We start from the raw sequence: 115,343 nt of genomic DNA on the forward strand, positions 1-115,343 counted from the left end.
AAAATATCCAGTGGCATTACTTTCTCGTACGCCCCAACCGGAACCATCGCCCGGGGGCTACCATTGGTAGAGGTGGTAAATGAAAATAGCTTGCCTGGATTGAGTGACGAAATAAACGTATTCAGCACGGAGTGCTTTTCTTTGCCCATCCACAGATATTCCAGCATACCCCGCTCACGACCTTCACGTAGCACAGTAATCTGGTTGTGGTAACGCCCCAAATAGGAATAGGGACCTATGGCTGTGGTGCCGCCCAGCACGGAACCTGAAATAACGCGATTATCGGCAGGCTCAAGCTGACCGGCCAGCAGCTCATCCGTGCTCGCACCCAGTCTCGTACGCACCAAACGGGGATTAGACACTTGGGGCCCACAGAGAGCGACCACCCGATCGGTGTTCAATTTACCGGATGTGAACAATTTACCGATGGCAATCACGTCCTGGTAATTGATGTGCCAAACGGTTTTCTTAGCAGAAACCGGATCAAGATAATGAATGTGAGTTCCGGCCAGACCAGCCGGATGCGGACCATCAAACTCAACCACTTCCGCGATTCCATTGCCGCCGATGCCGGCACCAGCGGCTTTACACAACCAGACTTTCTTGGTGAGATTGGACAGCACATCCAACCCCTGCTGGAAAGCGACGGCATCCTCTTTAATTACAACAGCCGGATCGGCAGCCAGCGGGTGGGTATCAATAGCGGTAACGAATATGGAGCGGGGCTCAGAACCCGGCGCGGGGACCTTACTGAAAGGACGTGCTCTGAAGGCTGTCCACAAGCCGGATTTGATAAGATTCTCTTGTACCTTGTCGTTGCTGAGATTGCTCAGCTCAGTGGGGGCAAAAGCATCGAAGGTTTCTTCTGCGTCACCGCTTACATCGATAACGACTGATTGCAAAACTCGCTTTTGACCACGATGGATGGCGGAGACAACGCCACTTGCGGGAGCCGTGAATAAAACTCCTTCGGTTTTTTTGTCTGCGAAAAGCACTTGGCCTTTCTTGACTTCATCCCCTACTTTGACACTCATAGTAGGCTTCATGCCCACATAGTCACTACCCAGTACGGCCACTGTCCGAATCGTTGGACCATCTTCGATGGTTTGCTTCGGGGTGCCGCTTATGGGGAGATTCAGACCTCTCTTGATCTTGATCATAGCCCCTAACCGTTTCCGTTAAATTGACGCTTAAGTGAACCGGCCTGCTAAGCAGACGGATCCCGTTCAAGTGTAGACGCTAAACTTAAGGCAGAGAATCAGAGACTCGATTCTGAGGCTCTGGCTGACAACAGTGTAGTACGCTTACCCATACACTCTAACCAATTCGACAACATGCGTGCGAAATCCCGTAGAACCAAGAATACGCATTATCCATTCGAAAAAATCAGGCAATCGGTTTTTTTGTTAGAGGGCCACTTCAGCCAACTCATCAGCGATTCAATACTTTTGCCGGCCAACTCTCCATTGACTTCAGGAAGGTGCATTTAAGAAATTCCGGACGAATCCGGCCCCTCAACCCTAAATTTGCCGCAGAATTATAAATTGGATGGCGTTGAATGACCAGCGACGAATTGGTATTTCCGTGGCCACTTTGACGCTTTCTGAGCAATGAATTTCCGCTATTCTGGCCATTCGCGGAAATTTCCAACCCCCCAAAACGCGTCAAAGCCCGCAACCAGGCGGGCTTTGAGGTTGCTTGATCGTTAACCAAGCACTTTGATCACTATCCGTATTTACGCTGGAAATGTAGGATAATTAACTCCGGCCATTTTTTGCAGCATACGTACAACCTGACAACTATAACCGAACTCGTTGTCGTACCAAACGTACAACACACAACGATTCCCGTTCACTATTGTGGATTCCGCATCAACGATACTGGCGTACCGGGAACCAACAAAGTCAGTAGACACCACTTCAGGAGAATTCACAAAATCAATCTGCTTCCGTAAAGCCCCCTCAAGTGACGCTTGGCGCAGCGCAGAATTCATGTTTTCCAGGTCCGCATCTTTACTTAGGTTCAGGTTTAGAATCGCCATAGACACGTTTGGTGTCGGCACCCTGATGGCATTCCCGGTCAACTTACCTTCCAGCTCTGGTAGCGCCTTCGCGACGGCCTTAGCCGCACCGGTTTCAGTAATAACCATATTCAGGGCAGCACTACGACCGCGACGATCCCCTTTGTGATAGTTGTCTATCAGGTTCTGGTCATTAGTGTAGGAGTGCACGGTTTCAACGTGTCCGTTTTCAATGCCGTACAAATCGTTGACCACCTTGAGCACCGGCACGATCGCGTTGGTAGTACAACTCGCAGCTGAGAGAATACGATCATCGCTGGTAACAAGGTGATCATTCACACCCATGACGATATTTTTAATTTCGCCCTTACCGGGCGCAGTTAGCACCGCCTGAGACACCCCTTTACACTTAAGATGCTTGCCCAGCCCTGCTTCATCGCGCCATTTGCCGGTGTTATCAACCACAATGGCGTTGTCGATTCCATATTGCGTGTAATCCACTTCTTCAGGATCGTTAGAGTAAATCACCTGGATATAGTTGCCGTTCGCAATAATGGCCTGATTTTCCTCGTCAACCGAGATGGTACCGCGAAATGAACCATGCACCGAATCACGACGTAAAAGACTTGCACGCTTGACCAGATCGTTTGCAGCACCACCGTTGCGAACCACAATCGCACGCAAGCGCAACGCAGCACCACCGCCCGCTTTCTCGATCAGGATTCTGGCAACCAGACGACCTATCCTGCCAAAACCATATAGCACGATGTCTTTCGGCGGCGCCAAGCTGGCAGCACTGGGATCCAGCGCGTCAGCAACTTCGGCACGCACAAAATCGGCCACGTCGCCTTTACTGCCTTCGGCTTTAAATTTGTCGGCCAGCTTGCCGATATCGATCCGGGATGGGCCCAGGTTCAACTCAGTCAGCGCCTTAAGAACCGGAAAGGTCTCTGACACGTCTAACTGATTACCTTGCAACTGTCGCACAAAGCGGTGAGCTTTAATGATGTCGATTACGGAACGATTGATAATCGGACGACCATAGACGGAAGTGACCACATTGTTTTCACGATATAATTTACCGATCATCGGAATCATTGATTCGGCAAGCGCTTCGCGGTTGATCCAGGATTGCAAATGCTGAGTAGACTTATCTGCCACGAGTTAATACCTTCTTTATTGAGTCTTGAGTACCTGATTATTTCCAAACGGACTTGCGGTACCATTCCTGTAAAGCCGTTTGCTCTAACTTCAGGGCGCCTATTATCTTTTTAATAGCACCAATTATCAATCTGACTTATCACCAGACGACTGCTTTATCGGCCAATCCCGTCAATTAACCTAGCATTTCAGCTACTTACATAGGTTTCTTTACTATCATGTAATGACTTGCATTCGCTGCTAACGTATTCTTTGCCAATAAAAAGGGTATTCGAGCCGAATAGAGACACCAAAATCAAATGAAGACACGAGATCGAATATTAGTTACTAGCTTGGAACTGTTTAATCTGTGCGGCGAGCCCAATGTCACCACCATTGATATCGCCAATGAAATGGACATCAGTCCGGGCAACCTGTACTACCACTTCCGCAATAAAGACGAAATCATCTTCGAACTGTTCCAGGCTTTCGAAACTGCAATCCATGAGGCATTACAATCACCTGCCGAAATGGGCCTGGATATGATGGACTATTGGATGTACGTCCACATGATCTTCGAAAAAATCTGGGAGCACCGATTCTTATACCGAGACCCGGCCACAATTCTGGAAAGAAATGAACGCCTGCAAAAAAAGTTCAACCGCATCCTGGAAAAGAAGCGGGAAAGCGCTCTGGTCATCGTGGAAAGAATGCGTCAGGAAAGCATGATTCAAATCAGCGCTACCGAAGCGGAGCGGCTTGCCATCAATGCAACCATGACCGTCACATATTGGCTCAATTTTCAGCACATCCGACACTTAACCGCTCACCATGAACCCGATGATCTTGGCCTCGGCGTCTATCAGGTGATGAGTTTATTTGCCCCGTATTTACCGGTTGAAGGTCGCGAAATGCTTGAAGCCGTTGCCGAAACTTACCTGGGCTCCACCTCTTCCTCCGACTCCTTTAAATAATGATGTTCAGTGGCGTTTAAAATCCTGGAAATTCGTTGCTGCAACTGCTCGTTGAAACCATCCAGATACTGGCATAGTGCGTTCGCGACCCGATGACAGGCTTCAGGACAAGTACTTGCAGAATCGATATCCGCAATTTCCATGCACACCACGTCACTAACAGTAAGCAAGCCCGCCTCTTTAACCCGGCCCCCGCGTGCCGAAGCTGATGTACTGAAATCGATACCGCCCAATGGATAGGTCAGACCGCATAACACTCTCATCAGCGAGTCCAGCTCAATCAACAGATATTTCTGGTAGCGGTTACTCATTTCAGTAATTTGCAGGGAGCAACGAAATTCCGAGCCGGATTCAACTAACAGCTGACCCAGCACCTGCGTATACGACCGTAGCCTTTGAATGCTTTCGTAACTGCGATGCAGGAAGTTCAGGGCATCGAACAAGTGCAGAAAATGCGAGTGAATTTCCTGATACGTCATTTGCAGCTGCTCTTGTACCTCCGGAGAATCCAGCGCCAACGACAAACCAATCCCGGCTTTTCGAGAGAACAGACTCTCCGCGGGCACTAAACGGGATTTGAATTCGCTTTGTTCCTTAATACTGGTAAGCCACTGCACTTCCAGTTCTTTGGAAACCTGCTGCCCAGCGCCCTTGCACTCTTCCATCACTTTTCGTGTATGCAGCAGATTCTTTCTGAATTCGTATTCACGCACTGTGTCTGCTAAATGGCCGATCTGCGCACCCTGTTTACGCAAATCATCGGACAGCAAGCAGTAGTCCTGCAGCCTGGCCTCCATGGGAAGTACACGATAATTTTCAAAATCTTCCAGGCGAATTATGCGCGAGCTACGTTCAAGCCCACAAAATACATCATGGCGTTTCGCCTTTTCCCTTTCCGCTTTTTGAGTAGATTGAATTTTCTGGGAAGAGTATAAATCCGGGTGCCGTATTCCGACGTACCGATAGTGGCCGACCGTCACCATCTTGCTGACTTTCGCGGGATCTCTCAATAAAGAAATCGCAGCCCCCAACAAAAAGCAGGCGCCTTCTTCCTGGCTGTGCTCAACATTCACAATACGCCCCAGATCCACAATTCTGCTGCGAGTCAATGGCGTAACCAGCTCTTCCATTTCCTGAATCAGGCGTGGTCTGAGTGTCAACTGCAATGTGTCGGCATGATCCACAACCAGGGCAGAGAAATTATCCGGTAATTTCTTACTGCGCCAGCTGTTAAAAAGTTCCTGATTCGCGTTCATCTGCCCGTAGTGAAGTGATCTTAAGCGAAATTGGGTGGAACGAAATTCAGTTGAGCCTGCAATACGAGCGCTAAACAGGTCGCCGGCCATATCCACTTTTCGGCTAACGTCAAAAGTCAGTGCACTTATGAAACGATAGACCAGATAAAAACTCCCCTGTACCAACACATCGAAAGGCAATATCAACTGACCGATACAGGTTTTACGTTTTCCTGTGATATCGTCTCTGCCCAGCACGTTACTCCGACCCTGTCCCGACTGAGTCAGCAGCCAACGATCGATAGCACAAAGAATCGGATAACCATGCAGTCTTGCCTCTAGGGTATAACCCGCGTAGGCATGTGCGATAACTCCGGCCAGCTGACGTGCACTTAAACCATAAAGCAGCGGCAATCCAATAACGACTTCCGGGCCGACACCGGACAACGCTTCGCGCAAACCCGCGGGTCGCAATACCAACCCCACTTCTGCGTCAAGTTTTACGCTTTGTGGTTTCGGGCCCTGCAGCAAGTCCGCGATATAATTGATGAAGGCGTGCAATTCTGGCTGAGCTTCAGGCGCTAATTCGTAATAGTTTTTCGCGCCACGGCGGATCAGAACCAACCGGCGGATCAGGGCGAAAATAAATCCCAGTAGAAATACATCTCCGGCCAGATACACGCCCATGGTCAGCGTAAAGCTTTCCCCCCGGGCTGAGAATGTTTGCCAGGTTAAACCTAGCCAGTAGGCCGTGGTAGCAAATAAGGCGCAGATAAAACCGAGTGGAATTACGATAGAGAATAAGGCAGCGCAAGCCATTTTGAGTCGGTCGCCCAGCGCGACTTTCGGGGAAACCACATCCACCCGGAAACCGTTTTTGATATCGTCCTGACTATACCCCTCACTCAGGATTCTATCCCGACCTGAAACCTGAGCCCCCGGCATTTTCCGCGCGGCCGAATTCCACTGCATAGTCGCGGTCAGATTGTTTGACGCATCCGGCAGCATGAATGTGGTCTCCACAGGTTGGGTGGCAAGGCTCTTAAGTGAGTCCGGTATGAACAATAGATCTTTATTATGCTTCTGTGATTAGCAATATAGCAGAGGACTTTGGATTAGTACGTGAGCATCCATCGGGCATTATGTGAAGAATTGTTGAGCTTTGTAACGGCTCGATTTATAAGGCAATTCTAGACATTCAGGGTGCTATAAACGTCCACTCGATCATAGCGTTCTGATTCGTCCAGATCAGGGTAGGTTCGTATCCTAAATTCCGCTGTTTTTGTTAATTTCGGCCAGCGATCAGATAGGTTTCTAAGGCGGGACTCTGCTACTAACAGGTCCCCACCAGCCTGCAGGTGACAAATTACTGTTTCAAAACCGTCACATTCGTAACAAACGTCAGCAGCCAGCATCAAGCTTTGAGGGCTCGGTACATAATGGCTCTCAGTTCTGATTTGTACACTATTTAATCGAGCGTTGGCGGCACACACCTGCAAGGCATCGCGGTCAATATCCACCGCAACGACTTCTGCAGCCCCGGCCAATGCGGCGGCTATTCCGGCAACCCCGGAACCCGCGCCAAAATCCACAACACGCCGACCTGCCAATACTCGCTTATTATCCAGGAGCCAGCGGGCCAAAGCCTGACCACCACCCCAGCAGTATGCCCAATACGGCGGATTCTCCATCAGTCGCTGATAATCCTCAGCGCCCAAATTGTAAGTCGGATAATCATCAGGCAGTAGGAACAGTTTTAATTCGGGGACCAGAGGCAAAGCGCGGGCAGTCACATCTACCCCGCGCAAAATAGACGGTAACGTGTGTTCATATAATTGCATAAATTATGTGCAGCGCGGGCCCGCACGAAAAGCACACGAGCCGTAATTCATTCGACTGGCAAGGCGATGTTGGCGCAGATCCGAACGCGACTGCCTAACCCTATAACGCTGTTTTCTGGTCAGTCAGATGATGGCAACGGACGCTGGCATCATACAGCTCCTGCAAAACATCCGAACGATTTATTATCCCCACCAATCTACCCTCATCCACCACCGGATAGACCCTTGGCTTTGCGCTACTCAGCAATTCAGCCAACTCTGCTATCGGCATGCCTGGATGCACTGTTAGCACCTCGTGGGTCATAACGTCGCCGGCATTGGCGGTCAGATCGCAATAGAATGCGGTATTCAGCATTTCTTTAATGCAATCTTGTTCGGATATAAAGCCGATCACGTTTCTGTCTTTATCAAGCACCGGAGCTCCGGTAATCTTATTCTCCAACAAGGTAGCAACGACGTCCCCTACATCATCCCGGACATCGAAACTGACCACTTTGCGACTCATGCAGTCACTCACAACCATTGTCCTGCCTACCATAATCCCTCCTCGCTTCTGGCGAAGTTTAAAACATTATTATTGTCATCAGGCATCCGTTCCGCCCATCGCTCTACAATGTCACAGCTTCTGTATCAGGACAACTATTTAAACTGCATCGCGCGCCCGACCCCATAAACCTACTTAACATATTGAGATTACTACAAAAAACCTGGGCACGCGCAAACCTACTTCCATCTATTGATAACCATTTATTGTTATCAATATGTGCTCTGGAGTGCTTGAAACATCGGTTTCATCCAGCTTACTCTAGGCTTCGTTTTATCCTTTCAAATTCTGACAGAAATCTGACAGTCACGGCAACAAGGGGAGTAACATGGCCGACAAAGCAGCAAACCCAACGTCTGCGCGCGCCTACGACATCGTCGTTTTCGGTGCTACCGGGTTTACCGGTAAATTAACTGCAGAATACCTGGTTCAGTCAAAAGAAGCGGGCAAGCTTAAAATCGCGATCGCCGGACGCAATGCGCCAAAGCTGGAAGCCTGCAAACAAGCTCTGCTGGCTTTAAACCCCAAAATATCAATCGATCTACTGCGTGCCGACTCCTCGGATTTTACCAGCCTGGTGGAAATGGCAGGCAAAAGCAAAGTCGTCATTACCACAGTTGGTCCTTACCTGAAATACGGTGAAGCTTTGGTGGAAGCCTGCATTGAGACCGGCACGCATTATGTCGATTTAACCGGAGAGCCCGAATTTGTAGAGGGCCTGGAGCATGACTATCAGGCTGAAGCGGAAGCCAAGAAAGTAAAAATCATAAATAGCTGCGGTTTCGACAGTATTCCCCATGACCTGGGCGCCCTTTACACAGTCCATGCCCTCAATAAAGAGCTGGGAGAACAATCAGCCGGAAAGCTACCGGTAAAGGTTGAAGGCTTTGTTCAGGCGCGCGGCACGTTTTCCGGCGGCACGTGGCACTCCGCAATCACACAATTCTCTCGATTCCGGGAATATCAGAAGAAGCGGAAATCCTGGAAAAAAGCTAAAAAATCAATTCCGACAGATCGCCGTCGCAGTCGAGTCATGAAACCATCGGTGAAGTACTGTAAACCGTATCAAGCCTGGGCATGCCCCCTGCCAACCATCGACCCGCAAGTGGTGAAGCGCACAGCAGCCAGCCGCAAAGAATTTGGCCCTGACTTTGAGTACGGACACTATGTGCTGGTAAAACAACTTCCCAAACTGGTTGGCGGTATCATCGGTGCGGGTGGCTTGGTCGCCCTCTCCCAATTCAAGTTCAGCCGCGACAAGTTACTTAAAATAAAAGACCCGGGGCAAGGACCCAGCGCTGAAACGAGGGCCAAATCCTGGTTTAAAGTTAACTTCATTGGCGAAGCCAACGGCCTGCATGTGTGGACTCAGGTGTCCGGGGGTGATCCAGGATACGACGAAACAGCAAAGATGCTGGCAGAGTCAGCTCTCAGCCTCGCTTTTGATAAGTCGTTACCGAAATGCTATGGCATCGTCACACCGGGTTCCGGTATCGGCGTCGCGTTAATTGACCGGCTACAGAAAGCAGGTATCGAATTCCAAACATTGTAACCCGTTAGAAAACACATCAACCCAAATGGAGTAGTCCCGGAGTGAGCAGCCAATTTCTGCAAATGAACGTTGAGTTCAATGCCCCCGTTTCGGAAGTTTTCAACCAACTATCCGATCATGAGAATATGGGAAAAGTACTCGGCGCAAAAGTCGTACGAATAAAAGACGGCGTACAACATATCAATGGGGTGGGCTCGGTAAGACGTATCACACCTATCCCCTTCGCTGGGTTCGAAGAGACGGTTACCGCTTTCGAATCCGACAAACTCGTGGAATACACCATAACCAAAGGCAGCCCGCTGAAGAATCATTTGGGGCGCATGATTTTTAGTGAATACCAGGGTAAAACAAAACTGCACTACACCATCCAATTTGAGCCAAAACTACCTATCCCTCTTTCCGGACTGATTGTAAAAGCGGCTCTTGAGAAAATACTGCTGTCCGGGCTCAATAAAGTGGCAGCCCGATATGAATAACACATTGTAAAGACTGTGGTATTCTGTTGACTAAACTGGAATTAGAAAAAATAAAAATGGAGTGACATATGAAAAAAATGACGACCACTGGCATTTTGGGTTTGGGCCTGGCTCTTTCACCACCAAGTTACTCCGACACCTTGTTCGGCATATACGCGGGAGGCGGCTCGATCAACTATAATTTGTCCGGCGACTTCACCGACCTGAGCCAAGCCGGAGCAGGCAGCGTGGACCTGGAGCAGAATTTGGGATTATCCGGCGACCGGGGCAATTACATTTATATCGCGCTGGAACACGGTATTCCTATTCTGCCTAACATCAAATTAGCTCACTCGGATATCCAGGAATCGGCTACCAATACATTGAGCGAAAACATATCTTTCGGAGGCACAACATTCCCGATCGGATCAATTATCGCAACCAACATCGATTTTTCACATACCGACCTAACCCTATATTACGAAATTCTCGATAACTGGATCAGCCTGGACGCAGGATTTACCATAAGGACATTTGACGGTGAATTAAGCGCTTTCGGGCGCCATCCTTTGTTACCGGGAATCAGCCTTAATGCAAACGAGGATCTGGATTTTACGGCCCCGTTATTGTACGGCAAGGCCCGATTCGATCTTCCGGTTACCGGCCTCTATCTTGGCGCCGAAGTGAATTGGATTGGCATTGGCGATGCGCAGCTTTATGACGCCTGGGCGCATGTCGGGTACGTTTTTGGATTCGGATTAGGCCTGGAGGCCGGCATGCGGAATCTGGGTATGGAGCTGGATGACGTGGAAGATCTGGACGCGGATATCGACCTCAAAGGGACCTATATTGCAGCCACTTTTCATTTCTAGGCGGCACATAAAAAAACCGCAGTATAGCAACTGCGGTTTTCGCTTTTCACATCCTTAACTCAACAAAGTCAGTCGAACTTCATACCCAAGCGAGCACCGACCTCTTCGTAACTTTCAACGACACCACCAAGTCCCTGGCGAAAGCGGTCTTTATCCAATTTTTTACGAGTCTCTTTATCCCACAGACGACATCCATCAGGGGTAAACTCGTCGCCCAACACCACGCGTCCCTGATACAAGCCGAACTCAAGTTTGTAGTCCACCAGCAGCATCCCCCCTTCCAGAAACAACTGTTTCAGCACAGTATTTACCTGGAAGGTCAACTCCTGCATTTTTTCCACATGTTCTTTTTCCGCCCAACCAAAACTCTTGATGTGGTACTCATTAACCATCGGGTCACCAAGGTCATCGTTTTTAAGGAAAAACTCGAAGGTTGGTGGATTAAGATCTAACCCCTCTTCAACACCAAGGCGCCGACAAATACTGCCTGCAGAAATATTCCTAACCACACATTCCAAGGGCATCATTTTAAGGCTTTTGACCAATGACTCCTGGTCACTCAGCAGTTTGGTGAAATGGGTTTCTATGCCTGCGGCTTCCAGCTTTTCCATGATAAACGCATTGAACTTGTTATTAACCATGCCCTTGCGATCAAGCTGTTCAATCTTCTTGCCATCAAATGCCGACGTGTCATTCCTGAAAAATAACACCAACGCATCCGGATCATCCGTTGTATATACGGATTTCGCTTTACCTTTATACAGTTCTTCACGCTTTTCCATTGATTTACCCACCCAATGTTAATCTATTTTCAATTAGTAATTGTTTGCTTGCCACATGCTACAGTACGGACTTCGATTTCCAGCCACGCAAACCCTGAGCATTGCTTGGCTATCCGTATTCGGTCCGGACTGAAGCCGACTACACCGCGTAAGGCTTGCATAGCCAGTTCAGGATGATTATTTTTTTGGCTGATGTGTGTTGCCACCAAATGTTGCAACCGGCTGCAATCCAGCTGCCCCAGCATTTCCGCGGCCTGCTGATTATTGAGATGGCCTAACGGCCCCGCCACCCGCCTTTTCAGGGAAGGTGGATAGGCGCTTTCAGCCAACATATTCAAATCGTGATTGCATTCCAGCATTAGCGCATCACAGCGCTGATACTGCTCCACCATATGTGGCGTAATGCTACCGACATCTGTCAGAATTCCAAGCCTTTGGCCGGAAGATTCAAATACAAACTGACAGGGTTCCCTGGCGTCATGAGGCACTGGCACCGGCTGTACCAGTATATTTCCTATGCTAAATCGCTGATGCGGACTGATCACCGTCAACAGACTTTCATCCAGAACCGTATGGAGCTTAGCGGCCCAAGTACCCCAAGTGCAATACACCGGAATTCTGCCTTTATTGGCTAACAGTGCAACCCCTTTCACATGATCACTGTGCTCATGGGTTACCAAAATGGCAGAAATATCTTCCAGTCCCAAATTCAAGGTGGCTAAACGCTTCACCGCTTCGCGGCCTGAAAAGCCGCAATCCAGCAGAACAACGTCCCCGTCTCCAGAGCAGATCAGCGTACCGTTACCTTCGCTGCCACTCCCTATGGAAGCGAACTTCACTACTGGAGCTTCTCCCTTAATGCGTTCAGGATTTGTGTGGACTCCACTTTCGGGGCAATGGTGTCGTCATCAAGCTGGACCGCAACCTGAATCCCGCTCTCGGAGCGAATCACCCGCAATTGCAGCTCTTTTGCAGCTTCGTCCCCATCCTCATCCTTCACCATCACCGTTCTTGCCAAGTAATAGATGCCCAAGCTGCGGTTAAGATCCTTCACCGCAATCTTGGATAGCGCCAAGGCCTGCCCTACTTCTAGCCAGGCATGGTTGAAGTCCAGATTGATAACCAGAACCGGATAATCATTACCATCCCGGGTCATGGTGTATTTCGGAACCGATTTCAAATCCTGGGAGAGCACAGATGTGCCCTGACGGCGGGCATCATCGCTCAAAAATTCCATCATCTCTTCATACACGATATGGACCAGATCCGGATCATCCGGAATAACCGGCCATTCCACCTGTTCCGGCAACGGTAATTTATTACGCACATGGTTAATACTGATAATATTGCCCTCTGCACGCTTGCCGGAGGTCACCTGAATTCTGAACTTATCCCTCAACTCCTGGCTGCCCGCCCCGGTGAAAAGACGCTTAAAGGATTTCCAGACACCGCGGTCGTTTTCCAGCAGCCGCGGTTTTAACCAGTCGGTTTCCAGAATGCCCGCTTCAGGATTGTTGACATCAACAACGAACGAATTGCTTTCCACAAACTCCACCAGCTGAGGCCATAATTCTGCGCTATCCCGCTCGGCTATTAGCCAGTAAAGCTGATCGTCCTTCCGCAACTCCAGGCCTGCATCCTGGTCCAGGTTCGCCAATGTGCGCGGCCTTGGGACGGAGCCACTGTCTTTCGGGATAAATGCATTGTTAGCAACCACATTCGGAATGGGATAACGCTGCTTGGTCGGTTTGGTCTGGACACCATCGGGTACCCGTAACGGCTCGATGCTCTTCGCCTCCTGATAATCCAATGATTTTTCCCGAAACTGCCCCTCATCACCAAAAAAATAGGAACAACCCGATAACGCAATCAGCAGTACCGCTAGCACCGCCTGTCGCAAAATGTGCATTAAGCTCTCCGGATATTATAATTCTACAGAATGCCAGCCTGTCTCATGGCATCCAGCACAGGCGCATGATACTGCTCAGAAAAGGGGGTAAGAGGCAATCGGATACCTTCCTTAATCAAACCCATCTGCTGCAATGCCCATTTCACAGGGATCGGATTCGCCTCTAAAAACAGTGTTTGGTGTAATCCCAGCAATGGCTGGTTTATGGTCTCCGCCTCAGAGCGATTCCCGGCCATTGCCGCTGCGCAAAGATCAGACATTGCTTTGGGTGCAACGTTCGCTGTGACCGATATATTTCCTTTAGCACCCAGCAACATAAGTTCCATCGCAGTGGCATCGTCGCCGGAATACAGCAAAAAATCACCGCTACACAATTCAAGTATCGCTTGCCCCCGGTCCAGTTTGCCGGTGGCCTCTTTTATGCCCACGATATTTCTGTGCGCGTGTAAACGTTGAACGGTTTCCGGCAGCATATCGCACACGGTGCGTCCCGGTACGTTGTACAGAATCTGCGGTATCTCCACTGCGTTGGCAATCGCCATGTGATGCCGATACAAACCTTCCTGGGTCGGCTTGTTATAATACGGTGCAACCAATAAGCAGGCATCGGCACCCGCGGACTTAGCCGCTTCGGTGAGCTCAATGGCTTCACTGGTGGAGTTGGCTCCGGTACCGGCAATCACGGGAATCTTCCCTCCGGCCCGCTCCACAACAAACTTGATAACGGCGCAATGTTCACTCACATTCAAGGTTGCAGACTCACCTGTCGTGCCCACCGCAACGATTGCATTCGTGCCCTGCTCTATGTGCATATCTGTCAAGTTCGCCAAGCTATCCCAATCAATGCTGTCATCCGCATTCATTGGCGTAACCAAGGCCACCATGCTGCCAGTTATCATCCGCTCTAAGCTCTCCGCCTGGTAAAAATAAACGGGTATGGTACTTAGGCGTTTAGACAATAACAAGCATCTCCGCCAGCCCAACGCGAAAATCCCCGCAACCGGAAAGACGAAAACAACCATTAACTAATATTTCTAGCTTTTTCAGCTAGTTGTTCCTAAATACCGATGCTAAACTGAATTTCATCAAATAAACGGTTATAAGCACTCAGAATAACGGAAATCGAGACCGTGAGATGGTGCTAAATAATCTAAGAGACTGATATTGATGAATGAATATTTGGTTATCTCTGCCATCGGGGAAGATCGCGCGGGCATTATCAACGGCCTGTCGCAAGCGGCCAGTGAGGCTAATTGCAACATCCTCGACACCCGCATGACCGTATTAGGTGGTGAATTCGCTTTAATCATGCTGATAAGCGGACAACCTGATGACATTGCCGCCGCCGAAGCTCTTTTCCCCGAAATTGCCGACCAGTTCCACCTCACCACGATCCTAAAGCGCACAAAGCTCAGACAATTAGCCGATATCGGCTACCCCTATCAGGTAGTGGTTGTTTCGTTGGATCATCCCGGCATCGTTCGTGAAATCGCCGGCTTTTTTAGTGACCGCAACATAAATATTGAAGAAATGGAAACGGGCACCTATGCTGCAGCACATACGGGAACGGCCATGTTCTCGTTGGAAATGTCAGTAAACGTACCAGCAAATTCTGCGATTGCCTCCTTAAAAGAAGCTTTCGTTTCCTTTTGTGATGAACGTAACCTGGATGCAACCATAGAACCTCGCCGTTAAGCCAGCGAGGAACTAGCAACAGGTCTAAAACAAAAACCAAGACGGGCTTAGGAGGAGTCAATGGCATTCGTTGAGATCGGTAAACCAGTCCCGGATTTTGCGGCACAAGCAACCAGCTCAAAAGACATCGTTTTATCCAGGCTGAAAGGCTGGAAAGTGGTTCTGTACTTTTATCCGAAAGACAACACTCCTGGCTGCACCACAGAGGGCCTGGATTTCAGAGACTACTACGAGGACTTTAAGAAAGCGAAAACTCTGATTTTCGGTGTCTCCAAAGACATCCTCAAATCCCATGAACAATTCAGGGCGCAATATCAATTTCCCTTCGAATTGATTTCAGACACCGATGCCTACCTTTGCCGAATGTTTGAAGTAATCCAACCATTAAATATGTATGGCAAACAGATCCAGGGCGTGGAACGCAGCACCTTCCTGATTGACTCAAGTGGTGTTTTACGCCGCGAATGGCGCAAGGTCCGCGTCAACGGCCACGTTGAAGAGGTGCTGGAGGCGGCCGAAGCAACGGACTAACGCCCCGGGCATCAAAGGAGGCCCCCGTCCTGCCCCGGTGAGGGAACCGACCCGGATTTTACCAGCACCGGTATGGGCTCCCTGGGCCAGGAGGAAAACACGGCCTTCACCAACGTTGCTAGTGGGATGGCAAAAAACACCCCCCAAAGCCCCCAAAAACCTCCGAACACCAAAACAGCCGTAATAATTGCTACTGGGTGAAGATTAACCGCTTCGGAAAACAATATGGGTACCAGCAGGTTACCGTCCAATCCTTGTATTATGCCGTATGAGACCAATACCCACATAAACTCAGGCCCCCAGCCGAACTGAAAGTAGGCTACTACCGCGACAGGAATAGTCACGACCGTTGCGCCGATATAAGGCACCACGACACTTAACCCCACCAGCATGCCGAGCAAAGCGGCGTAGTTCACACCTAAAAGAACAAATGTCACGTACGTAACTGAACCTACTATCAGTATCTCTAGCGCTTTCCCTCGCACATAATTCGATATTTGGACGTCCATTTCTTTGATAACGCGGGAAATAAAAGGCCTGTCCTGAGGTAAATAGCTATCCACCCAATTAATCATACGGTCTTTATCTTTGAGGAAAAAAAACACCAGCATTGGCACCAATACCAAAAAGATCAGTATACCCATCAGGTTGGGAATGCTCGATACTGAAAAGGTCAGCACGGATTCTCCCAGGCTTTTCAACGTAGTGGAGGTCAGGGTGCTGATCTCTTTCACCCACTGCTCCGAGACCAGTTCCGGATAACGCTGCGGCAACATATTCAGAAACAGGTTCGCCTCATATAGCATTCTGGGCACCTGATCATTGAACAAACGGACTAACTGGCCCCAGGCCAGAGGCACCAGCACAAACAGCAAGGAAACCTGCGCCGCCAGGAACAACACATAAGTGAAAAGCAGGGAAGCAAACCAGGGCACTTTCTTGCTGACCAGGAAACTGATCATGCCCTGCAACAGGTACGCCAACACAATGGCGGTGAGAACAGGCGCTAAAATTGAACCCATTGTCACAACGATGGTTAAGCCGACCGCAAGCAACAGAATTAAAACGACCGCTTCTCGATTGGAAAAATATTCTTTATACCAGTCACTAAAAATCTGAAACATAGATGGTACTGAAAAGCCCTAAGCTAATTTTTCAATTAAAAACAAATACTCACCGTTCCGGTGATCTTGTTCGTGAATGATGTGACCGACCTGTTGAGCAAAGGCAGCGAAATCCCTGACCGAGCCGGGATCGGTGGTTTTGACGTGAATCCGGTCACCCACTTCCATTTGGTTTAGTCGTTGCTTCAATTTCAATAACGGCAGCGGGCAATTCATTCCCCGCGCGTCCAGATCCGGCACCGCGTCCATCTCACCTGCTCACAGTTTGAAGGGGCCGTCACTATACAAGCATTGACCCTAATGTTACAGACAATCTCCGATCACCATATATGGCTAGGTCTGATATTCTGCATCTGCTACCCTAATAAGATAAGAGTAACCTAATCCTAATCCGGCGAAAACTTTATCAAAAAGCTTTTGTCTAATCTTCCAGATTCCGGGACGGCGAACGCTAGAAATTGAATATGAACTTGCAGTATAGATTGATGCTGGCAACCAGGCTGATTTTGATTTTAAGCTTGTGTTCTTCGTCCCTGTCCCGCGCTTATGCTACCGCCAGCAACACGTTACCCTCTCTGGGTGATGCCAGCTCGGCCATTATCAGCCCGGAACAGGAGTACCGGCTGGGTCGCGCCTGGCTGAGACAACTCCGTTCGCAAGCCCCCGTCATTCATGACCCCCTGGTGCACAATTACCTGAATACACTGGTATACCACTTAGCGTCGTCCAGCGACCTGGACCAGCCAAATATCGAACTGATCGTGCTTAACAGCCCCGCCATTAATGCTTTCGCAGCTCCCGGTGGCGTCATGGGACTGAACGGCGGATTGCTGATGAACGCGCGCACGGAGGACGAGTTAGCAGGTGTCATCGCCCACGAACTCGCCCACCTGAGTCAACGTCATTTTGCGCGTGGACTGGAACACTCCCAGCAAACGTCCTGGGCCAGCATGGCGGCCCTACTGGCCAGCGTCGTACTGGCCGCCACCGCCGGTGCTGACGCGGGTATGGCGGCACTGGCCACAACGCAGGCTGCCTCGATTGATTCGCAGCTGAGGTTCAGTCGCTCCAACGAGCAAGAAGCCGATCGTGTAGGTATGCAAACGCTGGTGAATGCCGGTATGAATCCGGCCGCCATGGCTGACTTTTTCGAATCCTTACAACGTAGCATGCGCTTCTATGGTGATTTGCCTCCGGAATTCCTGCTGACGCATCCCGTCACCGAATCCCGCATCACGGACGCCCGAAGCAGAGCAGCAAAATACCCGGCACAGGACTCGGCCAACTCACTTGAGTTCAGTTTGATGAAAGTGCGGGTGGAAGTGGATTTTGCCAGAGACGGCAACGCCATGATCAATGATCTTGAAAAACAAAAAGCGGACAGTAAGCAATTTCTGGAAGTGAATGAATACGGTTTGGCGTGCGCATATATGAAAACCAACCAACTGGACAAAGCCCTTCAGAATATGGCTGAGCTTCTGAAGCGACGGCCGCAGCGCATTACCTATATCGCAACCCAGGCCGAGATACTCAATAAAGCGGGCCGTTACCCGGAGGCAATCAAAGTGCTGGAAGAAGGGCTTGGTTATTCACCCCAGAACTACGCATTGAGCCTCCACTATGCAGACGCCTTAACACACAGAGGCCAGACCGATCAGTCCATTAAAATTCTGCGCGAACAAATTACCTTGCATGAAACCTGGCCCATACTGTGGTTCATGCTGGCAGAAGCTCAGGGTAAAGCCAAAGACCGCCTCGGGGTTTACCAGTCCAAAGCAGAATATTACTTTCTCTATGGGCATGTGCAACGGGCCGTTGAGCAATTACGTTATGCCCTCCCCCTGGCCAGAGAAAACTTTCAGATGACAGCAAGAATAACCGAGCGCATTGCCGAGATGGAGAATTCCATGCGCGATATGGAATTCTAGCGCTTCGCAAAATCCAGCATACGATTCAACGGAATCATTGCCTGCTCAATCAAGGCTGCATCCACATGCACTTCGTTACTGTGATTTTTCAGCTCCAGCGTAAGATTATCCAGTGCATTCATTGCCATCCACGGGCAGTGAGCACAAGAACGGCATGTTGCACCGTTACCTCCGGTAGGCGCTTCAATAAGCAGTTTACCGGGTGCCTGCTGCTGCATTTTATAGAAAATGCCTCGGTCCGTTGCAACGATGAACGTGCTGTTTTCCATTTTCTGAGCGGCCTGTATCAGCTGAGAGGTGGATCCCACCACATCAGCCAGGTTCACTACCGACTCCGGTGATTCCGGGTGTACAAGAACAGCGGCATCCGGATAAACCTTTTTCAAGTCCTGAAGGCCTTTCGCTTTAAACTCATCGTGAACTATACAAGCGCTATCCCAGAGCAACACGTCAGCCCCCGTTTCACGCTGAACGTAAGCACCCAAGTGTTTATCCGGCGCCCAAAGGATTTTCTTACCCTGGTTGTGTAGATGCTCAACCAGCTCCAAAGCGATACTTGAGGTAACAACCCAGTCCGACCTGGCTTTCACCGCCGCCGAGGTATTGGCATAGACCACCACCTCGCGATCGGGATGCTCATCGCAAAAGGCACTGAATTCGTCCACAGGACAACCGAGGTCGAGGGAGCAGGTTGCTTCCAGGGTGGGCATCAGTACTGTTTTCTCGGGACTCAGGATTTTAGCGGTTTCACCCATAAATTTAACACCGGCCACTACCAGAGTCGTTGCCGGGTGCTGCTTACCGAAACGTGCCATTTCAAGGGAGTCAGAAACGCAACCCCCAGTCTCTTCAGCCAGAGATTGCAGATCAGGGTCGGTGTAATAGTGAGCGACCAACACCGCATTTTGCTGTTTCAACAAGACCTTAATCTGATTGCGGTAGTCTAGCTTCTCGGCATCAGACAGCTTGCTTTGAAGATGGCTGCCATCCAGGTGATCCCTAACAATATCCGTAACCGTGGTATTCATGAATTCGACCTCTTGAAGCGCGCTTACTGCTAATACCCAGGGTAGTTAGATTCTTGGTGTTCCGGCGCTCATTCTACTGCAACCCGCGAGCATGTGATACTGGCTAGTTATATGGTGGCCGAGCTCGCTTCTTTCAAGCCTGGATACCGGCGGGTAGCTGCCAGGCGCTAAAACAAAAAAACCGCACTGATGGTTTGCTTTCTCTGCAACCGGTGCGGTTTCAATGCTGTTTTTAATATGGTGGGTCGTGCTGGATTCGAACCAGCGACCAATTGGTTAAAAGCCAACTGCTCTACCAACTGAGCTAACGACCCTTCGACGGATGCGTATATTACTGGTTAGAAATTAAATCACAAGGCTTTTTTTCAATTTTATGGCCTTGATTTCTATCATCTTTTTTGCTGCAGTGTGTTTTTTGCTCTAAAATGGCCCAAAACGCCTGAAATAATTACGATTTTGCTTTTACTGTCACAATCCCGGAGTTTGGCCGTCCGCTACTGGTACTGTGTAGGATCCGTCACGCCAGCCTGCTTAAATCCCTCGCTTCGTAAACGGCAACTATCACAGCGACCGCAGGCAAGCCCATTGTGGTCCGCCTGGTAGCATGAAACCGTCAGGCTGTAATCCACCCCAAGCTCAATACCCTTGCGGATTATTTCGCCCTTCGACAGAGTGAGCAGGGGCGCTTTAATAATCAGAGGCCTGCCCTCCACTCCTTTTTTGGTCGCGACGTTGGACAAGTGTTCGAATGCGGCTATAAACTCAGGACGACAATCCGGATAACCGGAATAATCCACCGCGTTAACGCCGATAAATATTGCATCGGCATCCAACACCTCCGCCCAACCTAACGCCAGGGATAAAAATACGGTATTACGGGCAGGTACATAGGTCACCGGAATACCCTCGGTTGGCAGCTCGGGGACAGCGATGTTACTGTCCGTTAGCGCAGACCCTCCAATATCGCCCATATTGATACGAATAGTTTTGAAATCTTTTGCACCCAATGCACCGACTACCCGCAGCGCAGCCGCAAGCTCCGATTCATGTCGCTGCCCGTAATCGAAACTCATTGCATAACAATCGTACCCCTGAGAGCTCGCTATGGCCAGGCAAGTGGCAGAATCCAGCCCACCGGATAACAAAACAACGGCTTTTTTTGCAGTCATATCAGTCTGATGCCTCCTGAAAACCGGTCTAATACCCCGGCTGGTCAGCCCATAAAATCTTGTGTAGTTGCAATTGGAAACGAACGGGCAAGTTGTCTTCGACAATCCAATTAGCCAGATCAGCGGGTTCGATTGCCTGATGGCTGGGCGAAAACAGCACGTCCCCCACTAGCAAGTCCAATTTCAATTGGCTCAACTGCATTTTGGCCCATTGGTAATCCTGGCGGCCACAGATGACAAATTTGATCTGATCTTTTGGCTTCAGATGTTCAAGATTGGAATACAGGTTGCGATGCATTTCACCGGAGCCCGGCGTTTTTAGATCAAGCACGATACTAACCCGGGAATCGACTTCACTCACGTCCAGCGCACCACTGGTTTCCAGAGAAACCTCCAAACCCAGATCGCACAACTGAGACAATAACGGAATACAATTCGGTTGCGCCAACGGTTCGCCGCCCGTAACAGTCACATACCGGGGGCTATAGGAGTTCACCTGATCAAGAATCTGCTGTAATGAGCGCATTTCGCCGCCTGAAAAGGCGTATTCGGTATCACAATATTGACATCTGAGAGGGCAACCGGTGAGGCGTACGAACACGGTCGGTAGCCCAATGGTTCGGGCTTCGCCTTGCAGAGAATAGAATATTTCGGTGATACGGAGTTGCGACACGCTGATACCCAGAACGGAAAACGCGCAATCTTAACTGAAGGTTCAACCGCTTTACAGGGTTTTTAACAAATCCTTCGCCAATTTTGCCGCGGATTTATCAGGATATTTATTAACCAGCTCGCTCAGAACACTTTTCGCTTTGCCGGTTTCGCCTTGCCCTGCATACAATTTACCCAATTTAAACATGGCGTCCGGTACTTTCACATGCCCCGGATAGCCTGCAAGAAGGTTGATAAAATGCCGCTTGGACTTTTCGATACTGGCAGGTTTTGACACCATGTAAAGCTCACCCAACCAATACTCGGCGTAGGGAGCATACATCCCTTTTGGTGATTGACTGAGCAATTGATGGAAACCCGAAATGGCCTCATCGTACTTGCCTTGTTTACGCAAAGAGCTGGTATGCTCATATAGCTCTTTGTCATCCATCTTTGGGACGGAATTGCCCCTCCTTGCGGAGGAATCAGGATCAGAAGACTCTCCTCCCAACTTGTTGATGCGCATATCCAGGTCCAAATAACGCTCGCGACCCTGCTTTTGCATAAGTTTGATTTGATGGTTCAATTCTTCAACCATGCCGCGAACTTCCTGAAGTTCTTGCTGCATTTGCTGAATCTGCGAATACGTCTCCCAATTTGAGCCGGTATTTAACGTAGGACCACCGGTGGATTCCGAACCGGAATCCACTGCGGACTTATAACCCAGCCCTGAACCATTACCCGAACCACTTTGAGAGCCGGAACCGGCCGACCTGGTTTTGTCGGTGTTGGTTTGCACCTGAGCGCTGGCTGAACCCGGTAATGGCTCATAGGGAGGAACGGCCACCGCAACAGCGGTGACCGTAGATAGTAGAAACAATACGAAAGCTTTCTGCATTTAATACTCTGCGTGGCGCTTATGGGGCTTCAGCGGTGTATTTCAATTCAGCACGACGATTCTGAGACCAGGAACCATCATCATGCCCCAGAGCAATTGGACGCTCTTCACCGTAACTGATGATTTCAAGTTGCGAGGCTGATGCGCCATTGGCTGCCAGGAAACTGGCTGCTGCCTTCGCTCGACGCTCGCCTAATGCCATATTGTATTCGCGGGTGCCGCGCTCATCAGCATGACCTTCCACCCGCAAACGCGCTGCTGGCGTGCTGGACAGGTACGAGGCGTGCGCCTGCAAAGTGGCGATGGCATCAGGACGAATACTGGCTTTATCGAAATCGAAGTATACAACTCTTTCTTCTAGTGCGGGGTCGGTCGCTTCCTCTGCTGCGTACTCACCGCTACCCATTGCTCCGCCGTCTACTTGGCTATCAGAATCTGAGTAATCTTCTTGTGACGCTGCCGAGGATAAATCATCGGTCGTATCTTCGGGGGTTGAGCTACAAGCTGAAATTGCGAATGCAGCGATCAGGGCCAAAATGTAGTTACGATTGAACATGGACATATATAACTCCTAACAGAGGAACACCAGACAAATAGTAGTGGTTCGATTAAACATTTTAAACAATATTACAACAAATCAATAACAAACAACTTTTTTTTTACATAAATGGCGACCAGGCAGGCTCCCTTACATCTCCGGTTCTGGACGGCAGCTTAACTTTCACTCTTCCATCCAGGGAAACCGCAGCCAACACCCCGCTTCCTTTATCCGTCGTTGCGTAAATGATCATACTGGCATTCGGAGCAATACTGGGAGATTCATCCAAATCGGTTTCTGTCAGCACATTAAAAGTCCCTCTCACTAAATCCTGCACTGCGATGTGAAATATTCCGTTGGAACGATGCACCATCGCCAAAAACCGGCCGTCCGGTGTTAAAACCGGTCGCGCATTGTAACTGCCTTCGAATGTTAAGCGCTCAACCTTTCCGGAATCAAGATATTGTCGATATATTTGTGGCGACCCGCCCCGCTCGGAGGTATATATCAAACTCTCTCCATCCGGGGACCAAGCCGGTTCTGTATCGATAGCGTAGTGGTTGGTAATCCGCTTCACTTTTCCTGTCGTCAAATTCATTGTATAGATTTCCGGATTGCCGTCCTTTGACAAGACCATGGCCAAACTTTTCCCGTCCGGCGAGAATCTCGGCGCGCCATTTAATCCCGCAAAACCAGTGATTTTCTGGGATTTTCGGGTTTTCGTGTCCATGATATAGATTGCTGGTCTCGTTGTTTCAAACGAAACATAGGTAATGTGTCGTCCGTTCGGCGCCCAGCTCGGTGAAAGAATCGGCTCGCTTGATTCCAACATTATGCGCTCATTGTGGCCATCAACATCGGCCAGATAAAGGCGATACCGCTGCACCCTTTTACCCGCTTCCTGCAAATATTCCATGGTGACATACACCATCTTAGTAGAGAACGCGCCGCGCACACCGGTTAACTCTTTATAAAGTGTATCGCTGATGTAGTGCGCCATGGCACGCAGGTCGTCGCCGCTTACGTACCATTTTTTCACCATTTTCTTTTGGAATATGTCGAAAAGCTGATAATCGACCCGATATTTGCCGTCGCTGGTAGAAGACATTTTTCCAATAACCAGATATTCGGCACCGTTGCTTTTGGATTGCCAATCACGGTAGAAAACCTGACTTTCGTCGGTCGGCAGACTCAGCATCCGGGATCGGTCCAGCGGCGCGAACTGCCCCGAGCGGTGCAGGTCCGCAGACACGATTTGCGCTACGTCTTCCGGTAGCCTGTTTCCACTCCAGGCAAACGGAACAACCGCTATTGAGGTGGCATCAGTCACGCCCTCGGTTATTTCAATTATCAGCTCTGCTCGCGCCGATATGGAAAAGAGCGTTAAGACACTCATAAGAACAACAAGATTTACTATTGATAAACGCTTCATACACTCTCTCAGCATTTGCTGGTTAGTCTTAAACAATACATCCATCGGCAGTTGAGCCAGATGAAAGCTAGTATCTCAAATCCCCAGGTTTAAATCGCATTTTAAACGCTCTGAAATGGCGATCAAATAATTTGGGGTCCGGAGGCACACTGAACCTACCCGCACTTTGCACCGCCAACATTGCCGAATTATCGAACGCCTGGTTGCCGCTGGAATCTTCAATCCGCACCGATTTAAGTTCGCCACCGGGTAACAACTGTATATCCAATACCACGGTCATATCGTTTCTTGCACCTGGTGGGCGACGCCAATACCGTTGCACGGTTTGTTGGATCAGCCCCTTGTACTGAAGAATTTCATCCATTTCCTGAGCGGATTGGTCCTGGTTATTCGCCGGTGTCGCAGGCTGGTCTTTTTCGATCGACTCCATTTCCTGCTTTAAAATATCACTAAACGAATCCAACTGTTCCTGAGGCGGCTCTGGCTTGGGCTCTGGCTTGGGCTCTGGCTTGGGCTCTGGCTTGGGCTCTGGTTTCGGTTTTGGCTCCGGTTTCGGTTTTGGTTTCGGTTTTGGCTCCGGTTTCGGTTTTGGCGCAACTTTCGGCTTCGGTGCTGGCTGCACTTTAGGTTTAGGTTTTTCAACCACCACTGCTGTCACGTGTTTGGGCAGTGGTTTGCTTTTTATTATCTCGTCGCTGCTGGGCCAATTGAAAAACAACAACGCCAACACCATAGCATGCACTAAAACTGCCTTGACCAGAGCTGCCGGATCCACCTTCACAAAGGACAAGAACTACTCCTTCAAACCGCTTTCGGTAACCAAGCCAACATCATTGACCCCGGCTTGTTGCAACCCGATCATCATCCGCATCACCAACCCATAAGCAACCCGTTCGTCCCCCTCCATTAACACCGGCGTGTCCGGCTTTGCCCGTTTAATGTCGGATACCGCTTTAATGATGTCCGGCAAAGGCTTGGGTTGCTGGTTCTCTTCATCAACGCTTAAAAAGTATTGCCCATTCTGGTTAACTGAAACAATCACAAACTGCTCGTTTTTGGGTAACACCAACGGTTCAGCATCGGCATCCGGGAGATCCACTTTTACGCCCGCTGTCATCATCGGAGCTGTAATCATGAACACAACCAGCAACACCAGCATGACGTCGATATAGGGAACAACGTTGATATCGGATATTGGCTTTCGCCGAACAGTTGTGCGCTTTGTGGACATAATCAGATTCCTGCGTTGCCCTTGAGATCAGCATCCGATGAATGCGCCTTACGATGCAGTATGCTGGAAAACTCGTCCATAAATGTCTCGTAACTGTGCAGAAGGGAATCGACCGATGATGAGAATCGGTTATAGCCAATTACCGCAGGAATGGCCGCGAACAAACCGATTGCAGTGGCAATCAGTGCTTCGGCAATACCGGGAGCGACGAGAGAAAGCGTCGCTTGGTTTTCGTTTGCCAGAGCCAGAAAGGAGTGCATAATCCCCCACACCGTGCCGAACAAACCGATGTACGGGCTGGTTGATCCCACGGTGGCCAAAAAAGGCAAGTGCATTTCCAGCTTTTGCTGCTCGCGCAACAAGGCTACCCGCATCGACCTTTCAGTGCCCGCCATTACCGACTCGGCATCACTGGTGGAGCCTTTCCTCAAACGGGCAAATTCTTTAAACCCGGCACGAAAAATATTTTCTTCGCCACTGTAATCGTTCGGTTCGGTATTGACTTGGACAAATAATCTGGACAAATCGATGCCGGACCAGAACCGCTCCTCAAAATCATTCAGTGCGCGCTTCGTTTTGGACAAAATGGATTGCCTTTGCCAGATCATGTACCAGGAAATCAAGGAGAGTGAAAATAAAATGAGCATAACCAGCTGCACTACAATCGAGGCATTGATTATCAGGCTCAACACAGACATGTTTTCCACGTTGGTCTATCTCCTTCTGGGATCTTGTTATTTGGCTTCTGCGTTAAGTTTAAACGCTTTAAATTGATTCGCTAATGATTCCGGAATAGCAACCGGTTTAAGTTGTTCAGTATCGACGCAAGCGACTTTTATGCAAGCATCACATATTACTTCATCGTCTCGTTTTACCTGTTGATGAAACTCTATGTAGGCACGCCCCAATTTTTGCACGCTGGCGGTAATCACCAATTCGTCATCCATCAAGGCTGGTTTTATATAGCGGGCGTCCAGGCTATGCACGACGTATTGCAGCCTGTTTTGCCTGAGATCGCCGAATTGTGAGCCCAAAGTGCGTAATAACTCTGTACGAGCACGCTCCATAAACTTCAGATAATTTACATAATAGACGATACCACCGGCATCTGTGTCTTCGATGTAGACCCGTGATCTGATGAAAAATTCACTCATCCTGAAACAGGTCTCCGCTGTTCGCATTCATTGATGCCGGCGGCTTGAGACCAAAATGCAGATAGGCCTGGCGAGTAGCAACACGCCCGCGAGGGGTGCGCATGATGAATCCCTGCTGTATCAAATAGGGTTCAACGACATCTTCGAGTGTTCCGGCTTCTTCACTGATTGCCGCAGCCAGGTTTTCAACTCCCACCGGGCCACCATCAAACTTTTCCATGATGGTCAGAAGTAAACGGCGATCCATCGTGTCGAAACCATGGCAATCTACCTTCAGCATATCCAGCGCGCGGGCGGCAACATCCGCCGTAATCCGACCATCACTTTTTACTTCGGCATAATCCCGCACTCGGCGTAATAGCCTGTTAGCAATCCTTGGCGTACCACGGCTGCGCCTGGCGATTTCCACTGCACCCTGATGCTCCATAGCCAACCCGAGAATGCCAGCGGAGCGATTAACGATTTTGGCGAGTTCGTCCACTGAATAAAATTCGAGACGCTGCACAATCCCAAAACGATCCCTTAACGGTGACGTAAGCAATCCGGCCCGAGTAGTCGCGCCCACCAGGGTAAATGGTGGTAAATCGATCTTAATAGAGCGGGCCGCAGGCCCTTCGCCTATCATTATGTCTAGCTGATAATCTTCCATCGCCGGATAGAGTATTTCTTCCACCACCGGGCTTAAACGATGTATCTCGTCCACGAACAGCACATCGCCATGCTCAAGATTGGTAAGCATGGCGGCCAGATCTCCCGCACGCTCCAATACCGGACCAGACGTACTTTTCAGACTACCTCCCATTTCGTTGGCGATGATATTCGCCAACGTGGTTTTACCTAAGCCGGGAGGCCCGAAAATTAATGTATGGTCGAGCGCTTCCTGCCGACCTTTGGCAGCAGAAATAAAAATTTCCATTTGCTCGCGCACCGCTGCCTGGCCGGTATATTCCGCCAGGGTTCCCGGCCTGATGGCGCGGTCATGTGCATCGTCCGGTTCAGGTACCGGCGAAATCAATCGATCTGATTCGATCATAGTCTGAGTCAGGAATCCTATTTTGTTGCAGACTAGTTCACCATTCGTTTGAGTGCTTGCCGAATGATGTCTTCGCTTTTTAACCCTTCCGTTTCCAGAGCTGCAATTGCTTTGGCTGCTTCCTGGGGTTTATAACCCAGTGCAATCAACGCGCTTTCTGCGTCGGTTATCTCTACACGAGGGGTTCTTATAATGCCGGTGACCGGCGTCAATGTCGGTTGCATCTGGAATTCGCTGAATTCTTTGAGTTTGTCCTGCATTTCAATTACTAAACGCTCAGCGGTTTTTTTGCCCACACCTGGCAATTTTACCAGGGTGTTTATATCGTGATCCTGCACGCAGCGCACAAATTCAGCGCTTTCAATGCCGGATAGGATCGCTAATGCCATCTTAGGGCCAACTCCATTTACCTTGATTAATACCCGAAACAACGCCCGTTCGGATTTGCTGAAGAACCCGAATAACAGCTGGGCATCTTCCCTGACAACAAAGTGAGTATGCAGTAGCACTTCACTTCCTATTTCAGGCAATTGGTAAAAGGTGGTCATCGGCGCTTCCAGCTCATATCCAACACCGCTCACATCGACTAAAAGTAGCGGGGCTTGCTTTTCGATTATGGTGCCTTTAATACGACCGATCATATTCTGTTTTAAGCTACCTATTAATAGTAGTTCGTTTAGTTCGTCAACGAGGCTGGTTGCGAAGCGCCGGCTCTGGCGAGGCTATCAGCGCCTAACTCGACCTCTGCGGATTTTCTTGGCTCCTGCCAACTTTATGAGACCTTGAGTCATGTGCGTGTGACATACGGCCACACCCAGCGCATCCGCTGCGTCGGACTGAGGCGTTTTAGTAAGGTTTAGTAAGTGGCAGATCATAACCTGAACCTGTGTTTTATCCGCTGCACCGGTTCCAACCACAGACTGCTTTACCTGGCGCGCGGAGTATTCGTACACGGGAAGCTTTTGGTAAGTACATGCGACGATGGCAGCGCCCCTCGCCTGACCTAATTTTAAGGCAGAATCGGCATTGCGTGCCATGAATACTTGCTCAACCCCCACTTCCTGGGGCGAGTGCAATTGAATTATCTGGGAGATTCCGCGGTAAATAAGATCCAGTTTTTCACTCAGATTCTCTGCCGCTTCGGTGCGTATACAGCCGCTATCAATGTAGGTGAGTTGCGAGCCTTGCGAGCAAATGACGCCATAACCGGTGACACGAGAACCAGGATCGATACCAAGCACAATCGACACTGATGACAGCCCTATAGTTCAATATAATGCAGACTAGTCTAGCAGCAATGAAGCAGGAGTCATCCCTAATTTGTACTAATTTCATAAGTTTATGCTTCAAAGATAAAAGAAACGGCACTCGAGAAAGGCCGCCGAAAAACGTTCACTATTGGATACTGGCAGGCGCTTTCTGACGGGCACCTACAAGCCCGACCACGCCGATCGCCACAATCATGAGCATACCGTGATCTGCAATCCATTCCAGTTGCGCCTGCGACCGGAACGATATCACGGCTACCAATACCAGGGCAGCGAGCAGACCAAACACAATGGCATGGGTTAACTTCATTTTGTATTACACTCCGGCTTTTCCAAGCAAAGCGATCCGCTTTAATTTGATACGTTATGAATATATTAGTGAATGCCCGAGCACCGGGTTATGAAATATTACCATTTTAGCAGCTTAATTTTGCATCGAACGAGTGAGGCCGCGAAATCGAATCGGCGGCCTGAACTTAGAAAAGGGGGAGCACGCATAATTGATCTGAACGGGGCACGGGCGGTTGACGGCGGCTGTCAGCTCTCCATCTGCTGCATCAGCTCTTGCGTAAAGTTGGCGTTAGTATAGACGTTCTGCACATCGTCCAGCTCTTCAAGCATGTCGATCATTTTCAATATCGCAGTCGCCGTTTCCAGGTCCATGTCAACTTGCACAGATGCAGCAAGATTAATCTCGGCATTGGCCGACGTCAGACCCGAATTAATCAACGCTGAATTCACTGCGCCCAAATCCTCCCAAGCTGTAATGACATCCATGCTGCCATCGTCATTCGTTAGAACATCTTCTGCGCCGGCCTCCAGCGCTGCCTCCATTAATCGATCTTCATCGATTCCGGCTTCAAAATTGATCTCGCCACGCTTGGTGAATAGGTAAGCTACGGAGCCATCCGTTCCGAGATTACCGCCGTTTTTGCTGAACGCATGACGGATATCACCCGCGGTGCGGTTACGGTTATCCGTCATGGCCTCCACGATCACAGCAACGCCGCCGACACCATAACCTTCATAAGTCAGCTCATCCAGCTGCTCACTGTCATCGCCACCGGCACCCCGCTTCACTGCTCGCTCAATGGTGTCTTTTGTCATATTGGCGGCCAAGGCTTTATCCATCGCTAGCCGCAATCGGGGATTGTCCTCCGGCTGCCCGCCTGACCGGGCTGCTATCACTATTTCACGAATGAGCCGGGTGAATACTTTACCTCGCTTTGCATCCTGAGCTGCTTTACGGTGCTTAATATTCGCCCATTTACTATGCCCTGCCATTGAACCCTCCTTTTTACTGCTTTTCGTCTGCCTGACGTACCCGGATACCTACCTCCCGTAATTGCTTGGCGTCCACGGTGGACGGAGCCGCTGTCATAACACAGGCTGCTGTTTGTGTTTTCGGGAAAGCAATTACATCGCGGATAGAGTGCGCACCGGTCATCAGCATAATCAACCGGTCCAGGCCAAACGCCAGACCGCCATGAGGCGGGCATCCGAATTTCAGCGCGTCTAACAGGAAACCGAATTTGTCATTCGCTTCCTCTTCACCGATATTCAGTGCCTTGAATACCGTGCGCTGCATTCCGGGATCATGGATACGGATAGAACCACCGCCTAATTCAGTGCCATTTAGCACCATATCATAAGCACGGGAAAGCGCAGTGGCAGGCGATGCTTCCAGCTCCGAAGGTTCGCAGGAAGGCGCGGTAAAGGGGTGATGGATGGCATTCAGTTTGCCGTCGTCTTCCTCTTCGAACATAGGGAAATCCACTACCCAAAGGGGCGACCATTCACCCTTTATAAGCCCTCGATCGTGGCCCAGCTTTATCCGCAAGGCGCCCATGGATTCATTGACAACGGAGGCTTTACCCGCGCCGAAGAAAATAATATCGCCATCTTCGGCACCCAGACGCTCCATCATTTCCATTACAACGTTAGTCATATTTTTAACGATGGGAGATTGCAGCCCGTCTACCCCGGCCGCAAGATCGTTGACTTTTATCCAGGCCAGCCCACGCGCACCATAGATGCTGACATACTTAGTGTATTCATCAATTTCTTTGCGGCTAATCGAGGCTCCACCGGGAATTCTCAAACCGCACACTCTGCCTTTTGGGTCTGAAGCCGGCGCGGAAAACACCTTAAATTCCACCTGACGCATCAAATCGTCCACATCGATCAATTCCAGCGGAATCCTCAAATCCGGTTTATCACTACCGAAACGGGACATCGCTTCTGCGTAGGCCATACGGGGAAACTCGGGCAGCTCCACGTTTAACATGCCCTTGAACAGAGAACGTATCATATTCTCGGCAATACCCATGACATCCTCTTCGTTTACGAAGGATGCCTCTATATCGATCTGGGTAAATTCCGGTTGGCGGTCTGCGCGCAAGTCTTCGTCGCGAAAACATTTTGCTATTTGATAGTACCGATCCAGACCGGAAACCATCAGTAATTGTTTAAACAGTTGTGGCGACTGCGGTAGCGCAAAGAAGCTACCCTGGTGGGTCCGGCTGGGGACCAGATAGTCCCGTGCGCCTTCCGGGGTTGCTTTAGTTAGAATCGGCGTTTCAACATCCAGGAAGCCTTCACCATCCAGATAATTACGAATCGCGGTTGTGACCTTGGAGCGAAATGCCAAACGCTGCTGTATCTCAGGCCGGCGCAAATCCATATAACGATATTTTAAACGCACGTCTTCGCCGACGTTGATATGCTCGTCCAACTGGAATGGAGGCGTTTCAGAGGCATTCAGGATAGCCAGTTGTTTTCCCAACACTTCGATCATGCCGGTGGGCATTTCCGGATTCTGGGTGCCTTCCGGCCGGATCCGGACCCGACCGGTTAGCTGAATAACAAATTCACTTCGTACTTTCTCAGCCAGAGCAAAAGCTTCTTCCGTATCGGGATCGATTACGACCTGGGCGATACCCTCGCGGTCCCGCAGGTCCAGGAAGATAACGCCACCATGATCCCGACGACGATGGACCCATCCGCATAGAGTAACGGTCTGATCGATGTTTGATTCATTGAGGTGGCCACAATAATGGCTTCGCATAACTCTGTTACCTGTTTTTCTGAATGCATTTAGCTGGCGCTGGGTGTAGACGGCGCAGCGGGCTTTTTCGAGTCTGATTTAGCCGCACTGCCGGAATCACTGTCCTGCTTGGCTAGGTTCTTCTTTTTACCGGTTTTAAAGTCAGTCTCATACCAGCCTGAGCCGGAAAGACGAAAACCCGGAGCGGAAATACGCTTTTTAAGGCCGTTCCCCTTACATTCTGGACAGTCAGTGAGTGCGGAGTCGCTCATTTTCTGGATTGCTTCCAACTCGTGTCCACAATCCGGGCACTGGTATTCATAGATAGGCATCTCAATAAATCCTCGAGCAAAAACCTACAAGCAATTGATTTTATTGCTTATTTTACTAATCGCGCAGACCAAGGTCTGCACATCGAAAAAAAAGGGGCACATTATAACGGGTTGGGGCCGTTTATGAATACTATTACCTGCACTTCACCCGCGGAGCGGACCTTAGCCCAACCGGTACCAAGGCGGCCTTGGGATCACCCTCCCTGTGTTCATTTTGCATTAGTGCCCCTACAGCGCCAAACGAAGTTCGACTTCAACCGCGCTAATTGGTCAACACGCAGCGCCGTGACAAACCTGGAAATTACGCAGGGAACTTGGCAGCAATAAATTCTAACTCGGATTTTCACTGCCGGGCTTGGGGGCGAAACAGGGACGGCAAGCACAGAACAACATAACGAATTCCACACGACAACTTCGACACACAATCAACTAAACCGGACGCTACCATCGCACAACCTAGCACACCGGACACGATGATATATGGTCAAAACAGCACAACAAAGGGGTCACCTTCTGGTCCATTTTTTAACGCGCAGAGGCATATAATTTTTGTGTTCAGGACAAACTACCGCGTTGATCGTTTAAAAATACGCATTTTTCTTGGCAAACCCTATAAAAACAGGCAAAAAGTCCATTTATTTACTTGCTAGACTAAAAATTAGCATCAATAATTATTCGCGACAGCGGGACTGTTGTTGTGATTTTCCTCTGGATGCATCATGCAAGCAACGCAACTGAACCTGCCATAACTAAAACCAAAGGAAGCAACCATGCCTGTAAAAAAGAAAGCTCCTGTTAAAAAAGCCGCTGCTAAAAAAGCGCCCGCAGCAAAAAAGGCTCCGGTAAAAAAAGCCGCTGCTAAAAAAGCGGCTCCAGCTGCCGCCCCCAGAAAAATCACCGCTGTTAAAGAAGCGATGACCAAAACCCAAATTCTGAACTCCATTGCTGAGAGCACTGAGCTGAGCCGTAAGCAGGTTCAATCTGTTCTGGACGAACTCGGTGTATTGGTAGAGTCCCACGTCAAGCCGCGCGCAGTAGGCCATTTCACCATCCCTGGCTTGATGAAAGTGATGGTTGTTCGTAAGCCTGCAACTAAAGCCCGCAAAGGGATCAACCCGTTTAATGGCGAAGAAACCATATTTAAGGCTAAACCAGCCCGCAATGTGGTTAAGGTACGACCGCTGAAAAAACTGAAAGATATGGCTGAGAAATAAAACGGAGGGGCTTTTTAGCCCCTTCTTCTTTTCCCGATCCCGACTGCCGCGAATAACCTCTCTCTCCTGAGCTGATTTTTTCATCCCCCCTTCTGTATTGTTATGCATTGCAACAAGCCGTAAAATCGAGCCCAATTTTGCTGAAACCTGCCGGAGGTTGAAAAACCCGATGAAAACCACTGAGTACCTACTTGCCACCCAGCGCGAAGTGCCCGCTGATGCCGAGGTCATTAGCCACCAATTGATGCTGCGTGCCGGGATGATCCGCAAGCTGGCATCCGGACTCTATACCTGGCTGCCAACGGGTCTGCGGGTGCTACAAAAAGTGGAACGCATTATTCGTGAAGAAATGAATCGCTCGGGCGCAATGGAAGTGCTAATGCCGGTCGTGCAACCTGCCGAACTGTGGCAGGAATCCGATCGCATCCACGCATACGGCCCGGAATTATTGCGCATTAACGACCGCCACCAGCGAGAATTTGTTTTAGGCCCTACTCACGAAGAAGTCATTACAGACCTGGTCCGCAACAACATCCAGAGTTACAAACAACTGCCGTGCAACCTGTATCAGATCCAAACTAAGTTTCGTGATGAAATCCGCCCCCGCTTCGGCATTATGCGGTCTCGAGAATTTATCATGAAAGACGCATACTCGTTTCATTTGAATGAAGCGTCGTTGAGTGCAACCTATGACGTGATGTACCAGACCTACAGCACTATCTTTACTCGGTTGGGTTTGAACTTTCGTCCGGTGCTGGCCGACACCGGTAGTATCGGCGGTAACAGCTCCCATGAGTTCCATGTTTTGGCCGAATCCGGTGAGGATGATATCGCATTCAGCGACACCAGCGATTATGCAGCTAACGTCGAAATGTCTGAAGCCCTGGTGATCGGTGACCACCGACCGGCGCCGGGCGCGGCCGCATCAGAAGTTGAAACACCCGGGCAACATACCATCGAAGACGTATCCTCGTTCATGAGTGTAGGATCTGAGACCATCGTTAAAACGCTGGTTGTGCATTCTGTGGAATCAGAAAACGGACCGGGGTTGGTAGCGCTCGTGCTGCGTGGAGACAAAGAACTCAACGAAATCAAAGCCGAAAAACATCCGCTGGTTGCTTCACCGTTGACCTTCGCCACCGAGGAAGAAGTGGAAAAGACCATTGGTTGCAAGCCCGGATCAATCGGGCCTATCGGCCTGAGCATCCCGGTTATCGCCGATTTGAGTGTGGTTAATCTAGCGGATTTTGTTTGCGGCGCGAATCGCGATGGGCTCCACTTGAAGAGTGTTAACTGGGAACGCGATGCTCGATTTAATGAAACCTGGGACATGCGCAATGTAACGGAAGGCGACCCCAGCCCGGACGGTCAAGGCAAGTTGCTCATCAAGCGCGGTATCGAGGTTGGTCATATTTTTCAGTTGGGAACGAAGTACAGCGAAGCCTTAAAAGCCACTGTGTTGGATGAATCAGGCAGAAGTCATCCGATGCCGATGGGTTGCTACGGAATCGGGGTGACCCGGGTGGTTGCCTCGGCAATTGAACAGAATAATGATCAATACGGAATTTTGTGGCCGCAAGCCATTGCCCCCTTCGAGCTGGCGATAGTGCCGCTTAACAATCACAAGTCGCCGGCAGTAAAAGAAGCAGCCGATGATTTATATAAGCAGTTCACCGATTTGGGCATTGAGGTACTCTACGATGATCGCAAAGAAAGACCCGGGGTTAAATTTTCGGACATCGAATTAATCGGCATCCCGCATCGCATTGTGATCAGCGACCGCGGCTTGGAAGATCGCACTTTTGAATACAAGCAACGTACCGAAAACGAAAAAGTGCATGTACCTGCTGCCGAGGTAATTGAGTTCATTCAGCAAAAGCTGAAGCAGGCCTGATAAAGTCCCGCAACCGTTATGACGGGCTGCTAAACTAGGGACTATGATGGTCAGAAAACTCCCCCTAATCTGGTTTCGTTTGTTTAATCCTGCCAGCATGCTGCTATGCGTGCTGACCGGGTTGCAAACCCATATCGTTAACGCCGCAACGCTGGAGCGGCCGGATGATGAAACCCGCACTCTTCTTCATCAAACGATTGATAAAGCCGATAGTTTTAAGGATCGATTTGATGCGGAAGTCTGGCTGGTGGATATGGATGCCAGACTGGCCCGCTACGTTAAAAACCCTCAGGAGAGAATGCACATCCTGCAACTGGTACACACAGAATCACATCGCTTTCAGTTACAGCCGGAGCTGGTGCTGTCGGTGATGCACGTTGAGAGCCTCTTTGACCGGTACGCCGTTTCCACAGTGGGAGCACAAGGTCTGATGCAAGTGATGCCGTTCTGGAAAAATGAAATTGGCACCACCAGCGACAACCTGACGGATATAGCCACCAATATCCGCTACGGATGCGCTATCTTGAAAACCTATTTAACCCGTGAAAAAGGAAATATGATGCGTGCTCTGGCACGCTACAACGGCAGCCTGGGCAAAACCTGGTACCCAGAGCGAGTTTTCAATGCCTGGGAACGCTATTGGTTTGTCCGGTATTAAGTGATCTTAGTCTTATCGGATCGGTATAAAACCACGCGGTTTCTGCCCTGCTCCTTCGCCTGATACAGCGCTTCATCCGCGTTCGAGATAAGCTCTTCCGGTGTTTTAAGATCCGGCGTAAGCTGCGCCAGGCCGATACTAGTGGAGATAGCAATGTCCTTGCCTTCGAACGGGATAAGGGTTTCGCACACCCGGCGACACAATCGTTGCGCGACCACTTCTGCCCCCTCCAAGTCTGTACTGGGCAGTAAAACACCGAACTCTTCACCACCATAGCGACCCGCAACATCCGAATCACGCAATGACCGGGTAATCATCTGGGCAACTTCGACCAACACCTTATCGCCGCCAAGATGGCCATAAGTATCATTGATGGATTTGAAGTGATCCAGATCAAAGAGCATCAGCGTCAGATCTTGCTGATAACGGTGGCTGCGGTTAAATTCTTCTGTGAGGCGCGCCTGCCAGTGGCTGCGGTTGAATAATTGGGTCAGACCGTCAGTGCGGCTCATCTGCTCCATCTTTTTCATCGCAGCCTGGTGCATACTGTGATAAATCGCTGTATCCGTAACATCGAAAATCATCACACAAACACTTTCCACTTCACCCTGGGCATCTTTGATCGGCATCAGTTTGATGTCCTGGAACATATACTCCATACCACTGGTGACCGGACGATTGTGCTTAAAAGTAAACAAGTGGGAGCGTTGTTCCCAGGAAGTAAACGCAAAGTTCTTGAGCATAAACACGCTCTTAATCTTGCGCGCAAACCACCGTTCAGGCAGATCAGGAAAGCGTTCAAACAGATTTTTACCCACCACCTCGACCGCTGACTGACCGCTATGGGCTACCATAAAACTGTTCCAGATGACAACGTTCATATCCCGATCGAGAATAAAAACGCCGATGTTCGCGCGGTCTACGATATATTCGAGCAGTTCACGGGAGGCTTCAAACTTAGACACTAAAGATCTTCCAGTAAGCGATCCAATGCGGTCTTAACGACTTGTATAGAGTCTCCGGGCATCAGCAAAAACATCGTACAGCTGAAGGAACGGTCTTCAAGCGTATAGGATATTTCAACTAACAGAGCGTGATCCCAAGAGGTCGCTTCCTGCTCCAGCAACTCGGCGATCGGTAAATGCTGCCCCATGATATTGGGCGGCGAGAAGCCCAGTTCCACTTCCATCTGCTGGCCAATTCCATTGAGGCAGGCGCCATTCAAAATGTTGGTTACGTCCAGCAATAATTCTTTTTCAGTGGCGGGTGTCAGCTGTTCGTCATAGGCAAGCAGGTCGGCCAACTCCTTGAACGAGCTGTCAGTGAAAACCACAATGGCTTCACCGCGAATACCTGACCCGGTATCCAGCTGATAAAAGCCCTGGCTCACGCCGGACACCGTCACCTGATGCCCGCCCACCATGGACTCGAGTTCAATATTCAGCTTGTCACGGCTAACCAGGCGAATTCTGGGTACCGACAAATGAATAAACACTTCCAGGAACCGCGCCAGGGAATCACCAGCCTGTCCCATTGCGACATTAACGACTTCCTGTAGGCAGTCCCGCTGATCCTCTGACAGTGCCAACGTAGTATTCATAACAAACCATACTTCTTCAGGACTTCCTGAAGCTTGTTGCCATCAACGGGCTTTTTAATAAAATCCAAGGCACCTAACGCCATCACCCGCTCTCTTGCCTCGGGTTGAATATCGGCTGAAATAACGATGACAACGCACTTGTGTCCTTCCTTTTTAACATTTTCCAGAACACTATAACCATCCATCTCGGGCATGGTTAAGTCCAGGAACACCATCTCTCCTTTTCCGGTACGAATGGCCTCGAGCCCTTCCACTCCATTGCAGGCCATAGTCACGTCCACATCCCAGCCCTCCGGCAAAGAACGCCTGACCTGCTTTCGGGCCATCGCAGAATCATCGCAGATTAATAACGGTATGGACATGCTACTCCTTCTATCAATTGGGCCCACAAACGAGAAAGTGGGCGCCAATTTATCAAATTCCTATTCAGTATAGCCGGTTTCCTATCCGATCAAGGGGTAATACCTGCACAGAGCAAAATAATTACGTACTTACAGCCACTTGAGGCGGACTGGAGTGCAAAAAACCCGCGTAAAATAGCGGGTTTTTGTCGGACGATAGCGGCCTAATACCGGGCTATTCCTCGGAAACCGGGATCTTCCCGATTTTAGCCTGCCAGAGCTTGGGGGCGGTGTTGTGCACTGAGGTGCCAGCGCTGTCCACCGCTACGGTGACGGGCATGTCCTCAACCACAAATTCGTGGATCGCTTCCATTCCCAGCTCCTCAAAAGCGACGATGCGGGACTTTCGGATCGCTTTCGAAACCAGATAAGCTGCACCGCCTACGGCCATCAGGTAGACCGCTTTGTGCTGCTTAATCGCTTCGATTGCGAGCGGACCGCGCTCGGCTTTACCCACCATACCCAAAAGCCCGGTTTGAGCCAGCATGGTTTCCGTAAATTTATCCATACGGGTTGCGGTAGTGGGCCCGGCAGGCCCCACGACTTCTTCCCGCACCGGATCGACCGGACCGACGTAATAGATAAACTTGCCTTTGAAATCTACCGGCAGAGTTTCGCCCTTATTCAACATATCCACCATACGTTTGTGGGCGGCATCACGGCCGGTCAGCAGGGTGCCGTTCAACAACAGCGTGTCGCCCGGTTTCCAGCTCAGCACGTCTTCCGGCGTGATGGTATCCAGATTCACCCGGATCGCGCTGTCGCCACCGGCTGAAGAAATGTCAGGCCAGTCCTCCAGTCTGGGTACTGGCAACTCGGCAATACCGCTGCCATCCAGCTCAAAATGCACGTGCCGGGTTGCAGCGCAATTCGGAATCAGCGCCACAGGTAACGACGCGGCATGAGTGGGATAATCCTTAATTTTGATATCCACGACCGTCGTGAGCCCCCCCAAACCCTGCGCACCAATACCCAGTGCGTTCACTTTGTCATACAGTTCCAGACGTAATTCTTCAACCCGGTTTTGCGGACCTCGCTTCATCAGGTCATGAATGTCAATCGGATCCATCAGGGACTCTTTCGCCAGCACCATGGCTTTTTCAGCGGTACCGCCAATCCCGATACCTAACATACCCGGAGGACACCAGCCTGCCCCCATAGTGGGAACGGTTTTGAGTACCCAGTCGACGATACTGTCGCTGGGATTGAGCATGGCCATTTTTGATTTGTTTTCCGATCCGCCACCCTTCGCCGCTATGTGCACGTCTACGGTATCACCGGCAACGATTTCGTAATGAATGACGGCCGGCGTATTGTCTTTGGTGTTCGATCGCGCCCCCGCAGGATCCGCCAGAATGGACGCACGAAGTACATTGTCGGGGTGATTATAGGCTTGCCTCACTCCTTCGTTCACCATATCAGTAACACTCATTCTGGCATCCCATTGGACATTCATGCCCACCTTCAGGAACACCGTCACAATGCCTGTGTCCTGGCAAATAGGACGGTGACCTTCGGCACACATACGGGAGTTAATCAGAATTTGCGCCATGGCATCTTTAGCAGCCTTGGACTCTTCCTGCTCATACGCTTCGGTGACGGCTTTGATAAAATCGGTCGGGTGGTAATAAGAAATATATTGCAGGCTATCTGCAATACTCTGGATAAAATCGTCCTGGCGAATAACGGCCATGGCCTACTCCTCTCTGTGTCTTTCTGACCTGTGATGGCCGCTATTTTATCCCATATGACGGGCTAATTCACCCGCCAACTTGCGCGCCCCTTTCGGGTGCAAATCAAGAAAACTCAATAACTTGGAATGGAATAATTGGGGCTTTTCGAGATGACAGAAATGCCCAGCACCCATTATCCGGTAAAGTTCGACCGGCGCAGAGAAATCCTGCTCTCTTAAGCTGTACTCAAATAAGCGGGTGTCGATGCAGCCGTCACGGTCCCCGCACACCATCAACGTAGGCACACTGATACGGGTCTTCAATGCCTTCATCGCACGCCCGTGTTCAGCATCGAATACGTTGAAGAGGCAACGATAATAAGCCAGCACCGCCGTCCGAGAATCAGCGGATTGAAGGGATTCCAGCACGGCATCTAATAGTTGCTCAGGCGCTTGCCAACCCGGAGACCAACGTCGCCAAAGCGCTTTGACCAAGGCTCCGTCCTTTGCTTGCAGTGACCATTCTGCCAGCCCCCGGATTTGAAAAAACAACATGTACCAGGATTTTAAGAATTGTGAAGGCCGTTTAAGCAACGCCTTTAAGCCGCCCGGCAAGGAGGGAATAGCAATACTGGACATAGAGAATAACCGGTCAGGATAGCGCGCCGCGACAAACCAGGCGGTAACCGCCCCCCAATCATGGCCGATAAGATGAGCCCGCTCTTCACCCACCCGGTCGATCCAGCTAACCAGGTTTTGTGCTAGATCGGTGGGAAAGTACCGGCCTTCGGGATCGACGCTACTGGCTTCATACCCGGGCATCACCGGCACCAGCACCCGGTAACCGGCCTCTACCAACTCCGGTATCAACAGGTGGTAACTGAGGCAGGAATCCGGGAAGCCATGCAAGCAAATGACCAGAGGGCCGGGACCATCCCAGAAGTGCGCAGTATAGGTTTTTTTTTCGCAGACATTTTTTAGTATTTGCGGTTTAATTCCATTAACCGGCACAAAACCAGGGGGCTTTTCAGAGGGCTTTAAAGACATAACCTTTCATCCTAATAAGCAAGAATCCATAAGGACAGTATTAACATGAACGGCGTACCGCCACTAGTAATGAAATTACCGGCCACGGAACAAACGCAACATATTTTACTGGAAACTGACGCCCGTAAGATCAACGCTGAGATAGAACATTTACCTTACGCCGACGCCGCCACTGCACTGACAATGGCCTACCGGCGCCTGTACACCCTAAACCGGTTTTCTATGCCCCCGGCTAAACGCTTTAAGGCCGCGCAACCGTTCCATAATGCGTTCGTACGCTTTGTGGCACATTATCGCAGCCGGATCAGCGGCCGGTTTCATGCCCAGGACACCGACAGAAACGAATTGGATCTGCTATTAAACTTCATGCTCGAATTGGGTTACGCCTATAAACACCTGATTCAGGACACCCTTTACGCCGGGAAAAATCACGGCAGACAAATCAATGGCATCGCCAGCGTAATCTATATGGCAGTGTTGTACTCCTACTACTACAGCCTTTTCTCTTATAACCGGGGCCGATTGCTCGGCCCCGGACATTGGGTGGAATTCCACTGGCTGTACGCATTGGCCTGTGACACCGGCACCGAAAACGACACCGTCCCTGATCCGCACACCCACTCCTCCACCGTAGAGAATGTTTATAAAAAAGCGCTGCTCCTGGGCATCAGCTCACCCTACACCCGGGCAGCCGATGAGCAATGGCATAGTGCTGACTACCTGGAACGACATGCGCGACTGGTCAGCTTATACCCGCCGCCGGATGCTCATTTTTTACAGGAAGCCTATAGCGTGTCACCGGAGTGTACTTCTTCCGCCTTCATTCCCGGCTCACAGTTCCAGGTTCATCCGCAAACAAAGCTGCTCGATAATGGCAGGCTTCTGGATACATTGCATAAGCAGATTCAGGGTTTAAAACGAGGAGAGCCACTGCGCACGGCCGGACTGAAGAACGTGCAGCGCGACCAGGCTGTGCAACTTCTTACAACGTTGTTCGATACCTGGTCACGGTCTTCTACTCGCAGAGATGAACGCCGTGTATCCAATGAGCAAATAGGTCTGGTATGGGGCTTGGATAACATTTGCATTATGCTTGATCCGGATCAAAGGAGAATGGCCGCTATCCGCAATTCTGGTGCCGGGACGGATAGGCGAGCCTGGTCAGTCGCAAACGATGAAAGCCCCAATGGGTTCTGTGTACGAATCAAAGAGGGTAGCCCGAGCTACCCCGAAACGGGCCAGATCGTCGCGCTGATTCGCGAACACCAAGGCCGTAAGAGTCTGGAAATGGGTATGGTCAAATGGGCCGCCATCAGCCGCGACGACATCGCCAGATGTGGTATTGAGCGACTGCGTGGAAACGCGAAAAAAGTCAGCTTGCGATCCAATGACGAGTTGATATCGGAGCGCAATGGATTGTTGATCTTAAGGAAGCTGACGAGCAAAACCCTGGAGCGGCAAGTGGTGGTACCAAACGGTGCCATTAAACCCCAGAATACCGTCAGCCTGCTGCCGAGCGGCGAGAGTCATTGCTCCGATTTTAAAGTAGATAGCTTAATATTGAAGACCCGCAATGTGGATGTATTTAAAGTCGAGCTGTTGTGAAGCACCACTGCGCATAGAAATAAACAGCGGTGGCGGGCTCGGGTAGCAGAAGTTACACTAAGCGGCGTCAATATCGGGTCAAAGCGACCAGCTCCAAGGCCGCTTTCTATCGGGCATCAGAGAACCAATTATTCATAGATGAATTATATAAAAGCAGCCGGAGCGCTGACTGGATTTGTTTTGCTAGCATTGTTTTGCTTCACTGCTTCCGCACAAGCCCAAATTCAAATAGAAGGAACGCCCAATCCATTCGCTCTTTCCTATTGGGTGGACAGCTCTGCTGCCATTGCGGATTTTGAGCGCCTGCCAGACCCGGTCTCGTTTGAACAGGAATCAGAATGGCTGGGCGTTTCGCCGGGGTGGCATCCCGCTTCCGACAGCTCGCTCAATTTCGGTATTATACCGGATGCCGTCTGGCTCAAACTGGAACTGGGTAGCACACCAGAACCAACCCCCAGGTTATTGGAAATTGCCAACCACAAAATCACGGATCTGAGCGCATTCGTCATAAAAAAACGCAATGGTGTATCGGTAATCCATCAGACCCTTCACCTCAGCGATAAAATACCAATCTCTCAGCGCCCTTATCCCTCGCGACATTTTGTCTTCCCAATCGAATTGACACCACAAACAGATACCACGATTTATTTTCGCGTGCAGAATTTCTATCCCATGAAATTGCCCATCTCCCTCTGGAGCCCTGTGCAACTGGAGCGGCAGAACGAATCGCGAATACTATTTCAGGGAATTTACTTTGGCGTAGTGCTGATCATGGCGATCTACAATCTGTGTATTTATTTTTTTGTCAAAGACAAAAGCTACGGCACTTATAGTTTGTTTATCCTGTGCCTGGCCGGGTTTATCATGGTGGACCGGGGATTGGCAATCCAGTACCTATGGCCGGAAAATCCGGGGCTCGATTTCCAGATGGCCATCTTTTTCACCGCGCTAGGTTCGGCCATCAGTGTCCCATTCACCATCCACTTTCTATCTCTGCATACCCATGCCCCCAAAATCGCTTCTGCCCTACGCTATTTGTGCGCTCTCTGGATAATCATAACCGTCCTGTCCGTTATCTATCCCCCTGACTGGTTGCTTTATTTGGTGGTTGCTTTACTACCACCAGGCAGTGTTACGTTATTGGCCATTGGCGTCCTGATGTGGAAGAAAGGGGTGCCTGCAGCACCCTACTATACGACAGCCTGGTTTGTACTGATCGCAGCAATCGCCGTTTTTGATGCCTATTTAGTGGGTTGGTTACCGGTATCTATCTTTACCGAATATTCATTACAGGCAGGCAATATGATTGAAGTGACCCTGCTTTCTTTAGGGCTTGCATACCGTATTAAATCCCTGGATCGGGAAAAGCGCGAAGCAGATTTGCTTAGCCAAACTAAAAGTGAATTTCTGGCCACTATGAGTCACGAGATTCGCACACCAATGAATGGTATTTTGGGTATGGCTGAATTGCTGCGTGACACCAAGCTGAATACCCAGCAGTCTACTTATCTGAACACCATACTCAGCTCCGGAACCACGTTAATGACAGTTCTGAACGACATACTTGATTTTTCGAAAATCGATGCCGGCAGGCTGGAGCTGGAGGAGGTGTCATTCAACATCAGGCGTTTGGTTGATGACACCGCAGGGGTGTTCGCCATGAAAGCACCGGAAAAGAACCTGTTCTACAATGTCTATATTTCTCCCCGGGTGCCAGCCAGAATTTTAGGCGATCCGGTTCGACTTCGTCAGATACTGACCAATCTAATCAGTAACGCGTTTAAATTCACTTTGGAAGGGGAAGTGATCCTATATGTGGACAGCGACCGGGAGGGGGGAAAAATACGTTTTAAGGTTTGTGATAGCGGAATAGGCATTGCACCCGATAAATACAATACCATTTTCGAACAGTTTACCCAGGCCGAACGAGCCACCAGCCGACACTTTGGCGGCACTGGTCTGGGGTTGACCATCTGCAAAAGCTTTATTGAGTTAATGGGTGGGGAGATTGGTCTTGAGAGTAAACCTGGCGCGGGATCTACTTTTTGGTTCCAGTTACCGTTAAAGGAAGCCGTCCCATTTGGTTCGGTCAATGAAAGCGATTTGGCGGCCAAAGCCCGCGATCTGGATATTCTGTTGGTCTCGCCGGATACCCGTTTTATTGAACAGATCGAAGACTATCAACAAATCTGGCATTTTAATATGGTCACCGCACCCGCCGTGCATCAGACCATCACGCTCTGTAACGGCCGCACCAAACCGTTCCAATTTATTATGCTGGACCAATATTGCGAAGATTTTTCCGCGGAAAGCTTCAACAAGCTGCTGATAAAACAGCCCTGGGCGCAACAATCGCAGTTTATGCTGGCGGTAAAGCCTGGCTTTGATCGTAGCCAATTAAACTCGAACGAATCGCCTTTAAGCTTTGAAGAATTCCCCGTCAGCATTACCCGCCTGCAGTTGAAAATGGGTGAAATCATGGGCTTTAGCAAACTGGTACAATCCGCCCCAAAAGCGCAGAAATTATTAAAACAGGCGCGGGTTCTGGTGGTCGATGATAATCCGGTGAATACCCTGGTCGTAACCGGCTACTTGAGAAAGTTGGGCATTGAACCCAGCGTTGCTGAAACCGGTAGTGAGGCGCTAACGATCGTTTTCAATTCGCCTACCCGTTTTGATCTAATTCTGATGGACTGCGAGATGCCGCTGATAGACGGCTATCAAGCCACCCGGGACATACGCCAGTGGGAGTCGGACAATGGCTTCTTACCCCAGCCTATTTGTGCCCTGAGTGCCCATGCAATGGCCGCAAGCAGAGAGAAATGTTTCTCTTCGGGCATGAACGGATTTTTGTCAAAGCCCATTGTGTTCCCGGAATTAAAAGCCACATTGGAACAATATTGCATTGCTTAGTTTTGCGGGCAGATTAGACTTCCGATTTGCCGCCCTTTTCCTCAATCACGGGCGATGGGTGAGACCCGCTTTGCGCGTGTTCAGACGTACCGTTATCTGCAGAGGTGTCGAACAGGTCTGCAAGATTGATTTGCCATCGTTCAAGACATTCTCCGACACCGCGCTCGTGGAGCTGCGAAACCCGTTTATGCCAACCCGACTTTTTATGTAAATCCAGGGCCATGGTATCCCCGAAACAATCCATAAACAGTTGGGCCAGAGTGTATTTATGCAGGTCGCGGATCAACGTGATATCCCCTTCCCCACTCCGCCTAACCAACTGAATGTCCACCAGAATATCGGTATAATTTTCCCATTCACGACTGGTTATCCAGGGCATTTTTTGCTGAAAAACCACTTCTTCGGTCACGTGTCCACTGGCCTGCATTCGGTACAACGATTCAAGAATGGATAAAATATTACCCAGTGAGGATGTCGCGTGTAGCCGCTGTCCCTTAAAGCTGGTCATCGCCTGCACAATCTCTGCGCCGATCAGCAAAATATTCCACGACACAAGAATCCAGATAAGGAAGATAGGCACTGCCGCAAATGCACCGTATACCAGCTGATAGGTCGGGAACATGCTGACAAACAAGGTCACTGCGCGACGTGCCAAATCAAATAACACCGCTGCAACCAGGCCACCGGCAATGCCGTGCAAAAACGGTACCCGAGTATTCGGTATGGCAATATAGGCCAGGGCGAACGCGATACCACTCATAAAAATGGGTAGTAGACTGAAGACAAACCGTTTCGTGCCTGCTAACGGTACAATGTCGTAAATTATGTTCAACGAGGCCACATAAGAGGACACCGCAAAAGCGCCCCCCATTAACACAGGACCGAGACTTAGCAGCGCCCAATACAACAGGAATCCATTTATACCTTTACGGGATTCTGATACATGCCAAATGGTATTGAACGAGGTTTCTATTTTTCGCAACATCAGGACCGAGGTGACAAAGAGCATCACGACCCCCACGCTGGTCAGGTTCGATGCTTGCTGCGAAAAGTTGTGCAGATAATCCTGTAACTCGGATCCGGTGGCTGGAACGAAATGTTCGAAGACAAAATCCTGCATGCTGGTTTCCATACCTTTTAATTCAGGTATCAATGCCAGGATGGAATACACCACCGTCATAATCGGCACCACAGCGAACAACGAGGTAAATGCCAGATAAAAAGCAGCCCTATCACTTTCATGACGGAAAAAGGAAGCCCCGACGTAGTGGATAAAAGCGAACGGCGTGTCGTCAATGATCCGATGATAATACTGCTTTAATTTGTCCAATTCCCTGCCCTGTCTCTGCTTTTCGTCTCTATTGGTTTTTCATACCGGGATTAGTCTATACAATAGACCATCTCATTCACAATGAACTATAACCACCGGCCGTACAATGACCACGACTCTTTATCATAACCCCCGCTGCTCTAAATCACGCGAAACATTGAAACTGCTCGAAGATAATGGCATCACGCCAGAAATAGTACTGTATCTGGACAATCCACCGGATGCCAAAGCGCTGAAAAGTCTGCTGAAAAAGCTCAACCTGAAGCCACGCCAGCTCATGCGCACCAAAGAAGCCGAATACAAAGCTCAAGGTCTGGGCGACGAATCCCTGACTGAGGCAGAACTCATAGAAGCGATGGTGAAAACGCCTAAGTTGATAGAGCGACCTATTTTTATCAATGGCAGCAAAGCAGCCTTGGGTCGGCCACCGGAACAGGTTCTGGAGATACTGTGAGTAACCGAATCCTGATTCTTTATTACAGCCGCGGCGGACACACCCGGAATATGGCAAAGATCATTGCGCGCGGCGCTGAAGCCGTCGCCGGCACGGAAGCTCTGCTCCGCACCGTACCCAACGTATCCCCGGACAACCTGGCTTCAGAAGCCGAGATTCCACCGCAGGGCGACATCTACGCCACTCTGGAGGACCTGGCTGCATGCGACGGGTTAATTCTGGGCTCCCCCACCCGTTTCGGAAACATGGCTGCGCCGTTAAAATATTTTCTGGATAGTACCAGCGCGCTGTGGATGAAAGGGGCGTTAATTAACAAACCAGCCGCCGCGTTTACTTCTACCAGCAGTCTGCATGGCGGACAGGAATCCACTCTTTTAAGTATGATGCTGCCGTTATTGCATCACGGCATGGTGTATGCCGGACTGCCTTATAGTGAAGCAGCTTTAATACAGACACAAGGTGGCGGTACTCCTTATGGTGCCAGTCACTGGGCCGGCGCAGACAGTCAGCGAAATCTGGACCCCCAGGAAGAGCAACTGTGCGCAGCCCTGGGCAAACGTATCGCCCATTTAGCGGAAAAGCTAAACCCCTGACCCAGTGATAAACTAACTGAAATATAGGAACTATCATTATTAATACGCCCGATACTGCTGAGCAATACCTGCAATTATTAACACGCAAAGCGAATCTTACCTACCGGCTTACTCTGGCCGCGCTGATCTCCATGATTGTTTTATTTTTGCTGTGGTTCTTTGTATTGCTGCCGCCGACACACCCCTTAACTATCGCGTCTATACACATCGTTCCGTTGCTCCTTTTTCTGCCGGCAATATTGCGTCGAAACCCCCGTTCGTTTGCTTGGCTTTGTTTTGTTGTGTTGTTGTATTTTTGCCAGGGCTCTGTCACCGCATTTGCATTGCCGCAACTGCTGGGCAAGATCGGCTTGACTGAAGCGTTGCTGACTACCTGGCTTTTTTGTGCCTCTATGATGGCCTCCCGTTACCACGGGCAATTAGCCGCGCAGTCCTGACTGGCAGCTAATCTGATTTAGTTCGCTATACTGTGAGTTTTATCGTTAAAATTTACCTTGCTACCGGTTGTTGACTGCTCATGCTCGACACTGCCAGAAAACTGGAGACCCCCGAAGCGATCGACCTGGAAATCCACGTCGCCGGTGCTACTGTGCGCATTCTGGCGTTTTCCATTGACAGCATAATCCGGTTGGTCTTTCAGATGATCGTAGGCATCGTGTTTGCCATTCTGGGGGATTTCGGAATCGCATTTATGATGATTCTGACATTTGTGCTGGAGTGGTTTTATCCGGTGCTGTTCGAGGTGCTGAATAATGGGCAAACCCCCGGTAAAAAGGCCATGGGGATTGCGGTAGTCAATGATGATAGTACCCCCATCGGTTGGTCAGCATCCATCATCAGAAACTTTCTGCGCATTGTGGATATGCTGCCCTTCGGCTATCTGGCGGGCCTGGTGAGTATCAGCCTGAATCCGGATTTCAAGCGTATCGGGGACCTGGCAGCAGGCACTCTGGTGGTCTATCGGGACAAGGCATCTGTGCCTCCGCAATGGCCAGACATAAAAAGTGCGCCACCTCCGGTGCCATTAAACTTGTTACAGCAAAGGGCAATACTTTCATTTGCCGAACGGCATGGCAAACTCACAGCGGAGCGTCAGTGCGAACTGGCGAACCACCTTCAGCCGGTATTAAAAAAACAGGATCAGGATGCAGTGAACTATCTGCTCAGAATTGCTACCTGGCTACGGGGCAGCAAATGAAGCAGGAGTTTTTCGAAACTAAATTTACCCCTGCCTGGGACGCATTTGATCAGCAGTTAACGCTACTGGAAAAAAACAAACGAAAACGTGAGCGGTTGCAGATCGAAGGGTTTGCTGAAGGGTATCGACAAATTTGTCATCACCTTGCCCTGGCCCAGACGCGTCAATACAGCCCCTACCTAATCGACCGTTTAAATAATCTGGCATTGCGTGGTCACCAGCAGTTGTATCAGCACCACGGCAATCTGTTTCATCATTTTATTCATTTTATGCTGATCAGTTTTCCCCTGGCCATACGCAAAGAATACAAACTGATTATTCTCGCCAGTGTATTATTTTTCGGGACCATGATTGTGGCCGGCTTGCTCACTTATTTCTATCCCGCATTGATTTATCACATTTACCCCGAATCCGCAGTTCGGGAATACACCACTATGTACAATCCGGAAAGTCACCAGCTGTTTAATGCAAAGCGCAGCTCGGGTGAAGATTTCACCATGTTCGGGTTTTACATAAAGAACAATATCGGGATCGGATTCCAGACCTTTGCCAGTGGATTTATATTGGGTATCGGCGCGCTGTTTAATTTGTTATTTAACGGTGTTGCGTTGGGTTCGGTGGCCGGATACATGACGCAATTGGGTTTTACCGACACTTTTTTCCCGTTTGTTATCGGCCATGGCGCATTTGAGTTAACCGGTATTGCCGTCGCCGGTGCAGCGGGTTTAAGGCTTGGCTACGGATTGCTTAGTCCGGGCCGACTGAGCCGCAAGGATGCGCTGATAAAATCAGCGAAACAAGCCATACCTTTGGTATACGGCACCTTCCTGTTGCTTTTTGTGGCCGCCTTTGTCGAGGCGTTCTGGTCCTCCAGCAGCGTGGTACCGAATACGGTGAAGTACATTGTAGGCGCCGGCTTCTGGGTATTGGTGCTGGGTTATTTTAGTCGGGGAGCACACCGTGGAGCTTGATAAAATCTCAGTTCAGGTGCGGCCGCGCAACCCCTATGAAGCCATCGATCTGGGCTGTGTCATGGCCAGACAATGGTATCTGCCTATGTTGGCATTATGGCTGGCGTGGGCACTACCGGTGATGGGTATCAGCTATCTGATCTTTTATGAACAACCCTGGTGGGCGCTATTATTGGTTTGGTGGCTTAAGCCGCTGTTCGAATCACTGCAATTACATTACATATCCGAAAAATTATTTAACGATGACCTGAGCTGGAAAACGGTTTTACCCCGTTCCCACAAGATTCTGTTCCGAAACCTTTTTTCTAAGCTGATCACTCGACGTCTTGCCTTCGCACGATCATTCGATATGCCGGTAGGGGAATTGGAAGGCTTAAAATCAACATCCAGACGCAAACGACTGAACACAATGCACCGCGACGGCAATGCAGCCGGGTTCTGGTTGACCATGATCGGCAACGGCATTGAAACAACCTTTGTACTCGCTGTATTCAGTGTGGCGTGGCTATTTATTCCCATGCAGATGTCCATCGACTTTGAACTGCAAAAATTACTCGACAGTGCACTGCTCTTCCCGGTTATCACCGCATCGGGCTTTTTGGCGATGACGCTGGTTTCACCGTTTTACGTTACCGCTGGATTTATGCTGTACATTAACCGCCGGACCTGGCTGGAAGCCTGGGATGTAGAGCTTTCATTCCGGCAACTGGCCAGCAAACATCAGGCGCTTACCGGAACCGTATCAGTGATCCTTGCACTGCTGATTATGGTTTCTTTGGCAGCGACGCCGACACCAGGTTATGCAAACCATGTTGATGTCGTCAACGACCCCGAATTAAGCCGTAATCAGATCATTGAAATTTTAGAAGGCGAGGATTACCAAAACTGGCAGAGTGAACAGGCCTGGCGCTTTAAAAAAGCAGATCAGGAAGACGACAGCAGCCACTGGTATGACGACGCCCTGGAGAATTTTATTGATTGGTTGAGGGGGTTGAAAGACCAGTCCACCCCGCCGGGCGATCACGCCGCCATTATCCTAATGCTTCTGGAAGGTTTGCTCTGGATTGCACTCGCAGCCTTCATCGGATACCTGATCTACCGTTACCGTCACATCATCGTACCCCGCTTTGATTCACTGGCATCGCCCGCAGCACAGCCCACCGGGAAGATATTCGGCCTCGAATTGAGTAAAAATGCATTCGATGGCAAGGTTATTGAAACGGCTTCGGACTATTGGCAACAAGGTCAGCGCCGCGAGGCTCTCAGCCATATGTACCGTGCTGCGTTGTCCTATCTGGTCTATGAACGCAAACTCAGGCTGCAAAGTAGTCAGACCGAGCAAGAGTGCATGCGCCTTTGCATGGTCACGGAACCGGAATTCCGAAGCCGGTATTTTAGTACCCTGACACGCCACTGGATTAATCTGGCCTATGCACACCAGGTTTTGTCCGACGACGATTTTTTCCGACTTTGTGAACAATGGGACCAATTCAGCACCCCTGGGCAAGGGGTGCACCATGACTAGCCGTACCGGCGTTGCGATTGGAGTTGGGGCATTGATCACCGTGCTACTCGGCGCCTTCATCTACTCCAATCTTGAGCGTTACACCCGTTATGAAAATGCCGGGCCGGAATTAGACGTGAGGCTAAACCCCTGGCATGCAGCGCAACAATATCTGCGGTTTTGGAATATTGATTCCCACCGATCTTTCAACCTGAATCCGGTGCTGGATAAACTGCAGCCCACCGATACATTGGTGCTGGCTAACAACGGCCCTATCGTCAACCCCGGCATGCAACAACAGTTGTTTAACTGGGTAGCTGACGGCGGTCACCTGGTCATCAACGCTCACAACACTTGGCAATTTGAATCGGAATCCAGTGGCGACGATTTTCTGGATTCGCTGGGCATCCGTGTGTACTCCACGGAAGATGAAGAAGAGGTGGACGAAACGGCATCGGACACCGAGCCTGAGGCCGATCGGGAGCCGGACGACGCTGCGGCCCGATCGGAAGACACCGTTCCCGATTCGCCAATAGAAGGTGGGCAGGAAGAAGCCGGCACATCCTGTACTTTTTTCAATCTGGACGACGTCCGTTTACTTCAGCTAAACGAACACCTTCTGCAGATCGAATCTGTGCCCTGGCGCACGCTGGAGCCCGCCTATGATATTGAGGCCATTAGCGGAGAACACTGGCCAAACCCCCTGCTGCAAGTTCAGCTCGGTAACGGCACACTTACTGCGCTATTGGATACCACGATCTGGCAGGATAACCGCATCAGCGAACTGGATCATGCCTACCTGCTGTGGTATTTGGTAAAAGACAGCACCACCACCTGGCTGGTCAGCAGTGACGACAGTGAAAGTTTGATGCAGCTAATATGGCGTACGGCCCCATATCTGCTGATCGCGCTGGCGTGTTTAATCCTGTCATGGGGATGGCAACGCTGGGTGCGCTTCGGCCCGATGATTCAACCTCCGGCACCCGGTCACCGCAAAATTACGGAACATATCGAAGCCAGCGCCCGCTTCGGTTGGAATCATGGTGAAGCTCATCATTTGCTGGAGCCGTTACGTGATGATATTAAACAAAGAGTCAGCCGCCACTGTACCTATTCCTATAAGAATGATGCCACTCAATGGCTGCAGTATGTCGCCAAAATTGTGCACATAGATGAATCCGAATTAGCCCATGCTATGGCCGGTGAAGCCCCCAGGCACGAACAAGACTGGACCCACCTTATCCATCAATTACAAACCATAAGGAACGCGCTATGACACAAGCACCCCAGGACATCAGCCTAAGCGAAGCCTTTGCACAGGTTCAGCACATGCGCGAACAGATCGCCAAGGTGATGGTGGGCCAGCAGGATGTCGTCGATCAGGTGTTGGTTGCACTGCTTGCCTCGGGCCACATTCTAATCGAAGGCGTTCCCGGACTCGGCAAAACCCTGCTGGTTAAATCCCTGGCCCAATGTTTTCAGGGATTGTTCGGGCGGGTGCAGTTCACCCCGGATTTGATGCCGTCGGATATTACCGGCCACGCGCTTTATGACATGAAGCAAGAACAGTTTAAAATTCGCCGCGGCCCTGCATTCACCAATTTACTACTCGCCGACGAGATCAACCGGGCTCCGGCAAAAACCCAGGCGGCGCTGTTGGAAGTTATGCAGGAAAAGCAGATTACGATTGAAGGAAAAGCGTTCCCTGCACTCACTCCGTTTATGGTACTCGCGACACAAAACCCGATAGAACACGAAGGCACCTATCCCCTGCCGGAAGCAGAGCTGGATCGCTTTATGCTGAAAATATTGATTCATTACCCCACCGCAGAAGAGGAAGTTCTGCTGGTGAAACAAGTTACCACCGGGCGTATTCAGGACACGCTGAACGTGGATGCCATCAAACCGGTGATACAGGCCAGCGAGGTACCCCGGTTGCAAAAAATCACCTGTGACATCCAGGTCGATGACGCCGTGTTTGACTATGCCGTGCGTATAGCGCGCAGTACCCGTGAGTGGCACAGCTTCTCTCATGGGGCCGGTCCCCGCGCCAGCATCGCTTTGGTTCGAGCCGCCAGGGCTCATGCATTATTACAACAGCGGGAATTTGTAACGCCCGACGATGTAAAGCAAATGACACTGCCGGTGTTACGCCACCGGGTTGCGCTGACCGCAGAAATGGAAATTGAAGGGCTCAATATCGACGATGCATTAACACAATTGCTAAATGAAGTGGACGCACCACGTTTATGAGGCCCACCCCCCGCACCTACCCGTTACTGTGCTGCTGGCTATTGACCGGTTTTGTCGCTGCACTGAACAACTGGGTGCCGGCGAGTTGGAACAACCCCGGATGGCAGCCCGCACTGGTGCTATTGTGGCAAATGACAGGAATTCTGGCTGGACTCCTGTTACTGGTTGACGGGCTGAGCCTGCGAGGTATCAGCGGGATTACCGTCGAGCGGCGCCACGCCGAGAATCTGGCCCTGGGTGTCTGGTCCAAGGTGGACATTATAATCCACTACCAAGGCACGCAAAAACGGCCTATAGAGGTGTTTGACCATTATCCTGACCAGTGCGACGCGCAGCTGGCCCACCAGACTGGAATGCTCGATGCCAACGCTGCGGCTATTTACAGCTATCGCATACGCGCGATCCAACGGGGTGACCACCAATTCGGCCATACTGATGTGTTGGTCGGATCCGCTCTGGGATTGTGGCAGCGACGTATTGCCGAGGGCGAGACCAGCACGATTAAAGTATTTCCCAATTTTGCCGCTGTTTCCCAATACACTACCATGGCCATGGAGCAGCAGTCCTCACAGCTGGGCATCCGGTTGCAACAAATGCGTGGTCAAGGCACTGAATTTCGGCAACTGCGGGAATTCCGCCAGGGTGACAGCCTGCGTCAAATTGACTGGAATTCCTCGGCACGGCAACGGAAACTGATTTCGCGGGATTATCAGGAAGAACGGGACCAACAAGTCGTGTTTCTGGTGGATTGTGGTCGACGTATGCGCTCAAAAGACAGCGAACTTAGCCAACTGGATCACGGTCTGAATGCAATGCTGTTAATGAGTTATGCCGCGTTAAAGCAAGGTGATAGTGTCGGTGTGTTGTGTTTCGGCAGCGAACTGCGCTGGCTCAAGCCCGTCAAAGGTATCGCCAACCTGACTAAAATCCTCAACCGTGTTTATGATATTGATGCCAGCACTCAGGCCAGTGATTACAACGAGGCCATTAAGCAGCTTATCAGCAGACACTCCAAGCGCGCTCTGGTGGTATTGCTCTCCAATATCAGAGATGAGAATAGCGAAGATTTGCTCGCCTCGATCAAATTGCTCCAGCATAAGCACCTGGTCGTGCTGGCAAATCTGGAAGAACCGGAAGTACAGTCGATGCTGGACGCGCCGGTTGAGAACTTTGCGGACTCGCTGCGTTTCTGCGGTGCTATCCACTACCTTGAGCAGCGTAACCAAGCATCCGGCCGATTTAACCGTAATGGCATATTGACCGTAAACAGTTCGCCTCAGACCATGCCAGTGGCCCTCGTGAACCGCTACTATGAGATCAAACGGGAGGGTCTGCTTTAACGCCGATAATCCAGTAGCGACTCGAAAAAAGCGCATCAACCGTAGTATAATTAGCTACATTTTGTACAAAAAATGATAGAACCGGAAGTCCTAATGTATTTTTTGCCCTTTCCCAAATCGCTGTGGCTGGCGACTTCAACTATTTCTTTGGCGCTGACCTGTGCCTGCCACGCTGCGCCCTCGGACTCCTATTCAGCGGAATCCCGCGCCGTTCCCTATCAACAGGAAATGGATTTCAGGAAAGCGGCGCGGGAACAGCGGGAGAAAGAGATCCGCCTGGGTGAGAAGCTGCTCGAACAAAAACGGCAGACGCAGAACCAGTCCGGATCACGCAATCACACCGCCACTGAAACTGAACCGGAGCCGGTGCCAAAGTCAACGACGGCGCCTGACAATATCCGTCATCAAGCCAAGCCCTACCGTGGCTATCGTCAAACGGTCCGTGACGCCTATGCCGAACAACTGCCGATGGTAATTGGTGACAATTGGATTCTGAAACACACGTACGCCGGTTGCAGCCTGCATTCATCCACCAAATTAATGAACGACGGGGTGGGCTTGACCTCGGTTAGCCTGGTGCTGACCGATTACGTATGGGAGCTCAGAACCCAGTCCGATATTGAACCCCGCCACCCGCAAAACGGTATTCTCTTGCCCAACCAAAAGTTAGTGAGAGTGGAACAGGTTATGGAGAACACCAACGCCCAGTTTCCTGTGCACAGCAATGAAATTACCGCAGCATTGCAATCGGCGGACAGTTTAGAGGTACACTTGAGCTTCTGGCCTTCCTGGCCCATGACTGATATCGAAACCGCCCGAATAACGGTGTCGGGATTCTCGGCGGCTTACGATAAATGGCAACAGTGCAATCGTCATTTCGGATATCGTTGACCGCACTCCCCGTCATTCCCCCCTGTGTCCTGTCACTAGTGCTTGAGCGGAATTAATTGGTACACTGAGATCAGGCCAATGAATCAGGATGGAGTAAATTGCATGACGACCACCTTGCTAGCGGATATCGGAGGCACCAAAACACAACTCGCACTGGCAGACGAAAACGCCCACATCAGCCAGCCGTTCTATGCCCTGAACAAAGAACACACTCAATTCGAATCGCTGTTAACGCAATATTTACAGGACAAGCCAAAACCGGTGAATGCCGTGATCGCAGTTGCTGGTCCGGTTGACGGCAACATCCGTTGCCAAATGACCAACCTGTCCTGGTTAATCGATGGCATTCGATTGAAACAACAATTCGGTTTCAGCAAAGTGGTGGTGATGAACGATCTGCAAGCCACCTCTTGGGGGCTGACCTCCACTACTGAACAGGCCGCGTTACGTCTGCTGCCGAGCGGTGGAGAGCCGGCACCACAGTTGAACTTCAATTTACCTGTCGTGGTGATCAGTCCCGGCACCGGACTGGGCCAATCCTGCATCTACCCCCATGACGGAGACTATGTGATTGCCGCCACCGAAGGCGGACACAAAACTATTGCGCCTTTCGATAATTTGTCTGCACAGTTAATCGCGAACCAATGGCGACAAAGCAGCCGGCCGGTTAGCTGGGAGAACTGGTTTTCAGGATCCGGTATTGCCAATTTGTATAGTGCAATGTACCCAGGACAGACCGTTCCGGACAACGAAGAGATCGGCCGGCGCGCCAATCAGGATCCAAGCTCTGATTGCGGCAAGGTAATGGACGTGTTTGCCAAAGCCGTTTACGCCGAGGCCGGCAACCTGGTATTGCAATATTTGGGTTGGGGCGGCGTGATTGTGGCCGGTGGCATTCCTGCAAAACTGCAAAACCTATTCAGCAAGCCGGAGAATATTCAGTACCTGAGCAGCAAAAACGAATATCTGGATCGGTTGCGATCCGTGCCTGTCGCCTTATGTCTGGAACAGAATATTCCGATTCGGGGGGCAGCGGTTTACAGTCGGCGGTTACTGAAATCAGAGCCGACTTAAAGACCCCGGTTGGCCAATGCCTGTTTACGATAGGCACCGGGAGATTCGCCTTGCCAACGTTTGAACGCGTGATAAAAGTTCGAAATATCCGAAAACCCCAACAGCTCCGCCAGCTCCTCCATATCGACTCCCGGATCACTCAAATCACGCAGCGCTCTTTGATGACGACATTGATCCCGGATGGTAACAAAAGACGTATTTTCCAACTTTAGTTTTCGCTGCAAGGTGCGGGGGGTCATATTGAAATTGGCGGCCACGTCTTCCAGCTGGGTAGCAGCTGCGCCCAGATTACGCGAAATAAAATAGGCTACTTTTGCAGCCAAAGTCTCCCGGCTTTCAATGGATTTCAACTTGTCTTTGGCACGCGCCCTCACCCCGGAATGATACTCAGGATAAGACGTGAGCAAAGGTTCCGATAACTGCCGCTTGTCAAACACCAATTCATTACGCAGGCAACCAAACTCCACGCTGGTATTAAAAATACGCTGATATTCGTCAACATAATCCGGCTGCGTGTGTACAAATCGAACCTTCGTCAATCGCAGTCCCTGGGGAATAATTGCGTTTGCGATAGAAAATATAGAGGCGGCCATCACATCGTGATGAGCGATCCAATTGGATTTCACTAAAACACGGTCGACCGAATACACCAACACCGCGTTGAAACCCAGAGTTTCAAGGGAAAATGACGTCAGAGGTGTGACCAAATCTTTAAACAGAAACAACTCATCCAGCGCCTCTTGAACGTTGCGGCTGGTAGCAATGAGTTGGCCTACCAGATCCAGGCTATGGTATTGGATGGATTCTCCCAACAACAACCCGAAAGCCGGATTATTCATACCCTGATACGCTGCATCGAATAACTTTAATTGCTGCTCAACGCTTACAAAGGTACCCGAGTGGCTCAACACCCCAGGGTCCACCTCTGCTGAATGCAACAGCGTTTCCACATTTAGCCGATTACGAATGGCTAAATCCAGAATAGCGGGAATGATCGCAGCGGGAAGCAACCTATCTTTCATAAATTATAAACATGGTTTATCTGTACAACCCGATATTTAAAAAGGGATAACGAGGCCGAAACACACACCATTGCGGCCAATGCAGACAGAATACGTCTAAAGTGAGAGCGAAACAACAGAACACGTGGATGCACTTCAAATGTTCAGAAAGCGGATAATTTTGCGGTTAAGTTCATCATAGGAAATAGGTTTGGCAATATAGTCTACCATTCCCGCTTCTAACGCCATATTACGATGCTTATCGAGCACATGCGCAGACAATGCAATTATCGGACAATTTTTCAGGCCTTTCGCTTTCTGCCATTTGATAATGCGTGACGCGGCTTCGTATCCATCCATTACCGGCATTTCACAATCCATTAAAATCAGATCATAAGGTTGTTCTCGAGATTGTACTTTTTCCATCGCAGTACGACCATTATCCGCCATGTCTGCATCCAATCCCATTTTTTTCAGAAAACCAACAATCACATTCTGATTGATCTCGTTATCTTCCACTACCAGAATTTCCGGTTGCGCGTTTTCCACAGCGATCGAATTAATGGCAATCGTTTCATCCAGTTTAGCACTGCTTTCAATTAACGACCCGTCAAAGAGCTCAAGAACAATAGCGTGTTCGGCTATCTGTACCGGATCGGGTATCCCCAGGGGGACATGGAACCAAAAGCAGGAGCCATCTCCGGGTTCGCTTTGCACGCCCATTTCGCCGCCCATCAACTGAGCAAATTGCTGGCTGATCACCAGACCCAGACCCACCCCTAATCGAGGTGCATTCCACCCCTGATCAAGTTGCGAAAACGATTGAAACAGTTTGGTCTGGTCATCCTGGGTAATTCCGATACCGGAATCTTCCACCTCGAATCTCAGCACCAACTTGTCATTGTGGATCTGGTCCGTTAACTGCACATTGATATGTACGTAACCTTTTTCTGTGTATTTGAACGCATTAGACAATGTGTTCAGGATAATCTGTCGAATGCGTGTCACGTCCCCCACCAACTGAAGCGGGGTGCCGGGAGCAATAAAACAACCCAATTCAATACCTTTGAAGCGGGCATCGTATTCATAGATAGCACAGGCATCACTCAGAACACTTTGCAAATCGAATTGCTTGGAATTGAATTTCATTTTGCCCGCTTCTATTTTGGAATAATCAAGGATATCGCTGATTACTTCCAGTAGACCTTTTCCTGCGTTCTGTATTGCTGTGACATACCGCTTCTGATCTTTATCCAGGGATGTACCCAGTATCAACTCCGTTAAACCCAACACCCCGTTCATTGGTGTTCTGATCTCATGGCTGACCTTGGCCATGAATTCGGTTTTGATCAGGCTTTCGTCCTTGATCATTTGTATTTTGTTGCTCAATATGCGGTGTTCTTTCTCCATTATCTTCAGCCTCGACCCCAAGGCTACTGACAGCACGATTAACTCGCACACCCACACGGCGCTGACACCGTAAGTAATCCAACGGACGTCCGTACGCAATACGAATAAATTCAGCACCACCCAAGCGGTCATCAGGAAGACGATACCGAAGCCGAGTAGAAAAACCGGAGCAGATGTATGTCCGTCCAACCAGCGGTAGATACCAATCAAAATCAAATAACAACAAGTAAGTAAAGTATAGAGTGCAATACCGATGTGCAATTGTCTTAGGGGCGCCACCAGTGCGGCGAAGACAAAAGCCACTGCCACAAAGAACAGTAGATTACCTACCTGGTACAATCGACGATGATATTTCCTTAGTTCAAGAAATTCAGAACCGAATAACAAGGCCCCGGCAACGCTAAGACTGATCGCGATTATGGCTCCGGTATCCTGTAGCTCCAGCGCTATCCACAGCTCTGATAACGTGCCGTCCATAAAGGTCATATATAACACGCCACCAATCACATGCAGCGAAAAATAGAAATACACCCATTCCCTGGACGAAAAATACTGAACCAGGTTATAAACCAGCAATGCCAATGCAATTCCGTACATGATTCCCAGTAGGCGCTCAGTCCATTGGCTGTGCTCAACATAAGAGAGGTTGTCATAGACTCTGATAGGCAACATGATATTGGTCGAAGAACGAACCCGGACCATACAATTCTGGATGGCGCTGGCTTGCATATTCAAGGGAACGACAAAGTTTCTTAATTTTAACAGACGGCTGTCATACTGGATGTGATCGCCAGCCGGGGTATAACGGGGCTGCTGGTCTGCGCCAAAACAATAAAATTCCAACTGGTCCAGGATGGCGTAATCCACTTCCATTAATACCATTCTGTCAACGCTGGTCCCATTTTTTAATGAAAAATAAAACCAATTATTGCCATCACGAAAGCCCAGATTGGGTGATGCATCCTGCAGCCCGTTAAATGCACCTTGCTGATATTTCAGCAATGCGTCATCGAAGGAGGAGTTCCCACGCCTGTCGTGCCAATACAACAAGTACGGCGCCAGGTCGATGCCTTCGGCTTTTCCAGGTATAACAGCAAACGGGTTGCTTGACGGGCCATTGTGCGCGTGAGCAGAGCCACACAGTAACGCAACCAGCAACATTTGCATCAGCCAGGCAGGCGTGTGACGCAGCATCCCGTTAAAACCGCCCGTTGACGGAAACAGTACGGCCGGTATCATTTTTATAATTATTCATTGGCAACATTAGCTTCTGATTTCCTGTGACCTACAGACTTTAGAATATACTGGAGCCCGCTTCTGCTCAATCTGTCCGAGTTCGGACTGTCTAACCAAATCGCTTTACATCCAAATCAGAGCTTACACCGTAATTACTCTTGCATAAGGTATTCGAATCAACCGTTATTTTCCACGGCGGCTTTTGGAGTCTGAAATCGAAGTACCGGTTTCAAGGTTTACACGTTGATCCGGCCAGATCACGTCGAATGGCTCTGGTTTGGAAATATGGTAGCCCTGGGCGTAATCCACACCCAGCAACATGAGCACTTCCAGAATACTTTCGTTTTCAACAAATTCAGCAACAGTGACCAACCCGAACACTCTGGATACTTCCACTACTGCACGCACCAAAGCCTGATCTTCGGGTTCTTCCGGCAGATGACGGATAAAGGAACCGTCGATCTTTACCATATCAATTGGCAGCTGTTTTATATGATACAGCGAAGAAAAACCGACACCAAAATCATCCAATGCAAACTTGCAGCCGAGCTTTTTGATATCCCGCATTTTCTGCGCGGTAGAAACAGCGTCCTCCACAGCAGAGGTTTCAGTAATTTCAAAAATAATTTCAGCCGGATTTACGTTATAGAATTTGAACTTGTGTGCAATCTCATCGTACAAGTCCGGATTGCGGAAAGATACACCGGATAAATTAATCGCAAACACCGCATCGACACCGGCCCGCTCCAACACCTGTTTGCGCAACAACACCTTATCGATCACTTTAAGATCCACATCCTGAATCAATCCCGAGTTTTCGGCTGATTGGATGAACTTGAAGGTAGGAAGCGGTTGCCCCTCCTCATCAAAAACCCTTAACAACGCTTCGAAATGGGAAAGCCGATTTTCTTCTATATTCTGAATCGGCTGGAATACGACATTCAAACCGTCAGTGGCCAGCGCCTCTTTTACCTTTTCGTTCCAGTACACCCGTTCATGAGTACGCTCACGATCATGTTCATCCGGTGAATAGATATGCCAGCCATTACGACCGGAAGTTTTGGCCTGGTACATCGCTATATCCGCGTTAGCCACCAAATCATCAACAAATTCGCCATGATGCGGAAACAACGCAATGCCAATGCTGGTCGATACCCGGTGAACGCGACCATTGCCCAGCACCTCGACACTGGCCAGCGCGTCGCATAATCGCGATGCGACTTTGCCTACTGCATCAACCTCGACTTCACGCAGCAACATTGCAAACTCATCGCCTCCTAACCGGAAAATCTGATCTGAATCACGTGCTTCGATAGACAAGCGTTCAGACACTCTTCGCAGCAATTCGTCACCCACCTTATGCCCACTGGTGTCGTTTACATCCTTGAACTGATCCAGATCAAAAAACAAAATAGCGCCAATGCGATCATAGCGTTTGGCATGAGAAATGGATTTTTGCAACTCCTCCCCAAAGCGGCGACGATTGAACAAGCCGGTAAGCGGATCATGGGAGGCCAGCCACCCTAAACGTTCTTCTGCTTCTTTCCGTTCACTGATATCCAGCGCAATACTGAGTATCTGGTTTTGTTCCTTTACATTGGGCAATAAAGAATGGTGCCAGGCCATATAAACTGTGGTGCCATCCTTTCTTACTACTGCGGACTCATGATGCAATTCATTACGAAAACCGTTCACTAACTCATTCAACTGGAAGCGTAAATCCGGCAATTGCTCGTTATGGGGTAATAGCCAGAAAAAAGATTTTCCCACCAGCTCCGTAGTATCGTAGCCGGTTATCGACCCACAATGGTGATTGGCCATGGATATACACCCGGTGCGATCCTGTGTGATGATCAAGGCATGGGCCGTGTCCAAAATGCTCTGCACAAATTGCTTTTCAGCTTGCAGGTCGTCGGTCTTTTTCTCCAGTTGCTCGGCACGGGTGTGCAATTCCGATTGCAGTTCCTCCAGTAAATGGGAAAGCCGCAACGCTGAGCTATTCAGAATATCGCTCTCATCTGAAAACGGAATGTCCCGCTGCAAAGCATTTAGTTCCTTCCGTATATAGGTGAATTTTTGCGTTGCCAGCAGGGGCAAAACCGAGGCCATAATCCTCAGCCGATTAAGCGGTCCCCATAACGTAGTCAACAACACCACTTCCGCAAACACCAGTCCGACCAGGGCAAAGATTAAGCCGTTACGCTGCAGGGTTTCGTGCTGCGTCATTTCAGCAGTGATATCGGAAATCAGATACACTTCGCCCTGACGCGGAAATACCGCGCCCTGTAATGGGCGTAAAACAATTTCATAGGATCGTTTGTCGCGCGCGATCTGTAAGCCGTTAAATACGTCTGCGCGACTGTACTGATTCGCCAATTCAACCAGTAACGGAATATCCTTTGTCATTACCGAAGCCGTCAGTATTTCGCTGCCCCAATTAATAAGATAGTGCTCGTTATTATCCAACTGGGATTGATTACGGCGCACGGCCAGTGCGACTCGCGCCTTGGAAATGGCATGGAAATGCTGAATGATCTGATCCAGATAGGCACTGTATACCACCATCCCCCTGCCCCAGCCAGGCAGCTCCAATGGCACAACCACATACAGTTCACAGGTATCGAAACAGGCTAACGCAGAACGAGGCTGCCAATCGATGCGAAATTTTTCAAGCATGCCGGGCGGTATCCTAGGATCACCCTGCCACAGTAAAACCTCATCAGTTGGTGAAAACACCACGGCTGAATTTACCGCGCTTTCCTCCCGCAGCGTCTCCCAATAGGGTGCAATACGCTGCTGAATGTCATCTTTGTTGCCGCTGCGGATGGCCGCTTCGACCCCTTCAATTTGCACCAGAATACGGGCCACCGCCTCCATCCGGTGAGCTTTTCTGTCCAGCAGGGCATCTAATTGTTCAACATAACGCTGGGTACGGTCTTTGCCCATTTCATTTAGCTGTAACTGAGCGGAATAGTGGGAGGCCAGCATAAAAATAATGAACACAACGACAAGCAACGCGCTGGTTAGAGCCAAAGCGCGCCACTTTAAGCTAATAAACCGCTCTTGTTTCCTGTGTCCGAATTCTGACATGAATGATGGGTTGAACTCGTTTAATTACGCCGAGCCTCATCTGGGGCTGCTGCGGCCTTCCTAACAAGTATAGATGAGAGTTCTACCAACCCATGACCTTTTTCACAAATGGAATTGTGATCAGGCGTTTTTCCTGCAAGGACTGCAGATCCAGGCGTTCTATGACGGCTTTCAGCGAGTTCAGATCGCGGCCGGAGCGATTGAGGATATAGGTGGCCACGTCTTCGGAAACAGAAAACCCCCGCTGTCGTGCCATCGACTCCAGCGCATCCGCCCTACCGGCATCGTCCAGCGCCGTTAATTGATAAATTTCCATAGCGCTGAGGCGGGAGATCAGATCTGGTAATGACAGTTGTATTTGCTGGGGCGGTGCTTCAGAGGCAACGAGCAGCGCGTGACCCCGGTCTTTTAATTGGTTGTACAGGTGGAACAGAGCTTCCTGCCATTGACCATGGCCGCGCATACAATCCAGATCATCCACCACCACCAGGTCGAATTCGCTGACGCCGGTAAGTAAGCTTGTTGACAGATCTCGGGCCTGTGCTGCATCCAGGAAGAACACCCTCTGGCCGCTTTGTTCGGCTAACTGACAGGTTGCCAGCAGCAAATGACTTTTTCCGGTTTGCTCGCCGCCCCACAGATACAGCCAATCCGGCTTGCTGTCCGGATATTGATGCAAGCGGTCTCGCGCTTGCGCCACCTGCTTCAGACGGGACAGGATTTGCTCATTGCCGGTTTCGATAAAATTTTTGAAATCTGAATTGGGCTTGCGCGATAAATGTAACGCAAGCTGCGGATGGGCAGTGTCACTCATGGCGGTTCCGTAGCCGGACTTTTTTAACCCTGCCACTGGTAATAAATTACCGGCAGAGTGGGTTCAGGCGCCGGCACCGTCGGCACCCCCGGTTCCACTGGGCCCTGATCGCTAGCACTAGGAGTGATGCGCTCTGGGTCTGCGGTAGCCGCTGATTCATCTACAGTGGCAGCCCCCATTGCACTGGCAGAAGTCGTTAACGGACGCGACTCACCACTGCTCAGCTTAACGGGTTTCGGTGCCTCCACCGGGATCAACTTGTTGTCCAGACGAAAACTCTGCACCAACGTTTGCATATTATTTTCCAGCGTCACAAGGTAGCGCACTTGAGCGCCTTGAACTGTTTCCGGAAAACTGTACCGAACCGCAATCAAGCCGTTCAGATACTCACCGAGCCCGGCAAAATCGTCTAGATTACGCACTCCACTCACATCCAGCAGGACCTGCTGGCCAAGATCCTGAGACGAAACCACCGCGTAATAGCCCCCCACGCGATCGGCCAGTTGATCCACCAAATCCGATACAGCTTCATCGAGGGATGCTGATGAGTGCTCCCACCATTGCTCCTGGCCATCGATCACCACCACGGAATTCAGGTTTACGATGCCGCCACTATTGTTCATTTTCACCAACGCGACCGCGTTCGACTGATAACGTTCTGAAGCCGCAATAACCGGGTCGGTAAACAGCCCCCAGACATCGCCGGAGCTGACCCGGGACAGATCTCTGGTATCGTATTTCGGAAAGGTGATGGGTAGGCCACGGCGGGATGCATGCACCATTGCCAGTGCCTGTAGGTTTTGCTGCGCAGAGCCGCCCACTAGTTTGCGCCCTCTGCCGTTGTCATAAGCCAGCCATAGCGTCAGGCTGGGGCGATTGCTGGACCAAATTGGGTAGCCGTTTCTGCGCAGGTATTGGTTTATGGCAGCCACATCGTATTTGACGTTCAAATACGTGCGTTCGACCGGGCGCGCACCTTCTTCCGCTGCGGGCATTTCGCGGGTTTCATAGCCAAATTGCACAACAAAACGTTCAGCGTTACTGCGCGCCTCGCGAATCACGTCTTGCTGCGCAATCAGCGACGAACCACTGACTTTCACCAGAACGTCCAGAAACCCGTTAATGACGGCCGTACTGCGTGCCTTCACGGTACGATCCGCCACTGGCACGGACGCCTGATACAAATCTTTAACTTCGACAGCCAATACCACAGAGGATACCGACACCCAGACGAGGCAACCGATCAGGGCCCTGAACAAAACATGAATTCTAATCATAAATCTCTGGCAAACCTGCAAAAACAATGCGCTGAAGTGTACAACGTCGCAGCCGTGGATTAAACCGAAACCTGTAGCTGCCGCCCTCTCTGGCTGCGCTCAATGATTGGGCTTCGGGCCAAGTCCTGCTAGAATAGCCGGCCTGTCAGAACCCTCAGTAACCATTGGCGAGCTTATATCTATCATGTCCGACAAAAAGCCTTCTCTCAGCTACAAAGATGCAGGCGTTGACATCAACGCAGGTGACGAACTGGTGCAACGCATAAAATCAGTAGCCAAACGTACCAGCCGTCCCGAAGTCCTGGGTGGTCTGGGTGGATTCGGGGCGCTGTGCGAGATTCCGGAAAAATACAAGCGACCGGTGCTGGTATCCGGCACCGATGGCGTGGGCACCAAACTGAGACTGGCGATTGACCTCAACCAGCACACCAATGTGGGCATCGATCTGGTGGCCATGTGTGTCAATGATTTGTTGGTCACCGGCGCTGAACCCCTGTTTTTCCTCGATTACTATGCCACCGGCAAACTCGATGTGGACGTCGCCGCCAACGTTGTCGCCGGAATCGGCAAAGGCTGTGAATGGGCCGGTTGCGCTCTGGTCGGTGGCGAAACCGCAGAAATGCCGGGTATGTACCATGACGGGGATTATGACCTGGCCGGATTTTGCGTCGGCGTTGTTGAACGGGACCAGATTATAACCGGAGATAAAGTCGGCGCGGGGGATACCCTGATTGCCGTCGGCTCATCCGGCCCTCACTCCAACGGCTACTCACTGATCCGGAAAATAATTGAGATCAGCAACGCCGACCTGAGCGAAGAGCTGGACGGGGCGCCACTCAGTCAACACCTGATGGAACCCACCCGCATCTATGTAAAATCCATTTTGGCGCTACTTGATCAAATAGACATTAAAGCCATGGCCCATATCACCGGTGGCGGCATCACCGAGAATGTGCCGCGGGTGCTACCTCCGAAAACCAACGCCGTAATAGACACCGATTCGTGGGAGTGGCCAGCAGTCTTTCAATGGTTGCAGGAGAAAGGTAATGTGGAAACCAGCGAAATGCACCGCACTTTCAACTGTGGTGTGGGTATGATTCTGTGTGTTGATGCGGATAAAGCAGACAGCACACTATCCTTGTTGCGCAAGCTCGGGGAGCACACCTGGAAAATCGGCCGCATCGAAGCCGGCTCAGACGAAACCCCGCAAACCCTTTTTCAGGGTAAGTAGATATAGACCGTGAACACCGTCAAACTTGTTGTATTGATTTCTGGCTCCGGTACCAACCTGCAGGCCATTATAGAAGCCATTGAAAAAGGCCTGGTTCACGCTGAAATCAGTGCTGTGATCAGTAATCGTCCGGACGTTCGGGGACTTGCCCGTGCCCGTGACCAGCACATCGCAACCGAGGTCATTGATCACAAACAATTTACAGACCGCCACCGGTTCGACCAGGCCTTACTGGAAGCAATTGAGTCCTACCAACCGGACCTGGTGATACTGGCGGGTTTTATGCGCATATTGACGGACCGGTTTGTGACCCACTTTCACGGCAAAATGCTGAATATCCACCCTTCCCTGCTGCCCAAGTATAAAGGGCTGAACACCCATGCAAGGGCCATCGAGGCCGCCGAATCCGAGCACGGCTGCAGTGTGCACTTCGTTAACAATGAGCTGGACAGCGGGGCTGTGATCGGTCAGTTCAAAGTCCCCCTGCGAATGAACGATACTGTCGAGACTTTGTCCAAACGGGTACAAATCGCAGAACATAAACTGTATCCAGCCTGTATTGAGCTGTTGTGTCAAAAGCGGATTCAGCTGACTCCCGAGGGTGTAGAGCATCGGGGGCAACTGTTACCGGACAGCGGGTTGGATCTGACTGAGGATTAATATGGAAAGTAAGCGCCAGCAACTGATCGGAACAATTTTTTTAAGTTGTCTAATCAGTGTACCGGTGCAGGCAGCAGAAAAATCGGCGCTTGAAGACGCACAGCCTCAATCTGCAGCAGCCGCAACCGTTGAATTCCCCTTCAAACTGTTCACTGCCAGCTACCGTGGCGAAGCCTATGGTATGTCCATGGAAAAGTTGGGAACCCGGTCGCTAATGCAAGTTGATGCCCAGCGCTACCGCATCGAATACAAAGCCAATGCCATGATGTACAGCATGGAGGAAACCTCAGACTTCATCTGGCAGGATAATCACATCATTCCGCTTGCCTACCATTCTGAGCGCGGCACCTTTCTGAGCAAACGCAAAGCCCGACTCTTATTTGACTGGGATGCCGGCACCGCAGAATACAAAGTCAAGAAACGCAGCGGTGAGTTTACCATTAGCCCTGGCGACCAAGACCCGATCACCAGCACGCTGACATTAGCCTTGAAAATTGACCAGAAAAACCCATTAATCGAAGTCTCGGAAGCGAAGAAAGACAGCGTAGAGATGCTTGAATTTGAGCGTATTGACGAGCCGGAGCTGCAAACCCCCATCGGCGACATCAAGACCCTGCATCTGAGACGGATTCACGATGACCCTGAGCGGCAAACAGAAATATGGGTCCATCGGGAGTACCCCTATATTCCGGTCAAACTCAGACAGAACGACGACGGCGAAGTATTTTTACTGGAGTTAACGGACTTAAAACTAAACTAACTTCCGAGCCGTTGTGATGAAGGCAAACGAAACCCACTCTCCATAAGCGCTTCGAACTGATCGATCGCCAGCGGACGACTATAGAAGAAGCCTTGAGCGTGAACGCAACCTAATTGCAGGAGCCGGTTGGCCTGGGCTTCAGTTTCCACTCCCTCCGCTATGACTTCTACCCCCAGACCATTCGACAATGCCACCACCGCAGAAATAATGGCACTACCTTGAGGTAAATGAACATCATCCACAAAGGTTTTATCAATTTTTAACACCGTAAACGGCAGTTGCGCCAAATACGCCATAGACGAATAACCGGTTCCGAAATCATCGATCGCAATCCCGGTCCCCAACTCGCGGATGCTTGCCAGATTTTCCATATTTACTTCGGTTCGTTCCAAAAACAGACTTTCGGTGATCTCGACCTCCAGCAGGTTAGGATCAACCCGGCTGGACACGACCGCCTGTTTCAGAAGCTCGATCAGATCCGGATCCTGCAATTGCTGCACCGACATGTTAACGGAAACCCGGAAACCCGGTGGCAAATTGTAATCTAAACTCCACTTACGCACCTGTATGCAGGTGGTCTCAAATACCCAGCGACCGATACCGTTAATTAGACCCGTTTCCTCGGCAATGGGAATAAATATGGCCGGAGAAACATCCCGCTCACCCGCACGCCATCGAATCAAGGCTTCGGCTCCCACGATACTACCGGTTTTCATATCGTACTTCGGTTGAAAATGCAGACTGAAATCCATAATCTCATATGCGCGGCGCAACTCAACTTCCAGCGCCATTGTTTCTTCCACCTGAGATTTCATATCGGACTCAAACACACGGTATCGATTCCGGCCTTCGTGTTTGGCCTGATACATGGCCATATCCGCGTTTTTTATCAGTTCACCAGCGGTTTTGCCTAATTCCGGATAATAAACGATGCCGATACTGGCACCCACGTAGAGCTCCTGCCCCAATATTTCGAATGGCTGTGACAATGCGTAAATTAATTTATCGGAGACACGCCGGGATGCCTGCTCTGCATGATCTCCGCTAATAATGACCGTAAATTCGTCACCTCCCAATCGACATAGTATATCGGTATCCCGTATACAGTGTGCCACCCGGATAGCCACTTCTTTTAGCAATGCATCCCCGGCGTCATGTCCAAGCGTGTCATTTACCTGCTTAAACCGATCCAGATCCATAAACAACAACGCAAATGTCTGGCCACTATGGTTACTGTAAGTTATGGAATTATTCAATGCCGAATTAAATAGATTACGGTTACCCAGCTCGGTTAACGAATCGTATTGAGCCAGGTAATGCAGCTTCTCTTCTATTTTTTTGCGCTCGGTAATATCTTTGAAAACGATTACCGCGCCATCAAATGAACCGGAGGGCGAATGCGTTGGGCTGGCGGTGTATTCAACGGGAATCATCCGGTTAGTGGATGCCCTGAACACACCCACATCGGAATGAAATGCCTTACCCTGAGAGCAGGAATGAAATAGCTTGGATTCCTTCCAGTCCGAGCCGCTGGATTTATGGGTAGATACGATAACGGACTTGTACAGGGGCTGACCAATTAACGTGGTGCCATTACAGCACAGAATCATCTCGGCCGCCGGATTGATAAAGGAGATCAAGCCGTCGATAGAGACACCGATGATACCTTCCCCCACTGACTTCAATAATACTTCGTTACTGGTTTTGACTTGCCGCAAGTTACTGAGCGCTTCTTCCAGCTGTTTTTGGCGCCCGTCCAGCTCAAGAAAAATACGCACTTTGCTGAGCAGCACGAACGGGTTAAACGGCTTAAACAAAAAATCGACGCCGCCGTTTTCGTAGCCTTTAAAAAGATAACTCTCTTCTTTGTTAATCGCAGTCAAAAATATGATCGGCACGTGCCGTGTCTTCGGCCGCTGACGCATAAAGCTCGCGACTTCAAATCCATCCATACCGGGCATCTGCACATCCAGCAACACCATGGCCACGTCTTTTTTCAATAGAATCGATAACGCTTGCGGACCGGAGGTAGCGGATATTATTTCCACATTGTCCAACTCGCTCAATGTCGCCTCCAACGCGACTAAATTGGCTTGTTGGTCGTCAACAATCAGTATGCTTTGCATCATAACGCGTTACTCCGCGCACCCATCTTAACCAAGCGTCCTGCAATTTCATGGATGGACAAAACACCATCGACCCTAACCGCCTTAATAGCAGACAGGGGCATGGTATCCACACTGGCTTCCACCGGATCCTGCACGAACACGGTGCCGCCATTTCTTTTTATCGCGACACAACCATCGGCCCCATCGGAGTTGGCCCCGGTAAAAATACAACCGGCCAAATGCTGTTCATACACTTCCGACGCGGAAATAAAGGCCATATCGATCGAAGGTCTGGAATAATTCAGTGGTGCGTCCAGACTCAAAGCGATGCTGTGATCAGCGTCAATTAATAGATGATAATTCGGTGGCGCAATATACATACATCCGGTTTCTATTTTTTGTTTGTCTTCCGGTTCAACTACCTTCAGATGGGTGTACTTAGACAGCATTTCCGGTACACCACTCACTCTATTCGCCCGCTGGTGTAACACCACCACTGTGGGCACCTGGTATTGTTCAGGCAACGCCTGCAAAAATTCGATCAGGGTTTCCAGGCCGCCACTGGAAGCCCCCACTACCACGAGTTCCAACCGTTTAATCAACTCGCTGGAACACTCTTGCCGGTCCATCAATCTCCCTGAATCTATTTTGGTTAGGAAGGCTGCGTAACGACTCCTTAATTCCCAGCCCCATGAACCCTCCGATATCCAGACTATCATGAAATAAGGTTAGCACTTTTGTCTGTAGTTCGCGGCGAAAGTAAATCAGTACGTTTCGGCAAACCACCATCTGCATTTCACCAAACACCTGATCTGTAACCAAATCGTGCTGGGTAAACACGATGTTACGCTTTAGTTCAGGATCGATTAGAAACCTTTCGTAACCAACGGAAACAAAGTCACTAAAGTGCCCTCTGGCGCCGGACGCCTGATAGTTCTCTTGTGCCGTCGCCAGCATCCGGTCGTGGTACACCCCTTTACTGGCCTGATCGAGTACCTGAGAGTTAATATCCGTGGCATAAATAACGGCGCGATCACCCAGACCTTCCTCCCGCAGCAGGATTGCCATGGAATAGGCTTCTTCCCCGGTCGAGCAGCCGGCATGCCAGATTTTAATAAACGGATGGGAGCGTAATTCCGGTACCACTTTCTCCCGGATCACGCGGTAAAATGACGGATCACGAAACATATCCGTCACATTGACCGTCAAGCCTCGAACAAAGTGGTTACAGCGTTTCTTATCCTTAATCAGTTCGTTTTGCAGGTCCGACACCCGCTCAAAGCTATTATCGGAAATATATCGGGCCACGCGACGCCGCAAGGAAGCTCGAGTGTACTCGCGAAAGTCGTAACCCCAGCGCAAAAACAGCGCTTCCATCAGGCATTCTACTTCCACCTCGAACTCACTCAACTGGTGACTAAAATGGTCTTGCTGCATCAGCTTTGTCTCAACCACATTTTAATCATCGATTTGAGCTTAACCGTTTCCACCGGTTTCGAGAGATAGTCATTGGCACCGGCTTCAATACAACGGGCACGGTCATCACGCATTGCTTTTGCGGTGAGCGCGATTAAAGGCAGGGATTTAAACTGACTCTGACTGCGAATTTTCTTCATGGCCTCCAATCCATCCATTTCCGGCATCATCACATCCATCAATACCAGGTCAAAAGCCGGTTGTGATGCCAGCATATCCAAAGCTTCTATCCCGGTGCTGGCGGTTTCAATTTCAAAGCCACTTTCTTCCAGCACAGCAGAGAGAGAATATAGGTTACGGATATCATCGTCCACGAGCAATAATCGCTTACCTGCGAAATTCAAGCCATCAGACGGACTGGTATCCACCCACTCTTTGGTATTCGGTGTCTTATCACTTTCGTTCACCCAATGCAAAAATAACGTCGTTTCGTTGATCAGCCGGGAGATGGACTTATCCGTTTTCAAGACTATGCGTTTGGCGTACTTACGCAGGTCGGCGTCCTGTTTCTTATTCAGGTCCCGGGCGGTATAGATGATAATCGGTGTATTGCCCAGAGTCGCTTCACCCAATGCCTTTGCCAGACCAAACCCATCCACATCAGGTAACTCAAGATCCAGAATAATAGCGCCATAATGTTCGCTATTTACCAGGGACAACGCGTGCTCACCGGAACTGACGATATCACTGGCAATATTCTGTTTGTCGAAATTCATTTTCAACTGTTCGCACTGAACCTCGTCGTCCTCGATTATCAGAACACGCTGGTAGCTAAGATCGTGAATTTCGGATTCTATATCCTGGAACAACTGATCCAGACGATCACGACTGAACGGTTTTGCAATAAACTCTTCCGCTCCCGCAAGGTCGGATACATTGACATTGAGCTTCCCGGAGATAACATGAACCGGAATGTTCCTGGTTTCCTTATCCTCCTTCAACATACTCAGCAAATGCTCACCCGGTGCATCCGGCAAACCCAGATCAAGAATGATGGAACCGGGCAAATGGTGATTCAAATAGGCACGGGCATCTGCCACCGTATGAGCGCAGTGTGCTTCAAATCCGAAATCTTCTGCCAGATTTTTTAACACGCCGCTAAAACTGGGGTCGTCTTCAATGATCAAAACGGTTTTTTCCCGCACCACGGCAGCCCCGGAAAAGGGCGCATCTTCGGAAGATACGCCCGCTGGCGTGAGCGGCTCCGCAGACGAGGTAGAGGGTTTGGCTGGAGAGGTTACCTGCTCTGTGCCCGAATCGTTTGCTTTATGCACACCGGGTGTCACTGTTCGCGGCAAATACAAAACAAACTCAGAACCGAAATTTTCACCTTCACTGAGCACATCTACACCGCCGCCCATGATTTCCGCCAATTTTTTCGAGATAGTCAGACCCAATCCAGTACCGCCGTATTTGCGACTGATGGTGCCATCTACCTGTTTGAAAGCCTCAAAAATCAAACCGAGCTTGTCCTTCGGGATGCCGATCCCGGAATCTTTCACCTTAAAGACAATGGCATCCTCTTTTCTGAGCAGGTGACCTTCAGCCAGGCGAACATCGGTTTCGGCCCGACCGACGGATACGTTAACTGAGCCCTTGTGGGTAAACTTGAGTGCGTTAGAAATAAAATTCCGCAGAATCTGACTCAGCCTGTGCTCGTCTATCAAAATACTATCCGGCAGTTCCGGCTCGACCTCGACCCCGAAACCAATTTTCTTATTCTCCGCCTGGACATCGAACTGACCATGGAGTTTGTCCGCAAATGCCTGTAGGTTGAGCTCTTCCACCACCAATTCAAGCTTGCCCTCTTCCACCTTCGACAAGTCCAGAATATCGTTGATGAGCATCAACAAATCGCGGCCGGAAGAATTAATCACTTTGGCATGTTCAACCTGTTTTTCATCCAGATTCCGCTTTTTATTCTCCACCAAACCCTGGGATAAAATCAGAATACTGTTCAGAGGCGTACGCAATTCATGGGACATCGTTGATAAAAATTCTGTTTTGTACCGACCGCTCATTTCAAGCTGTTTGGCTTTTCCGTGCAGTTCTTCCCGTGAAGCTTCCAGGTCTTTATTTTTTTGAGCAATTTCCTCTTTCTGCCGATCCAATAACTGGTTGCGTTCTTCCAGCTCTTCATTCATTACACGCAATTCTTCCTGTTGCTGTTGCAATCCTTCTTCCGACGCACGCAAGGTCGTAGCCTGCTCTTCCAACTCTTCATTAGTCGCGCGTAACTCTTCCTGCTGTTGTTCCATCGCCTCTGCCTGCAGGCGCGTGCGTTCCAGGGCGTCCGCCAACTGCATTCTGGAGATAGCTGAACTCAGGGCGATAGCGAGCCCTTCTGCACTGCGTTCGACAAAATCGATCTGATGCTCTGTGAACGGGGTAAACGACATGAGTTCGATCACTGCCAGCAGGTTTCCGTTAAACTCCAACGGAACCAGCATCACTTCGGTGGCAGTGGCTTCACCCAGGCCGGACGCTACCGGTGCGTAATCCGCAGGCAAATCACGCACCATAAACAGTTTACGTTCCAACGCAGCCTGGCCCACCATAGACTCACCCAACAGAAACCGAGTACGGTCGCCTTTGCGGTGACTAAAGGCATAGCTCGCTTTCATAACCAGCGTATCGCCTTCCAGCAAATAAAGCGCACCCACATTGGCACCCAATAGTTCGGCCAGACAGCGTAAAATATTATTGCTTACCTGCAGTGTGGTCAGTTCACCTCGCAACGCATCATTGAGACGCGATATCTGTTCCTGGCGCTCGGTGCGTATCGCGGATTCCTGATACTGCTTTTTCAATCGATCGCGCATGGTTGCCAGCGCCATAAACAGGCGGTTCACCTCAGTGCTGGTCCCAATGCCGACCTCCACGTCAAGATTACCCTCCGCGATCTGTCCGGCGAGCTTGATCACCTGACCGATAGCACTGGTTACCACAATAATGAGCCAAATGATGGCAAACAACACCAAGCCAACCAAAACCGTCCCGATAACGAATTGGCTAAAGCTGGCCGCTTCCGATTCGATGCGGATGGTATCCAGCGTTTTATCAAAGTCATTATTGACGGTTTTATTAAAGTTACGCACCAGCAGGTCATATTGTTTCCGCTGCTTGAGCGTGGACGCGATCGCTGAGTGCATTTCGTCAGCGGAAAATTCGCCATTAAGTACTCTCAAAGTGTACTTTTGGGTATCTGAAATGTATTGATCAAAGCTAGCCAGCATTTCATGCGAGCGGCTCGCCAGCGACGGTTTCAGCGTTGTGATTCTCAATATATCTTTGCGCTGGCTCGTGCTGTGATCCATCGCAGCGGCCAAAGTATCGTATTCATTCTCCGCAATGGCCGCTTCAAACAAGCGGTTCACATCCAGAAAGCCGATCTGCAACCGATTGCCGATCCTGACCAGCTGAGAATCGATGTCCTGAACTTGCTTTAGCTTCTGGTTGGTTTCAGTGAAAAAGGAATAATTACTGAACACAATATAAGAGAAACCGAGCAATGCCATCACAGCCATCAGTGTCATTTTCAGTTTGATTGAAGAGTTAGCGAACTTAATCAGCGAGTTTCTGAGTATTTGCAACATTGAATGTCATATACATGTGAGTTATTTAGTAGGTAATTGCACTCAATCACCGAGTCGGCCTACAGGAGTCCGGGTAGTGCCCAGACCCACTGAATGATGCCAGATCTGCGCTCTACCACCGCACTGAGCGCTATCCTAGCTACGCCCCATAAGTCCTTTGATTGCATTTGGTAAATCCGCTGGAAACACCACGGTTTTTCCATTCGGCGACACCGCTACTTTCTCCAGGGATTTTACGTATTTTTCACCAAGCAAAAACAACACCGGCATTTCCTTATCGCCGATCGCGGCGGTCACCATTTCGATGGCCTGTTGACTGGCTTTTGCTAATACCACGTCCGCTTCCGCATCCCGGCGCGAGGCTTCCAATCGCCCTTCCGCTTCCAGAATTGCGGCCTGCTTATCCCCATCTGCACGGGTCACCGTCGCACGACGTGCCCGTTCCGCAGCGGCCTGTTCTTCCATCGCCGTCTGCATGGTGCCGGACGGGTTGATATCCTGAATCTCAACGGTTTTTAAGGTGATGCCCCAATCAGAAATATCATCAGAAATCGCGTTTTTCAAATGCGCTTTTATTTTATCCCGTGAAGACAAGGCATCATCCAGATCCATTTCACCGATAATCGAACGCAGAGAAGTTTGTACCAAAGTCCGAATCGCAAGGCGATAGTCCTCAACCCCGTAAACGGCTTTTTCCGGCGAAATAATATTGATATACGCCACTGCGTTGGCAATGATGACGGCGTTATCTTTGGTGATTACTTCCTGTGATGGAATATCCAAAACGATGTCTTTCGTTGTGACTTTGTAGGCGACGGAATCAACATAGGGAATAATGATATTGAGCCCCGGCCCTAATGAATTGTGGTATTTCCCTAATCGCTGTACCACCCATTTATTACCCTGCGGCACCAACCGCACCCCTTTCGCCAACGTGACCAATAACAAAATGAATATTGCAATGACGACGTAAAACCCTGCGTTTACCATACTCAGTATTCCTTATTAAAAAGCTTCAAACCCTTGCCTGTAACCGGACACCGGAAACAACTGTGCCCTTCGTAACAAGCGGCTCTCGATTCTTATTCGTTTTTAACCCACCATTTTTTCTACTACCAGGGAATTACCCGATACGTCTTTTACCCGCACCCGGTCCCCCTCTGCCAATGAATCCTGAGAAATAATAATCCATTCATCACTCCCCAATATAGGCGCAGGAAAACGCAACCGCCCCCGCCGTTCTTTTGTCGGCACACTGATCACCTGGCCCACCTCGCCGACAATCGCTTCCCGTGACATGCCAGCCTTGGTTTTATCAATTGACAATGGTTTTAAAAACCTAAACCAAAGCAAAGCTAACGCCGCCGAAAGGAGAGTCCAGATAAAAATTTGCCAATTGACACTCAAGCCCGGCAGCAAGAACAACAGCCCTCCCATGAGGATAGCGGCCACACCGAACCACAGAATAAAAAAGGTGGTAATCGCGATTTCACCCAGCATCAACACCACACCAAAAACAACCCAGTGCCAATACAGCAATTCAAGTTCCATATTTAGTCCAACTATTTGATTATGCTACCCAAACGAAAGATTAGCACATGCAAACAAATAAGGCCGGAACTCAATGAGCCCGGCCTTTTTTGCAATGCTTCATGCAGAATTCTGAGCAGCGCCCGATTACGCCTTTGGCAGCGTTACACCGGTTTGACCCTGATACTTACCGCCACGATCCCGATAGGACACTTCGCACTCCTCATCCGACTCCAGGAACAGCATCTGCGCCACGCCTTCATTTGCATAAATTTTCGCCGGCAAGGTTGTGGTATTAGAAAATTCCAGGGTCACGTGCCCTTCCCACTCCGGTTCCAGGGGCGTCACGTTCACGATAATGCCACAACGGGCGTAAGTGGATTTGCCAAGGCAAATGGTCAGCACGTTTCTGGGGATTCTGAAAAACTCGACTGTGCGTGCCAGGGCAAATGAATTGGGAGGAATAATACATACATCACTGTCTACATCCACGAAACTTTTATCAGAAAAGTCCTTGGGATCGACCGTAGCAGAATGAATATTAGTGAACACTTTAAACTCAGTGGAGCAGCGCACATCATACCCGTAGCTTGAGGTGCCATAGGAAATAATCCGGTCGCCACTTGCGCCGTGGCGCACTTGGCCTGGCTCGAAGGGTTCAATCATGCCGTGTTCTTGCGCCATACGGCGAATCCAGATATCAGATTTGATGGACATTGCGTTCCGTTACTCCCCTGAAATGAAGGGCGAATCATACCTGTTTTTCGCCCTTGAGGTGAAGTCCTCAGTCGTTATGGATACTGATTTTCGGGGATGCCCCGGCAGAGCGTCCGGCCATTTTGGCCAACTGTCCTGCAGACAATCGTGCTATTTGTCGATAGACCGCTGCAATCGGCCCATTGGGATCGCTGGCCACCGTCGGCTTACCACTGTCCGCCTGCTCGCGGATAGAAAGATCCAGGGGCAAGCTGCCCAGCACCGATACCCCGTATTCTTTCGCGATGGCGGCGCCACCACCTTCACCAAAGATATGCTCCTCATGACCGCACTGGCTGCAAATGTGAGTGGCCATATTCTCTACCACCCCGAGCACCGCCACATGCACTTTGCGAAACATCTCTATGCCCTTCTTGGCATCCAGCAACGCGATATCCTGGGGGGTCGTCACGACCACAGCGCCGGATACCGGCACCTGTTGCGACAGGGTAAGCTGAATATCGCCGGTGCCTGGGGGCATATCGACCACCAGATAATCCAGATCATTCCACAACGTTTGCTTGAGCAATTGTTGTAAAGCACCACTGGCCATCGGCCCTCGCCAGACCATAGGCGTTTCTTCAGTGGTCAAAAAACCCATAGAGATGGATTGAAGCCCCAAACTCTCAATCGGCACAAAGAAATTCTGCTGATGCACTTCCGGGCGGGTACCCTTAGGCACCCCCAGCATCATGCCTAAACTGGGACCGTAGATATCCGCGTCCAGTATACCCACTCGCGCCCCGTCAGCCGCCAGAGCCAGGGCCAAATTCACGGCGGTAGTGGATTTCCCCACGCCCCCTTTGCCGGACGCCACCGCCAGGATGTTCTTGACTTTGCCCGCGCCTTCCAAAGGCTTATCCTGGGCGGGCTTTACCTGCCAGGTTAGTGTCAGTTTCAGCTTGGCAAAGCCCAAGCCGGTAAGCAGTTGCGACAACGTTGCCTGCAGCTGCTCCCGCACCGGCTCGATGGCGTACCCGAAACAGAGTTCCGCCGACAATGTATCCCCGTTTTCCGCTACATTGCGGATTTCCACAACATCGACGAGATTTTGCAATGATACCGGATCGGCGTTCGTCGCCAATACCTGGCGTATCTTGTCATACATCGCTTGGCTCATACTCTCAACTCCTGGTTGCTACTGCGGGTGACCATCACTAATTACAGGGCCGCTATGCTAAACCAATTTACCCGGTCAATATAGCCGGATCTGGTGCTTCGCCTGCCTCACCGCTGGAATCCATACCCTAATAAGGATATAGTTAGCCGCCTGATTTTCAGCCCCTAAACCGCTGTATTTCCTGAATCTTAATTTGCTGCTCCTAATTTCCTGAGAAATGACGACAGAAGCCACGACTGAGACCCATGACTGACGCAAACACATCGACGCCCCGCAAAATACTGGTTACCAGCGCCCTGCCCTATGCCAACGGCCCGATCCATCTGGGGCACATGCTGGAACACATCCAAACCGATATATGGGTGCGTTTTCAGAAGATGCGTGGTGAACACTGTATTTACGTGTGCGCAGACGATGCCCACGGCACCGCAATCATGCTCAAAGCAGAACAGCTGGGGGTCACACCGGAAGCGCAAATCGCCCGGGTACAGGCGGAACATGAGCGGGACTTTGCCGGATTCCTGGTGGAGTACGACAACTACTACACAACCCATTCAGAAGAAAACCGGGTCCTGTCCAATCGCGTTTATCAAACCAATAAAGACCAGGGCAATATCGTTGAGCGCGAGATCAGGCAATTATTCGACCCGGAGAAAAGTCTGTTTTTGTCCGACCGCTTTGTAAAGGGTACCTGCCCTAAATGCGGCACAGAAGATCAATACGGCGACAATTGCGAAAAGTGCGGTGCGACCTATGCGGCCAGCGAGCTGAAAAACCCCCGCTCCACTATCTCCGGTGCGCAACCGATTCTTAAAGCCAACACTCAGCTGTTCTTCGACCTGCCCAAATACCAGGACTTACTGAGCCGGTGGATTCGCTCCGGCAGCCTGCAGGAAGGCATTGCCAACAAGCTCAACGAATGGTTGGAAGCCGGCTTGCAGCAGTGGGATATCTCCCGTGAAGCGCCCTATTTCGGCTTTGAAATCCCAGACCAGCCCGGCAAATATTTCTATGTATGGATGGACGCGCCGGTGGGCTATATGGCCAGCTTTGAAAACCTGTGTAAACGCCGCGGCGACCTTAATTTCGAGGATTACTGGAATCCGCAATCCGGAGCCGAGCTGTATCATTTTATCGGTAAAGACATTATTAATTTCCACGGTTTATTCTGGCCTGCCATGCTCACCGGTGCCGGTTACCGCACGCCAACCGGCATATTCTGCCATGGCTTTGTCACGGTGAACGGCGCCAAAATGTCCAAGTCCCGAGGTACCTTCATTAAAGCAGAAACCTATCTGCAGCATCTAAATCCGGAATACATGCGCTATTACTTCGCAACCAAGCTGAGCAGCCGCATCGACGATATAGATCTGAATTTTGAGGATTTCTGCCAACGTGTGAATGCGGATCTGGTCAACAAGGTAGTTAACATTGCCAGCCGGACGGCGAACTTTATCGGCAAGCTGGGCGGCAAACTGAGCAGCACCAATGCCAATCCGGAACTTACCCACGCCTTCCAGAATCAGGCAGACACCATCGCCCAATACTACGAACAGCGCGAATTCGGCAAAGCCATGCGCGACATTATGGCATTGGCGGATCGCGCCAATCAGTATATCGATGAACAAGCCCCCTGGACGCTGATAAAACAGCCCGGTAAAGAGGCAGAAACCCTGAATTGCTGCAGTGTCGGCGTGAATTTATTTCGCTTGCTGGTACTCTATCTGAAACCGGTATTACCTAAGTTGGCGGCCGACGCAGAGGCGTTCTTGAATATTCCGGCGCTGAGCTGGCAAGATCATGGCACCCTGCTGGCGGATCACGAAATCAATAAATTCAAAGCCTTGATGCAGCGTGTGGACATGAAGCAGATCGACGCCCTGAGCGAACAGGCAAAAGCCGAAGCAGAAGCAGAAATGGCTCTGGGCAAGCCCAAGACCGCATTGGATCTCGACCCGGTAGCGGCGCAGATCAATTTCGATGACTTTGCGAAAATTGACATGAGAATAGCCAAGATTGTCACTGCAAGTCATGTGGACGGTGCAGACAAACTGCTACAGTTAACGCTTGACCTGGGAGGAGAGACCCGGCAAGTATTTGCAGGCATTAAGTCTGCCTACAATCCCGACGATTTAGTGGGTAAACTCACGGTGATGGTCGCAAACCTGGCACCGCGCAAAATGAAGTTTGGCCTCTCGGAAGGAATGGTAATGGCCGCGGGGCCCGGTGGGGCAGACATCTTCCTGTTATCACCAGACTCTGGCGCGAGCCCCGGAATGCGGGTTAAATAAAACCGCATCGGAATACAATCTCACTCACTACCACCACGAACTTAGTGAATGTTATGCCGGAATTTTTACTGGTGCTGGTAAGCACCATATTAGTGAATAATTTTGTGCTGGTTCAGTTTCTTGGATTATGCCCGTTTATGGGCGTCTCCAATAAACTAGAGGCAGCTATGGGCATGTCCCTGGCCACCACGTTTGTACTCACCCTGTCCTCAGTGCTGAGTTACCTCACCTATACCTATGTGCTGGTGCCACTGGATGTGGCCTATCTCAGAACCATTTCCTTTATTCTTGTCATCGCAGTCACGGTGCAATTCACTGAAATGGTGGTACGCAAAACCAGCCCGCTACTCTATCGCGTGCTGGGTATTTTCCTACCGCTGATTACCAGTAATTGCGCCGTACTGGGCGTGGCCTTGCTTACTGTCAAAAAGGGCATCGACAGTTTTATGGACGCTTTTTTGTATGGGTTCGGGGCTGCGTTAGGGTTTTCGCTGGTGCTGGTGCTATTCGCCGCCATGCGCGAGCGCATTGCCGTGGCCGATGTACCCCTACCTTTTAAAGGCGCCTCCATCGGTTTGGTCACCGCCGGGCTTATGTCGATGGCCTTCATGGGGTTCTCCGGTTTGATTAAGATTTAGGGGCTGATATGGACATGATGTTTGATAACCTTTCTGCCCTGATCGCAATCTCTGCCATTGCCTTGGGGTTTGGCGCGCTGCTGGGCTACGCTGCCGTCAAGTTCAAAGTGGAAGGCAACCCCATCGTTGAACAGGTCGACGCACTGCTGCCACAAACCCAATGCGGACAATGTGGCCACCCCGGATGCCGCCCCTATGCAGAGGGCGTTACAGAAGGCGAAGCCATCAATAAATGCGTGCCGGGCGGAGATGATACCATTCGTGCATTGGCCGATCTTCTGGGCCGTGAGTTTATTCCGCTGGATGAAGAGCACGGTCAGGCACCGGAAACCAAAATGACGGCGATGATCCGCGAAGCTGAATGCATCGGTTGCACTAAGTGCATTCAGGCGTGCCCGGTCGACGCCATTCTGGGTGCCGCCAAACAAATGCATACGGTTATCATCGACGAATGCACCGGCTGTGACCTCTGCGTTGAACCCTGCCCTGTAGACTGCATTGATATGATCCCGGTGGCAGTGACGCCGCAAACCTGGAGCTGGAATGCGCCGGACGGTATCGGCAATCGCCCGGGTAACCTGATCCCGTTGAGGAATATCGCATGAGCCGCCGCATCTGGGATTTTCCCGGTGGCGTCCACCCCCCGGAAAATAAACAGCAATCGTCAGTACAGGCAATTCAACCGTATACCATTCCCGAATACGTTGTGATTCCGCTGCAACAACACATCGGGGTGCCGGCGAAGCCCTGCGTCGCGGTGGGCGACAGGGTACTAAAAGGCCAAAAACTCGGTGACGCCGGTGGTTTTGTTAGTTTGCCCGTGCATGCTTCCACCTCCGGCACCGTCATCAGTATAGATCTTCATGTCGTGCAGCACCCCTCTGGCATGGACTCCTTGTGCATCACGATTCAGACCGATGGTGCAGACCAATGGATTGACCATCAGGGTATTGCCGACTATCGCAACCAAGACAAAAAAGTGGTTTTGGAACGCATTCGGGAAGCCGGTATTGCGGGCATGGGTGGTGCGGGTTTTCCCAGCGTAGTGAAGCTGGGCATTAAACCGGATCAGCAAGTGCAAACACTGATTCTGAATGCGGTGGAATGTGAGCCCTACATCACCGCGGATGATCGCTTAATGCAGGAACGTGCCGAAGAAATTATTCAGGGTCTGGAAGTCATGGCCTGGTTAATCAACCCGCAGGACATCGTCGTTGGCATCGAAGACAACAAACCCCAGGCGATCGACGCCATGCGCGCAGCGGCACAGGGCACGAAGATTGAAATCGTTTCAGTACCGACCAAATACCCATCCGGTGGAGAAAAACAATTAATCTATATTCTGACCGGTAAAGAAGTACGCAGTGGTGGTATTCCTGCGGACGTGGGCGTAGTTTGTCAAAATACCGGGACCGCATACGCGGTAAAGCGCGCCATTATCGATGGCGAACCACTGATCAGCCGCGTCACCACACTCACCGGCGACAAGGTAAAAAACAAAGGCAACTATGAGGTGCTACTGGGTACTCCGGTGTCAGTTTTACTGCAACAGGCCGGCGTCGCCGAACCGGAATTACACCGTTTAATCATGGGCGGCCCGATGATGGGCTTTGCCATACACGACCCCCGTGTACCGGTAGTAAAAACCACTAACTGTTTGTTAGTACCGTCTGAAAAAGAATTCCCTGATCCTGCACTGGAGCAGCCCTGTATCCGCTGCGGCAGTTGCGCCCAGGCTTGCCCGGTCAATCTGTTACCGCAGCAACTGTATTGGTTTGCCAAAGGAAAGGAGTTTGATAAAGCGGCCCATTTTAATCTTTCCGATTGCATTGAATGCGGCGCCTGCTCCTATGTCTGCCCGAGCAACATCCCCTTGGTACAATATTACCGTTACGCCAAAGGCGAAATACGAATACAGCAACAGGAACAACAAAAAGCCGACCATGCGCGGCTGCGGTTTGAAGCACGCCAAGCTCGCATTGAGCGCGAAGAACAGGAAAAAGAACTGAAACGTCAACAACGGGCAAAAGCGGCAGCAGAAAAGCAAGCAGTCAAGAAAAAAGCGCCTCCCGCTGCCAACGCCCCTGCCAACACCGGCACACCCACTGACCCGAACCCGGCACTAGACCTGACTAAACTACAAACCGCCGCCGCGTCCACCATGAAGCGATATAAAGACGCGCAAAGTGCCCTGTTGCAGGCAGAAAAAAGTGGCTCAGAACACATCGAAGTTTTGCGCAAAAAAGTCGATCAACTGAAACTGAAAGCGGATACAGCAAAGCAGGCATTCGTGGATGCAAAGTCCGCCACACCCAGCGACAGCCCAACAACAGCGCCTGATACCGGAACTGATCCAATAGCCATTTTGAAAAAAGCATCCGCCGACGACTTTGCCGCCTACAAGGCAGCAGAAAAAGCGCTGCAAGAGGCCCAATCAACCGGCAATACAGCGACCCCGGAAATCGACGCCCTTGCAGCAGACGTGGCTGCGTTGAAAACGAAATCTGATGCCTCCAAAGCCGCCATGAAAGAAGCCCGCGCCAAGGAAAAAGAAACCATTCAAAAACAAAATGCAGCAAAAGACCCGGTTAAAACCGCCAAGATGGAAGTAGCTAAACAGCAAGTACTATTAAAAAAAGCCAACAAGGCGCTGCAGGCTGCACAGGCAAGCGGTGAAGGCGACATAGACACCCTGGAGCAAGCCATTGCATCCACCCAACAGGCATTGGACGCAGCCGAAGCAGAATTGCAAAAGGCAGAGGGAGCAAACTCATAATGGCTTTACTGTCGGTCACCTCTCCCCACGTTCACAAACCGGGCAACACCGGCAGTTTTATGCGTCAGGTTTTGTACGCGACCATCCCGGGCCTGCTCGCACTGACGTATTTTTTTGGCTTCGGCACGATTATCAATGTGTTGCTGGCCTGCCTATTTGCCGTTGTCTGCGAAGCCCTAATTCTGAAAACCCGCAACAAACCGATCGCTTTCTATCTAACGGACTACAGCGCCATCGTTACTGCCGTATTGCTGGCATTAGCGATACCTCCCTCTGTCCCCTGGTGGATGACGCTGGTCGGCACCGGCTTTGCCATTATTGTGGCAAAGCATCTTTACGGCGGCTTGGGTATGAATCCGTTTAATCCCGCCATGGTGGGCTACATTTTGCTGGTCATTTCATTCCCTAAGGAAATGACAAGCTGGCTGCCTGCTGCCGGTGTCGATGACGCCACTACCGCACCGTCACTCTTCCAGTCATTGGGCCTCACTTTCTTTTCCGGCGCAGCCAATGGTATTGATGCGTTAAGCGGTGCGACCCCACTGGACACCTTTAAAACGTACGCCGGTCAACACGAAGTATTAGACACCCACCCGACGCTGCACGGCCTGCTCGGAGGTTACGGCTGGGAATGGGTTAACCTGGCCTTTCTGGCTGGCGGTCTCTATCTGATCTGGAAGAAAATCATTACCTGGCATATTCCCGTGGGCATGCTCGGAGGAATCTTTTTTCTCTCCGGCTTTTTCAACACGGCAGTGGATGCCGATAACTACGGCAGCATTTTGTTCCATATGCTCAGCGGTGGCACCATGTTGGGCGCGTTTTTCATCGCGACCGACCCGGTTACTGCCGCCACCAGCAACAAAGGTAAAATCATCTACGGCGCACTAATCGGTGTACTCACTTATATCATCCGCACCTGGGGTGGCTACCCGGATGCGATAGCCTTCAGTGTGGTATTGTTGAACCTGGCTGCCCCGCTTATCGACTATTACACCCAACCGCGAACCTACGGACATAGCAAGCCCAACAAAGGGCTGGCGAAACAGGATAAGGGAGCCTGAATGATAGGCCAATCGGTTTCCCGCAACAGTATTATTCTCGGCGCATTCGCCATTATCACTACGGGCATGATCGTACTGACCGCGAACCTGACCCGTGACAAAATTGCGGAAGAAAAAAGTCACGCTCTGGAGCGCAGTCTGTTAGAGGTGATGCCCGCAGCACTCGTCGACAACGAACTGCTGGAAAGCAGTATCGATGTGGAGGCCGCGACGTTGCTGGGCACCCGCAATACGGAAAAAGCGTACATCGCGAAACAAGACGACCAACCCACAGGTATTATTCTGCAAGCCGTGGCACCGGAAGGGTACGGCGGCTCAATCAATTTGCTGGTGGGCATCGCTAAAGACGGCGAAGTCACTGGAGTCCGCGTGATTCCACCACACTTTGAAACACCAGGGCTGGGTGATGCCATCGAGATCCAGAAATCCGACTGGATAACCTCCTTCAATGGCAAATCCCTGCATAACCTGAGCGAGCCAGAATGGCGTGTAAAAAAAGACGGCGGCAGCTTTGACGCTTTTACCGGAGCCACGATCACGCCACGAGCCGTCGTCGCTGCGGTATACCGTTCGCTGCAATACTTTGAGCAACACAAAGTCCGGTTGCTGCACAACACAACCACCCCGGCTCATGAAGATCAGGCGCTGATCGAACAATCTGATCTGCAACACGGCCATGTAGAGCAAACATCAACACCGCCAAACCCGGAGGATTCGATCCATGAACAGTGAAGAATTCAAAAAAATCACCAAGGATGGACTGTGGAAGAACAACCCGGCGCTGGTTCAGGTATTGGGTTTATGTCCGCTTTTGGCGGTTTCCGGTTCCGTGGTAAACGCACTGGCGCTGGCCTTGGCAACGGCAGCGGTACTAACCCTTTCCAATCTGGCTGTGTCGCTGATCCGCAACGCCACCACGGATGCGATTCGCCTGCCAACCTTTGTCATGATCATTGCAGCCTTCACTACCTGCATCGAATTTTTGATGAATGCGTTCACCTATGAGCTGTATCTGATCCTGGGGATATTTATACCCCTCATCGTAACCAACTGCATCGTATTAGGCCGCGCCGATGCCTTCGCCAGTAAAAATCCACCATTAGCCGCAGTTTGGGACGGGTTAATGATGGGATTGGGATTCGGCTTGGTACTGGTTCTGTTAGGAGCGGTGCGGGAACTTCTGGGTACCGGCGCCCTGTTTAACAATATGGATCTATTGTTCGGTGACATTGCCAGTAACTGGAGACTGGAATTGATTCCGGGTTATCGTGGCTTCCTGATTGCCATATTGCCACCGGGAGCGTTCATTGTGCTTGGATTTCTGATGGCACTGAAAAATATTATTGACGCCAGGGTAGCCGCCGCTGCCAAAGCGAATAAAGAAGCCGTAACCGCTGGCAGTAAGCGGGTACGGACTACCGGAAATATCGCATAGGTGTTTGACGATTGACACCGAACTGGCTATCCAAACCGCTTTCCGGGTGCCTTTTGCTCCTTGTGTTGAAATCGCTTGGCGCTTAAGCAAACCGTTCTGGGGTAACGGCTATGCCAGTGAGGCTGCGGCCGCATCGCTGGTATACGCGTCCGACCTGTTAAAACTAGCACAGGTCGTTTCCTTTACCGCAACCATCAATACACGCTCTCAAGCCGGCATGTGCACAGAGCGCTTTGAGTTTAACCACCCGGATATCGCACCGGATCATATACTGTGTCGCCACATATTATATAAAATGGACTTTGACTGAGATCGGGTCTCAAGGATGATTCTCTATGCCAATCGCAAATTGCATTATTACATCGGGTTGCAAGGAAGGCACAAGTAATTTAATCGAACTTTGGGCCAGGGAGTCTGCCCAGCCTTCTGAGCACATGACTGTGAATCTCATCAAAAGTGATCAGCAGTTGGGCAACCCGTACAGCGTTATGGCCAGCCTCTCGCTGCCTTCAATTTGGTCGGAAAAAAATACTTCATTGCTCCAGGTGGGTCTGGCCCGAGCGCTCGCTATCCATTTCAACCTTGAGCTAGGCCGGGTTCAGGTCATTACCAATATCGTCGACTCGGGGTTGGTTGTGGAATCAGGGCGAGAAGTAAAGTGGTTACCATAAGGTGAGTTTTGAGCTCCCTTTCAAAAGCCACGCAAAACACGCTTTTCTAATCTTCTCAGTCTAATATCTGCGCTTAGGATTGGGAGTCGGCTCAATCCATGGGAACACGCAGAATGCTTCTACGGCGCACCGACCCAAACCATAAACTGCTCCGGGTTCTTAATGCCGTCGTAGCCAAACCGAATTCACGATCCCCTTTACCGGAGTAAAGGGGCGTAACTTCAAACGATTCCGGATCGATTAAGTCGGCTCGAAAATCAATGGCACAGTACGGGTAATCGACACCAACGCACAAGTTCACCTTCATCAGGCTGGTGTTCTCTACACCGGCCACTGCCAGTTTCCCATCATAAGTTCGACGGATGTTATCCGGATAAAAATCAAGCTCGATGCGGGTGGATTGACCTAGATTTTTTTCAAGCGGAATACGAGTCACACTGGAATCGGGCATGGATACCACGAACGCCCATTGCTCGTCATCAGATAGTTCGATCCCATTGTTTTGCGCCAAAGAAGCATTCTCTACCTCAACCCAGCCTAGCGCTGATGTCCATTTAAATAGTGCGCCCGTTTGGTCCAGTTTGCCTTCATTCCACAACCGATTCATATAGCCTTTGAGGTCGAAGGTGACAGACAAAATAATACTACCGTCAGCTCTACCAGCCACCGCATTCGGAAAGGTCATCGCTGGACTGGGAACACAACCGATCCAATCAATATCGGGAATCGCGCCCATTAATTTAATATTGAATATCTCGACTGCGTGGCGACCGCCATGATTAACGACGTACAAAAAAAACGACCCGTTATCCTGGCCCACGAGGCTCAACCCGTGTGCTGAAAACTTTTCTGGATCAGGCGCACCGTCGCATTCTGAAAAAGGCGCCTGCGCCACTTTCTCGGTGTACAGTTGCATATCCAAAGTTGATGCGGCGAACGCGTCTTCGTTTATCAAATGCAACGCACCGGACTGAAATATCCAGTTCCCCACACCACTACCAATAATCCACGGGCTATCCGGGATCGCGACCAAATCCTCAACGTCTGCTACCCCATACAGATAATCGACCCTATGGCTTTCCGAGGTAAATCCGTGACCACCTATGGTGATCATTAGCGCCACAAAGAAAACCCGCATCACACTCGTCATAACGACTAACCTCTGGCCCCAACAGCATTAAAAATACTTGCTATAGGATAGCTCAAACAGCAAGAAGGTTACTTCAGTTTGAATATCTTCACCCTGAAACGGAGCATAAGTAACATCGACCGGATCACAATCGTTACCCACCGCGGTGCAGGCAGGATAGAATTGTTCGCTCTGCAAATAGCCAAAGGTAAAGTCAATCTGACTTTTATTTCTGAATAAATAAGACCCTCCTAGTGAATACAAGTACCCTTCCGATAGCGTAACTGTTGCATTAGGTGAGTCATTACGTACGGCTGACGGACGATATTGTAAACCGGCTCGGAAACTAAAGTTGTTGGTAGCTTTATATTCTGTTCCCATTGACCAATAAGCAACATCGCGCAAGCCAAGGCGATAAATAACCGCGTTAGGTTTTATTCCTTTCGCGCCCCCGGTGCCAACAGTATCCACCAAATTTCCCAATGCGAGCAGTGGTATATCTTTGTCAAACTGCAGGCTGATATCGCTGAACGTCGACCATTCCGTCCACTTGATATCAAAATTGTAGCTCCATTTAGGTGTGAGATTCAGACTAATACCTGCATTAAACCGCTGTGGAATTTCATAACTAATCTTAATTTCGCCACTGCCCTGGGCCAGCAGTTCAGCCTGGGATGGTAACCTGAACCCCAATGCGTCAGTAGCTTGCACCACCGTATTCCATACTTCTCCACCCATGAATGTCACCAAAAAAGCTTCAAAAGGCGGATTAACCGGGAAATCATACTCTCCATCGAGCTTCACCTTGACGCCGGAATTATAGGATAGCCCAAGTGTAAACCATGACTTGGGTGACCAAAGCAACCCTAGGTTAAAACCAATAGCGTCATTTTGACTTGCTTCAAACTTAAGGGTCGTTATTTGTGTGTAAGGCGGTATCGATGTACATAGGTCCAGTTCTGCAAACTGAGGTTCACCATTTTCATTACACAACAATCCACTCACATAGGGTGTCGGAATTAAAAACAAGCCATCGTTGGGGGCGCGAACCGGCATCTCAAGCCCCATACCCGCGTAACTCAAATTGATCGCCATGCCAATCGATAACGTATCTGAAAATTCATAGCCTACTGAAGGTGAGAAATAAGTTAATAAAGCAAACGCACTGCGCTGCTGAAAAAAGCGGCCAGGATCATCATCTTCTTTATGGGCACCCATCATCATGGGTGTGTATACGCTGGTAGCAAATGTAAACAGACTGTCAGGCGCATTATAGGAGGCTCCCCCCGTTGCCCCGAAGGCCGAGGACTTATCTTGCATGCCTTTCCCTGGTGTCATAACGGTAGGGCCAGCAGTTTCACTTTTCTGGCCGTAAGCCTCATCGTATAAAAAAAGCTTACCTTCCTCACTCAGATTACCATCAGCATCCAAAAAGAACTGCGCGGCATCATCCAGAATTTTTTGCTGGTAATCCCCGTATTCTCCAAAATAAGTAGTTGCTGAAAAATCTCCGGCAACAAACTTTACCAGGAATTGTCGTGCCTTCAAACGAGCAAGCCCTGCAGGATTAAAATGGATAGAGTCTATCCCCGGCGGGTCCGCAGTGACTGCATGGCCCAAGGCTAACGCCTTAGCGTTACCTATTGCAAGGTCATCAGTGAAAGAGGCCTCTACCGGTGAAGAACACACTAGTGAAAACCAGATGCACCATCTTATTCTTTGTTGGTCTACCATATATATCATTTCTGCTACCGCGAAGTTTTAGTTTTTATGATTGTGTTCACAGTGATATAGGGATATCCCGTTTATCCACCCTTTTTTCATCCCGGTTCACGCTCGGGTGGCTAATTCCAGTTCTCCAATAGTAGGTACCTGCCAGGGAATTACGGTAATCCAAGCACCCGAACCAGTGCCAAAAATCTGCCCGTGCTAAGCTGGTGGGCCTATGAATACAGGTAAAGAAATGGCTTGCTTCATTATTCCCATATCTCGGTATTCGATTCGTGATTCGCAAATCCGAGACCCCGCCGGAATCACATCCAGTAGCGCGTTAATCATTGAGGCAATTTCCTCTTTAGCTAAGTTCACTCCCACGCAGAAATTAGGACCATGACCGAACGTAAGTTGACGGGTTTGCACGACGCGATCCAGATTCAGATCATCGGGTTTTTCATATTTTTCAGGGTCCCGGTTAGCGCCACCGGCGGACAGCATGAGCATCTGCCCTTTGCTTATCTTTTTTCCCCGCAGATCAAAATCACGCACCGCAAAACGCATGGTTCCAGGCGGAATACTGAACGCATAGCGAATAATTTCATCGATTGATTTCCGGATTTGTGCACGATCATCGCGTAAACGCGCCATGACGATAGGATTTTCCAATAACGCTTTTATAGCCAATGTCGCTACCATTGCTGTTGCTTCACTACCAGCGCCTATTAACGAAGCCAACAGCAACACGATGTCATCTTCAGATAAGTTTTGATCCGCGTCTTGCGCTCGTATCAAGTCAGACACAAGATCTTCCTGGGGGTTGCGCCGGCGTTGTTTGACTAAATCTCGAATCCATGCAGCAAATTCCACGAACCCCCGCTCTGATTCCTGGCGGACTTCATCGGATATAAACGGTAAACCACCCTGAACAACCGCCTGCGCTATTTCGCAGAACCGAACTTCATCTGCCCCCGGGGTGATACCTGTGATCCGGCTGATAACGACGTTGGGGACTTTATTGGTAAATTCACCCATAATATCAATCGTTTCGCCTTCCCGCCCGCGCAGGGGATCAATGAGCTGTTTCACCACCTCCTTGATTTGCTGATCCATGCGCGCCACCGCGCGAGGCGTAAAAGCCGCAGTGGTTAATCTACGCAATCGCGAATGTTCCGCCGGAGCCAATGCATGAATTGCATTTTCATCGGACCATTTCCGCATAGAGCCTTCCGGATGCGGGGTATATAGATTCCACTCCCGTTTAATATGAGTCACATTTTCCGGATCGTTGAATAGGCGTTGGATATCATCGTGCCGGGTGATCACCCAGAAACCGAAAGGAGCAACAAAATGGACTGGGTCTGTTGAGCGCAAATAATGCAAATCGGGAATAGGGTCCGTCTTCGCCAGCATGGCAATAAAAGGATCTTCCGTACTATTTTCCTCACTTTCATCTATTGCGCTTGCATCGGCCACATCCCGGGAAATCCTGTAGCCGCTGAAGCGATAGGACCCCATTAAACCGGCCTTGATTTTGCCGCTCATTTGCTCGCCTGATAGGGTTGCTTTGAATTCCACTTTCATTTTTATGGGTGAGGTAACGTGGTTAATCCAGGATATTTTGTCACCCTCTACCGCTGCATTCGAGATCGGTTGAGGTGCGCCTTTTCCCGATTGTGTACCCGTCAGTTTGCCGTCCACGGTTTGCAAAACCAACTCCGTTTTTTGTTCTCCGGTGGGCCCCTTTACAGAAATGCTCCACACGCCATCTACTTTTGACATCACAGGTTCTCCTTATTAATTGCCGATTTCTCTATACCTGGTTAAAACTTACTTTTGTTAGCGAGCAGGCCTTGTCTTATCACTCGCCAGAGGCATCAACAGGACCACCAAAGCCGTCAACACAAATGTAACGGAACAACCTGTGAAAACCTGATTGGTTGACAGCATGGCTGCCTGGCCTGCTACCACTCGCTCTATTAAAAAAATCGATTGCTCCGTGGACATGCCTCGCTGAACAAAAAAATCGATCAAATGTCGGGTATTCTGCAGGGCACTTACAATTTCTTCATGATATCGACTGCCTCCGTTGATCCATGCGCTAGTGACGATGGACGTGCCAAAAGCACCCGCAACCGTGCGTACGAAATTGATCAGGCCAGAAGCAGCAGCAAGATCTTCGGTCTTGACACTACGCAGCGCTGAAGTCATTAGCGGAATAATGAAAAAAGACATCCCAAGCCCCATGAATGAGACTTGCATTGCTATTTGCCCATAGGTCATCTGGCTGGTCGCGCCACTGCGAATGAAGGAGATTATTCCAAGGTAAAGTAAAGCGCCGACGACCATATATTTATGATTGGCACGCGCCAACATTTTGCTTGCTACGGCCGATGCTACAAACGCGGCTATTCCACTGCCCGCCATCGTCGTACCTGCCTGGCGTGCGGTATACCCCATATCAGTTTGGAGCCACAAAGGCGTGAGTACGATCGTTGCAAAATAAGCTCCCATCGCCAGCGCTAACGCAATCAGGCTGGTAGCAAAACCCCGATAACGAAGTATCTTAAGATTCACGATCGGATTATCGTCCGTGAGCTCCCAAATCACGAAGGTAACAAGTCCAACAAACGAAACTACTGTCAAACTTACTATCAAATCCGATGCAAACCAGTCATGGTCCTTGCCGAGATCCAGCGTTAACTGCAACGCGCCGACCCAGACAACTAACAACACCAGGCCGATTAAATCCACTTCTACACGCCGAGAGGGTGTCTCGTGGGATTGCAGGCATTTCCATAACGCCAATGTTGCTACGATAGAAATAGGTACGTTAATCCAGAATATGCTTGGCCAACCTACAGCATCACATAACACCCCCCCAAGTAGCGGACCAACGACTGGAGCGAGCACGGTGGTCATAGACCATAACGCCATAGCCAAAGCCTGCTGATGTGAGGGAAATATCCGCAGCAGCAAGGCTTGGGACAGCGGGATTAACGGGCCACCGGTCAACCCCTGAAGTATCCGAGCCACCACCAAAAAATTTAAGCTGGTTGAAAGCGCACAGAGCGCGGAACACAAACCAAACCCCGCCATAGCCACCACCAACACGCGAACCGACCCAAAGCGGCTGGTCAACCAACCTGTTAACGGCACGATAATGGCTTCCGCCACAGCGTATGACGTTATTACCCATGTTCCCTCTCCGGGTGATGCACCCAAACCACCTGCAATATTCGGCACCGACACATTCGCAATACTCAAATCCAGAACGGCCATAAAATTTGCTACCGCCAACAGTACGGCTGCGGACCACATCGCCGCGGGTGGTAACATTTTTGAAGTTAGCTGGTCCGATGCAGCCGCATCCGTCACTAAATTTGAAGAGGATCTGCCCATGCCTATTTTTCCAGATGTATGGTCGTTTCCATCGATAGGCCAATCCGCAACGGCCGTTGTCGCAATTGATTAGGATCAATTTCGATACGCACAGGTAATCTTTGCACGACCTTGATCCAATTCCCCGTCGCATTTTGAGCTGGAATTATTGCGAACGCCGCCCCGGTTCCTCCGGCGATTCCGGCAACCTTACCGTTATAAATATACTGATCCCCATACAGGTCAGCTTTAAGAGTGACTGCTTGCCCCACTTTCACATCCTTAAGTTGAACTTCCTTGAAATTCGCACTGACAAATACCTCATGGAGAGGAACGATATTCATCAACGTTGCGCCGGCCTGCACTCTCTGCCCAATTTGAACGGATCGCTTTGCAATCAATCCATCCAAGGGGGCACGAATCACACTACGCTCGAGATTCCATTCAGCCTGCTGTAACTGAACCTCGGCGGCTTTAATTTCGGGGTGGTTTTGTAACGTCGTGTCGTCGATCAGCGCACGATTGGCGTCCCGGTCAGCACGTGCCAGTTCAAGTTGAGCCTGGGCTACGGAAAGCGCTGCAGTAGCTTGATCCACACGATTACCTGCGACAGCCAATTCCTCTTTCGAAATCGCGTTGTCACGCGCAAGGTTTTGCCGACGAGCATACTCGCGCTCTATATGAGCTAAATCCGCGCCTGCACTGGTCAGCGCCGCCTCCCGGGAAGCAATCACCGCACCTAGCGCCAAATCATTGGCAAAGTAACCCCGCACTCTGCGCTGGGCTTGCCAAAAATGTGCTTCGGCCCGGGCAACGGATAGGCGCAAGTCCTTATCATCCAGCACTACCAGGACATCACCTTCATGAACAAACTGAGTATCCTTAACTTTGATATCCGCTACCGCACCAGAGACCAAAGGGGTCACCTGTGCCAATTCAGCGTTGACATAGGCGTTATCTGTTGTAATTCTGTGAGCACTTCCGATGATTGCCCCATAGCTGAGCCCAGCAGCCGCGACCAGAAACACCAGGAGTGCCAACAGGGTAAATGCCCGCTGACGCGTGTGGGAATTGAAACCCGGATGAGCGTCCTCCGCGGTTGCAATATCCTGATCGATCTTGGCTTGACCTGCGGAGACAGGGTTGTTCTTTCTAAACTGCATACGATCTTTAAAACCCTCATTGAGCTTCACGCGCCTTTGCAGGGGCGTGAACCCTACCGCGATTTATAACCGTACCGTACGGTACATTTATAATATCATTTGAAGGAGGGGCTGGTGTCAAGCTGAATATTAAATGTCGGGGAGTTTAATAAGACTTAACGGCTACCAACTGACGGTGGTGCTGCCTTATTTAGTCGAGGCCCTGTTCGTTACTGAGTAGCCTCTAAAAAAGAAATTTGCAACCGAGCGAGAGGCCTGCTTCAACAGATCCTCGGAAGCAGTTTCAATGACACCGGCCAGCACTAGCTGCACGGGGGGCCCGTAGCACAACGAGTACATGTGCATCGCTGCCTCCAAAGGGTCTGCCTTTATAAAATAGCCTTCACGCATTTTCAGGTCATAAAATTTCGCAAATTTATCGAGATACTTTTTACCCTCCAACTCATGCATTTTTTTACCGATATTTGTGCGCCTGCCCTCGCTAATAAGCATACGCCTAAATTCCATCATTTCTGTCGTGCACAGCAGCTTCATAACGTGGTATACGAAATTCTCCAACGCTACTTTGGGATCGCAGGCTTGCTCCAGATCATCAATCAGCGGTCTCGCAGTCAAGCGCGCCATTTCTTCCATCACTGCAAAGAACAGTGCTTCCTTAGAGCTGAAATAATTGTAAAGCGTACTTTTCGAGCCACCAACGCGCATCGCTATTTCTGAAATACTCGCACCACCGTACCCCTTCTCAATGAATACGTCTGTCGCTGCTTTGAGAATCTCTTTCCGTTTGTCTTCGCTTTTCGATCTCACTTATAGCCTTCTATGCCACACTCACCAGGGGCAGATGTTAATCGGCATTGACACCGTGTTCAATCACCCGCTGCATTTAACCGAAGCTGATTTCAGCTCAACCCGCCCCCGCTCGACACAAGTATGAACGTTGGCTGTGTTTACTCATTTTGGGCTGCCCTATAGACTAGACCCACCCTGGAGATACATTACTGTGCAGGAAACCGCTGTAAACCCACCGATATGAACGCAGAAAAACGCCACCAGATTTTCTCCCGTTTACGGGAACAGAACCCGAACCCAACCACCGAACTGGACTATTCCAGCACCTTCGAATTGCTGATTTCGGTGGTGCTATCAGCCCAGGCAACGGATGTCAGCGTTAACAAGGCCACGGCCAAACTCTATCCGGTTGCCAATACGCCGGAAGCCATCTACGCCCTGGGCGTTGAGGGGCTGACCCCTTATATAAAAACCATCGGCTTGTTTAACAGCAAGGCAGTTAACGTTATTAAAACCTGTAAGATCCTGATGGATCAGTACCATAGCGAGGTGCCCGCCAATCGGGACGCGCTGGAATCCTTACCCGGAGTCGGCAGGAAAACCGCTAATGTGGTCCTGAACACGGCCTTTGGGCAGCCGGCCATGGCGGTGGATACCCACATATTCAGAGTGTCTAACCGCACCCGCATCGCGCCCGGCAAAAATGTGCTGGAAGTGGAGAAAAAGCTCATGCGGATGGTGCCGAAAGAGTTTCTGCTGGATGCCCATCACTGGTTGATTTTGCACGGGCGCTATGTGTGTACCGCCCGCAAGCCCCGCTGTGGCGCCTGTATTATCGAAGACCTATGTGAATTCAAAGACAAAACCGAGTACGATTGACCACTCAGTTACGAAGCAATAGCCTGATTAAGGAACGCCTGAGTATGTTCGAGACCAAACTATTGGAAATTCTGGTTTGCCCAGTGAGCAAAGCCAAACTGGAATACGATGCCGATAAATCCGAGTTAATCTGCCTGGCCAGCAATATGGCGTATCCGGTGCGGGACGGCATCGCCGTGATGCTGGAAGAAGAAGCCCGTACCATTAGCCTGGATGAAAAAGAATCCTACAAGCGCCGCCCCCGCCCTCCCCAATATTAACCCCGGTGTGCAGGCAAACGGTGTTAGAGCTTTTCTCTAGTTTATGCACCGAGCCTGCTCCAAAGTGCCTCCAGGTAAATTATGCCAAAAACCTCCCAAACTTTACTTGAATACGAAATTATCGAACCCGGACGAGAAGCCACCGCCTGTGTTATCTGGCTACATGGACTGGGTGCAAGTGGCCACGATTTTATCCCGGTGGTTCCCCACCTGCCGTTAGCGGATGACTTGTCAGTACGCTTTATTTTTCCCCATGCACCCAGTATTCCCGTGTCTTGCAACTCAGGTTATGTGATGCCGGCATGGTATGACATTCTGGCGCTTACCGAGGTGCGTGAAATCAACCAATCCCATCTGGAAGATTCACGCATGGCAGTGTCGCTGTTGATCGAACAGCAAATTGAGCAAGGCATTCCTTGCGAAAAAATTCTGCTGATTGGTTTTTCCCAGGGAGGTGCAGTGGTCTATCACACCGGACTTCAGTATCCGCAAAAATTAGCGGGTCTGATTGCGTTATCCACCTACATGCCTAATCCACAATTGTTGGATGACACCGCCAGGACCACGAACCAGAATATAACGATCCATATTGCTCAGGGCACTGCAGATGACATGGTGAAAGAACCCGTAGCCTACCTCGCTTATGAATGGTTGCAGCAACATGAATACAAGGTGGACTGGACCACTTACCCTATGGGCCACGAAGTATGTATGCCTGAAATCCGTCAAATAGGCACCTGGATTACTGAGCTATTAAAAGACTGATACCGGATTAGCTTTTCTTGCCCAGCAGCTCAATAGAATAACCATCCGGGTCTTTGACAAAGGCCAGGATGGTGGAGCCATGCTTCATCGGACCGGGCTCTCGGGTAATCACCCCGCCCCGCTCACGGATTGCATCACAGGCTTTGTAAACGTCGTCGACCTCCAGAGCCACATGCCCATAGGCGTTGCCCAGCTCGTATTGATCGGTGTCCCAGTTGTGGGTCAGCTCCAGACAAGCCTGCTCCGACTCTGCACCAAACCCCACAAAGGCCAGCGTGAACTTGCCGTCGGGATAATCCTTCTTACGCAACAATTTCATGCCCAGGACTTCGGTATAGAATGCTAAAGACGCGTCCAGATTCGTTACGCGGATCATGGTGTGTAGTAATCTCATGGTCTCTCTCCTCTCTTTAAACCAAGGTAAGATTATAGAGAACAGGTAACGACTACAATATTCCAGTTACACCAGTGGAACACCCTTACTGACCCGACGACGAAAATCCCACATTACATAATAGAACGGCAGCTGACGCAGCACCCGCGGCGTTGCGCAATTCACGCTTCGGATCACCGACATCAAGCGTTCGAATTTACGTTGCTTGCCGCTATCCCAAGCAACACACAATTCATCGCGGAACGCCGGAGGTAGAAAGCCGATGGTCATAAAGCGATTCACCGGGCCGAATAATTTACTGAGAATCGGATGCAAGAACTCCAGATCAATCAAGCGATTAAAAAAGTCACGTGTGGTCTCGTCAATTTCCATTTTCGCGAGCCCTTCTTGCCAGTAGCGCTCAAAAGCGTCTTCATCCGCAGGCCACATATCCGCTTTTACCTGCAGCGTGGTACCTAACTGCGAACCCAACCGATAAAACGCCTGGCGTTGCGACGGGCTCATCCGATAACCCAGTTTTTGGTTGGTATCCACAATGCCCCAATACAAACAGGCCGCTACCCACATCTGTAACTCCGGATCGAAGGCATTGTATTTAACCTTGGATTGTTCAGTGGAATGCACTTGCCGATGGGCACCGTTTACGGCTGCACGATACAGCTGCTTTTCTTCCGCGGTGCCAAGCCAGACAATGCCGAGATAGGTAATGGTGGTACGCGCTCGTTTAATCGGATGTTTGAACAACGCGCCACTTTCAACACGGCTCTCCACCACCCCATGACCTACCGGTAACCGGGCCAGTTGCATTATCACATTGGCAGCGCCGGCCATAATCGCAATGGCATCCAACACGCCGGGAAATTGTTGATCCCACTCCTTGGGGGTCAATGGAGACGGCCTCTGAGCGCTGTCTTTTTGTGTCGGTGTTTGGGTTGAATTAATCGCCGGCATTCTGAAACCTCATGTACATTGCAACCAATAACGCTATCCATCTGCCCCGGTGCGAAACAACGCCCACCGAGACATGTAAGCATATTTGTATCACTGATTACAGCAGTGTACATTGACCAAATCATTCAAACTGATGGCAATTACAGATAAGGACACGTCCCCTTGCTTAGCCGGGCATCACGTACAGACCCATCGCATCCAGTTTCTGGGGGGTTTCATCCAGAGCCCGCTCCACTGCTTCGCCAGTCAACCAGTCACAGGCCACCGCTTGCAAGAACTGCTGCTGGGCTTCAGAATCAACGGCGGCAGCCATGACCTGCATACCCAATTGGTGAGCCATGTCGATTACCCCTTTTATGATGGCCTGATCGGATTTGGAGATATCACAGACAGATACAAAGCTATCGCTTAATTTCACCAGGGAATACGGCACATCTTTAAGCAACGATAACGGCGCGTATCCGGTGCCGAAGCTATCCAGAATCAGATTAAAGCCGTTGCGACAAAGTTCATTCAGCACTTCACCGTGCTGCCCCAAACGCACGGTATAATAGGTTTCCGGTAATTCCAGATAGATCTGATCGCTGGCCAGCCCCACTTGCGCTATCGAGGTAATCACCCAATCCACCCCACCATCCTGCAGCAGAATCGCGGGTGACATGGGTAATATAAGGCGCACTTTGTCTTTGGCCTCACTTTCCAGTGATTCGAAACGCTGTAAAGCCTGCATCCATAACCAGCGGAAAATATCCGCCGCCAGGCCCGCTTCCTCTGCTGCGGCCAGGAACGTTTCCAGTGCAATTTCACCGCGCTTGGGGTGCACCCAACTCAAGCGAACCTCACAAGCCACTACCGCGCGGCTATCGAAATGGGCGACCGGTAGATACTGAATACGCCATTGCTTCTGTTCCACAGCCTGACGCAGTTCAAATTCCATCTGCATTTGTTCAAGCCGCAGCTTATTCATTTCGACTGTGAAATATTGATAGCTGTTGCGACCAATGGCTTTGGCCCTCACCAAAGAGGCTTCTGCATTTTTAAGAAGGGTTTTAGCATCATCACCACAGGTGGGATAAACACTTACGCCAATCGAACAACCAGTAAAAACTTCATGACCATCAATTAAAAAAGGTTCACGAACGCGTTCGATAATCTTGTTGGCTACCATGCCGGCGTTTTCCGGTATATCGATATGAGTGAGCACCACGACAAACTCGTCCCCTTCCATGCGACCCACTAAATCATCGCGCCGCACAACTTCAAGAATACGTTCAGAAACTGCCTTAATCAGCAAATCACCACGATCGTGTCCCAGGCTTTCGTTGATATACCGAAAGTGATCCAGATCCACACACAGCAGGGCGAAATAAAACCCCGAGATTCCCGCCTTCAGCATATTGCGATCAATGGAATCTTCCAAAGAGGCACGTAAAGGCAGATTAGTCAGGTGATCAATTTTGGATAATGACGCCAGTTTATCTTTCGATTCCCGTGTGTCTTTAAGTTCATGGAAAGCGAACAGCAAATGGATATTGTGTTTGTTTGTTAACGGTACAGCCGCAAATTTTACGCTGATTGCGATACCGTCACCTCGCCACAATATTGATTTATCGACTTGCAAAATTTGCTCGCGGGAGGTCACCTTGGATACCGGATGTTCTTTCCAGTTCGAACGTACTTTTGAGCAGGAATGTTCAAACAGACTTTCCAGATAAGTGCCTGCTAATTGCAGACTACTGACTTTCAGAATTCGTTCAGCTTCGTGGTTTGCAAACAATATCTGGCCGCGTTCGTCTATCGCCAATACCCCATCGTGATTGCTGTCCGCTTTTTTACCTTTTGATTTTACGGCCAGTTGTTCGATCGCCCGGCGGTAACGATATTGTTTCAGGTAATCCGTCAAAACTCGTTGTAACTTCTTCTCCGACAGGGGTTTAGTCAGTACGTCCACCAACGTAAACATGGCTTGATACAAGCTCATCTTACGTTCGGATAGATTCCCGACAACAAACAACACCGGAATATGGCGGGATTTTTTGCCTGACTTTAAAAGGTTTAACAATTGATAGGCATCCGGATCCGCTAGCTGCGAATCCAAAATGACCAGTGCCGGCTGGTGGCTAACCACCAGATTAACCAGGTTCTTACCGCTGACTGCAGCCAGGCATTGTGCACCCAAAGCTTGAATCACTTCAGTGTAATACGCGATGTTGTTATCCAGCGGATCACCAACGATAACGAGCGGCGTTTGATCATTCATAAGGTTTTCTTAAGTTCGGTGAGCATTAAGACTTGAGTATAGTTTCAGATTGGTGCAGTGCTCGGATTCAGATACAAAAAAAGCCCTGCCAACACTAGCCAGAGCTTTTTTAAACCAAAATTAACTCGTTGTTACAAAAGATGTTATTTAAGTTTACGACCTTTCGAGGCAGCAATGCGCAGACGCAGTGCATTGAGTTTGATAAAGCCTTCGGCATCCTTCTGATCGTACGCTCCGGCATCGTCTTCGAACGTGGCAATACGATCATCAAACAAGGATTGGTCCGATTGTCGGCCAACGACCGTGACATTGCCTTTATACAGTTTTAGTCGCACCACGCCGTTCACTACATCCTGGGTCTGATCAATCATCGCCTGCAGCATGGTCCGCTCCGGGCTCCACCAGTAGCCGTTATAAATCAGCTCGGCGTATTTGGGCATCAAGCTGTCTTTCAGGTGAGCCACTTCCCGATCCAGGGTAATCGATTCTATGGCGCGGTGAGCACGCATCATAATGGTCCCGCCGGGTGTTTCGTAGGCGCCGCGGGCTTTCATACCCACATAACGGTTCTCAACAATATCAACTCTGCCAATGCCATTGTCGCCGCCGACTTTGTTCAGCTGTGCCAGTACTTCATGGGCCGCCAGACGCACCCCGTCAATAGCCACGATATCGCCGCCTTCGTAGCTCAGCTCAATATAGGTGGGCTGGTCTGGCGCGTTCTCAGGGCTCACGGACCAACGCCACATGTCCTCTTCCGGTTCTGACCAGGGGTCTTCCAGAATGCCGCCTTCATAAGAAATATGGAGTAGATTAGCGTCCATAGAATAAGGGGATTTTTTACCGGCTTTAGAGAAATCCACCGGAATCTGATGTTCCTGTGCATAGTTCATTAGTGTTTCGCGCGAGGTCAGGTTCCATTCGCGCCAAGGCGCAATCACCTTAATACCCGGTTGCAATGCGTAAGCGCCCAACTCAAATCGCACCTGATCGTTGCCTTTGCCGGTGGCCCCGTGAGAGATCGCATCCGCTCCGGTTTCTTCCGCTATTTCCACCAGACGCTTGGCAATGAGCGGACGTGCGATTGACGTGCCCAGCAGGTACTCACCTTCATAGATGGTGTTAGCGCGAAACATGGGGAATACAAAGTCACGCACGAACTCTTCCCGCACGTCCTCAATGAAAATTTCTTTGATTCCCATGGCCTCGGCTTTGGCTCGGGCGGGCTCGACTTCTTCTCCCTGCCCCAGATCGGCGGTAAACGTGACCACCTCGCACTGATAGCTTTCCTGCAGCCATTTTACAATGACAGAGGTATCCAGACCGCCAGAATAGGCAAGCACCACCTTGTTGATATCAGACATGCGTACGATCCCTTCCACAGAAATAAATGGTCAAACTGAAAAGGCGCGTATTGTACCTGATTGGCGGGATGATTTCCTACCGCCCGGTGGTCCCATTGACCCTGTAACAGGGTTTGTTCATGCAAACTCAGCCTGGGAAAGCTGGCATGGACTACCTCACCAGGCGTATCGAGGCACGGCGGTCGTCTGCAGAATATTGCTCTTTCTGGAAGCGTCTGGAGCTGCGGCCTTCACCGTGGTAGTTCATCACTATTAATTCCGGCATCACGCCCTGCTCTTCAAGATAGGTTTTCACCGCCGCAGCACGCAAGCGGGAAAGCTCCCAATTGTGACCACGCCGGCCTGGCTTGTCGGCGTAACCGTCAATGTATATTTTCTTTATGGAAGGATCCAGGTTGATATAACCGGCAATCAAATCCAGGCGTTGCTGAATTTCGGGATTAATTCCAACTTTATTGATTCCGAACAGCAGCCTGGACTGGCGTAGCTCTTCAAAGTTCGCCGGGTACAAGCCCGACACACAGGATAGATAGTCACGGTAAGCACGTTGAAAATTCACCGCCGAAACGCCCACTGTGACCGGATGTTCGTTAAACCAGCCGGGGTGACTGAAAGACGGCGTCATCCCCACCTGCAACTCCGCCAGCATTTGGTTCGCGACCTCTTCAGCTAACTCGATGGGTCGTCGCCCCGCTTTGAAATCCGTGGTGCCGATCGGCCTGGAGACCAATCCGCTGCGCCATTCCGGTGCCTCTACCGACATCTCGGCTTTTCCACCCCGGCTTATGGGTCGATACAAATCCATATAGAATTGCAGCGTTTGTCCCGCATTGGCTTCAAATACGGCGTCGCCGTAATTGGGAACGGATTGCCACAGGCGACATTGCAAAGGAGAAGGGTCCAAATGCCAGACGGACTCATCCACCCGCGCCTCGTAGGTATGAGAGAACGCCGGACTCGGGGCCAAAAAAGCTAAAATAATCAGAAGGATACGCCACATATTCACATCGTCCAACCAGCTATCCATGGTTAATAAAACCGGGTAATACCTTATTCTATCGACCCCCTGAGCGGATTCTTGAGCCCTCTGGTGGGTATTTTGGTGTAAAAAATTTGTGCCCTGTACGGTGGTAAGTTAGCATCGCGGCTTATTCATAAGAACTTGCCCTGATGAGTGACGATAATACCGCCCTGTGTAACCGCTTCCGTGGCTATCTTCCTGTAGTCATCGATGTTGAGACCGGTGGCTTTAACCATGAGACCGATGCGTTATTGGAAATTGCTGCTGTCATCCTGGATATGGATGAAAACGGCAACCTGATTCCGGGACAGCAGATTCACCACCATGTGGTGCCCTTCGAGGGTGCCAACATAGAACAGGCCGCCCTGGATTTTACCGGTATCGACCCCTACCACCCATTCCGAGGTGCGGTGGATGAAGTCGTCGCGATCAAAGATATGTTCCGTGCAGTGCGACAGGCCATGAAAGAAGCCAATTGCACCCGCAGCATCCTGGTAGGCCACAACGCTTTTTTCGACCGGGATTTTGTAAACGCTGCCGTCAACCGTAATGGCATCAAACGCAACCCGTTTCATCCTTTCTCCTGCTTCGATACTGCCACCATCGGCGGCCTGGCGGTTGGTCAGACGGTTTTGGCCAAAGCCTGCCGTGCAGCACATATCCAATTCAGTAATTCGGAAGCCCATTCCGCTATTTACGACGCCATGAAAACAGCCGAATTCTTTTGCTGGGTGGTGAACAGATGGAAAGCAATGGGCGGATGGCCGCTGCGGGAAAACGACGGCCACCCGCTTTAACCACACGGCGCGCCGATATTGGGAGAAACGGCAAAGAAAGCGCATGAGGGGATGCGCGAATACCGGACATTTACCTGGCTGACTTCTCTTTCATCATAATAAGGGTATCCTGAACATCCCTTTACGTTGCAAGGCGATCATTATGAGTAAGCAGGATAATTCGTTTAAAGATTATTTTTCTTCCGGTGCTGATAGCTACAGGCGTTTTCGCCCAATTTATCCGGACGACTTGTACCAATATTTAGCGACAACAGCCCCCAACAAACAGCTGGCGTGGGATATCGGTTGCGGTAATGGACAGGCAGCGATCGCGCTGTCGGGGTATTTTCAGCAGGTTATCGCAACCGATGCCAGCGCTGAACAAATCGCGCAAACCCAACCCGGAGACAATCTGAAATTTTTTGTCAGCCCGGCCGAACACATCGACGCAGCCGATAACAGCATCGACCTGATCACCGTGGCACAAGCCATCCATTGGTTCGATCATGCCCGCTTTTTTAAAGAGGTTGACCGTACGCTAAAGCCTGGCGGGTTATTCGCAGCCTGGGGTTACCAATTGCTTTATACCGACACTCCTCTGGACGCAACAATCGAACGCTTTCATAGCGAAATTGTAGGACCATACTGGCCACCGGAACGTGCGCTTTTGGATAACGGCTATACGCGCATTGCGTTCCCCTACCCGCGCCTGGATAACCCGCCGTTTTATATGCGCACACGCTGGACATTCGATGAACTTATCGGCTATCTCAACACCTGGTCTGCGGTAAAACTCTACGAGAAAACGAACAATACAAATCCCCTTGAATTGCATTTTGATGAGATCAAAGCCGCTTGGGGTGATCCAAAGAAAGAACAGCCAATTCACTGGCCGTTGATACTGTACGCAGGAAAAAAATCAGAGTGAGACCAGCGCCAATAGCCCGGTCATTAGTCGGAAATTGCGTATTGACCGGTGTCGTCCGACTTGTCATGTCTGGGCTCGAACGCACCCGCTGCGCGATAGCGATCCAGAAACTCCCGGTGAAGACCCGATGCAAATTCCGCCTTCTCCATATGCAGCATATGTCCGCACTCGGATAATTGCAGATACTCCGCGTCCGGCAAGGTTATTTTCCAGTAAGGTTCCCGCAATAACGGCGTCACCCTGTCCTCATCACCATTCAGAATCAACGTAACGGATCGGATCTGGCGAATTTGCGCCATCAGTAAGGGGCTGGAACTGGCCAAATCGTGCATGCTATTCACTAAGCGGCTCTTGTACTTTTTCACTTCACGTAAATTGTAACGCAGCACGACATTCGGGATAGTAGGAGGGCTCGCAAAAGTACGCCGATAAAAATTCTGCAAAGGCAGCAAACTATTGCTGTCCATGATGTCGTTGATTTCCTCAAGATACTCCCTGAACAGTTCTCCCTTGTTTTTAAATACGTCCGGGAACGAAATAAAGGTAGCCGATTTCACCAGCTCCGGTCTGGTCGCCGCAAAATACGCTCCTACGGCGCAACCCATGGAATGACACACCAAATGCACGTTGGCCACTCTCAAGTGCAGAATGACTTTTTCCAACCATATGGCTAACTGCCTTAGGGTGTGCTTTTTCTGGGCAAAATTGGTGTGCAGGCTGAGTCCCGGAACATCAAGAGAAATCACCCGATAATGTTCGGTGTACGCGCGCATCATACTGCGCCACTGCGTTTTCGAGCCCATCATCCCATGTATGAATATAATGGTCTCGGCTTTGCTCCCCTCTTTGCCTCCTTCCAGATACTTGAACTCTTCGCCCTCAATATCCATACAAAGCGAACGCAACCCACCCAGGTAACCACGAACGTAGCGGGATAGGTTCTTAAGTTCTGGGGATTCAAATAGGCTCAAAACTTCCTCTTACTTCAGCTGCTGTCAGCCGTTTGATTGACTTTGTGTACTATAAGATGCACGAGTGTGCCACACAAAACAAAAGGGTACAGTTGAGTTTTTGTGTGGCAATGTTGTGTTACTTAGGGATATAGGTCTGCCGTTTTCACTTTACCAGTTTCAGCTTGGGGACTTTAAAACAAGGCACTTCCGGGCACACGAGGGAATGGAATCACATCGCGAACGTTGTCCAGACCGGTGATATAGTTAAGTAACCGTTCAAAGCCCAAACCAAATCCTGCGTGGGGCACCGTTCCATATCGGCGCAGATCCCGATACCACCACAGGTCCTCTTTGAGCCCGAGTGCATCCATTTTTTCATCCAACAAGTCCAGCCGTTCTTCGCGCTGACTGCCCCCGATGATTTCACCAATTCCCGGAGCCAGTACATCCATGGCAGCACAGGTTTTATCATCGTCGTTGGCCCGCATATAAAACGCCTTAATAGACTTAGGATAATTCATCAGAATCACCGGCCGGCCGACATGCTCTTCTGCCAGGTAGCGCTCGTGCTCTGATTGCAAATCGACACCCCAATGCAAGGGAAATTCAAACTGTTTGCCGCACTTTTCCAAGATGGTAATCGCCTCGGAATAATCCATTCTAACAAACTCGGAATCGACGATGGATTGCAGCCGGGTGATGGCATCGGCATTGACATGCTGGGCGAAGAACGCCATATCATCGCCGCACTCGTTGAGCACCGCTTTAAAAATTGTCTGTAGGAATTCTTCCGCCATATCCGCGTTATCCTGCAGATTGGCAAAGGCCACTTCCGGCTCCACCATCCAGAATTCGGCCAGATGCCGGCTGGTGTGAGAGTTCTCGGCGCGGAAGGTAGGTCCAAAGGTGTAAATGCGTGACAACGCGGTACAAAATGCTTCTCCATTCAGCTGACCGGATACCGTCAGAAACGCCTCATCGGCAAAAAAATCACGAGAGAAATCAATTTCGCCCTTATCGTTGCGCGGAACCTGTAAAAGATCCAGGGTGCTGACTCGGAACATTTCACCCGCCCCCTCGCAATCGCTTGCGGTGATAATCGGTGTGTTTACCCAGTTAAAACTGCGTTCAGAGAAGTAACGATGAATAGCCTGGTAGGCACTGTTACGTACCCGCGCCACCGCGCCGAATGTATTTGTCCGTGGCCGTAAATGAGCCACCGTGCGCAGATATTCGAAACTGTGTCGTTTTTTCGCAACAGGATAAGTTTCCGGATCATCGACCCAACCCAGCACCGAAATCGCCTGCGCTTGCAGTTCCACCGCCTGCTCTTTACCGGCGGATTTCACCAGCTCGCCGCTCACCTCCACGCTGCAACCGGCGCTCAATTTCAGCACGTCGTCCTGATAATTCGGCAACGATTGATCCGCTACCACTTGTATACCATCGAACGCGGACCCGTCATGCACATTAATAAAAGAGAAACCCGCCTTGGAATCACGCCGGGTACGCACCCACCCACGGATACTCACCTGAGATCCCAGCGGAGCCTTTGCCGCCAGGTAATCGGAAATCTGAAGTGGCCAATCCATAAAAACCCTTTTCTAATCAATGATGTTAATCGTTACAAGATTCTCCCACCAAGGTCTGCGCGTCAAGGTGACTTTGGTGGATCCGACGCTCAACAAACCGTTCAACGCAGACAGCTAGCTGCACGGCCGGTGTGATTGGTTTCACAGTATCACAACAAATTCGTATTCAGCTAATTTCCGAATAAACAGTCTGTTAACGCATTTCCTTACGTTTATTTCCATAAAAATGCTAACAATGGGCTAGCACCCTAACTTAGTTATCTATACTGATTACTTAACCGTCATTTTAATTCCCGCGGACCTATGAAATTACAGACTAAGTTTTTCATCATCCTGGTGCTACTGGTGCTGGTACCTTCCCTGGTGATCATATCGCTAACCAAAGGCCGCTTTTCATCCATGGTAGAAGTCTCTACCCAAAAGCAGGTTGGCATGTTCGCTGAACAAGTATCCTGGTCTATTCAATCCAGCGAGGAAGCACTTGCAGACTTACAACAGACAATTGCTCAAATTTTAATCGAGTCCGAGAACGCTGTAACCGATCCTCGCGTCGAAACCAGCTGGATAGTGCACTTGACTGCACAACTGGACCAGCTCCGGCAAGAGCAGCCGTTTGCCCGCTATATTGAAATCAAACACGAGAACGGAAAAGTGCTCACTCATTCCGGTTATCCGTTGCAGAACCTGCAGAATCATCCCGGCCGGGCCTTTTTACAAAGTGATGGCCACCTTTTCTTATCCAGCACCCAATCCTTACCCCTCAATGCAACTAGCGAGAACTATCATTTACGCATTGATATCGGCCTGGACAACCTGGAACGACTAATTAAAACAACCCGACGAAAATCCCACACCATGCTCATGCTGCAAAACGCCGACCATGACATTCTGATTGATGACAGCTCGTTAGCGTCTGCATTGGACAGCGCCCTTGCACTTATTTCCGGCAATATAGGTACAGCAAACCATTCTCAGGCATTTACCTGGAACCGTTCCAGTTTTCATCTCAACCAGCAGAGTCTGTCCGGTCAGGCGTCTTTGATCGTTTTAAGCCCGAATCTTAACGAGGAAGTATTTTCAGAAAACCTGTATTCACAGCTGAGTTATGTGGCTGTGATTTCATTGCTATTCAGTCTTTTCATTATCCATGGCATGACCACCGCATTAATCACCCAGCCGCTGAAACAGTTTCAGAATCTGGTCAAAAATATTATGGATGGCAACCTCAAACAACGTCTAACCATGAACCGGAGCGATGAAGTAGGCCAGCTTTCCGGCAGCCTGGAAGACTTACGCAAACATCTGCAGGATACATCACAGCATATCGAGGAGCTGGCTTACTTTGACACCCTGACCGGGCTGCCGAATAAAGTTAATTTCATCGATACCATTCAAAAGCTGATTGAGAAATCAAATTCTTCACGACATCACGTGGCCATTTTATTTTTTGACCTGGACAATTTTAAACATGTGAATGACGGGCTCGGCCACGAACTTGGCGATACCTTGCTAATGCAAGTGGGTGCACGACTCAAGGAAAGCATTCGTAGTCACGATGTCCTCAGCAACAGCTCCAGAGAATGGAACGATGAAAACGACGCCATGATTGCACGACTGGGCGGAGATGAGTTCACTGTTGTCCTTTCCAAAATCGGTTCGGCCGGTGAAGCTGCGAAAGTAGCAGAAAGAATACTGCAACGACTGAGTCAATCGTTTCTGCTCAAAGACAGTGAAATATTCATCAGTGCCAGTATCGGCATTTCGATGTTTCCCAAAGATGGAAATACCCCTGAAATATTATTGAAAAACGCCGATTTAGCTATGTATTCAGCGAAATCAAATGGTAAGAACAATTTCCGATTCTACGATGCGCAAATGAATACCCCTATGCTGGAACGCATCGAATTAGAGTCTTCAATGCGCACCGCTTTGGAAAACCACGAATTCCTTTTGCACTTCCAACCGAAAATTCCGCTCAACGGGGGCCACCGCTATGAATACGAAACCCTGATGCGGTGGCAGCACCCTACCCGCGGCATGATCAGCCCCGGTTTGTTCATCCCCATGGCAGAAGACTGCGGATACATTCAAAATTTAGGAGATTGGGCGATTGAGCAATGCTGCATACAAATAGAACAGTGGAATCAGCGCGACATAAAACCGTTGAGTGTCTCTGTCAATTTGTCGCCCGTGCAGCTTAACTATGGTAACCCGCTCCAAACCATCAAGCGCTGCCTTGCTATCTATAAGGTCGAACCGCATCAGCTTGAAATCGAGATTACAGAATCCGGACTGATGCAAAACGAAAACCATGCGATTAATTTGCTAAGGGATATAAAAGCCTTGGGTGTGCGAATTGCGCTGGATGATTTCGGAACCGGCTATTCGTCACTGGCCTACTTGCTGCGTTTTCCCATCGACACGTTAAAAATTGACCGGGCGTTTATCAAAGATCTTGAACACAATGAAGAATCGTTAATCGTACTTGAAACCATTATCTCATTGGCGAAACGCCTGAATTTGGAAGTGGTTGCGGAAGGAGTGGAGACGGAAGAGCAGTTCAAACTGTTAAAAGACCGGGATTGTGATTACATCCAGGGATTCTACTTTTCCAAGCCGCTCATCGCAGAGGAAGCCATGGACTACGTAGTAGAGTATTTCAATGCGCTTCCGGAAACGATTAGCGTTTTCCCGGCACCTCGTCGTTTACCAAACTGATTGGCCCGAGGCACCGGGTGAGAACACAGATCTAGCTGCTGCTATTCTTCAACAACCGCTTCATCGATAACCGTTTTCAGCTCACCCTGCTGAGCCATCTCCATAATAATATCACTGCCGCCCAACAACTCCCCTTTCACCCACAATTGCGGAAATGTAGGCCAATTGGCGTATTTCGGCAGTTCCGCACGGATGTCCGGATGTTCAAGAATATTGACGTAAGCGAACGGTTTGCCGATGGTCATCAATGCTTCAACGGCACGGGAAGAGAAACCGCACTGGGGGAACTGGGGGGTACCCTTCATATAAAGAATGACATTATTGGTGGATATTTGGTCTTTTATGACTTCAAGCGTTTCCATTTTTGCACCTATAGCGGAAAATTGGTTTGCAAACAGAGCCCATTGTACCAAAGAGCCGCGCCGCAAACACCTAGTGTAATCAGGCGATCCCGCCCGTCCTGCTGGAACCCGATCGAGGTCGACGTGAAATAGAGTACGGGCCCGGTGGCATCAAAATGACGCTGACAGTCTCAATCGCATTTTTCGTGAACGGCAGGAACCTGCAAAAAATCATAGGGTTGATAGTTACGGTAGTGCGCTGGAGCCCACTGCCCCAGATTTACAATCGTCTCTATCGCAACATCAACATTGCTTTTGTCCGCTAACCATTGCGGGATTGCACCACCCCACTGACTACCTGCTTCAAAACGGGTTCGGGTTTTACAACCGGGCAATGCAGTCAATTGCCAGTGCCCGAAACTGGTCTGAACCCGTTTAAACCCCTTTAGTTCCGGAATGGCATCAGGCCGGTTTTGCATTTCAATATCGATGACACCCGCGCCAGGTTGTGAAACCGTAAACAACGTGATCGCGTCTCTCGCTTTAACTAACCAGGCTGAACCGGTTTGGATATGCACCAGTGTTTGTGTCGGGCTGAGTCGTTTTATCATTTCCACTTTTTTCAAATAGGGAAACCAGTTCAGCTGTTCAGCCGGATCCTGTAACAGCGCTAGCAACGGTAGTAGTGGTGCATTAATATCTGCCTCTACCCGCACTTTATCAAACGCACTTCCCGCTTCCGTCCAAACCGTAATACCTTCCTCGGGTGACTTCTGCTGCTGCCATGCCACGGAATCATCCGTAGCAAACAGCAGGCAGCCGCTTATTAACAGCAGCAATACAAATCGCATAACCTCGCTCCGTTTCGTTTATCGCTTGAGGCGCCGAGTGCGGCGACGCCCCACACCACGGCAATAATGCCTGTAGCGTTTTAATCGATCGCCGACACCGCAACGGGTACACCGTTCAACGCAGCGTTACCGGAGAGTTGATCCAAAAACCGATCGTCAGTGAGGTCATTGGCGCTGACGCCGGCGTTGGCTTGAGCAATCTCCAGTTGCACCCCTTCCCGGGTATGCCCCCAGCCATGAGGCAGACTCACAACCCCGCTCATCATCTCATCACTGGCTTCAAGCACCGCTATCACCTGCCCCACTCGGGAGCAAACCTGAACATCCTGACCGCTCACAAAACCCAGTTTTTCAGCATCGCGCGGGTTCATCAGCAACTGGCAACGCCCCTTGCCTTTGACCAGCCTTTGATAATTATGCATCCAGGAATTGTTGCTTCTTACGTGTCGACGCCCGATCAGGGAAAATGGCTTGTCCGGATCCGGTTCGGACGCCGCCAGCAAACGGGAAAGATCCTTTAAAACCGCTTCCGGCGCACAACGAATCATCTTATCCTGATGTGCCAATCGCTCAGGGAATTGTGACTCATGGGCACCCAGATCAATGCCGTGGGGGTTCTCCTGTAAGGCCTGGAAACTGACACTGTTCTTATGGGGGCCCGCTTGTAAGCCCATGGCCAACATCATTTCAGGCGCGAATACAGACGCAGGTTCGTTACCCAACAATGCGTTCACTTTTGCTCCCAGCTCCGACATGATCTCCCAATCATGACGAGTATCAGCCGGTTTAGGAAACAACGCCGGACTGTACTTAGCAACGTTGCGCACCGCAAACGGCAATAATGCCAAATCGTAGTGATCGTGTTCCAAAGGGCTGGTAGGGGGTAAAATCACATCGGCAAATCGGGTGGTCTCATTGATATAGAAATCGATGGATACCATAAATTCCAGGGAAGCTAAGGCCTGCTCCAACTGGCGCCCGTTCGGGGTCGACAACACCGGATTGCCTGCGCCAGTAATCAGGGCGCGAATCTGCCCTTCTCCCGACGTCAGGATTTCTTCCGCCAATGCTGAACTGGGCAACTCGCCACCGAATTCCGGCAAGCCCCGCACCCGGCTCTGCCAGACATTAAAATGACCGGGTTTACTGGTGGCGCCATAGATAGGATCAATAGCGGGCAAGCTAAAGGTGTAGCCGCCCGGCACATCCAGATGACCGGTGATAATATTGAGTAATTGGATACCCCATTGGCATACGGAACCAAATTGCTGAACCGAAATTCCCATGCGACCATAAATAGATGCCCGCTCTGTATGTGCAAGGTCATGAGCAAGTTGACGCAAGGTATCGGCAACAATACCGGTCTTGGATTCCGCTAATTCCGCAGTAAACGGTTGAACTGCTTTTTCCGCTTTATCCAGGTCCGCAAGATGCTTGCCCAAGTGCGCGGTTTTGACCCAGCCGTTGCGGAAAATTTCCCTCGCCATGGCCAACAAAAAATAGGCATCCGTACCCGGTCGGATAAATTCATGCTGATCGGCTATTTCTGCGGTTTCACTGCGGCGTGGATCAATTACCACCATTTTGCCGCCACGCTGACGCAATGCTTTCGCGCGAAGGCGAAAGCCCGGCACACTCCATATACTGCCATTGGATGCCATAGGATTACCGCCAACAATGATCAGTAAATCACTGCGGTCAATATCAGGCACCGGCACCTGCACCTGGTGTCCGTACATCCAATAACACATGAGCTGGTGCGGTAACTGGTCTACCGAGGTGGCCGAAAACCGGTTGCGGGTTTTTAAGGGTTTAAACAGATAACTGCTGTGGGTCATCATGCCCCAGTTATGTACCGTCGGATTTCCCATATAGATGCCCAGGGCATTGTTGCCATGCTGTTGTCGAATGCCAACCAGATTTGCTGCCACCAAATCGTAGGCTTCTTCCCAGCTGATGGTTTGCCATTGATCGCCGACCCGACGCATGGGAAAGCGCAATCGGTCAGGGTCTGTATGAATATCAACAATTGCTGTGGATTTCGGACAAACGTAGCCCTGGCTCAGGGGGTCTTCCGCATCCCCTTTCACGCTTAATACCTGATCACCTTCAGTGGTAATCTCCAGTCCGCACATGGCTTCGCACAAATGGCAAACCCGGTAGTGTGTCTGTTGCTTCTGCATTTGGTTTTGCATACCTTCGCCTCTCTCACTCAGTCCAGCCACCACCACCCGGTGTCGCCACTGTCAGTACATCCCCTGGTTTCACCTGCAAAGTCACTTTGCCGGCGACTATTTTATTATTTAACGTATTTCTGCCCCGTTCTGCCTCGCCTCCCCCGTTTAACCCCCACGGCGCATTGACACGTCGCTCCGTTAGCAGAGTCACTGTCGCCGGTTGCAAAAAGGCGACTTCCCGCACCAGACCATCGCCTCCCCGGTGCTGTCCCGTTCCGCCGGAACCGGTTCGGATCTGATAGCGCAGCACCCGCAATGGATAATGCGCCTCCAGGCTTTCCACCGGCGTATTCAGGGTATTGGTCATATGGGTCTGAACCGCACTCAACCCGTCCCCCGTTGGCGATGCACCCATTCCGCCGGCCATGGTTTCATAATAATCCCAGCGCCTGCCGTCATCATAAACGGCCCCCATTGCCAGATTGTTCATACTGCCGTGACTGGCAGCCGGAATCCGCTGCGGTATTGCTTGCGACAACGCGCCCAAAATCACATCGACAATGCGGGTACTGGTTTCCACATTGCCTGCGGCCACGGCTGCCGGATAACGTGCGTTGAGCAAACTGCCCGCTTCCGCTTTCAATTGAATGCACCGAAAGGCACCGGCACAGGCGGGCACCCGCTCCGGCATCAAGCAGCGAAACACATACAAAACCGCAGCCGCTGCGACCGACAACGGGCAGTTCACATTGCCCGGCACCTGAGCGGAGGTGCCGGCAAAGTCCACTTCAACCTCGCCGCTTTTAATAGTGATACAGGCCACAATCGCAATGTTTTCGTTACCCAGGCCGTCGTCGTCCAGACAATCCAGAAAACGGTACTCGCCATCGGGAATTTCCAGCAAGCTATCCCGGGCCAGGATTTCTGCGTACTGATTCAGATCCTCAACCATGCGCAAATAACCATTCGAGCCATAGCGCTCGATGAGCTGCTGCAAACGCGTC

At 50.3% G+C, this 115,343-nt stretch carries 105 protein-coding genes and 1 tRNA gene (2 of these 106 only partly in view); 41 read left to right on the forward strand and 65 right to left on the reverse strand.

Features of this window, described 5'->3' with window-relative positions; all coding sequences use genetic code 11:
• Together FT643_RS01080 and FT643_RS01085 are read right to left on the reverse strand one after the other, a co-directional pair.
• On the reverse strand, positions 1-1,160 hold the 5' portion of the coding sequence (locus tag FT643_RS01080) for a Na(+)-translocating NADH-quinone reductase subunit A (RefSeq protein ID WP_156868837.1). It extends 175 nt beyond the left edge of the window; only the first 1,160 of its 1,335 coding nucleotides appear in the window; it begins with the start codon at positions 1,158-1,160; its stop codon lies off the left edge, out of view.
• 575 nt (positions 1,161-1,735) lie between these two features.
• On the reverse strand, positions 1,736-3,181 hold the full coding sequence (locus FT643_RS01085; RefSeq protein WP_317621905.1) for a glyceraldehyde-3-phosphate dehydrogenase: 1,446 nt from the start codon (positions 3,179-3,181) through the stop codon (positions 1,736-1,738).
• A 299-nt stretch (positions 3,182-3,480) separates the two neighbouring features.
• Between FT643_RS01085 and FT643_RS01090 the strand changes: the two genes are divergently transcribed.
• Positions 3,481-4,134, forward strand: a complete 654-nt coding sequence (locus FT643_RS01090) for a TetR/AcrR family transcriptional regulator (protein ID WP_156868838.1) — start codon at positions 3,481-3,483, stop codon at positions 4,132-4,134.
• On the opposite strand, the gene FT643_RS01095 is transcribed toward FT643_RS01090, so the two are convergent.
• From FT643_RS01095 to FT643_RS01105, 3 genes are all read right to left on the reverse strand, one after another.
• A complete protein-coding gene (locus tag FT643_RS01095) occupies positions 4,095-6,377 on the reverse strand; it encodes a M48 family metallopeptidase (protein ID WP_156868839.1) in 2,283 nt (760 codons plus the stop codon). The two genes, FT643_RS01090 and FT643_RS01095, sit on opposite strands and share 40 nt — an antisense overlap.
• A 182-nt stretch (positions 6,378-6,559) precedes the next feature.
• Entirely contained in the window at positions 6,560-7,210 is a 651-nt protein-coding gene (locus FT643_RS01100) for a class I SAM-dependent methyltransferase (protein WP_156868840.1), read from the reverse strand.
• Between the two features lie 100 nt (positions 7,211-7,310).
• Positions 7,311-7,748 carry a CBS domain-containing protein gene (locus FT643_RS01105; RefSeq protein WP_156868841.1) on the reverse strand — a complete coding sequence of 146 codons (438 nt, stop codon included), beginning with the start codon at positions 7,746-7,748 and terminating at the stop codon, positions 7,311-7,313.
• Between the two features lie 334 nt (positions 7,749-8,082).
• Here FT643_RS01105 and FT643_RS01110 point away from each other — a divergent pair, with 334 nt between their 5' ends.
• The 3 genes from FT643_RS01110 (at position 8,083) to FT643_RS01120 (ending at position 10,633) form a co-directional block, all read left to right on the forward strand.
• Entirely contained in the window at positions 8,083-9,306 is a 1,224-nt protein-coding gene (locus FT643_RS01110; RefSeq protein WP_156868842.1) for a saccharopine dehydrogenase family protein, read from the forward strand.
• 41 nt (positions 9,307-9,347) lie between these two features.
• Complete coding sequence (locus FT643_RS01115; RefSeq protein WP_317621906.1) at positions 9,348-9,782, forward strand: SRPBCC family protein; 435 nt, start codon at positions 9,348-9,350, stop codon at positions 9,780-9,782.
• Positions 9,783-9,850: 68 nt separating this feature from the next.
• Entirely contained in the window at positions 9,851-10,633 is a 783-nt protein-coding gene (locus FT643_RS01120) for a TIGR04219 family outer membrane beta-barrel protein (RefSeq protein WP_156868843.1), read from the forward strand.
• 68 nt (positions 10,634-10,701) lie between these two features.
• Here the strand turns inward: FT643_RS01120 and purC are convergent, their stop codons facing one another.
• The 4 genes from purC to dapA are packed head-to-tail and all read right to left on the reverse strand — an operon-like array spanning position 10,702 to position 14,223.
• Positions 10,702-11,415 carry a phosphoribosylaminoimidazolesuccinocarboxamide synthase gene (gene purC, locus FT643_RS01125; RefSeq protein WP_156868844.1) on the reverse strand — a complete coding sequence of 238 codons (714 nt, stop codon included), beginning with the start codon at positions 11,413-11,415 and terminating at the stop codon, positions 10,702-10,704.
• Positions 11,416-11,444: 29 nt separating this feature from the next.
• A complete protein-coding gene (locus tag FT643_RS01130) occupies positions 11,445-12,254 on the reverse strand; it encodes an MBL fold metallo-hydrolase (protein ID WP_317621907.1) in 810 nt (269 codons plus the stop codon).
• The gene (gene bamC, locus FT643_RS01135) at positions 12,254-13,324 is read right to left on the reverse strand and encodes an outer membrane protein assembly factor BamC (protein ID WP_156868845.1); all 1,071 of its coding nucleotides are present in this window, start codon (positions 13,322-13,324) and stop codon (positions 12,254-12,256) included. Before bamC ends, FT643_RS01130 begins: the two co-directional genes overlap by 1 nt.
• Before the next feature lie 23 nt (positions 13,325-13,347).
• Positions 13,348-14,223, reverse strand: a complete 876-nt coding sequence (gene dapA / locus FT643_RS01140) for a 4-hydroxy-tetrahydrodipicolinate synthase (protein WP_156868846.1) — start codon at positions 14,221-14,223, stop codon at positions 13,348-13,350.
• 268 nt (positions 14,224-14,491) lie between these two features.
• Between dapA and FT643_RS01145 the strand changes: the two genes are divergently transcribed.
• The gene (locus FT643_RS01145; protein ID WP_198043231.1) at positions 14,492-15,019 is read left to right on the forward strand and encodes a glycine cleavage system transcriptional repressor; all 528 of its coding nucleotides are present in this window, start codon (positions 14,492-14,494) and stop codon (positions 15,017-15,019) included.
• A gap of 60 nt (positions 15,020-15,079) precedes the next feature.
• Positions 15,080-15,550 carry a peroxiredoxin gene (locus FT643_RS01150; RefSeq protein WP_156868848.1) on the forward strand — a complete coding sequence of 157 codons (471 nt, stop codon included), beginning with the start codon at positions 15,080-15,082 and terminating at the stop codon, positions 15,548-15,550.
• Positions 15,551-15,561: 11 nt separating this feature from the next.
• Here FT643_RS01150 and FT643_RS01155 read toward each other — a convergent pair whose 3' ends face one another.
• A complete protein-coding gene (locus FT643_RS01155) occupies positions 15,562-16,674 on the reverse strand; it encodes an AI-2E family transporter (protein ID WP_156868849.1) in 1,113 nt (370 codons plus the stop codon).
• Positions 16,675-16,692: 18 nt separating this feature from the next.
• Positions 16,693-16,923: a sulfurtransferase TusA family protein gene (locus FT643_RS01160; protein ID WP_156868850.1), complete on the reverse strand. Its 231-nt coding sequence runs from the start codon at positions 16,921-16,923 to the stop codon at positions 16,693-16,695.
• A 215-nt stretch (positions 16,924-17,138) separates the two neighbouring features.
• Here FT643_RS01160 and FT643_RS01165 point away from each other — a divergent pair, with 215 nt between their 5' ends.
• The gene (locus FT643_RS01165; protein ID WP_156868851.1) at positions 17,139-18,602 is read left to right on the forward strand and encodes a M48 family metalloprotease; all 1,464 of its coding nucleotides are present in this window, start codon (positions 17,139-17,141) and stop codon (positions 18,600-18,602) included.
• Here the strand turns inward: FT643_RS01165 and nadA are convergent.
• The 18 genes from nadA to FT643_RS01260 all read right to left on the reverse strand — a co-directional run bounded on the left by nadA (position 18,599) and on the right by FT643_RS01260 (position 32,382).
• The gene (gene nadA, locus FT643_RS01170; protein ID WP_156868852.1) at positions 18,599-19,630 is read right to left on the reverse strand and encodes a quinolinate synthase NadA; all 1,032 of its coding nucleotides are present in this window, start codon (positions 19,628-19,630) and stop codon (positions 18,599-18,601) included. The genes FT643_RS01165 and nadA overlap by 4 nt on opposite strands.
• A 238-nt stretch (positions 19,631-19,868) precedes the next feature.
• Positions 19,869-19,944: transfer RNA gene (locus tag FT643_RS01175), tRNA-Lys, on the reverse strand.
• A 180-nt stretch (positions 19,945-20,124) separates the two neighbouring features.
• Positions 20,125-20,799 carry a 7-cyano-7-deazaguanine synthase QueC gene (queC, locus tag FT643_RS01180; protein ID WP_156868853.1) on the reverse strand — a complete coding sequence of 225 codons (675 nt, stop codon included), beginning with the start codon at positions 20,797-20,799 and terminating at the stop codon, positions 20,125-20,127.
• A 28-nt stretch (positions 20,800-20,827) separates the two neighbouring features.
• Positions 20,828-21,472, reverse strand: coding sequence for a 7-carboxy-7-deazaguanine synthase QueE (gene queE, locus FT643_RS01185; protein ID WP_411267788.1), 645 nt, complete (start codon positions 21,470-21,472; stop codon positions 20,828-20,830).
• 51 nt (positions 21,473-21,523) lie between these two features.
• Entirely contained in the window at positions 21,524-22,348 is an 825-nt protein-coding gene (ybgF, locus tag FT643_RS01190; protein ID WP_156868855.1) for a tol-pal system protein YbgF, read from the reverse strand.
• Between the two features lie 19 nt (positions 22,349-22,367).
• On the reverse strand, positions 22,368-22,910 hold the full coding sequence (pal, locus tag FT643_RS01195; RefSeq protein ID WP_156868856.1) for a peptidoglycan-associated lipoprotein Pal: 543 nt from the start codon (positions 22,908-22,910) through the stop codon (positions 22,368-22,370).
• Positions 22,911-23,007: 97 nt separating this feature from the next.
• Positions 23,008-24,318, reverse strand: coding sequence for a Tol-Pal system beta propeller repeat protein TolB (gene tolB / locus FT643_RS01200; RefSeq protein WP_156868857.1), 1,311 nt, complete (start codon positions 24,316-24,318; stop codon positions 23,008-23,010).
• A 67-nt stretch (positions 24,319-24,385) separates the two neighbouring features.
• Positions 24,386-25,099: a cell envelope integrity protein TolA gene (gene tolA, locus FT643_RS23075; protein ID WP_317621930.1), complete on the reverse strand. Its 714-nt coding sequence runs from the start codon at positions 25,097-25,099 to the stop codon at positions 24,386-24,388.
• A 12-nt stretch (positions 25,100-25,111) separates the two neighbouring features.
• Complete coding sequence (gene tolR / locus FT643_RS01215; protein ID WP_156868859.1) at positions 25,112-25,549, reverse strand: protein TolR; 438 nt, start codon at positions 25,547-25,549, stop codon at positions 25,112-25,114.
• 2 nt (positions 25,550-25,551) lie between these two features.
• Complete coding sequence (tolQ, locus tag FT643_RS01220; RefSeq protein ID WP_156869390.1) at positions 25,552-26,247, reverse strand: protein TolQ; 696 nt, start codon at positions 26,245-26,247, stop codon at positions 25,552-25,554.
• 36 nt (positions 26,248-26,283) lie between these two features.
• Positions 26,284-26,703: a tol-pal system-associated acyl-CoA thioesterase gene (gene ybgC, locus FT643_RS01225; protein WP_156868860.1), complete on the reverse strand. Its 420-nt coding sequence runs from the start codon at positions 26,701-26,703 to the stop codon at positions 26,284-26,286.
• Positions 26,696-27,736 carry a Holliday junction branch migration DNA helicase RuvB gene (gene ruvB, locus FT643_RS01230; RefSeq protein ID WP_156868861.1) on the reverse strand — a complete coding sequence of 347 codons (1,041 nt, stop codon included), beginning with the start codon at positions 27,734-27,736 and terminating at the stop codon, positions 26,696-26,698. The genes ybgC and ruvB overlap by 8 nt, the downstream gene beginning before the upstream one ends.
• A 32-nt stretch (positions 27,737-27,768) precedes the next feature.
• Positions 27,769-28,377, reverse strand: a complete 609-nt coding sequence (gene ruvA, locus FT643_RS01235) for a Holliday junction branch migration protein RuvA (protein WP_156868862.1) — start codon at positions 28,375-28,377, stop codon at positions 27,769-27,771.
• 84 nt (positions 28,378-28,461) lie between these two features.
• Positions 28,462-28,986: a crossover junction endodeoxyribonuclease RuvC gene (ruvC, locus tag FT643_RS01240; protein ID WP_317621908.1), complete on the reverse strand. Its 525-nt coding sequence runs from the start codon at positions 28,984-28,986 to the stop codon at positions 28,462-28,464.
• Between the two features lie 145 nt (positions 28,987-29,131).
• Entirely contained in the window at positions 29,132-29,314 is a 183-nt protein-coding gene (locus tag FT643_RS01245; protein ID WP_156868864.1) for a hypothetical protein, read from the reverse strand.
• A gap of 227 nt (positions 29,315-29,541) precedes the next feature.
• The gene (locus FT643_RS01250) at positions 29,542-30,288 is read right to left on the reverse strand and encodes a YebC/PmpR family DNA-binding transcriptional regulator (RefSeq protein WP_156868865.1); all 747 of its coding nucleotides are present in this window, start codon (positions 30,286-30,288) and stop codon (positions 29,542-29,544) included.
• Positions 30,289-30,301: 13 nt separating this feature from the next.
• Complete coding sequence (gene aspS, locus FT643_RS01255; RefSeq protein WP_156868866.1) at positions 30,302-32,071, reverse strand: aspartate--tRNA ligase; 1,770 nt, start codon at positions 32,069-32,071, stop codon at positions 30,302-30,304.
• Between the two features lie 29 nt (positions 32,072-32,100).
• Entirely contained in the window at positions 32,101-32,382 is a 282-nt protein-coding gene (locus FT643_RS01260; protein WP_156868867.1) for an FmdB family zinc ribbon protein, read from the reverse strand.
• A gap of 770 nt (positions 32,383-33,152) precedes the next feature.
• On the opposite strand from FT643_RS01260, the gene FT643_RS01265 reads away from it, so the two are divergent.
• From FT643_RS01265 to FT643_RS01275, 3 genes are all read left to right on the forward strand, one after another.
• Positions 33,153-33,596, forward strand: a complete 444-nt coding sequence (locus tag FT643_RS01265; protein WP_156868868.1) for an HU family DNA-binding protein — start codon at positions 33,153-33,155, stop codon at positions 33,594-33,596.
• Positions 33,597-33,765: 169 nt separating this feature from the next.
• The gene (locus FT643_RS01270; protein WP_156868869.1) at positions 33,766-35,490 is read left to right on the forward strand and encodes a proline--tRNA ligase; all 1,725 of its coding nucleotides are present in this window, start codon (positions 33,766-33,768) and stop codon (positions 35,488-35,490) included.
• 46 nt (positions 35,491-35,536) lie between these two features.
• Positions 35,537-36,148 carry a lytic transglycosylase domain-containing protein gene (locus FT643_RS01275; protein WP_232339805.1) on the forward strand — a complete coding sequence of 204 codons (612 nt, stop codon included), beginning with the start codon at positions 35,537-35,539 and terminating at the stop codon, positions 36,146-36,148.
• Here FT643_RS01275 and FT643_RS01280 read toward each other — a convergent pair.
• From FT643_RS01280 to FT643_RS01300, 5 genes are all read right to left on the reverse strand, one after another.
• Positions 36,145-37,113 carry a GGDEF domain-containing protein gene (locus FT643_RS01280; protein ID WP_198043233.1) on the reverse strand — a complete coding sequence of 323 codons (969 nt, stop codon included), beginning with the start codon at positions 37,111-37,113 and terminating at the stop codon, positions 36,145-36,147. The genes FT643_RS01275 and FT643_RS01280 overlap by 4 nt on opposite strands.
• Positions 37,113-37,748 (reverse strand): histidine kinase, encoded by a 636-nt coding sequence (locus FT643_RS01285; protein WP_156868870.1) that lies wholly within the window; start codon positions 37,746-37,748, stop codon positions 37,113-37,115. Before FT643_RS01285 ends, FT643_RS01280 begins: the two co-directional genes overlap by 1 nt.
• A complete protein-coding gene (locus tag FT643_RS01290) occupies positions 37,745-38,110 on the reverse strand; it encodes a response regulator (protein ID WP_156868871.1) in 366 nt (121 codons plus the stop codon). The genes FT643_RS01285 and FT643_RS01290 overlap by 4 nt, the downstream gene beginning before the upstream one ends.
• A gap of 214 nt (positions 38,111-38,324) precedes the next feature.
• Complete coding sequence (locus tag FT643_RS01295; protein WP_156868872.1) at positions 38,325-39,842, reverse strand: fumarate hydratase; 1,518 nt, start codon at positions 39,840-39,842, stop codon at positions 38,325-38,327.
• Positions 39,843-39,887: 45 nt separating this feature from the next.
• Entirely contained in the window at positions 39,888-40,868 is a 981-nt protein-coding gene (locus FT643_RS01300) for an alpha/beta fold hydrolase (protein ID WP_156868873.1), read from the reverse strand.
• A gap of 45 nt (positions 40,869-40,913) precedes the next feature.
• Between FT643_RS01300 and FT643_RS01305 the strand changes: the two genes are divergently transcribed.
• Entirely contained in the window at positions 40,914-42,473 is a 1,560-nt protein-coding gene (locus tag FT643_RS01305; protein ID WP_156868874.1) for a hypothetical protein, read from the forward strand.
• A 138-nt stretch (positions 42,474-42,611) separates the two neighbouring features.
• A complete protein-coding gene (locus FT643_RS01310; RefSeq protein ID WP_156868875.1) occupies positions 42,612-45,386 on the forward strand; it encodes a hybrid sensor histidine kinase/response regulator in 2,775 nt (924 codons plus the stop codon).
• A 13-nt stretch (positions 45,387-45,399) separates the two neighbouring features.
• Here FT643_RS01310 and FT643_RS01315 read toward each other — a convergent pair whose 3' ends face one another.
• Complete coding sequence (locus tag FT643_RS01315) at positions 45,400-46,716, reverse strand: YihY family inner membrane protein (RefSeq protein WP_156868876.1); 1,317 nt, start codon at positions 46,714-46,716, stop codon at positions 45,400-45,402.
• 106 nt (positions 46,717-46,822) lie between these two features.
• Here FT643_RS01315 and arsC point away from each other — a divergent pair, with 106 nt between their 5' ends.
• The 11 genes from arsC to FT643_RS01370 all read left to right on the forward strand — a co-directional run bounded on the left by arsC (position 46,823) and on the right by FT643_RS01370 (position 56,994).
• Positions 46,823-47,170, forward strand: a complete 348-nt coding sequence (gene arsC, locus FT643_RS01320; RefSeq protein WP_156868877.1) for an arsenate reductase (glutaredoxin) — start codon at positions 46,823-46,825, stop codon at positions 47,168-47,170.
• Positions 47,167-47,763 (forward strand): NAD(P)H:quinone oxidoreductase, encoded by a 597-nt coding sequence (wrbA, locus tag FT643_RS01325; protein WP_317621909.1) that lies wholly within the window; start codon positions 47,167-47,169, stop codon positions 47,761-47,763. Before arsC ends, wrbA begins: the two co-directional genes overlap by 4 nt.
• Positions 47,764-47,876: 113 nt before the next feature.
• Positions 47,877-48,200 carry a DUF2069 domain-containing protein gene (locus tag FT643_RS01330; RefSeq protein WP_255473873.1) on the forward strand — a complete coding sequence of 108 codons (324 nt, stop codon included), beginning with the start codon at positions 47,877-47,879 and terminating at the stop codon, positions 48,198-48,200.
• An 80-nt stretch (positions 48,201-48,280) separates the two neighbouring features.
• On the forward strand, positions 48,281-48,961 hold the full coding sequence (locus FT643_RS01335) for an RDD family protein (protein WP_156868879.1): 681 nt from the start codon (positions 48,281-48,283) through the stop codon (positions 48,959-48,961).
• On the forward strand, positions 48,958-49,932 hold the full coding sequence (locus FT643_RS01340) for a stage II sporulation protein M (protein ID WP_156868880.1): 975 nt from the start codon (positions 48,958-48,960) through the stop codon (positions 49,930-49,932). The genes FT643_RS01335 and FT643_RS01340 overlap by 4 nt, the downstream gene beginning before the upstream one ends.
• Complete coding sequence (locus FT643_RS01345) at positions 49,922-51,457, forward strand: hypothetical protein (RefSeq protein WP_156868881.1); 1,536 nt, start codon at positions 49,922-49,924, stop codon at positions 51,455-51,457. The genes FT643_RS01340 and FT643_RS01345 overlap by 11 nt, the downstream gene beginning before the upstream one ends.
• Entirely contained in the window at positions 51,450-52,712 is a 1,263-nt protein-coding gene (locus tag FT643_RS01350; protein ID WP_156868882.1) for a DUF4350 domain-containing protein, read from the forward strand. Before FT643_RS01345 ends, FT643_RS01350 begins: the two co-directional genes overlap by 8 nt.
• Positions 52,709-53,689 carry an AAA family ATPase gene (locus tag FT643_RS01355; protein WP_156868883.1) on the forward strand — a complete coding sequence of 327 codons (981 nt, stop codon included), beginning with the start codon at positions 52,709-52,711 and terminating at the stop codon, positions 53,687-53,689. The genes FT643_RS01350 and FT643_RS01355 overlap by 4 nt, the downstream gene beginning before the upstream one ends.
• Positions 53,686-55,029 (forward strand): DUF58 domain-containing protein, encoded by a 1,344-nt coding sequence (locus FT643_RS01360; protein ID WP_156868884.1) that lies wholly within the window; start codon positions 53,686-53,688, stop codon positions 55,027-55,029. Before FT643_RS01355 ends, FT643_RS01360 begins: the two co-directional genes overlap by 4 nt.
• A 93-nt stretch (positions 55,030-55,122) precedes the next feature.
• On the forward strand, positions 55,123-55,920 hold the full coding sequence (locus FT643_RS01365) for a hypothetical protein (RefSeq protein ID WP_156868885.1): 798 nt from the start codon (positions 55,123-55,125) through the stop codon (positions 55,918-55,920).
• Between the two features lie 102 nt (positions 55,921-56,022).
• On the forward strand, positions 56,023-56,994 hold the full coding sequence (locus FT643_RS01370; protein WP_198043234.1) for a glucokinase: 972 nt from the start codon (positions 56,023-56,025) through the stop codon (positions 56,992-56,994).
• Here FT643_RS01370 and FT643_RS01375 read toward each other — a convergent pair.
• From FT643_RS01375 to FT643_RS01395, 5 genes are all read right to left on the reverse strand, one after another.
• Positions 56,991-58,016, reverse strand: a complete 1,026-nt coding sequence (locus tag FT643_RS01375; RefSeq protein ID WP_156868887.1) for an AraC family transcriptional regulator — start codon at positions 58,014-58,016, stop codon at positions 56,991-56,993. The two genes, FT643_RS01370 and FT643_RS01375, sit on opposite strands and share 4 nt — an antisense overlap.
• Before the next feature lie 135 nt (positions 58,017-58,151).
• Positions 58,152-60,644 (reverse strand): hybrid sensor histidine kinase/response regulator, encoded by a 2,493-nt coding sequence (locus FT643_RS01380; protein ID WP_156868888.1) that lies wholly within the window; start codon positions 60,642-60,644, stop codon positions 58,152-58,154.
• Between the two features lie 180 nt (positions 60,645-60,824).
• On the reverse strand, positions 60,825-63,674 hold the full coding sequence (locus FT643_RS01385) for a bifunctional diguanylate cyclase/phosphodiesterase (protein ID WP_198043235.1): 2,850 nt from the start codon (positions 63,672-63,674) through the stop codon (positions 60,825-60,827).
• Between the two features lie 139 nt (positions 63,675-63,813).
• Positions 63,814-64,545, reverse strand: a complete 732-nt coding sequence (gene hda, locus FT643_RS01390) for a DnaA regulatory inactivator Hda (protein ID WP_156868890.1) — start codon at positions 64,543-64,545, stop codon at positions 63,814-63,816.
• 23 nt (positions 64,546-64,568) lie between these two features.
• Positions 64,569-65,822 (reverse strand): DUF2066 domain-containing protein, encoded by a 1,254-nt coding sequence (locus FT643_RS01395; RefSeq protein ID WP_156868891.1) that lies wholly within the window; start codon positions 65,820-65,822, stop codon positions 64,569-64,571.
• Positions 65,823-66,006: 184 nt separating this feature from the next.
• Between FT643_RS01395 and purM the strand changes: the two genes are divergently transcribed.
• From purM to FT643_RS01410, 3 genes are read left to right on the forward strand one after another with little or no spacing between them, the layout of a single operon-like run.
• A complete protein-coding gene (purM, locus tag FT643_RS01400; protein WP_156868892.1) occupies positions 66,007-67,053 on the forward strand; it encodes a phosphoribosylformylglycinamidine cyclo-ligase in 1,047 nt (348 codons plus the stop codon).
• Positions 67,054-67,062: 9 nt separating this feature from the next.
• A complete protein-coding gene (purN, locus tag FT643_RS01405) occupies positions 67,063-67,713 on the forward strand; it encodes a phosphoribosylglycinamide formyltransferase (RefSeq protein WP_317621910.1) in 651 nt (216 codons plus the stop codon).
• Between the two features lies 1 nt (position 67,714).
• On the forward strand, positions 67,715-68,473 hold the full coding sequence (locus tag FT643_RS01410) for a DUF3108 domain-containing protein (RefSeq protein WP_156868893.1): 759 nt from the start codon (positions 67,715-67,717) through the stop codon (positions 68,471-68,473).
• Here FT643_RS01410 and FT643_RS01415 read toward each other — a convergent pair.
• The 8 genes from FT643_RS01415 to apbC form a co-directional block, all read right to left on the reverse strand.
• Complete coding sequence (locus FT643_RS01415) at positions 68,470-70,602, reverse strand: EAL domain-containing protein (protein WP_156868894.1); 2,133 nt, start codon at positions 70,600-70,602, stop codon at positions 68,470-68,472. The genes FT643_RS01410 and FT643_RS01415 overlap by 4 nt on opposite strands.
• On the reverse strand, positions 70,599-71,210 hold the full coding sequence (locus FT643_RS01420; RefSeq protein WP_156868895.1) for a chemotaxis protein CheB: 612 nt from the start codon (positions 71,208-71,210) through the stop codon (positions 70,599-70,601). Before FT643_RS01420 ends, FT643_RS01415 begins: the two co-directional genes overlap by 4 nt.
• Positions 71,176-72,036 (reverse strand): CheR family methyltransferase, encoded by an 861-nt coding sequence (locus FT643_RS01425; RefSeq protein ID WP_317621911.1) that lies wholly within the window; start codon positions 72,034-72,036, stop codon positions 71,176-71,178. Before FT643_RS01425 ends, FT643_RS01420 begins: the two co-directional genes overlap by 35 nt.
• Positions 72,018-75,593 (reverse strand): response regulator, encoded by a 3,576-nt coding sequence (locus FT643_RS01430; RefSeq protein ID WP_198043236.1) that lies wholly within the window; start codon positions 75,591-75,593, stop codon positions 72,018-72,020. Before FT643_RS01430 ends, FT643_RS01425 begins: the two co-directional genes overlap by 19 nt.
• Before the next feature lie 195 nt (positions 75,594-75,788).
• Positions 75,789-76,643 carry an SPFH domain-containing protein gene (locus tag FT643_RS01435; RefSeq protein ID WP_156868897.1) on the reverse strand — a complete coding sequence of 285 codons (855 nt, stop codon included), beginning with the start codon at positions 76,641-76,643 and terminating at the stop codon, positions 75,789-75,791.
• Between the two features lie 102 nt (positions 76,644-76,745).
• Complete coding sequence (locus FT643_RS01440; protein ID WP_156868898.1) at positions 76,746-77,204, reverse strand: NfeD family protein; 459 nt, start codon at positions 77,202-77,204, stop codon at positions 76,746-76,748.
• Between the two features lie 126 nt (positions 77,205-77,330).
• Positions 77,331-77,900, reverse strand: coding sequence for a dCTP deaminase (dcd, locus tag FT643_RS01445; RefSeq protein ID WP_156868899.1), 570 nt, complete (start codon positions 77,898-77,900; stop codon positions 77,331-77,333).
• A 67-nt stretch (positions 77,901-77,967) separates the two neighbouring features.
• Complete coding sequence (gene apbC, locus FT643_RS01450) at positions 77,968-79,059, reverse strand: iron-sulfur cluster carrier protein ApbC (RefSeq protein WP_156868900.1); 1,092 nt, start codon at positions 79,057-79,059, stop codon at positions 77,968-77,970.
• Between the two features lie 245 nt (positions 79,060-79,304).
• Between apbC and metG the strand changes: the two genes are divergently transcribed.
• From metG to FT643_RS01495, 9 genes are read left to right on the forward strand one after another with little or no spacing between them, the layout of a single operon-like run.
• Positions 79,305-81,350, forward strand: a complete 2,046-nt coding sequence (gene metG / locus FT643_RS01455) for a methionine--tRNA ligase (protein WP_156868901.1) — start codon at positions 79,305-79,307, stop codon at positions 81,348-81,350.
• Between the two features lie 53 nt (positions 81,351-81,403).
• Complete coding sequence (gene rsxA / locus FT643_RS01460) at positions 81,404-81,988, forward strand: electron transport complex subunit RsxA (RefSeq protein ID WP_156868902.1); 585 nt, start codon at positions 81,404-81,406, stop codon at positions 81,986-81,988.
• Positions 81,989-82,005: 17 nt separating this feature from the next.
• Positions 82,006-82,593 carry an electron transport complex subunit RsxB gene (gene rsxB / locus FT643_RS01465; RefSeq protein ID WP_156869395.1) on the forward strand — a complete coding sequence of 196 codons (588 nt, stop codon included), beginning with the start codon at positions 82,006-82,008 and terminating at the stop codon, positions 82,591-82,593.
• Positions 82,590-84,764, forward strand: coding sequence for an electron transport complex subunit RsxC (gene rsxC / locus FT643_RS01470; protein WP_156868903.1), 2,175 nt, complete (start codon positions 82,590-82,592; stop codon positions 84,762-84,764). Before rsxB ends, rsxC begins: the two co-directional genes overlap by 4 nt.
• Entirely contained in the window at positions 84,764-85,828 is a 1,065-nt protein-coding gene (gene rsxD / locus FT643_RS01475; RefSeq protein WP_156868904.1) for an electron transport complex subunit RsxD, read from the forward strand. The genes rsxC and rsxD overlap by 1 nt, the downstream gene beginning before the upstream one ends.
• Entirely contained in the window at positions 85,829-86,560 is a 732-nt protein-coding gene (gene rsxG, locus FT643_RS01480) for an electron transport complex subunit RsxG (protein ID WP_156868905.1), read from the forward strand.
• Positions 86,550-87,263, forward strand: a complete 714-nt coding sequence (locus FT643_RS01485) for an electron transport complex subunit E (RefSeq protein WP_156868906.1) — start codon at positions 86,550-86,552, stop codon at positions 87,261-87,263. Before rsxG ends, FT643_RS01485 begins: the two co-directional genes overlap by 11 nt.
• Before the next feature lie 4 nt (positions 87,264-87,267).
• On the forward strand, positions 87,268-87,573 hold the full coding sequence (locus tag FT643_RS01490; RefSeq protein WP_198043237.1) for a GNAT family N-acetyltransferase: 306 nt from the start codon (positions 87,268-87,270) through the stop codon (positions 87,571-87,573).
• Positions 87,574-87,598: 25 nt separating this feature from the next.
• Entirely contained in the window at positions 87,599-87,934 is a 336-nt protein-coding gene (locus FT643_RS01495; protein WP_156868908.1) for a hypothetical protein, read from the forward strand.
• Between the two features lie 91 nt (positions 87,935-88,025).
• On the opposite strand, the gene FT643_RS01500 is transcribed toward FT643_RS01495, so the two are convergent.
• The 6 genes from FT643_RS01500 to FT643_RS23250 all read right to left on the reverse strand — a co-directional run bounded on the left by FT643_RS01500 (position 88,026) and on the right by FT643_RS23250 (position 96,127).
• Entirely contained in the window at positions 88,026-89,084 is a 1,059-nt protein-coding gene (locus FT643_RS01500) for a hypothetical protein (RefSeq protein ID WP_156868909.1), read from the reverse strand.
• Positions 89,085-89,111: 27 nt separating this feature from the next.
• A complete protein-coding gene (locus FT643_RS01505) occupies positions 89,112-90,797 on the reverse strand; it encodes an OmpP1/FadL family transporter (RefSeq protein WP_198043238.1) in 1,686 nt (561 codons plus the stop codon).
• A gap of 195 nt (positions 90,798-90,992) precedes the next feature.
• Positions 90,993-92,558, reverse strand: coding sequence for a cytochrome P450 (locus tag FT643_RS01510; protein WP_156868911.1), 1,566 nt, complete (start codon positions 92,556-92,558; stop codon positions 90,993-90,995).
• 57 nt (positions 92,559-92,615) lie between these two features.
• The gene (locus FT643_RS01515) at positions 92,616-94,178 is read right to left on the reverse strand and encodes a DHA2 family efflux MFS transporter permease subunit (protein WP_198043239.1); all 1,563 of its coding nucleotides are present in this window, start codon (positions 94,176-94,178) and stop codon (positions 92,616-92,618) included.
• Positions 94,179-94,180: 2 nt separating this feature from the next.
• Positions 94,181-95,320 carry an HlyD family efflux transporter periplasmic adaptor subunit gene (locus FT643_RS01520; protein ID WP_156868912.1) on the reverse strand — a complete coding sequence of 380 codons (1,140 nt, stop codon included), beginning with the start codon at positions 95,318-95,320 and terminating at the stop codon, positions 94,181-94,183.
• Between the two features lie 186 nt (positions 95,321-95,506).
• Positions 95,507-96,127 (reverse strand): TetR/AcrR family transcriptional regulator, encoded by a 621-nt coding sequence (locus FT643_RS23250; protein ID WP_156868913.1) that lies wholly within the window; start codon positions 96,125-96,127, stop codon positions 95,507-95,509.
• A 222-nt stretch (positions 96,128-96,349) separates the two neighbouring features.
• On the opposite strand from FT643_RS23250, the gene nth reads away from it, so the two are divergent.
• The 3 genes from nth (at position 96,350) to FT643_RS01540 (ending at position 98,013) form a co-directional block, all read left to right on the forward strand.
• Positions 96,350-96,988, forward strand: a complete 639-nt coding sequence (gene nth / locus FT643_RS01530; protein ID WP_156868914.1) for an endonuclease III — start codon at positions 96,350-96,352, stop codon at positions 96,986-96,988.
• A gap of 44 nt (positions 96,989-97,032) precedes the next feature.
• The gene (locus FT643_RS01535; RefSeq protein ID WP_156868915.1) at positions 97,033-97,248 is read left to right on the forward strand and encodes a Trm112 family protein; all 216 of its coding nucleotides are present in this window, start codon (positions 97,033-97,035) and stop codon (positions 97,246-97,248) included.
• An 81-nt stretch (positions 97,249-97,329) separates the two neighbouring features.
• Complete coding sequence (locus FT643_RS01540; RefSeq protein ID WP_156868916.1) at positions 97,330-98,013, forward strand: alpha/beta hydrolase; 684 nt, start codon at positions 97,330-97,332, stop codon at positions 98,011-98,013.
• A 7-nt stretch (positions 98,014-98,020) separates the two neighbouring features.
• Here the strand turns inward: FT643_RS01540 and gloA are convergent, their stop codons facing one another.
• From gloA to FT643_RS01565, 5 genes are all read right to left on the reverse strand, one after another.
• Positions 98,021-98,407: a lactoylglutathione lyase gene (gene gloA / locus FT643_RS01545; protein ID WP_156868917.1), complete on the reverse strand. Its 387-nt coding sequence runs from the start codon at positions 98,405-98,407 to the stop codon at positions 98,021-98,023.
• A 66-nt stretch (positions 98,408-98,473) separates the two neighbouring features.
• Positions 98,474-99,358, reverse strand: a complete 885-nt coding sequence (locus FT643_RS01550; protein ID WP_156868918.1) for an oxygenase MpaB family protein — start codon at positions 99,356-99,358, stop codon at positions 98,474-98,476.
• A 166-nt stretch (positions 99,359-99,524) separates the two neighbouring features.
• The gene (locus tag FT643_RS01555; protein WP_156868919.1) at positions 99,525-101,618 is read right to left on the reverse strand and encodes a two-component system response regulator; all 2,094 of its coding nucleotides are present in this window, start codon (positions 101,616-101,618) and stop codon (positions 99,525-99,527) included.
• Positions 101,619-101,761: 143 nt separating this feature from the next.
• A complete protein-coding gene (locus FT643_RS01560) occupies positions 101,762-102,982 on the reverse strand; it encodes an argininosuccinate synthase (protein WP_156868920.1) in 1,221 nt (406 codons plus the stop codon).
• A 151-nt stretch (positions 102,983-103,133) separates the two neighbouring features.
• Complete coding sequence (locus tag FT643_RS01565) at positions 103,134-104,009, reverse strand: flagellar protein MotY (protein ID WP_156868921.1); 876 nt, start codon at positions 104,007-104,009, stop codon at positions 103,134-103,136.
• A 143-nt stretch (positions 104,010-104,152) separates the two neighbouring features.
• Between FT643_RS01565 and rnt the strand changes: the two genes are divergently transcribed.
• Positions 104,153-104,800: a ribonuclease T gene (gene rnt / locus FT643_RS01570; RefSeq protein WP_156868922.1), complete on the forward strand. Its 648-nt coding sequence runs from the start codon at positions 104,153-104,155 to the stop codon at positions 104,798-104,800.
• Between the two features lie 142 nt (positions 104,801-104,942).
• Positions 104,943-105,707, forward strand: a complete 765-nt coding sequence (locus FT643_RS01575; RefSeq protein ID WP_156868923.1) for a class I SAM-dependent methyltransferase — start codon at positions 104,943-104,945, stop codon at positions 105,705-105,707.
• 23 nt (positions 105,708-105,730) lie between these two features.
• Here the strand turns inward: FT643_RS01575 and FT643_RS01580 are convergent, their stop codons facing one another.
• Positions 105,731-106,678 (reverse strand): alpha/beta fold hydrolase, encoded by a 948-nt coding sequence (locus tag FT643_RS01580; protein ID WP_156868924.1) that lies wholly within the window; start codon positions 106,676-106,678, stop codon positions 105,731-105,733.
• Between the two features lie 173 nt (positions 106,679-106,851).
• Positions 106,852-108,252 (reverse strand): asparagine--tRNA ligase, encoded by a 1,401-nt coding sequence (gene asnS / locus FT643_RS01585; protein ID WP_156868925.1) that lies wholly within the window; start codon positions 108,250-108,252, stop codon positions 106,852-106,854.
• Positions 108,253-108,555: 303 nt separating this feature from the next.
• Here asnS and FT643_RS01590 point away from each other — a divergent pair, with 303 nt between their 5' ends.
• The gene (locus tag FT643_RS01590; protein WP_156868926.1) at positions 108,556-110,970 is read left to right on the forward strand and encodes an EAL domain-containing protein; all 2,415 of its coding nucleotides are present in this window, start codon (positions 108,556-108,558) and stop codon (positions 110,968-110,970) included.
• A 41-nt stretch (positions 110,971-111,011) separates the two neighbouring features.
• Here the strand turns inward: FT643_RS01590 and grxD are convergent, their stop codons facing one another.
• The 4 genes from grxD to FT643_RS01610 form a co-directional block, all read right to left on the reverse strand.
• On the reverse strand, positions 111,012-111,332 hold the full coding sequence (gene grxD / locus FT643_RS01595; RefSeq protein WP_156868927.1) for a Grx4 family monothiol glutaredoxin: 321 nt from the start codon (positions 111,330-111,332) through the stop codon (positions 111,012-111,014).
• Between the two features lie 170 nt (positions 111,333-111,502).
• Positions 111,503-112,162: an START domain-containing protein gene (locus FT643_RS01600; protein WP_156868928.1), complete on the reverse strand. Its 660-nt coding sequence runs from the start codon at positions 112,160-112,162 to the stop codon at positions 111,503-111,505.
• 80 nt (positions 112,163-112,242) lie between these two features.
• Positions 112,243-114,357 carry a molybdopterin oxidoreductase family protein gene (locus FT643_RS01605; protein ID WP_232339806.1) on the reverse strand — a complete coding sequence of 705 codons (2,115 nt, stop codon included), beginning with the start codon at positions 114,355-114,357 and terminating at the stop codon, positions 112,243-112,245.
• Between the two features lie 13 nt (positions 114,358-114,370).
• Positions 114,371-115,343, reverse strand: partial view of a hydantoinase B/oxoprolinase family protein gene (locus tag FT643_RS01610; protein WP_156868929.1) — the 3' portion only. It continues 587 nt past the right edge of the window; only the last 973 of its 1,560 coding nucleotides appear in the window; the start codon falls outside the window, past its right edge — the gene reads right to left on this strand; its stop codon occupies positions 114,371-114,373.

Source organism: Ketobacter sp. MCCC 1A13808 (genome assembly GCF_009746715.1).
Lineage (GTDB): Bacteria > Pseudomonadota > Gammaproteobacteria > Pseudomonadales > Ketobacteraceae > Ketobacter.

Bases quoted from the DNA above. Each gene is read 5' to 3' on its own strand.
- purM (WP_156868892.1), top strand. From the start codon at position 66,007: ATGTCCGACAAAAAGCCTTCTCTCAGCTACAAAGATGCAGGCGTTGAC.
- FT643_RS01440 (WP_156868898.1), bottom strand. From the start codon at position 77,204: ATGGAACTTGAATTGCTGTATTGGCACTGGGTTGTTTTTGGTGTGGTG.
- FT643_RS01435 (WP_156868897.1), bottom strand. From the start codon at position 76,643: ATGGTAAACGCAGGGTTTTACGTCGTCATTGCAATATTCATTTTGTTA.
- FT643_RS01355 (WP_156868883.1), top strand. From the start codon at position 52,709: ATGACACAAGCACCCCAGGACATCAGCCTAAGCGAAGCCTTTGCACAG.
- FT643_RS01335 (WP_156868879.1), top strand. From the start codon at position 48,281: ATGCTCGACACTGCCAGAAAACTGGAGACCCCCGAAGCGATCGACCTG.
- ybgF (WP_156868855.1), bottom strand. From the start codon at position 22,348: ATGCAGAAAGCTTTCGTATTGTTTCTACTATCTACGGTCACCGCTGTT.
- FT643_RS01590 (WP_156868926.1), top strand. From the start codon at position 108,556: ATGAAATTACAGACTAAGTTTTTCATCATCCTGGTGCTACTGGTGCTG.
- FT643_RS01540 (WP_156868916.1), top strand. From the start codon at position 97,330: ATGCCAAAAACCTCCCAAACTTTACTTGAATACGAAATTATCGAACCC.
- FT643_RS01165 (WP_156868851.1), top strand. From the start codon at position 17,139: ATGAACTTGCAGTATAGATTGATGCTGGCAACCAGGCTGATTTTGATT.
- grxD (WP_156868927.1), bottom strand. From the start codon at position 111,332: ATGGAAACGCTTGAAGTCATAAAAGACCAAATATCCACCAATAATGTC.
- rsxA (WP_156868902.1), top strand. From the start codon at position 81,404: ATGCCGGAATTTTTACTGGTGCTGGTAAGCACCATATTAGTGAATAAT.
- FT643_RS01275 (WP_232339805.1), top strand. From the start codon at position 35,537: ATGGTCAGAAAACTCCCCCTAATCTGGTTTCGTTTGTTTAATCCTGCC.
- tolB (WP_156868857.1), bottom strand. From the start codon at position 24,318: ATGAAGCGTTTATCAATAGTAAATCTTGTTGTTCTTATGAGTGTCTTA.
- FT643_RS01420 (WP_156868895.1), bottom strand. From the start codon at position 71,210: ATGGACCGGCAAGAGTGTTCCAGCGAGTTGATTAAACGGTTGGAACTC.
- FT643_RS01105 (WP_156868841.1), bottom strand. From the start codon at position 7,748: ATGGTAGGCAGGACAATGGTTGTGAGTGACTGCATGAGTCGCAAAGTG.
- FT643_RS01510 (WP_156868911.1), bottom strand. From the start codon at position 92,558: ATGTCAAAAGTAGATGGCGTGTGGAGCATTTCTGTAAAGGGGCCCACC.
- queC (WP_156868853.1), bottom strand. From the start codon at position 20,799: ATGACTGCAAAAAAAGCCGTTGTTTTGTTATCCGGTGGGCTGGATTCT.
- FT643_RS01100 (WP_156868840.1), bottom strand. From the start codon at position 7,210: ATGCAATTATATGAACACACGTTACCGTCTATTTTGCGCGGGGTAGAT.
- rsxC (WP_156868903.1), top strand. From the start codon at position 82,590: ATGAGCCGCCGCATCTGGGATTTTCCCGGTGGCGTCCACCCCCCGGAA.
- bamC (WP_156868845.1), bottom strand. From the start codon at position 13,324: ATGCACATTTTGCGACAGGCGGTGCTAGCGGTACTGCTGATTGCGTTA.
- gloA (WP_156868917.1), bottom strand. From the start codon at position 98,407: ATGAGATTACTACACACCATGATCCGCGTAACGAATCTGGACGCGTCT.
- FT643_RS01090 (WP_156868838.1), top strand. From the start codon at position 3,481: ATGAAGACACGAGATCGAATATTAGTTACTAGCTTGGAACTGTTTAAT.
- FT643_RS01095 (WP_156868839.1), bottom strand. From the start codon at position 6,377: ATGCTGCCGGATGCGTCAAACAATCTGACCGCGACTATGCAGTGGAAT.
- FT643_RS01380 (WP_156868888.1), bottom strand. From the start codon at position 60,644: ATGATACCGGCCGTACTGTTTCCGTCAACGGGCGGTTTTAACGGGATG.
- FT643_RS01370 (WP_198043234.1), top strand. From the start codon at position 56,023: ATGACGACCACCTTGCTAGCGGATATCGGAGGCACCAAAACACAACTC.
- FT643_RS01415 (WP_156868894.1), bottom strand. From the start codon at position 70,602: ATGATGCAAAGCATACTGATTGTTGACGACCAACAAGCCAATTTAGTC.
- rnt (WP_156868922.1), top strand. From the start codon at position 104,153: ATGAGTGACGATAATACCGCCCTGTGTAACCGCTTCCGTGGCTATCTT.
- FT643_RS01575 (WP_156868923.1), top strand. From the start codon at position 104,943: ATGAGTAAGCAGGATAATTCGTTTAAAGATTATTTTTCTTCCGGTGCT.
- pal (WP_156868856.1), bottom strand. From the start codon at position 22,910: ATGTCCATGTTCAATCGTAACTACATTTTGGCCCTGATCGCTGCATTC.
- rsxD (WP_156868904.1), top strand. From the start codon at position 84,764: ATGGCTTTACTGTCGGTCACCTCTCCCCACGTTCACAAACCGGGCAAC.
- ruvA (WP_156868862.1), bottom strand. From the start codon at position 28,377: ATGATCGGTCGTATTAAAGGCACCATAATCGAAAAGCAAGCCCCGCTA.
- aspS (WP_156868866.1), bottom strand. From the start codon at position 32,071: ATGCGAAGCCATTATTGTGGCCACCTCAATGAATCAAACATCGATCAG.
- FT643_RS01265 (WP_156868868.1), top strand. From the start codon at position 33,153: ATGCCTGTAAAAAAGAAAGCTCCTGTTAAAAAAGCCGCTGCTAAAAAA.
- FT643_RS01120 (WP_156868843.1), top strand. From the start codon at position 9,851: ATGAAAAAAATGACGACCACTGGCATTTTGGGTTTGGGCCTGGCTCTT.
- nth (WP_156868914.1), top strand. From the start codon at position 96,350: ATGAACGCAGAAAAACGCCACCAGATTTTCTCCCGTTTACGGGAACAG.
- rsxB (WP_156869395.1), top strand. From the start codon at position 82,006: ATGTTTGATAACCTTTCTGCCCTGATCGCAATCTCTGCCATTGCCTTG.
- FT643_RS01300 (WP_156868873.1), bottom strand. From the start codon at position 40,868: ATGTCTTTAAAGCCCTCTGAAAAGCCCCCTGGTTTTGTGCCGGTTAAT.
- FT643_RS01565 (WP_156868921.1), bottom strand. From the start codon at position 104,009: ATGGATAGCTGGTTGGACGATGTGAATATGTGGCGTATCCTTCTGATT.
- FT643_RS01555 (WP_156868919.1), bottom strand. From the start codon at position 101,618: ATGAATGATCAAACGCCGCTCGTTATCGTTGGTGATCCGCTGGATAAC.
- FT643_RS01600 (WP_156868928.1), bottom strand. From the start codon at position 112,162: ATGCGATTTGTATTGCTGCTGTTAATAAGCGGCTGCCTGCTGTTTGCT.
- FT643_RS01340 (WP_156868880.1), top strand. From the start codon at position 48,958: ATGAAGCAGGAGTTTTTCGAAACTAAATTTACCCCTGCCTGGGACGCA.
- FT643_RS01160 (WP_156868850.1), bottom strand. From the start codon at position 16,923: ATGGACGCGGTGCCGGATCTGGACGCGCGGGGAATGAATTGCCCGCTG.
- FT643_RS01145 (WP_198043231.1), top strand. From the start codon at position 14,492: ATGAATGAATATTTGGTTATCTCTGCCATCGGGGAAGATCGCGCGGGC.
- FT643_RS01560 (WP_156868920.1), bottom strand. From the start codon at position 102,982: ATGTCTGATATCAACAAGGTGGTGCTTGCCTATTCTGGCGGTCTGGAT.
- FT643_RS01550 (WP_156868918.1), bottom strand. From the start codon at position 99,358: ATGCCGGCGATTAATTCAACCCAAACACCGACACAAAAAGACAGCGCT.
- tolQ (WP_156869390.1), bottom strand. From the start codon at position 26,247: ATGTCTGTGTTGAGCCTGATAATCAATGCCTCGATTGTAGTGCAGCTG.
- FT643_RS01250 (WP_156868865.1), bottom strand. From the start codon at position 30,288: ATGGCAGGGCATAGTAAATGGGCGAATATTAAGCACCGTAAAGCAGCT.
- FT643_RS01395 (WP_156868891.1), bottom strand. From the start codon at position 65,822: ATGATTAGAATTCATGTTTTGTTCAGGGCCCTGATCGGTTGCCTCGTC.
- FT643_RS01285 (WP_156868870.1), bottom strand. From the start codon at position 37,748: ATGAATACTACGTTGGCACTGTCAGAGGATCAGCGGGACTGCCTACAG.
- FT643_RS01375 (WP_156868887.1), bottom strand. From the start codon at position 58,016: ATGAAAGATAGGTTGCTTCCCGCTGCGATCATTCCCGCTATTCTGGAT.
- ruvB (WP_156868861.1), bottom strand. From the start codon at position 27,736: ATGATCGAATCAGATCGATTGATTTCGCCGGTACCTGAACCGGACGAT.
- ybgC (WP_156868860.1), bottom strand. From the start codon at position 26,703: ATGAGTGAATTTTTCATCAGATCACGGGTCTACATCGAAGACACAGAT.
- FT643_RS01305 (WP_156868874.1), top strand. From the start codon at position 40,914: ATGAACGGCGTACCGCCACTAGTAATGAAATTACCGGCCACGGAACAA.
- FT643_RS01270 (WP_156868869.1), top strand. From the start codon at position 33,766: ATGAAAACCACTGAGTACCTACTTGCCACCCAGCGCGAAGTGCCCGCT.
- FT643_RS01150 (WP_156868848.1), top strand. From the start codon at position 15,080: ATGGCATTCGTTGAGATCGGTAAACCAGTCCCGGATTTTGCGGCACAA.
- FT643_RS01535 (WP_156868915.1), top strand. From the start codon at position 97,033: ATGTTCGAGACCAAACTATTGGAAATTCTGGTTTGCCCAGTGAGCAAA.
- FT643_RS01495 (WP_156868908.1), top strand. From the start codon at position 87,599: ATGCCAATCGCAAATTGCATTATTACATCGGGTTGCAAGGAAGGCACA.
- dapA (WP_156868846.1), bottom strand. From the start codon at position 14,223: ATGATAACTGGCAGCATGGTGGCCTTGGTTACGCCAATGAATGCGGAT.
- FT643_RS01360 (WP_156868884.1), top strand. From the start codon at position 53,686: ATGAGGCCCACCCCCCGCACCTACCCGTTACTGTGCTGCTGGCTATTG.
- asnS (WP_156868925.1), bottom strand. From the start codon at position 108,252: ATGGATTGGCCACTTCAGATTTCCGATTACCTGGCGGCAAAGGCTCCG.
- FT643_RS01350 (WP_156868882.1), top strand. From the start codon at position 51,450: ATGACTAGCCGTACCGGCGTTGCGATTGGAGTTGGGGCATTGATCACC.
- dcd (WP_156868899.1), bottom strand. From the start codon at position 77,900: ATGTCCATCAAATCTGATATCTGGATTCGCCGTATGGCGCAAGAACAC.
- rsxG (WP_156868905.1), top strand. From the start codon at position 85,829: ATGATAGGCCAATCGGTTTCCCGCAACAGTATTATTCTCGGCGCATTC.
- FT643_RS01110 (WP_156868842.1), top strand. From the start codon at position 8,083: ATGGCCGACAAAGCAGCAAACCCAACGTCTGCGCGCGCCTACGACATC.
- FT643_RS01365 (WP_156868885.1), top strand. From the start codon at position 55,123: ATGTATTTTTTGCCCTTTCCCAAATCGCTGTGGCTGGCGACTTCAACT.
- hda (WP_156868890.1), bottom strand. From the start codon at position 64,545: ATGAGTGACACTGCCCATCCGCAGCTTGCGTTACATTTATCGCGCAAG.
- FT643_RS01485 (WP_156868906.1), top strand. From the start codon at position 86,550: ATGAACAGTGAAGAATTCAAAAAAATCACCAAGGATGGACTGTGGAAG.
- FT643_RS01260 (WP_156868867.1), bottom strand. From the start codon at position 32,382: ATGCCTATCTATGAATACCAGTGCCCGGATTGTGGACACGAGTTGGAA.
- FT643_RS01155 (WP_156868849.1), bottom strand. From the start codon at position 16,674: ATGTTTCAGATTTTTAGTGACTGGTATAAAGAATATTTTTCCAATCGA.
- FT643_RS01430 (WP_198043236.1), bottom strand. From the start codon at position 75,593: ATGACACTGATGGCTGTGATGGCATTGCTCGGTTTCTCTTATATTGTG.
- nadA (WP_156868852.1), bottom strand. From the start codon at position 19,630: ATGAATACCACGGTTACGGATATTGTTAGGGATCACCTGGATGGCAGC.
- FT643_RS01245 (WP_156868864.1), bottom strand. From the start codon at position 29,314: ATGAAGTTAACCCATGCCATTGTGTTTGGTCTGCTCGCTGCCCTGGTA.
- FT643_RS01500 (WP_156868909.1), bottom strand. From the start codon at position 89,084: ATGACGAGTGTGATGCGGGTTTTCTTTGTGGCGCTAATGATCACCATA.
- arsC (WP_156868877.1), top strand. From the start codon at position 46,823: ATGACCACGACTCTTTATCATAACCCCCGCTGCTCTAAATCACGCGAA.
- FT643_RS01410 (WP_156868893.1), top strand. From the start codon at position 67,715: ATGGAAAGTAAGCGCCAGCAACTGATCGGAACAATTTTTTTAAGTTGT.
- FT643_RS01290 (WP_156868871.1), bottom strand. From the start codon at position 38,110: ATGTCCATACCGTTATTAATCTGCGATGATTCTGCGATGGCCCGAAAG.
- tolR (WP_156868859.1), bottom strand. From the start codon at position 25,549: ATGTCCACAAAGCGCACAACTGTTCGGCGAAAGCCAATATCCGATATC.
- FT643_RS01310 (WP_156868875.1), top strand. From the start codon at position 42,612: ATGAATTATATAAAAGCAGCCGGAGCGCTGACTGGATTTGTTTTGCTA.
- FT643_RS01605 (WP_232339806.1), bottom strand. From the start codon at position 114,357: ATGCAAAACCAAATGCAGAAGCAACAGACACACTACCGGGTTTGCCAT.
- purC (WP_156868844.1), bottom strand. From the start codon at position 11,415: ATGGAAAAGCGTGAAGAACTGTATAAAGGTAAAGCGAAATCCGTATAT.
- FT643_RS01515 (WP_198043239.1), bottom strand. From the start codon at position 94,178: ATGGGCAGATCCTCTTCAAATTTAGTGACGGATGCGGCTGCATCGGAC.
- FT643_RS01520 (WP_156868912.1), bottom strand. From the start codon at position 95,320: ATGCAGTTTAGAAAGAACAACCCTGTCTCCGCAGGTCAAGCCAAGATC.
- metG (WP_156868901.1), top strand. From the start codon at position 79,305: ATGACTGACGCAAACACATCGACGCCCCGCAAAATACTGGTTACCAGC.
- FT643_RS01295 (WP_156868872.1), bottom strand. From the start codon at position 39,842: ATGGCCGTTATTCGCCAGGACGATTTTATCCAGAGTATTGCAGATAGC.
- FT643_RS01505 (WP_198043238.1), bottom strand. From the start codon at position 90,797: ATGGTAGACCAACAAAGAATAAGATGGTGCATCTGGTTTTCACTAGTG.
- apbC (WP_156868900.1), bottom strand. From the start codon at position 79,059: ATGAGCCAAGCGATGTATGACAAGATACGCCAGGTATTGGCGACGAAC.